Annotated in this window: 91 protein-coding genes, 1 tRNA gene and 4 pseudogenes (2 of these 96 running past the window's edge); 53 read left to right on the top strand and 43 right to left on the bottom strand. The window is 63.6% G+C overall.

Annotated elements, in window-relative coordinates:
• Positions 1–488: the 3' portion of a glycosyltransferase family 92 protein gene (locus BMI88_RS16600; protein WP_078550515.1), read on the top strand. 418 nt of this gene lie to the left of the window's left edge; 488 of the gene's 906 nt are visible here — the last part of the coding sequence; its start codon lies off the left edge, out of view; its stop codon occupies positions 486–488.
• Here BMI88_RS16600 and BMI88_RS16595 read toward each other — a convergent pair.
• The 4 genes from BMI88_RS16595 to BMI88_RS16580 all read right to left on the bottom strand — a co-directional run bounded on the left by BMI88_RS16595 (position 485) and on the right by BMI88_RS16580 (position 3,916).
• Positions 485–1,297 (bottom strand): glycosyl transferase, encoded by an 813-nt coding sequence (locus BMI88_RS16595; protein WP_078550513.1) that lies wholly within the window; start codon positions 1,295–1,297, stop codon positions 485–487. The two genes, BMI88_RS16600 and BMI88_RS16595, sit on opposite strands and share 4 nt — an antisense overlap.
• A 72-nt stretch (positions 1,298–1,369) precedes the next feature.
• Positions 1,370–2,065 carry a sulfotransferase gene (locus BMI88_RS16590; RefSeq protein ID WP_078550511.1) on the bottom strand — a complete coding sequence of 232 codons (696 nt, stop codon included), beginning with the start codon at positions 2,063–2,065 and terminating at the stop codon, positions 1,370–1,372.
• A 113-nt stretch (positions 2,066–2,178) separates the two neighbouring features.
• Entirely contained in the window at positions 2,179–3,525 is a 1,347-nt protein-coding gene (locus BMI88_RS16585) for a pilus assembly protein TadG-related protein (RefSeq protein ID WP_168174009.1), read from the bottom strand.
• A gap of 1 nt (position 3,526) precedes the next feature.
• On the bottom strand, positions 3,527–3,916 hold the full coding sequence (locus tag BMI88_RS16580) for a TadE/TadG family type IV pilus assembly protein (protein ID WP_158522156.1): 390 nt from the start codon (positions 3,914–3,916) through the stop codon (positions 3,527–3,529).
• A 230-nt stretch (positions 3,917–4,146) separates the two neighbouring features.
• Between BMI88_RS16580 and BMI88_RS16575 the strand changes: the two genes are divergently transcribed.
• Complete coding sequence (locus BMI88_RS16575; protein ID WP_078550505.1) at positions 4,147–5,307, top strand: RsmB/NOP family class I SAM-dependent RNA methyltransferase; 1,161 nt, start codon at positions 4,147–4,149, stop codon at positions 5,305–5,307.
• A 153-nt stretch (positions 5,308–5,460) separates the two neighbouring features.
• A complete protein-coding gene (locus tag BMI88_RS16570) occupies positions 5,461–7,827 on the top strand; it encodes an ATP-binding protein (protein ID WP_078550721.1) in 2,367 nt (788 codons plus the stop codon).
• Here BMI88_RS16570 and BMI88_RS16565 read toward each other — a convergent pair.
• On the bottom strand, positions 7,819–8,421 hold the full coding sequence (locus BMI88_RS16565; protein ID WP_078550503.1) for a hypothetical protein: 603 nt from the start codon (positions 8,419–8,421) through the stop codon (positions 7,819–7,821). The two genes, BMI88_RS16570 and BMI88_RS16565, sit on opposite strands and share 9 nt — an antisense overlap.
• Positions 8,422–8,636: 215 nt before the next feature.
• Here BMI88_RS16565 and recA point away from each other — a divergent pair, with 215 nt between their 5' ends.
• The 9 genes from recA (at position 8,637) to BMI88_RS16520 (ending at position 21,782) form a co-directional block, all read left to right on the top strand.
• Positions 8,637–9,704, top strand: coding sequence for a recombinase RecA (gene recA, locus BMI88_RS16560; protein ID WP_078550501.1), 1,068 nt, complete (start codon positions 8,637–8,639; stop codon positions 9,702–9,704).
• A gap of 125 nt (positions 9,705–9,829) precedes the next feature.
• Positions 9,830–12,484 (top strand): alanine--tRNA ligase, encoded by a 2,655-nt coding sequence (gene alaS, locus BMI88_RS16555; RefSeq protein ID WP_078550719.1) that lies wholly within the window; start codon positions 9,830–9,832, stop codon positions 12,482–12,484.
• Complete coding sequence (locus BMI88_RS16550) at positions 12,484–12,789, top strand: DUF1330 domain-containing protein (protein ID WP_078550499.1); 306 nt, start codon at positions 12,484–12,486, stop codon at positions 12,787–12,789. The genes alaS and BMI88_RS16550 overlap by 1 nt, the downstream gene beginning before the upstream one ends.
• Before the next feature lie 258 nt (positions 12,790–13,047).
• Positions 13,048–14,487 carry a cysteine--tRNA ligase gene (gene cysS, locus BMI88_RS16545; RefSeq protein WP_078550497.1) on the top strand — a complete coding sequence of 480 codons (1,440 nt, stop codon included), beginning with the start codon at positions 13,048–13,050 and terminating at the stop codon, positions 14,485–14,487.
• A 130-nt stretch (positions 14,488–14,617) separates the two neighbouring features.
• Positions 14,618–16,240 carry a citramalate synthase gene (cimA, locus tag BMI88_RS16540; RefSeq protein ID WP_078550495.1) on the top strand — a complete coding sequence of 541 codons (1,623 nt, stop codon included), beginning with the start codon at positions 14,618–14,620 and terminating at the stop codon, positions 16,238–16,240.
• Entirely contained in the window at positions 16,237–17,001 is a 765-nt protein-coding gene (locus tag BMI88_RS16535; RefSeq protein ID WP_078550493.1) for a squalene/phytoene synthase family protein, read from the top strand. Before cimA ends, BMI88_RS16535 begins: the two co-directional genes overlap by 4 nt.
• 124 nt (positions 17,002–17,125) lie before the next feature.
• On the top strand, positions 17,126–20,179 hold the full coding sequence (locus tag BMI88_RS16530) for a methyl-accepting chemotaxis protein (protein ID WP_168174008.1): 3,054 nt from the start codon (positions 17,126–17,128) through the stop codon (positions 20,177–20,179).
• Positions 20,180–20,199: 20 nt separating this feature from the next.
• On the top strand, positions 20,200–21,264 hold the full coding sequence (locus BMI88_RS16525) for a chemotaxis response regulator protein-glutamate methylesterase (protein WP_078550489.1): 1,065 nt from the start codon (positions 20,200–20,202) through the stop codon (positions 21,262–21,264).
• Positions 21,261–21,782 carry a chemotaxis protein CheD gene (locus BMI88_RS16520; RefSeq protein WP_078541065.1) on the top strand — a complete coding sequence of 174 codons (522 nt, stop codon included), beginning with the start codon at positions 21,261–21,263 and terminating at the stop codon, positions 21,780–21,782. The genes BMI88_RS16525 and BMI88_RS16520 overlap by 4 nt, the downstream gene beginning before the upstream one ends.
• A gap of 80 nt (positions 21,783–21,862) precedes the next feature.
• Here the strand turns inward: BMI88_RS16520 and BMI88_RS16515 are convergent.
• The 13 genes and pseudogenes from BMI88_RS16515 to BMI88_RS16455 all read right to left on the bottom strand — a co-directional run.
• A pseudogene (locus BMI88_RS16515) lies at positions 21,863–22,145 on the bottom strand (IS3 family transposase); the annotation flags it as partial.
• 19 nt (positions 22,146–22,164) lie between these two features.
• Positions 22,165–22,858, bottom strand: a pseudogene (locus BMI88_RS16510) (integrase core domain-containing protein).
• Between the two features lie 63 nt (positions 22,859–22,921).
• Positions 22,922–23,850, bottom strand: a pseudogene (locus BMI88_RS16505) (IS3 family transposase); the annotation flags it as partial.
• Between the two features lie 41 nt (positions 23,851–23,891).
• A complete protein-coding gene (locus BMI88_RS16500) occupies positions 23,892–24,254 on the bottom strand; it encodes a hypothetical protein (protein WP_078550487.1) in 363 nt (120 codons plus the stop codon).
• The gene (locus tag BMI88_RS16495; RefSeq protein ID WP_078550485.1) at positions 24,254–24,640 is read right to left on the bottom strand and encodes a response regulator; all 387 of its coding nucleotides are present in this window, start codon (positions 24,638–24,640) and stop codon (positions 24,254–24,256) included. Before BMI88_RS16495 ends, BMI88_RS16500 begins: the two co-directional genes overlap by 1 nt.
• A 24-nt stretch (positions 24,641–24,664) precedes the next feature.
• Positions 24,665–25,504 (bottom strand): protein-glutamate O-methyltransferase, encoded by an 840-nt coding sequence (locus BMI88_RS16490; RefSeq protein WP_078550483.1) that lies wholly within the window; start codon positions 25,502–25,504, stop codon positions 24,665–24,667.
• On the bottom strand, positions 25,501–25,971 hold the full coding sequence (locus tag BMI88_RS16485; protein ID WP_078520609.1) for a chemotaxis protein CheW: 471 nt from the start codon (positions 25,969–25,971) through the stop codon (positions 25,501–25,503). Before BMI88_RS16485 ends, BMI88_RS16490 begins: the two co-directional genes overlap by 4 nt.
• A gap of 3 nt (positions 25,972–25,974) precedes the next feature.
• Positions 25,975–28,212: a chemotaxis protein CheA gene (locus tag BMI88_RS16480; RefSeq protein ID WP_078550481.1), complete on the bottom strand. Its 2,238-nt coding sequence runs from the start codon at positions 28,210–28,212 to the stop codon at positions 25,975–25,977.
• 10 nt (positions 28,213–28,222) lie between these two features.
• Positions 28,223–28,588, bottom strand: coding sequence for a response regulator (locus BMI88_RS16475; protein ID WP_078520611.1), 366 nt, complete (start codon positions 28,586–28,588; stop codon positions 28,223–28,225).
• Positions 28,579–28,869, bottom strand: a complete 291-nt coding sequence (locus BMI88_RS16470) for an STAS domain-containing protein (RefSeq protein WP_078550479.1) — start codon at positions 28,867–28,869, stop codon at positions 28,579–28,581. Before BMI88_RS16470 ends, BMI88_RS16475 begins: the two co-directional genes overlap by 10 nt.
• A 113-nt stretch (positions 28,870–28,982) precedes the next feature.
• Complete coding sequence (locus BMI88_RS16465; protein ID WP_078550477.1) at positions 28,983–29,939, bottom strand: ROK family protein; 957 nt, start codon at positions 29,937–29,939, stop codon at positions 28,983–28,985.
• Positions 29,936–31,264 carry a GH1 family beta-glucosidase gene (locus BMI88_RS16460; RefSeq protein WP_078550475.1) on the bottom strand — a complete coding sequence of 443 codons (1,329 nt, stop codon included), beginning with the start codon at positions 31,262–31,264 and terminating at the stop codon, positions 29,936–29,938. Before BMI88_RS16460 ends, BMI88_RS16465 begins: the two co-directional genes overlap by 4 nt.
• A 46-nt stretch (positions 31,265–31,310) precedes the next feature.
• A complete protein-coding gene (locus BMI88_RS16455) occupies positions 31,311–32,342 on the bottom strand; it encodes a substrate-binding domain-containing protein (RefSeq protein WP_078550473.1) in 1,032 nt (343 codons plus the stop codon).
• A 256-nt stretch (positions 32,343–32,598) separates the two neighbouring features.
• On the opposite strand from BMI88_RS16455, the gene BMI88_RS16450 reads away from it, so the two are divergent.
• The 6 genes from BMI88_RS16450 (at position 32,599) to BMI88_RS16425 (ending at position 40,535) form a co-directional block, all read left to right on the top strand.
• Entirely contained in the window at positions 32,599–33,963 is a 1,365-nt protein-coding gene (locus BMI88_RS16450; RefSeq protein ID WP_078550471.1) for an ABC transporter substrate-binding protein, read from the top strand.
• Between the two features lie 73 nt (positions 33,964–34,036).
• Positions 34,037–35,014 carry a sugar ABC transporter permease gene (locus BMI88_RS16445; protein WP_078520616.1) on the top strand — a complete coding sequence of 326 codons (978 nt, stop codon included), beginning with the start codon at positions 34,037–34,039 and terminating at the stop codon, positions 35,012–35,014.
• A complete protein-coding gene (locus BMI88_RS16440; RefSeq protein WP_078550468.1) occupies positions 35,014–36,171 on the top strand; it encodes a carbohydrate ABC transporter permease in 1,158 nt (385 codons plus the stop codon). Before BMI88_RS16445 ends, BMI88_RS16440 begins: the two co-directional genes overlap by 1 nt.
• Positions 36,171–37,811 carry an alpha-glucosidase gene (locus tag BMI88_RS16435; protein ID WP_078550466.1) on the top strand — a complete coding sequence of 547 codons (1,641 nt, stop codon included), beginning with the start codon at positions 36,171–36,173 and terminating at the stop codon, positions 37,809–37,811. The genes BMI88_RS16440 and BMI88_RS16435 overlap by 1 nt, the downstream gene beginning before the upstream one ends.
• A gap of 10 nt (positions 37,812–37,821) precedes the next feature.
• The gene (locus BMI88_RS16430) at positions 37,822–38,907 is read left to right on the top strand and encodes an ABC transporter ATP-binding protein (RefSeq protein ID WP_078550464.1); all 1,086 of its coding nucleotides are present in this window, start codon (positions 37,822–37,824) and stop codon (positions 38,905–38,907) included.
• Positions 38,908–38,978: 71 nt separating this feature from the next.
• Positions 38,979–40,535, top strand: a complete 1,557-nt coding sequence (locus tag BMI88_RS16425) for a trimethylamine methyltransferase family protein (RefSeq protein ID WP_078550462.1) — start codon at positions 38,979–38,981, stop codon at positions 40,533–40,535.
• A 108-nt stretch (positions 40,536–40,643) separates the two neighbouring features.
• Here BMI88_RS16425 and BMI88_RS19960 read toward each other — a convergent pair.
• From BMI88_RS19960 to BMI88_RS16395, 6 genes and pseudogenes are all read right to left on the bottom strand, one after another.
• A pseudogene (locus BMI88_RS19960) lies at positions 40,644–40,694 on the bottom strand (hypothetical protein); the annotation flags it as partial.
• A gap of 166 nt (positions 40,695–40,860) precedes the next feature.
• Positions 40,861–42,423 (bottom strand): glutamine-hydrolyzing GMP synthase, encoded by a 1,563-nt coding sequence (guaA, locus tag BMI88_RS16415; protein WP_078520622.1) that lies wholly within the window; start codon positions 42,421–42,423, stop codon positions 40,861–40,863.
• A 148-nt stretch (positions 42,424–42,571) separates the two neighbouring features.
• Positions 42,572–43,894, bottom strand: a complete 1,323-nt coding sequence (locus tag BMI88_RS16410; protein WP_078550460.1) for an HlyC/CorC family transporter — start codon at positions 43,892–43,894, stop codon at positions 42,572–42,574.
• 33 nt (positions 43,895–43,927) lie between these two features.
• Positions 43,928–44,905, bottom strand: coding sequence for a site-specific tyrosine recombinase XerD (locus BMI88_RS16405; RefSeq protein ID WP_078550458.1), 978 nt, complete (start codon positions 44,903–44,905; stop codon positions 43,928–43,930).
• The gene (locus tag BMI88_RS16400; protein ID WP_146673607.1) at positions 44,902–46,506 is read right to left on the bottom strand and encodes a hypothetical protein; all 1,605 of its coding nucleotides are present in this window, start codon (positions 46,504–46,506) and stop codon (positions 44,902–44,904) included. The genes BMI88_RS16405 and BMI88_RS16400 overlap by 4 nt, the downstream gene beginning before the upstream one ends.
• The gene (locus BMI88_RS16395) at positions 46,496–46,705 is read right to left on the bottom strand and encodes a hypothetical protein (protein ID WP_078541024.1); all 210 of its coding nucleotides are present in this window, start codon (positions 46,703–46,705) and stop codon (positions 46,496–46,498) included. The genes BMI88_RS16400 and BMI88_RS16395 overlap by 11 nt, the downstream gene beginning before the upstream one ends.
• A 234-nt stretch (positions 46,706–46,939) precedes the next feature.
• On the opposite strand from BMI88_RS16395, the gene BMI88_RS16390 reads away from it, so the two are divergent.
• From BMI88_RS16390 to BMI88_RS16370, 5 genes are all read left to right on the top strand, one after another.
• Entirely contained in the window at positions 46,940–47,512 is a 573-nt protein-coding gene (locus BMI88_RS16390) for a shikimate kinase (RefSeq protein ID WP_078550454.1), read from the top strand.
• Complete coding sequence (gene aroB / locus BMI88_RS16385; RefSeq protein WP_078550452.1) at positions 47,505–48,611, top strand: 3-dehydroquinate synthase; 1,107 nt, start codon at positions 47,505–47,507, stop codon at positions 48,609–48,611. The genes BMI88_RS16390 and aroB overlap by 8 nt, the downstream gene beginning before the upstream one ends.
• 51 nt (positions 48,612–48,662) lie before the next feature.
• Positions 48,663–48,739 (top strand) — tRNA-Arg (locus BMI88_RS16380).
• A 90-nt stretch (positions 48,740–48,829) separates the two neighbouring features.
• The gene (gene dusA, locus BMI88_RS16375) at positions 48,830–49,825 is read left to right on the top strand and encodes a tRNA dihydrouridine(20/20a) synthase DusA (protein ID WP_078550717.1); all 996 of its coding nucleotides are present in this window, start codon (positions 48,830–48,832) and stop codon (positions 49,823–49,825) included.
• A gap of 25 nt (positions 49,826–49,850) precedes the next feature.
• Positions 49,851–50,666, top strand: a complete 816-nt coding sequence (locus BMI88_RS16370) for a sulfite exporter TauE/SafE family protein (RefSeq protein WP_078550450.1) — start codon at positions 49,851–49,853, stop codon at positions 50,664–50,666.
• A 108-nt stretch (positions 50,667–50,774) separates the two neighbouring features.
• On the opposite strand, the gene mazG is transcribed toward BMI88_RS16370, so the two are convergent.
• Positions 50,775–51,617, bottom strand: a complete 843-nt coding sequence (mazG, locus tag BMI88_RS16365) for a nucleoside triphosphate pyrophosphohydrolase (RefSeq protein WP_078550448.1) — start codon at positions 51,615–51,617, stop codon at positions 50,775–50,777.
• 63 nt (positions 51,618–51,680) lie between these two features.
• Here mazG and BMI88_RS16360 point away from each other — a divergent pair, with 63 nt between their 5' ends.
• The 10 genes from BMI88_RS16360 to BMI88_RS16315 all read left to right on the top strand — a co-directional run bounded on the left by BMI88_RS16360 (position 51,681) and on the right by BMI88_RS16315 (position 59,506).
• The gene (locus tag BMI88_RS16360; RefSeq protein ID WP_078550446.1) at positions 51,681–52,844 is read left to right on the top strand and encodes a M20 aminoacylase family protein; all 1,164 of its coding nucleotides are present in this window, start codon (positions 51,681–51,683) and stop codon (positions 52,842–52,844) included.
• A gap of 256 nt (positions 52,845–53,100) precedes the next feature.
• Complete coding sequence (gene yajC, locus BMI88_RS16355) at positions 53,101–53,439, top strand: preprotein translocase subunit YajC (RefSeq protein ID WP_078520633.1); 339 nt, start codon at positions 53,101–53,103, stop codon at positions 53,437–53,439.
• Positions 53,440–53,460: 21 nt separating this feature from the next.
• On the top strand, positions 53,461–55,131 hold the full coding sequence (gene secD / locus BMI88_RS16350; RefSeq protein ID WP_078550444.1) for a protein translocase subunit SecD: 1,671 nt from the start codon (positions 53,461–53,463) through the stop codon (positions 55,129–55,131).
• A 13-nt stretch (positions 55,132–55,144) separates the two neighbouring features.
• On the top strand, positions 55,145–56,131 hold the full coding sequence (gene secF / locus BMI88_RS16345; RefSeq protein ID WP_078550442.1) for a protein translocase subunit SecF: 987 nt from the start codon (positions 55,145–55,147) through the stop codon (positions 56,129–56,131).
• Complete coding sequence (locus BMI88_RS16340) at positions 56,115–56,504, top strand: Mth938-like domain-containing protein (RefSeq protein WP_078550440.1); 390 nt, start codon at positions 56,115–56,117, stop codon at positions 56,502–56,504. Before secF ends, BMI88_RS16340 begins: the two co-directional genes overlap by 17 nt.
• The gene (ccmA, locus tag BMI88_RS16335; RefSeq protein ID WP_078550438.1) at positions 56,501–57,133 is read left to right on the top strand and encodes a heme ABC exporter ATP-binding protein CcmA; all 633 of its coding nucleotides are present in this window, start codon (positions 56,501–56,503) and stop codon (positions 57,131–57,133) included. Before BMI88_RS16340 ends, ccmA begins: the two co-directional genes overlap by 4 nt.
• Before the next feature lie 163 nt (positions 57,134–57,296).
• Positions 57,297–57,953: a heme exporter protein CcmB gene (ccmB, locus tag BMI88_RS16330; protein ID WP_078550436.1), complete on the top strand. Its 657-nt coding sequence runs from the start codon at positions 57,297–57,299 to the stop codon at positions 57,951–57,953.
• An 80-nt stretch (positions 57,954–58,033) separates the two neighbouring features.
• Positions 58,034–58,762, top strand: coding sequence for a heme ABC transporter permease (locus tag BMI88_RS16325; protein WP_078550434.1), 729 nt, complete (start codon positions 58,034–58,036; stop codon positions 58,760–58,762).
• Positions 58,759–58,977: a heme exporter protein CcmD gene (ccmD, locus tag BMI88_RS16320; protein ID WP_078550432.1), complete on the top strand. Its 219-nt coding sequence runs from the start codon at positions 58,759–58,761 to the stop codon at positions 58,975–58,977. The genes BMI88_RS16325 and ccmD overlap by 4 nt, the downstream gene beginning before the upstream one ends.
• A complete protein-coding gene (locus BMI88_RS16315; RefSeq protein WP_146673606.1) occupies positions 58,970–59,506 on the top strand; it encodes a DsbE family thiol:disulfide interchange protein in 537 nt (178 codons plus the stop codon). Before ccmD ends, BMI88_RS16315 begins: the two co-directional genes overlap by 8 nt.
• A gap of 88 nt (positions 59,507–59,594) precedes the next feature.
• Here BMI88_RS16315 and ssb read toward each other — a convergent pair whose 3' ends face one another.
• The gene (gene ssb / locus BMI88_RS16310) at positions 59,595–60,116 is read right to left on the bottom strand and encodes a single-stranded DNA-binding protein (RefSeq protein ID WP_078550430.1); all 522 of its coding nucleotides are present in this window, start codon (positions 60,114–60,116) and stop codon (positions 59,595–59,597) included.
• Between the two features lie 275 nt (positions 60,117–60,391).
• On the opposite strand from ssb, the gene BMI88_RS16305 reads away from it, so the two are divergent.
• The 4 genes from BMI88_RS16305 (at position 60,392) to BMI88_RS16290 (ending at position 62,626) form a co-directional block, all read left to right on the top strand.
• Positions 60,392–60,655, top strand: coding sequence for a PepSY domain-containing protein (locus tag BMI88_RS16305; protein WP_158522159.1), 264 nt, complete (start codon positions 60,392–60,394; stop codon positions 60,653–60,655).
• An 85-nt stretch (positions 60,656–60,740) separates the two neighbouring features.
• Entirely contained in the window at positions 60,741–61,340 is a 600-nt protein-coding gene (locus tag BMI88_RS16300) for a cytochrome b/b6 domain-containing protein (RefSeq protein ID WP_078550426.1), read from the top strand.
• A gap of 54 nt (positions 61,341–61,394) precedes the next feature.
• Positions 61,395–61,886, top strand: coding sequence for a helix-turn-helix transcriptional regulator (locus BMI88_RS16295; protein ID WP_246831911.1), 492 nt, complete (start codon positions 61,395–61,397; stop codon positions 61,884–61,886).
• Between the two features lie 116 nt (positions 61,887–62,002).
• Positions 62,003–62,626: a lytic transglycosylase domain-containing protein gene (locus BMI88_RS16290; protein WP_078520646.1), complete on the top strand. Its 624-nt coding sequence runs from the start codon at positions 62,003–62,005 to the stop codon at positions 62,624–62,626.
• 99 nt (positions 62,627–62,725) lie between these two features.
• Here the strand turns inward: BMI88_RS16290 and BMI88_RS16285 are convergent, their stop codons facing one another.
• Together BMI88_RS16285 and hemB are read right to left on the bottom strand one after the other, a co-directional pair.
• Complete coding sequence (locus tag BMI88_RS16285) at positions 62,726–63,283, bottom strand: YSC84-related protein (RefSeq protein ID WP_078520647.1); 558 nt, start codon at positions 63,281–63,283, stop codon at positions 62,726–62,728.
• A 141-nt stretch (positions 63,284–63,424) separates the two neighbouring features.
• Positions 63,425–64,426: a porphobilinogen synthase gene (hemB, locus tag BMI88_RS16280; RefSeq protein WP_078540992.1), complete on the bottom strand. Its 1,002-nt coding sequence runs from the start codon at positions 64,424–64,426 to the stop codon at positions 63,425–63,427.
• A gap of 156 nt (positions 64,427–64,582) precedes the next feature.
• Here hemB and BMI88_RS16275 point away from each other — a divergent pair, with 156 nt between their 5' ends.
• Positions 64,583–65,116 carry a hypothetical protein gene (locus tag BMI88_RS16275; protein WP_078550422.1) on the top strand — a complete coding sequence of 178 codons (534 nt, stop codon included), beginning with the start codon at positions 64,583–64,585 and terminating at the stop codon, positions 65,114–65,116.
• Between the two features lie 49 nt (positions 65,117–65,165).
• Complete coding sequence (mfd, locus tag BMI88_RS16270; RefSeq protein WP_078550419.1) at positions 65,166–68,609, top strand: transcription-repair coupling factor; 3,444 nt, start codon at positions 65,166–65,168, stop codon at positions 68,607–68,609.
• On the opposite strand, the gene BMI88_RS16265 is transcribed toward mfd, so the two are convergent.
• The 7 genes from BMI88_RS16265 to BMI88_RS16240 form a co-directional block, all read right to left on the bottom strand.
• Entirely contained in the window at positions 68,581–69,255 is a 675-nt protein-coding gene (locus BMI88_RS16265) for a class I SAM-dependent methyltransferase (protein WP_078550417.1), read from the bottom strand. The two genes, mfd and BMI88_RS16265, sit on opposite strands and share 29 nt — an antisense overlap.
• A gap of 68 nt (positions 69,256–69,323) precedes the next feature.
• Positions 69,324–70,544 carry a multidrug effflux MFS transporter gene (locus BMI88_RS16260; protein WP_078550415.1) on the bottom strand — a complete coding sequence of 407 codons (1,221 nt, stop codon included), beginning with the start codon at positions 70,542–70,544 and terminating at the stop codon, positions 69,324–69,326.
• Positions 70,545–70,682: 138 nt separating this feature from the next.
• The gene (locus BMI88_RS16255) at positions 70,683–71,330 is read right to left on the bottom strand and encodes a DsbA family oxidoreductase (RefSeq protein WP_078550413.1); all 648 of its coding nucleotides are present in this window, start codon (positions 71,328–71,330) and stop codon (positions 70,683–70,685) included.
• Positions 71,327–72,793 carry a class I adenylate-forming enzyme family protein gene (locus BMI88_RS16250; RefSeq protein ID WP_246831910.1) on the bottom strand — a complete coding sequence of 489 codons (1,467 nt, stop codon included), beginning with the start codon at positions 72,791–72,793 and terminating at the stop codon, positions 71,327–71,329. The genes BMI88_RS16255 and BMI88_RS16250 overlap by 4 nt, the downstream gene beginning before the upstream one ends.
• A gap of 196 nt (positions 72,794–72,989) precedes the next feature.
• Positions 72,990–73,313: a hypothetical protein gene (locus BMI88_RS16245; RefSeq protein WP_078520654.1), complete on the bottom strand. Its 324-nt coding sequence runs from the start codon at positions 73,311–73,313 to the stop codon at positions 72,990–72,992.
• Positions 73,314–73,446: 133 nt separating this feature from the next.
• Positions 73,447–73,566 (bottom strand): lipoprotein, encoded by a 120-nt coding sequence (locus tag BMI88_RS19955; RefSeq protein WP_338113616.1) that lies wholly within the window; start codon positions 73,564–73,566, stop codon positions 73,447–73,449.
• Positions 73,563–75,389 (bottom strand): extracellular solute-binding protein, encoded by a 1,827-nt coding sequence (locus BMI88_RS16240; RefSeq protein ID WP_078550402.1) that lies wholly within the window; start codon positions 75,387–75,389, stop codon positions 73,563–73,565. The genes BMI88_RS19955 and BMI88_RS16240 overlap by 4 nt, the downstream gene beginning before the upstream one ends.
• A gap of 318 nt (positions 75,390–75,707) precedes the next feature.
• On the opposite strand from BMI88_RS16240, the gene BMI88_RS16235 reads away from it, so the two are divergent.
• The gene (locus BMI88_RS16235) at positions 75,708–76,481 is read left to right on the top strand and encodes a 3-hydroxybutyrate dehydrogenase (RefSeq protein WP_078520656.1); all 774 of its coding nucleotides are present in this window, start codon (positions 75,708–75,710) and stop codon (positions 76,479–76,481) included.
• A gap of 39 nt (positions 76,482–76,520) precedes the next feature.
• Here the strand turns inward: BMI88_RS16235 and BMI88_RS16230 are convergent, their stop codons facing one another.
• A complete protein-coding gene (locus BMI88_RS16230) occupies positions 76,521–77,183 on the bottom strand; it encodes a response regulator transcription factor (protein ID WP_158522160.1) in 663 nt (220 codons plus the stop codon).
• A 197-nt stretch (positions 77,184–77,380) separates the two neighbouring features.
• Positions 77,381–78,865 carry an ATP-binding protein gene (locus tag BMI88_RS16225; protein ID WP_168174007.1) on the bottom strand — a complete coding sequence of 495 codons (1,485 nt, stop codon included), beginning with the start codon at positions 78,863–78,865 and terminating at the stop codon, positions 77,381–77,383.
• A gap of 254 nt (positions 78,866–79,119) precedes the next feature.
• Between BMI88_RS16225 and BMI88_RS16220 the strand changes: the two genes are divergently transcribed.
• The 4 genes from BMI88_RS16220 (at position 79,120) to BMI88_RS16205 (ending at position 90,969) form a co-directional block, all read left to right on the top strand.
• Positions 79,120–85,878, top strand: coding sequence for a peroxidase family protein (locus BMI88_RS16220; RefSeq protein WP_078550396.1), 6,759 nt, complete (start codon positions 79,120–79,122; stop codon positions 85,876–85,878).
• A gap of 73 nt (positions 85,879–85,951) precedes the next feature.
• Complete coding sequence (locus BMI88_RS16215) at positions 85,952–87,724, top strand: type I secretion system permease/ATPase (RefSeq protein ID WP_078550394.1); 1,773 nt, start codon at positions 85,952–85,954, stop codon at positions 87,722–87,724.
• 3 nt (positions 87,725–87,727) lie between these two features.
• Positions 87,728–89,638: a cadherin-like domain-containing protein gene (locus BMI88_RS16210; protein WP_078550392.1), complete on the top strand. Its 1,911-nt coding sequence runs from the start codon at positions 87,728–87,730 to the stop codon at positions 89,636–89,638.
• A gap of 38 nt (positions 89,639–89,676) precedes the next feature.
• On the top strand, positions 89,677–90,969 hold the full coding sequence (locus tag BMI88_RS16205) for an HlyD family type I secretion periplasmic adaptor subunit (RefSeq protein ID WP_078550390.1): 1,293 nt from the start codon (positions 89,677–89,679) through the stop codon (positions 90,967–90,969).
• A 47-nt stretch (positions 90,970–91,016) separates the two neighbouring features.
• On the opposite strand, the gene BMI88_RS16200 is transcribed toward BMI88_RS16205, so the two are convergent.
• Positions 91,017–93,500: a penicillin acylase family protein gene (locus BMI88_RS16200; protein WP_078550388.1), complete on the bottom strand. Its 2,484-nt coding sequence runs from the start codon at positions 93,498–93,500 to the stop codon at positions 91,017–91,019.
• 48 nt (positions 93,501–93,548) lie between these two features.
• Between BMI88_RS16200 and BMI88_RS16195 the strand changes: the two genes are divergently transcribed.
• The gene (locus tag BMI88_RS16195) at positions 93,549–94,523 is read left to right on the top strand and encodes an NAD(P)-dependent oxidoreductase (RefSeq protein ID WP_281480335.1); all 975 of its coding nucleotides are present in this window, start codon (positions 93,549–93,551) and stop codon (positions 94,521–94,523) included.
• 75 nt (positions 94,524–94,598) lie between these two features.
• On the top strand, positions 94,599–94,955 hold the full coding sequence (locus BMI88_RS16190) for a YigZ family protein (protein ID WP_078550384.1): 357 nt from the start codon (positions 94,599–94,601) through the stop codon (positions 94,953–94,955).
• 9 nt (positions 94,956–94,964) lie between these two features.
• Here BMI88_RS16190 and BMI88_RS16185 read toward each other — a convergent pair whose 3' ends face one another.
• The 3 genes from BMI88_RS16185 to BMI88_RS16175 all read right to left on the bottom strand — a co-directional run bounded on the left by BMI88_RS16185 (position 94,965) and on the right by BMI88_RS16175 (position 101,435).
• Complete coding sequence (locus BMI88_RS16185; protein WP_078550382.1) at positions 94,965–97,001, bottom strand: bifunctional DedA family/phosphatase PAP2 family protein; 2,037 nt, start codon at positions 96,999–97,001, stop codon at positions 94,965–94,967.
• 1 nt (position 97,002) lies between these two features.
• Complete coding sequence (gene mprF, locus BMI88_RS16180) at positions 97,003–99,609, bottom strand: bifunctional lysylphosphatidylglycerol flippase/synthetase MprF (protein WP_078550380.1); 2,607 nt, start codon at positions 99,607–99,609, stop codon at positions 97,003–97,005.
• Between the two features lie 239 nt (positions 99,610–99,848).
• The gene (locus BMI88_RS16175; RefSeq protein WP_078550378.1) at positions 99,849–101,435 is read right to left on the bottom strand and encodes an alpha-amylase family glycosyl hydrolase; all 1,587 of its coding nucleotides are present in this window, start codon (positions 101,433–101,435) and stop codon (positions 99,849–99,851) included.
• A gap of 166 nt (positions 101,436–101,601) precedes the next feature.
• On the opposite strand from BMI88_RS16175, the gene BMI88_RS16170 reads away from it, so the two are divergent.
• From BMI88_RS16170 to BMI88_RS16145, 6 genes are read left to right on the top strand one after another with little or no spacing between them, the layout of a single operon-like run.
• Positions 101,602–103,998 carry a glycogen/starch/alpha-glucan phosphorylase gene (locus tag BMI88_RS16170; RefSeq protein WP_078550376.1) on the top strand — a complete coding sequence of 799 codons (2,397 nt, stop codon included), beginning with the start codon at positions 101,602–101,604 and terminating at the stop codon, positions 103,996–103,998.
• 13 nt (positions 103,999–104,011) lie between these two features.
• Positions 104,012–106,156 (top strand): 1,4-alpha-glucan branching protein GlgB, encoded by a 2,145-nt coding sequence (glgB, locus tag BMI88_RS16165; RefSeq protein ID WP_078550374.1) that lies wholly within the window; start codon positions 104,012–104,014, stop codon positions 106,154–106,156.
• Between the two features lie 26 nt (positions 106,157–106,182).
• Entirely contained in the window at positions 106,183–107,454 is a 1,272-nt protein-coding gene (gene glgC / locus BMI88_RS16160) for a glucose-1-phosphate adenylyltransferase (RefSeq protein WP_078550372.1), read from the top strand.
• A 58-nt stretch (positions 107,455–107,512) separates the two neighbouring features.
• Positions 107,513–108,934, top strand: coding sequence for a glycogen synthase GlgA (glgA, locus tag BMI88_RS16155; protein ID WP_078550370.1), 1,422 nt, complete (start codon positions 107,513–107,515; stop codon positions 108,932–108,934).
• Positions 108,931–110,949 carry a glycogen debranching protein GlgX gene (glgX, locus tag BMI88_RS16150; protein ID WP_078550368.1) on the top strand — a complete coding sequence of 673 codons (2,019 nt, stop codon included), beginning with the start codon at positions 108,931–108,933 and terminating at the stop codon, positions 110,947–110,949. Before glgA ends, glgX begins: the two co-directional genes overlap by 4 nt.
• Complete coding sequence (locus BMI88_RS16145; protein ID WP_078550366.1) at positions 110,946–112,571, top strand: alpha-D-glucose phosphate-specific phosphoglucomutase; 1,626 nt, start codon at positions 110,946–110,948, stop codon at positions 112,569–112,571. The genes glgX and BMI88_RS16145 overlap by 4 nt, the downstream gene beginning before the upstream one ends.
• 123 nt (positions 112,572–112,694) lie before the next feature.
• Here the strand turns inward: BMI88_RS16145 and BMI88_RS16140 are convergent, their stop codons facing one another.
• Both BMI88_RS16140 and BMI88_RS16135 read right to left on the bottom strand, forming a co-directional pair.
• Positions 112,695–113,666 carry a quinone oxidoreductase gene (locus BMI88_RS16140; protein WP_078550364.1) on the bottom strand — a complete coding sequence of 324 codons (972 nt, stop codon included), beginning with the start codon at positions 113,664–113,666 and terminating at the stop codon, positions 112,695–112,697.
• A 47-nt stretch (positions 113,667–113,713) separates the two neighbouring features.
• Entirely contained in the window at positions 113,714–114,643 is a 930-nt protein-coding gene (locus BMI88_RS16135) for a LysR family regulator CbbR (protein ID WP_078540940.1), read from the bottom strand.
• 107 nt (positions 114,644–114,750) lie between these two features.
• Here BMI88_RS16135 and BMI88_RS16130 point away from each other — a divergent pair, with 107 nt between their 5' ends.
• On the top strand, positions 114,751–115,343 hold the 5' portion of the coding sequence (locus BMI88_RS16130) for a class 1 fructose-bisphosphatase (RefSeq protein ID WP_078550362.1). The gene runs 403 nt beyond the window's last position; the window shows 593 of its 996 coding nt (coding positions 1–593); the start codon lies at positions 114,751–114,753; the stop codon falls past the right edge of the window.

Here is a 115,343-nt window from a genome sequence, read left to right as displayed (position 1 = left end):
TTGCGCCTCTGGGCGATATCCCGAATGTCTCGCTGCCGTGGCACATGTTCGGCTTCTCTGGCCATGACACGACGCCTGAGGGTGGGATGCTCGCCAATTTCACCACCCGTGCGCGCGATCCGATGGGCGATGCGCCGGGGCTGAGGGCGTTCAAGATGCTCGTCGATCCTTGCCGCCTGACGGCGCTGCGCGTTCATTCGATGGAGACCGAGGGCGGGCAGGCAACGTGGAACGACGCGGGGGTGAAATCCGACATGAGCGCGCGCGACAAGCCGGAGTTCTACTCCACCACCGCCGTGCAGCTGAACCATTATTACACGCGCTCGAAAGCCGATCTGGAGGCCAAGATCGCGCGCGGGCCGAACCTTGTGGCCAAGCGCGAGGCCTATCGGCGCAAGGTGATGCGCACGGTCAACAGCGTCGAGGCCGATACGGTCGAGGATACGCGCGCCCGCGATCTGGCCGCGCGCCTCGGGATCACCGGTTAAGGATCCTTGCGCCAGTTCTCCTCGACCCATTTCGTGGGCCAGAGGAAATGCCGCAGGTGGCGCAGCATCGATCCGTCCCGCTCACCGCGCAGGCCTGCCTTCACATGCTCCATCGGCGCCATATGGGTCGAGCGGCTGTTCCAGCGCCCCTCGATCGCGTCGATCGGGTTCAGCCCGCCGGGGAAGATCACGACTTTCGCATCCTTCGGCAGTTTCGGCGGCGCGAAGAAGTTGATCGGGAATTGCCGGATGCAATGCCACTTGAAGGTCGCGACCCAGCCCTTCGGCCAGAACTTCACGCCACCCGGCGTGCGCCGTGTCACGAAACGCTGCTCGAAGACGTATTTCTCCGCTGTGCCCTGCGGATCGGCGAGGAATTCCTCGCGCAACGGCGCCAGCTTGCCGATCGGGAAACGGTAGAGCGAGGTCTGGCCCAGCCGCTCGAACGGGGTGTTCGGGTTGCGGGTCAGGATCACGTCATCGGGGTCGCCGTACTCGAACATCGCATCGAGATTGCCGGTCACGACCACGTCGAGGTCGAGAAACAGCACCGGCCCCGACAGCCCGCCCAGATCCGAGCGCCACAGCCGCGACTTGCCCCAGATGCCCTGACGAACATTGGGCATGTCGCAATCGAGTTCGGGCAGCGGCATCGCGGTGATGCCGGGATCGAGCCCTTCGAACGTGTCGGTGAAGCAGTAGAAATCGAAGGGCGGCGTCACATGGCGCGCGACCATCCCATAGAGGCGGTTGACGTAATCGACGCCGTATTTCTCGCCCCAGCGGATACAGATGATCTGTTTCTTCATGCGACACCTTTTTGAGTTACGCGCCCTCAATAGCCCCAGCGGGCGGGGCCGTGCAATCGCGGATCGGAGCGGTCAGCGGAAGAAGCGCGGCCGCAGATGGGCGTTGAGCTTTTTCGCCAAGCGCTTGAGCGGGTGCATCTTCTTGCCGCGCGTGCGTCCGATATCCTGCAGATCCGCCGCATCGAGCCCATAGGCGGGCAGGCGGGCCGCGAGGTCGTCGGCGCTGTCATTGTCGAGATCGAATTCCACGTATTGATCCGGCTTGTCGGCCATATAGGCGCGCACATCGGCCAGATGCGCATCCCATTCCGCGCGCCATTGATCCTTCAACGCCTCGAGATCGGTCAGCCCCCGTGCAGCCAGTTCGCGTTTGGCAAACTCGCCATGGCCATGTTTGAGGCGCGACGCGATCCAGCCCTCGCGGTCGCGGAAGTTCAACAGCAGGATCGTGTCCGGATAGTCGCGCAGGATCTCGCGGAACGCCGTTGCACCTTCCCAGGTCACGGTGCCGTCACTGTAGATCAGGTCGCAATAGAAGGTGAAATCCTCGGCGCTGGTGAAGACCTTGCGCCCGGCGGCGAGGTTCTCGCGCATCACCCGGCCGATGCGGCGCGGCACCGGGCGGCCTTCGCGGATCTTGTGGTGAACGGTGGGGTGACCCGCGGCGCGGAACAACTCTGCCAGCGAGCGCGTGCCGCATTTGTTGAAACCGATTGCGACGACGCGCGGCAGGGCGTGCGGTTGCGCGGAAGCGGCGCGATCTTGCATGGCGACCTCGGAGCGGGTGAGACAGGAGCGGCGATAGCCTAGCCTCTCCTATCCCATCTTGGGCAGATCGTTTCAATCGCGCTTTGCGCGTCTGGCGATCCGCCGCAAGCCGGTTACATCCGCAGACGGAAGTAGCTCATCTCGATATTGCCTTCCATTCCAGTATCGCAATGACCGAAACGCGAATTGGAGGTGCCGTCGATCTTGCCGCCGGAGACAATCGCGACGCCTTCGATCCCGTCGGCCTGCGCCGAGAAGCTCACATCCTTCACCGCGAGGATCTGGCCGCCGAAGAACGAGATTTTCGCTGCCGAGGAGACACCGCCCATAGTGATCAGTTTCGCGCCGCCGTCAGGTGCGCAATTGTCATCGCGCCCAATGCGCAGCCCCTGCGGAGCCGAGAAGCTACGATCGTCGGTCGAGGTGTTCGCGAAGATCGCGTTTTCGAGTGCAACGCCATTGCCGAATTTCACCGGGCAATCCGCGATCACAGCGACTTCCGAGATCACGGCGGGATCGGTCGTCACAGTGTCGTCGACCTTGCTCGGCACCGAGATCGTCACGCTCGAATTGCAGTCGAGCACATAGAGATTGCCGGGGGTGAAATCGGTAGTTTCAAGCTTCGTTCCGGTAAGGACCGTCGGGGTTCTGTTCGTGATATAGGCCGGCAAGTAGCCGGTGCCGTCCCGCATGGACTGGATGATTTTCGGAATCCGGTCGAGCACGCGCAGCTTGTAGAAGGAGGTGCGCAGCGCCTCTTGCAGCCCGTCATTCTTCGTGAAGCCCGAGGCGGGAATGTCGAGCTTGCTGGTGTCGGGCATCGACACGATCGCGCCGCTCTCGAAGAGGTTGTTCTGATTGAGCGAAACATATTGCGCCGCATAGAGGCAGAAGCCCGAAGCGAAGCTGTTGCCCGATTGCAGGTCGATCACGCCTTTTGCGGCCAGACCTTCGGTGAGGCAGGCGGGCTGATAGGCTTCGGCCACGGCGCCGGTGTTGATTTGCCAACCGTCCTGACCGATCACCTTGCCGAAGAAGGTGGGTGCGGCGTTCGCACGCTCGGTCGTGCGATGGGCCATCACGCGGACGGCCGGGCTCAGATCGAGGTCTTCGGCGTAATCCGTGACGAAGCGGTGATTGGTCGCATCGTAATAGCCGAAGGTCACGTCGTCTTTGGTGATCACCGAAGTCCCGTCATCGGAGGCGAGGTTGGAATGCGCCAGCTGGGCCGCACGGGTCTTCGCCTCGTCTTTGGTGATCAGCGGGTCGGATGAGAGGTACATCGCACCGAGCGCCGCTGCATCGGCCGCGTCCTGCATCACCACCCGATTGCGATAGCCGTTCGAGACGTCGAGCGCGAGACTGCCGACAGCGAGGAACAGGATCGTCCAGAACAGCGAAAGCTGCGTGATCATGCCATCTTCTTCAGCGGTAAAATCGGTAATCGTTACGCGGTTCATGTCAGGACTCCATGTAGCGGTAGTCGTGGACCGTGAGGTCCATGTTGAGAACTCTGGTGAAAAGACCTGTAGCGACGAGTTCGGACATCGGGATCGTGACGCGGGTCTCGATGATCCCGTCGGTGACTTGCGTGTCGACCGTGTATGTATTTTCGTCATAGGGCAGCAGGGCGCGCAGACGCGCCATCGTGTCCTCGTCATTCTCGAACCGCCCGACCGAGTAGGCGCGATCGACATCCTGCACGATACCGAGGATCCGTGACTGTGCGTTGAAGATGAGGGAAACGTCGACGGTCGCGGCGAGCATCCCGATAAACAACGGCAGCCAGAGCAATGCTTCGATCGTTGTGGCGCCGTCTTCGGCGGAGAAGAAACTCTTTAAACGCTTCAAGACAGGACGCCCCATGGTTGAAAACGGTTGATTAACTATCTCCAGTTGCAAAAAGCGAAACTACCGCGGCGTAAATATGGCGAAATTGCGAAAATGGGGCTGAAATTGATCGGAATCGACACATTTGGGCGCGCGATGCTTCGGGCTGCGGTCTTTGCAGCGCGACGTTGCGCCGGTCCCCGGCGCCGCCTACAACGCCCCCAGACCACAGCATAATTCGGAGCTCGCCCATGACGCCCGCCGCGCGCTATGCCGCCGCCATCGATATTCTCGACCGCATCCAGACGGGCGAGGTGGCTGAGCGTGCGCTGACCAATTGGGCGCGCGGCCACCGGTTCGCGGGTTCCAAGGACCGCGCGGCGATCCGCGATCACGTCTTCGATGTGTTGCGCTGCAAGGCCAGTGCCGCGCTTGCCGGGGGCGGGGCGCAGGGACGCGCCTTGGTCGCCGGGCTGCTCCGCTTGCAGGGCACCGATCCCGTAACGATCTTCACGGGCGAGGGCTTTGCGCCCGCGCCTCTCACGGAAGAGGAGCGCGCGGCCCTGTCCGAGCCTTTGCCCGACGCTATTGCGCAATTGGACTGGCCCGATTGGCTGCGCGACCAGCTTGCCGCCGATCTTGGGCCCGACTTTGGCGAGATTTCCGAGGCGATGCGCGCCCGCGCGCCGGTCTTCTTGCGCGTCAATATTGCGAAAGCGGACCGTGCCGAGGCGATCGCGGCGCTCGCGAAGGACGGGATCGAGGCGTTCCCGCATCCGCTCGCAGAGACCGCGCTGGAGCTTGGCGAGGGCGCGCGGCGCATTCAGCAGGCTGAGGCTTACACGAACGGTCTGGTGGAGTTGCAGGATGCGGCGTCGCAAGCGGCAATCGCGTCCGTCCCGATCGCGGCGGGTCAACGCGTGCTCGATTATTGCGCGGGTGGCGGGGGCAAGGCGCTGGCGCTGGCCGCGGCCTGTCCCGGGGCCAAGATCGCGGCGCATGACATTGATGCGGGGCGGATGCGCGATCTGCCCGTCCGTGCGCAACGGGCCGGGACGGAAGTGGCCATGCGTGCGCCGGGCGATCCGGGGACGGGCTATGACCTCGTCTTGGTCGATGCGCCCTGTTCGGGTTCGGGGACCTGGCGCCGCACGCCGGATGCGAAATGGCGTCTGAGTGCCGCCCGTCTGACCGAACTCGTCGCCCTGCAGAGCGAAATTCTCGACGTCGCCCGCGACCTCGTCGCTCCGGGCGGACGATTGGTCTACATGACGTGCTCGCTTCTTTCGGTCGAGAATGGCGCGCAGATCACCGATTTCGTGACGCGTCACGGCTGCGAGCTCGTGTCGCAGCGGCAATTCACGCCGCTCTCCGGTGGCGACGGGTTTTTCGTCGCCCAGCTCCAGCTCTGATTTTTCTGCCACTTTTGCCGCCCGGATCACGGCTGCGTGATTGACTCAATCGTCAGTTGAAAGTCTAGTCGCGTTAATTGGGTTTTAATTATTTTACCGCGCTATGGGGCCGATCTGTCAGGCAGGGAGGCGAGCGTGGGGCGGAACGAATTGATGCTGCAGCCACTCTCGAAGACGATGGCGGCGCTGGCGCCGGGTGCGGTCTATTTGCTGCTTGCAGCGGGAATTGCGGCGGCGATTGCCTTCGTGATGCCCGATGAGGTGGTGACCTGGGCCATGTTCTCTGTCGCGGGGACGCTCGTGATCACGGCCGCTTGGCTGCGACTGGCCTTGGCGCAGGACCGAAGGCGGCGCTCACGACAGCAGGAAACGCTCGCGAATTTCATCGCCCATGACGCCGCGCCGAGTTTTACCACGGATCCCGAGGGCGAGATCGGCTATCAGAACCGCGCCGCCGTGGAGCGGTTCGGCTCGCGCGGCGGGCAGGGCTTGGCGCGGACCCTGGCGGAACTCTTCGCCGATCCGGGCGCGGTGTTGCGCCGCCTGCAAAGCAAGGCAGAGGCGACGGGGGCCGCGCGCGAGGATCTAGTGACCCGGCGCGGCCATCTGCGGCTCTCCGTGCACCGTATCGGCTCTGGCGATTTTCTCTGGCGGCTCGAGGATATGGCCGAACGGGCGATTGGCGGGCGTGGTGCGGAAACGATCAGCCTGCCGATGCTTACCGTCTCCAAGGGCGGCACGATTCTGTTCATGAACGAGGCGCTGCGGCGGCTCGTGGGGGAGCGGGTGCGCTCCCTCGATCGCATCTTCACCGATCTGCCGCTGCGCTCGGGCGAAGAGCACGAGATCAAGGGAGAGGACGGCCCCGTTACCGCGGTCGTGGCCCAGCTTGAAGGCGTGGGCGGCCGATCCGAGGTTTATCTGCTGCCGATCGGTGGGCCGCGCTCTGCCGAAGAAGGCGCGAATTTCGAGGCGCTGCCGGTCGCTATGTTGCGCCTGTCGGCCCATGGTCGGGTGCGCGCAGCCAATCGTGCCGCGCGTGGCCTCCTTGGCGGGATCGAGCCTCAGACCCGCCTTGCCGACCTCCTCGAAGGGCTCGGGCGGCCAGTCTCGGATTGGGTGAACGACGCGCTCGCAGGCCGCGCCGATGGCCGTCCCGAGGTGCTACGCGCTCGGCGCGGCGACAAGGAGGTCTTTCTTCAGGTCACACTCTCGCGGATCGTGGAAAACGGGCGTGCGGGGCTGCTCGCCGTGCTGTCCGACGCGACGCAGCTCAAGACGCTCGAAGCGCAATTCGTGCAAAGCCAGAAGATGCAGGCGATCGGTCAGCTGGCAGGCGGTGTCGCGCATGATTTCAACAACCTGCTCACCGCGATTTCGGGTCATTGCGACCTGCTGATGCTGCGCCACGACAAGGGCGATGGAGACTATGCCGATCTCGATCAGATCAGCCAGAATGCCAATCGCGCGGCCGCACTGGTGGGACAATTGCTAGCCTTCTCGCGCAAGCAGACGCTGAAGCCTGAGATCCTTGATCTGCGCGACACGCTTTCCGATCTGACCCATCTGCTCAACCGGCTGGTTGGCGAGAAGGTCGCGCTAAGCGTCAAGCACGAAAGCGATCCCGGACGGGTCCGCGCGGACAAACGGCAGCTCGAACAAGTCATCATGAACCTCGTGGTGAACGCCCGCGACGCGATGCCCGGCGGGGGCGAGATCCGGATCGAGACCGACGCGGTGCACCTTGCTGAAAACCGCACCCGCGACCGCGTGGCGGTGCCCAAAGGCGACTATGTTGCGATCAAGGTCACCGATACCGGTACCGGTATCGCGGCCGATAAATTAAGCAAGATTTTCGAGCCCTTCTTCACCACCAAACGCACTGGCGAGGGCACGGGGCTGGGTCTTTCTACGGCCTACGGCATCGTGAAACAAACCGGCGGGTATATCTTCTGTGATTCCGTCATCGGGACAGGAACGAGTTTCACGATCCTTTTGCCCGCCTATGACGCTGGTGACGAAAGCGATACGCCGCGCGCCGACGGCGATGCGGCGGAGGCGCGAACTGCCCCGCGCGACCCTAGGACGGCTGCAGTCGTGCCCAAAGCGGAGGGTGCGCCGCTCGCGACAAAGGTGAACCGGGCCATTGCCGCCGAGGCAACCGTGCTTCTGGTCGAGGACGAGCCCCCGGTTCGCGCCTTCGCCGCGCGCGCGCTCAAGCTGTGCGGCTACACCGTGCTGGAGGCCGAGAGCGCGGAAGAGGCGCTGGAACTGCTCGAAGATGCGGATTTGCAGGTCGATATCTTCGTCACCGACGTAATCATGCCCGGGCTCGATGGGCCAAGCTGGGTCAGCCGCGCGCTCGAGGCGCGGCCGGGCACGCGCACGGTCTTCATGTCGGGCTATGCAGAGGAAGTGTTCCAGAACGGAACTTCCCCCGTACCGGATTCGGTCTTCCTGCCGAAACCGTTCTCGCTGAGCGAGTTGACCGCGACGGTGCAGGACTTGCTCTCACGCTAAGGCGCGGGTGACCCGATCATAGAGCGCAAGATCGTCCTGCATCGCGACCCGCAGCGCAGCCTCGGTCTCGGGCGCGAGCCCGGTCTCGACCGCCGGGGGGACGTTTACGCGGGGCAGGGTGATTGCGAAGCCGAGTTCATCTTCGAGAAAATGCACGAAATCCTCGATCCGTTCATAGGGAAAAATCCGGTCCACCAGCGGCGTGCCCGCATCATCACAAAGGAACGCGGCCTGACTGGGCACATCGCTGAAGCCTGCGCGCGGGTCCTCGATGTAATCGCGCGCGAACTGTTCGAAGGAATAGCCGGCTGAAATGTCGCTCTCCTCGATCAAATCGCGTAGCCGAAAGCGATAGAGCGACCGCAACCAGTCGAGCGGCTCACGCATCAGCGCGACCGTGGTGAAACTGGCCTCGGTCTTCGACGACAGCAACGGCGCAAGATGATCCTGGAAATCGCGGGCCGAGGCGTGTTTGAGAACAGCCGGACGGGTCAGTGCGACGTCGGCCAGCGACTCCAGCGCTGTCTCGACCGCAGAGGAACCTGCCTTGGGCGTGGCGAGAAAAACGAGTTTTTGTTTCCAGAAAATCAGCATCTTGGCGGGTCAGCTCCTAACTGAGCCGGTGATAATCATTCGGCCGACGCGGGTAAACCGTTTCTTAACCGAATTGGCGGTTCAGTGAGTTGTGGAAAATTTTGTTGTAATGTTCACGTTCTGTGCGCATAGTGCGATCAGAACATGAGGTGAACATCCGCGCGAGGGCGTCGCATTGCCGACCAGCCGTCGCTGTGAAATAAGGAAGCGGACAAATGGCAGTAGCGAAGCTTTTCGATATGGATAAATCTCCCAAGGCAGACAAGCAAAAGGCGCTCGACTCGGCGCTGGCGCAGATCGAGCGGCAATTCGGCAAAGGCTCGATCATGAAGCTCGGCGGCGACACGCCCGCGCGGGAAATCGAAGCGACCTCGACCGGTTCGCTGGGCCTCGATATCGCGCTTGGCATCGGCGGACTGCCGAAAGGCCGGATCGTCGAGATCTATGGCCCGGAAAGCTCGGGCAAGACGACGCTGACGCTGCACGCGATCGCGGAAGAGCAGAAGAAGGGCGGCGTCTGCGCCTTCGTCGACGCTGAACACGCGCTTGATCCGCAATATGCGCGCAAGCTTGGCGTCGATCTCGACGAGTTGCTGATCTCGCAGCCCGACGCAGGCGAGCAGGCGCTGGAAATCGTCGACACGCTGGTGCGTTCCGGCGCGGTCAGCCTCGTCGTGGTCGACTCGGTCGCGGCGCTGACGCCGAAGGCCGAAATCGAAGGCGATATGGGCGATCACACCGTGGGTGCGCAGGCCCGCCTGATGAGCCAGGCGATGCGCAAGCTGACCGCCTCGATCGGGCGTTCGAATTGCATGGTGATCTTCATTAACCAGATCCGGATGAAGATTGGCGTGATGTTCGGTTCGCCGGAGACGACGTCGGGCGGCAACGCGCTGAAATTCTACGCCTCCGTGCGCCTCGACATCCGCCGCATCGGCTCGATCAAGGATCGCGATGAGGTGGTGGGCAACCAGACCCGCGTGAAAGTGGTGAAGAACAAGGTGGCCCCGCCGTTCAAGCAGGTCGAGTTCGATATCATGTATGGCGAGGGCATCTCGAAGATGGGCGAGCTGGTTGATCTGGGCGTCAAGGCCGGGGTCGTCGACAAGGCTGGCGCCTGGTATTCCTACGGGGACGAACGCATCGGCCAAGGCCGTGAAAACGCGAAGACTTTCCTGCGCGAACACCCCGATGTCGCCTATGAGATCGAAGACAAGATTCGCGCCAGCCACGGGCTCGAATTCGACAAAATGTCCGAAGATGACGCGCTGACCGAAGACTGATCGTCACCGCAAATTCATGCAAAGGCCGGGAGCGTCGTCTCCCGGCCTTTTTGCGATTGCTGGACAGGGGCAAGGGGCGGCGTTAAACGGGTGCGAACATGCCCGATCAGGCGAGACAGGACGATATGCCCAGCCTTAACGAAATCCGCTCCACTTTCCTTAATTACTTTGAGCGTAACGACCACCGCGTCGTTGACAGCTCGCCCCTCGTTCCGCGCAACGACCCGACGCTGATGTTCACCAATTCCGGCATGGTGCAGTTCAAGAACTGCTTCACCGGGGTGGAGAAGCGCGAGTACAACCGCGCAACGACCGCGCAGAAATGCGTGCGCGCCGGCGGCAAGCACAACGATCTCGACAATGTCGGCTACACCGCGCGCCACCATACGTTCTTCGAGATGCTGGGGAATTTCTCCTTCGGGGATTATTTCAAGGAAGACGCGATCCCGTTCGCCTGGGAGCTGCTGACCAAGGATTTCGACATTCCGAAGGACAAGCTGCTGGTCACAGTCTACCACACCGATGACGAGGCGGCGAATATCTGGAAGAAGGTCGCAGGCCTGCCCGACGAGAAGATTATCCGTATCCCGACCTCGGACAACTTCTGGCAAATGGGCCCGACCGGTCCCTGCGGTCCCTGCACCGAGATTTTCTTCGATCACGGCGATCATATCTGGGGCGGCCCGCCCGGCTCGCCCGAGGAAGATGGCGACCGGTTCATCGAGATCTGGAATCTCGTTTTCATGCAGAACGAGCAGTTCGAGGACGGCTCGATGCGCGCGCTCGACATGCAGTCGATCGACACGGGCATGGGGCTCGAGCGGATCGGCGCGCTGCTGCAGGGCAAGCACGACAACTATGACACCGACCTGATGCGCCACCTGATCGAGGCTTCGGCCAACGCGACCGATGGTGCGCCGGACGGGCCGGGCAACGTGCATCACCGTGTGATCGCGGATCACCTGCGGTCGACCTCGTTCCTGATCGCGGATGGCGTGATGCCCTCGGCGGATGGGCGTGGCTACGTCCTGCGCCGGATCATGCGCCGGGCGATGCGTCACGCGCACCTGCTGGGCGCGAAAGACCCGGTGATGCACCGTCTCGTGCCGTCGCTGATCCGCGAGATGGGGGTGGCTTACCCCGAGCTTGGCCGCGCGCAGGCGCTGATCGAAGAGACGCTTCTGGGCGAGGAAACCCGCTTCAAGACCACGCTCGATCGCGGCCTCAAACTGCTCGACGAGGCGCTTGTGGACCTGCCCGAAGGGGAGAGGCTACCGGGTGAGACTGCATTCAAACTCTATGACACGTTCGGGTTCCCGCTCGACCTGACGCAGGATGCGCTGCGCGAACGTGAGCGCGAAGTCGATACCGAAGGGTTCGACGCCGCGATGGAAGAGCAGAAGGCCAAAGCGCGCGCCAGCTGGTCCGGGACCGGCGAGGCGGCCAATGCCGCTATCTGGTTCGACCTGTCCGAAAAGCTCGGCGCGACCGAATTCCTCGGCTACGACACCGAGACCGCCGAAGGTCAGATCACCGCGCTCGTGACCGACGGGGCCGAGATTGGCAAAGCGAACGGCGAAGTGCAGATCGTGGTCAACCAGACCCCGTTCTACGCCGAAAGCGGCGGTCAGGTCGGCGATCGCGGGTGGATCGTGACCGAGACGGGTAAAGCCGAAGTCACCGACACCAAGAAAGTCGCAGGTGTCTTCATCCATTTCGCGCGCGTCACCGAGGGCGAGATTGCCAAGGGGCAGGGCGCGAAGCTCGAAGTCGATCACGCCCGCCGCAGCGCGATCCGCGCGAACCACTCGGCCACGCACCTGCTGCACGAGGCGCTGCGCCGCACGTTGGGTGATCACGTGGCCCAACGCGGCTCGCTCAATGCCGAGGACCGTCTGCGCTTCGACTTCTCGCACAACAAGGCGCTCTCGGCTGAGGAAGTCGCGAAGATCGAACGCGAAGTGAATGAATTCATTCGCCAAAACACGCAGGTCGATACTCGGATCATGACGCCGGATGACGCGCGCGATCTGGGCGCGCAGGCGCTGTTCGGCGAGAAATACGGCGATGAGGTCCGTGTCGTCTCGATGGGCGAGCTGGCCAATTCCGGCAAAGGCACGAACGGGAATGTCTATTCGCTCGAACTTTGCGGCGGCACCCATGTGAAGCGGACCGGCGATATCGGCACCTTCGTCCTGACCGGCGAAAGCGCGTCCTCGTCGGGCGTGCGTCGGATCGAGGCGCTGACTGGTGATATCGCGATGGCCGAACTGCGCCGCCGTGACAAGCTGCTGGGCGAGATCGAAGGGCTGGTGAAAACCTCCGAGGCCGATCTGCTCGGACGTCTGCAGGCGATCCTCGACGAGCGCAAGGCGCAGGCCAATGAGATCGCGCAGCTGCGTCGCGAACTCGCGATGGGCGGCGGTGCCTCCGGTGGTCCGGAGATCCGCGAAATCAACGGCTTGAAGTTCGTTCCTCAAGTCGTGTCCGGTGTGACCGGCAAGGACCTTCCCGGAATCGTGGACGAGCTGAAGGAGAATGTCGGCTCTGGCGTGATCCTCGTGGTGGCCGATGCGGGCGGCAAGGCGGCCGTGGCGGCTGGCGTGACCAAGGACCTGACCGAGCGTGTCAGCGCGGTCGATCTGGTGAAAGCCGCAGCGCAGGCGCTTGGCGGCAAAGGCGGCGGCGGTCGTCCCGATATGGCGCAAGCCGGCGGGGCCGATCCGTCGAAAGCCGATGAGGCCATTGCGGCCGTGAAAACTGTTTTGGAGGGATTGTAATGGCAGGCGCATTCTGGATCGCCCATGTGAAGGTGCTCGACGACGAGGCCTATGGCAAATACGCCGAGGGCGCGGGCCCCGCGATCGCGAAACATGGCGGGCGCTTCCTCGCCCGTGGCGCGCGCTATGTGCAGCTCGAAGGCAATGACCGCGCGCGCAACGTCGTCGCATGGTTCCCGTCGCTGGAAGCGGCCGAGACCTGCTACTACTCCGACGAGTATCAGGCGGCGCTCGCCCATGCCAAAGGCGCATCCGAGCGTGACCTGATGATCGTCGAGGCGATGGACGACGTCGAAATCAAGTGAAGAGCGGCCTGTAAGGCATTGATCGGAAAACATTTAGAAGGCGGCTCCGGCCGCCTTTTTCTATGACGTTGCACCCGGTCGTTTTTGCTCTGGACCTTCGGGCGCGCTGCGTCCTATGCTACCGCCATGACCACGAAGACCATCATCATCTGCTGCATTATCCGCTGACATACGTCACGCGGGCTGGTCTTCTCTTTCCAAATTTCTCATGACCTTGTAAGCCCGCCGGCAGGTGCCGCCGACCCTTTGCGAGGACACATGACCCAGATCCGTTTGCGCAATTCCCTGACCCGGAAAGTCGAGGATTTTCGTCCGATCGATGCCGACAACGTGCGGATGTATCTCTGCGGCCCGACCGTTTACGACCGCGCGCATCTCGGCAACGCCCGCCCGGTGGTGGTGTTCGATGTGCTCTACCGGTTGCTGCGCCATGTCTACGGACCGGAGCACGTCACCTATGTGCGCAATTTTACGGATGTGGATGACAAGATCAACGCGACGGCGCTCGCGCGCAAGGAAGCCGGGGCCGAAGGGTCGCTGGAAGAGCTGATCCGCGCGCGGACCGAGGAAACCATCGGCTGGTATCATGCCGACATGGATGCGCTCGGCGCCTTGCGTCCCGATCAGGAACCGCGCGCGACCGACTACATCGGCGCGATGATCGCGATGATCGAGACGCTGATCGAAGATGGTCACGCCTATGCCGCCGAGGGGCATGTTTTGTTCCGGGTGCGCAGCTACAAGGATTACGGCGCGCTGTCCGGTCGGACGGTCGACGACATGATGGCGGGTGCTCGTGTCGAGGTCGCGCCCTTCAAGGAAGACCCGATGGATTTCGTGCTCTGGAAGCCTTCCGACGAGGGGCTGCCGGGCTGGGAGAGCCCGTGGGGCCGGGGTCGTCCGGGCTGGCATATCGAGTGCTCGGCCATGTCTTACGAGCTGCTCGGTGCGTCGTTCGACATCCATGGCGGCGGCATAGACCTGCAATTCCCGCACCACGAGAACGAGATCGCGCAAAGCTGTTGCGCCCATCCCGAGGGCTCCTTCGCGAATTACTGGCTGCATAACGAGATGCTGCAGGTCGAGGGCAAGAAGATGTCCAAGTCCCTGGGCAATTTCTTCACCGTGCGCGATCTGCTCGACGGCCACGATGGCGAGAAGGGTATTCCGGGCGAGGTGATCCGCTTCGTGTTCCTGCAGACGCATTATACGAAGCCGATGGATTGGACGGCTCTTAAAGCTTCTGACGCAGCTAATCGGATCGCTCATTTCGTAAGGCGCGCGGAAATGTTTTGTGATTTTGAGCGCGCGCGTCAATTGCCGCCGCCCGCTAGTGTCATTGAGGCTTTGGCTCACGATCTCAATACTTATGCTGCTTTGATTGCGATCGAGAAGTTAGCCGCTTCGAAGAACACGGTCGATGAGATGGCGCGAGCGATAGATTTTATTGGTTTAATTTCTCTCGATGATCTTCAAATTCGAATCAATGTGCTTCGGGCGCAAGAAGATGGGCTTTTCTACCTCGCAGACAAGCTCGCGGCTTTGCGTGCGAATGCCATGGAAACCAAAGATTTCGCGCCGGTCGATGCAATGAAACAGGCGCTCGTCGCCGCAGGCGTCGAGGTCCGCATGTCGAAGGCCGGGGTGGAATTGCTGCCCGGTCCGGACTTCGACCCCGCCAAGCTGGAGGGCCTGTGATGGTGCGCGGTTACAGTAACAAGGGGCGCGCCGGACCCGAGGGAGGGCGCAATCGCGCCCGCCCTGGGGGGCGGGTCGGGCGCGGCCCGGCGTGCCGCCAGGCGGAACGTAACCTCGACGGAGGCAACCAATGACCAAACAACGCCTCTATCTCTACGACACGACCCTGCGTGACGGGCAGCAATCGGCGGGCGTCCAATTCTCGGTGCCGGAGAAGATCGAGATCGCCAAGGCGCTCGACGCGATCGGCATCGACTATATCGAAGGCGGCTGGCCCGGGGCGAACCCGACCGACAGCGATTTCTTCGATGCGCGGCCCGAGACGCGCGCGACGTTCACCGCATTCGGGATGACCAAGCGGGCAGGGCGCTCGGCCGCGAATGACGACGTGCTGGCAGGCGTGATGAACGCGAATACGCCCGCGGTCTGCCTCGTCGGCAAGACGCATGACTACCACGTAACCACCGCGCTCGGGATCACGCTGGAGGAAAACCTCGAGAATATCCGCGCCTCGGTTGCGCATATGGTGGCGCAAGGTCGCGAGGCGCTGTTCGACGCCGAGCATTTCTTCGACGGCTACAAGGCGAACCCCGACTATGCGCTGGAGTGCTGCCGCGCGGCCTATGAGGCCGGCGCGCGCTGGATCGTTCTGTGCGACACCAATGGCGGCACGCTGCCGGGCGAGATCGGCAAGATCGTTGAAGCGGTGATCGCGGCGGGCATTCCCGGCGACCGTCTCGGCATCCATTGCCATGACGACACCGGCAACGCCGTGGCAGGCAGCCTCGCGGCCATCGAGGCCGGTGCGCGCCAGATTCAGGGCACGCTCAACGGTCTCGGCGAGCGCTGCGGCAATGCGAATCTGATCACGCTGATCCCGACGCTTCTGCTGAAAGAGCCCTACGCCTCGACGCTCGACATCGGGATCGCGCCCGAAAGCCTGCGCGACATCACCAAGCTCTCGCGAAAGCTCGACGATATCCTGAACCGGGTGCCGCTGCGCTCCGCGCCCTATGTGGGTGCCTCGGCCTTCACCCATAAGGCGGGGCTGCATGCCTCGGCGATCCTAAAAAATCCAGACACTTACGAGCATATCGATCCCGCCGTGGTGGGGAACACGCGCCTCATCCCGATGTCCAATCAGGCGGGCCAGTCGAACCTGCGCGCGCGGCTCAAGGGCATGGGGATCGAGGTCGCGAAGGACGATCCGCGCCTCGCCCGCATCCTCGATCTGATCAAGGAGCGCGAAGATCAGGGCTATGCCTATGACGGGGCGCAAGCGAGTTTCGAACTGCTCGCGCGGGCCGAGCTGGGGCAATTGCCGAAGTTCTTCGAGGTGAAGCGCTACAAGGTCACGGTGGAGCGGCGCAAGAACCGCTACGACAAGATGGTCTCGATTTCCGAGGCGGTCGTGGTGGTCAAAGTCGGCGGGAAGAAGATGCTTTCTGTCTCGGAAAGCATGGACGAGCAGGGCCACGACCGCGGCCCGGTGAATGCGCTCTCGAAAGCGCTGTCGAAGGATCTCGGCCCCTATCAGAGCCTGATCGACGACATGAAACTGGTCGATTTCCGCGTCCGTATCACGCAAGGCGGCACCGAGGCCGTCACCCGCGTCATCATCGACAGCGAAGACGATGCGGGCCAGCGCTGGTCGACCGTGGGCGTGTCGCCGAACATAGTGGACGCGAGTTTCGAGGCGCTGCTCGACGCGATGATCTGGAAGCTGATGCGCGACGGGGCGAAACCGGCATGAGCGATCTGGCCGCGTCTCTTCAAGCGGCAGCCGAGGCCGTGCGTCAGGGCGATCCCGACCGGTTCGCCGCCACGATGGCTGCGCCTGCGGAGCTGCGTGACCGCCTCTGGCCGCTCTACGCCGCCAATCTGGAAATCGCGCGTGCGCCCTGGGCGTCGTCAGAGCCGATGGTCGCCGAGATGCGCCTGCAATGGTGGGTCGATGCGCTGGAGGCTCTGTCCGAGGGCCGCGAACCGCCGCATGAGATCGGCCCGGCGCTTGTCTCGGTGGCACAACCCGCGCGCCATTTGATTGCCGCGGCCGAAGCCCGTCGTGCCGATTGCTGGCCCGATCCTTTCGACGATATTTCAAGCCTTTGGGCCTATCTCGATCAGACTTCCGGCGCGCTTTACTGGGCCGCCGCCGAAGCCCTTGGCGCGCCCGAAGACGCGGAAATCACCGTGCGCAGTTTCGGTGCCGGCGCCGGTCTTGCGGCGCTCCTGCAGGCTTGGTCCGATCTCGCCGCGCGGGGCCGTCCCCCCCTTGCCACGCCGGACATTGCAACGCTGCATCAGCTCGCGGCGGAAGGCCAAGCGCGACTGGAGCCCGCCCGCAAGCTGCGTCTGGGACCGGCCAAGGCGGCACTCCTACCGGGATGGCAGGCCCGGGCGCTGCTCGCGCGCGCGCGCGAAATAGAAGACCCGCTGGCACCGGGCGCGCTGGCGCTGTCGGAATTCCGCCGCAGATCGGGACTTTTGCGCGCCGCGCTGCTTGGCGTCTGAGCCACTTGGGGGCCAGCGTGCGGGAAATTTCCGGAAATTAGAGGAATCTTCAACTCTTCGCCCGATGGTGAACGCGGTTGCCCCGATAGGTCGGGTCGTTGTCGCTGTTCGCCGGAGGACGTTGATGCGCTTTCTCGACAATCTGAAACTTGGACTGAAATTGCCGCTGATGCTGGTGGCGATTGCCATGGTCGCGCTGACCATCATGGGAATTTCAGCCTATCGTACCGCCTACGGACTGTTGGAAAGCGAAGGGACGCAGCGGCTCTCGCGAACGCTGGCCGCGCGCGTCGCCCTCGCGGAGGACTGGGCGCAGACACTGGCCTCCAATACCCGCACGATCGCCGCGAATCCCGACACGGCGCGGGCGCTTTACGATTTCACCAAGAGCCTCAACCGGCTCGATCCTCCCGCCATCGAAAGCCTGCGGACCGGGGCCGCAGAGGCCGGTGCGTCCGAGGGCGAGGTGAGCGGCCCGCTCCGGGACTACCGCCTGCTACTCGACCGCTATGGACCCGCCATCGATCAAATTTTGGCCGAGAATGGCCTGAGCGATTTCTATCTTATCGATCGTGACGGTCGCATTGTATTTGCCGCGCGTGATCACAGCGCGATTGGTCACGCGCTTGCGGATGAACCGGCGGGGCTGATCGAGGCCGCGACCGCTGCGCTGGATTGGTTGAGCGCGCCGACGGGCATGGTGGCGGCCGATACCGTCGCCGTTTCGCCCCCGCATTTCGAGTTTGCCAAGGGTCGGTTCTTCGCCGCACGCCCCGTGCGAAGCGGAAATGGTCTCAAGCTCGGTGCTGTTGTCTTGCGAAAGCCGATGGCCGAACTCGGGGGGATCATGGCCAACGCGCGCGGTATCGGCGAGACCGGTGAAGGTTTCCTGATTGACGAGAAAGGGAGGCTGATGAGCGATTTGCGCTTTCCGGCCAGCGCTCCAAAACCGGGGGAGGTTTTGCCCGCGGCTACCGTGAGTGCTGTGGAACAGGCGCAAGAAGAGGTGATCTCTTTGCAGGGGCACCCAGCGATCGAGAGAACCCAAAAGGTCACTCTATTCGATCAGCCCTATTGGGCGGTCGTCGAGCAAGACCGTGCAGAGCTGTTCGCTCCTGCCACGTCACTTGCCCGTGCGATGCTATTCAACGCGTCTTGGCTCATCCTTCTATTGGCGGCCCTTTCTGCCTGGATGGCACGATCCGTTTCCAGCCCTCTCAAGGGCCTGGAAAAATCCATTCGCAAGATCAGCGGAGGCGATTACGCGAGCGAGATCGCACAGACTCGCCGTGGCGACGAAGTCGGCGCAATCGCCTCCGCGCTGAGCAACCTGCGCGACGAGCTTGATCAGTCTGAAGGGATCAAACGCGAGGCCACGCGCCAGGGCGCAGCCTATGCCAACGCCTCCGCCGCCCTGATGATCGTCGATCGCGACTTCCGTATCACCCATGTCAATCGCGCGCTCGTCGATCTGGTCGAGTCGCGGATCGACGAGTTTCTCGTTGTCAGTCCTGACCTTGACCCCAAGAATCTTGTGGGCCGCTCGATGGATGATTTTCACGCCAATCGGGGACATGCTCGTGCGTTGCTTGGGGATCCAACTCAATTGCCCCTTCATGTCGATATCAAGGTTGGCGAGGGTCGTTTTGGCGTCGACGTCACCGAATTCGTCGATGGGCAGGGCAATCAGGCGGGGTTCGTGGTCGAGTGGCGTGACGTGACGGAGCGACGGATGAAGGATGCCCTCATCGCGGCCATCGAGCGAGGTCAGCTCTTTTGCGAGGCCAATCCTGCCGGGATGGTCGTTCGGATGAACGCAAATCTGCAATCGCTCCTCGGCGCTCAGGCACCAGACCTCGTGGGGGCCCCTCTGAAGGACTGGCTAAGCACGGTTGATGGAAGTGATCTTTGGCCCGCGATTGCCGCCGGTGAGCCCGTCACAGCCCGCTTTTCGATAAAGGACCCACAGGGCAATACCTTTCTGCTTGACGGTTCGCTCAATCCGATCTCGGATAAAGCAGGGCGCTTGATGAAGATCGTGCTCATGGCCAGTGACGTGACCGTCGCGGAAGCCGCGCTTGCCTCCGCACAACAGCGAAATCTCAAAATGCTCGAGGCTCAAAAGTCCGTCGTCGAGACGCTTCAACTCGGCCTTGCGGCCCTGTCGCGCGGCGACCTGAGCCTGACGCTCGACACGGAGTTCTCGGAGGAATACGAGGCGTTGCGCAACGATTTCAACGCTGCGGCGCAAAACCTTGCGGCAGCGATCCTCTCGGTCATCGACAACGCTGCGGCGATCGACACTGAGGCCAGTGAAATCGCCTCTGCTTCTGACGACCTCAGCCGGAGAACGGAGCAACAGGCTGCGACGCTTGAAGAAACCGCAGCCGCACTAGATCAGCTCTCATCCTCTGTCACGACTTCGGCGCAAGGCGTGGCCGAAGCGGATCGGGTGGTATCAGAAGCCCGCAGCAGCGCGGAAACCTCTGGTGAAGTGGTCAAGCAGGCCATACAGGCGATGAGCGAAATCGAAACCAGCTCACAGCAGATTTCCAAGATCATCGGCGTGATCGACGAGATTGCCTTCCAGACCAACCTACTTGCGCTCAACGCTGGTGTCGAAGCCGCGCGCGCCGGTGAAGCGGGCCGCGGTTTCGCCGTTGTCGCTTCAGAAGTACGCGCCCTCGCGCAACGGTCTTCCGAAGCCGCACGCGAAATCGACACCCTGATCACCGCGTCGAGCGAACAGGTGACCCGAGGCGTGGGCCTCGTCGGCGAAACCGGCCGTGCGCTCACGGAAATTCTTGACGCTGTGGTCGATATTTCGGCGCGTGTCTCTGAAATAGCGGGCGGTGCCCATGAGCAGGCAGAGGGGCTGAAAGAGATAAATATCGCGGTGAATCAGCTGGACCAGGTGACGCAACAAAACGCAGCAATGTTCGAAGAAACGACCGCAGCCAGTCACGCTCTGATGACAAATGCGACATCCCTGCGCGACATCACTGCCCAGTTCAAAGTCAGTATGCGGACGACGTCAAACGAAGGCGAGAGCACTCTGTTGGCGCAAAATCAACATGGGGTTCAAGCAAGCGAAGGAGGCCGTGAACTTCCGCAAGCGGTGGGCGAAACCGCTCCGCGCGGTACCACCTTTTCACCTGAAGACTGGGAAGAGTTTTGAATTCGCACGAAAGACACGCGATGCCAAACGAATTGCCGCTCGCCAAGAAAGTTCTCATCGTCGATGACTCGGCTACGATGCGTCAACTTATTCGAGCGCGTCTGGCAAACGACGCGCGCCTAGTCGTCGTCGGCGAAGCGGCGGACGCGTTTGAGGCGCGTGAAAAAATTAAAGCGCTTTCGCCGGATGTGATCACGCTCGATGTCGAGATGCCGCGGATGAACGGCCTCGATTTTCTTGAACGTCTCATGCGTTTGAGACCGATGCCTGTCGTCATGGTGTCGACGGAAACCCATAGCGGATCGCGCGCCGCAATCGAAGCGCTCGCCCTCGGTGCGATCGATTGCGTGGGAAAGCCGAGGTCCGGTCACCTCGAAAAGAGTTTTGAGACGCTTCCAGATATTCTTCTTGCGGCAGCAAACGCGCGCCTGCCTCAGAGTGGGGTCGAGCGAGCTGCGGTGAGGCCCGCACGAAACTTTCACTGGGCCGGTCAAATCGTGCTGATCGGGTCCTCGACCGGCGGCGTTGACGCCCTCGAGACGATCTTGAAGGGATTTCCTGAAAATTGCCCGCCCACGCTCATAGCGCAGCACATGCCAGAGAGCTTCCTCGCGAGCTTCGCCGAACGGCTTGATCGTATCATTGCGCCAAGAGTGCGGCTTGGCCAAACGGGCCTCCCTCTCGCACAGGGGCAAGTCTATCTTGCGCCTGGTGGCCCGACGCATCTCACGGTTCAAAATGACAGAGTACCTTGCCTGTCATTGCTTGAAAGCGAGAAGCGAAACGGACATCGACCGTCGGTGGATATTCTGTTCGAATCCGCACTGGATATGGCTACGAATGCCGTCGTCGTTTTACTCACCGGTATGGGCCGAGATGGCGCAGAGGGGATGATGCTCTTGCGCCGAGCCGGAGCACATTGTTTTGCCCAAGACAAGGAGACGTCGACTGTTTTTGGAATGCCGAGGGCAGCGCTCGAAATTGGCGCGGCGTCCTATTCGGTGGCCCTAGAAAAGATCGCCCCAGAAATTCTCAGGAGATGTGCTCAGAGCCCGGCAAAGGTCAGGAAAGTAGGTGAAACATGAATGCAGTTTCCACAGACAGACCGATCCATATTTCGCAAGGCGAGTTTCTCGTCGCCGGCACGGGCGCGCAATCTATTACAACGATCCTCGGCTCTTGTGTCGCCTGTTGTCTCTACGATGAAAATGCGCAGGTCGGTGGTATGAACCACTTTCTATTGCCGAATACGACTGGTTCAACCTTTCAAGCGGCAAGCTTCGGCGTGAATGCGATGGAGCTTTTGATCAATGAACTTATTAAACACGGGGCGCAGCGCAGTGAGCTACGTGCGAAGCTATTTGGTGGTGCGCGCATGGTCAACGGCCTCTCGGACATCGGCTTGAAGAATAGCGAGTTCTCAATCGCGTTCCTAGCTAAGGAACGTATCACATGTGTCAGCCAGAGTTTGGGCGGTTCTCAAGCGCGTAGGGTAGAGTTCTGGCCCGATACTGGCCGCGCGCGCCAGAAAATGCTTGGTAATGCAGAAGTCTTTGAGCGCGATGTCACGCCTGCGCCGGCTCGCGAAATCGAACTTTTCTGACGTGTTGGATGGCAGCAATACATGTCAAATGAATGCCCCCGCGTTTCTTAGACGCCTTCGTGTTTCAGTTTCTGCTGCCGCTAAAAGTCGACGGGCGACAGCATTCCGTTCCGGGCGTGCGTGCGTGCGCTTTGGATTATAGAAAATCTCGATGTAGTCGAACACATCCTGCCTGGCTTCTTCGCGTGTTCGGTAGGCCCGTCGTCTGATCCGCTCACGCTTCAGCAGGTTAACGAAGCTCTCAGCTACCGCGTTATCATGGCAGTTCCCACGGCGACTCATCGAGTGCTCCAGGTTGTGGGCTCGCAGGAACGCCGCCCAGTCCATGCTGGTGAAATGGCTGTCCTGGTCCGAGTGGATCAGCTGACCTGCCACGGGTCTTTCATCCACCAGCGACCGGAGTCCGGTTGGTATTTACGCCGATCGGCGTAGGTTGAGCAATCGCATGACGCGCGGGGTTATCATCTCGCGTAGCGGGGCCGGCGGTTGCGGTGGACACTACTCGCGCGTAGCCAGCCGGGGTCTCGTAATCCAAAGCCGAATTTGAATGCTCGGTGTTGAAGTCGGCAGCCCAAACGGCGATCACGACGCGCGCATGAGCCAAGTTACGGAACATGGTCTCGTTGAGCAGCTCATCGCGCATCCGGCCGTTGAAACTCTCCACGAAGCCGTGTCTCGCATCGGCTTGCCCGGCGCGATGTAGTGCCATTCGATCCTGTGCTCGGCACACCACCGCAGGATGGCGTTGGAGGTCAGTTCCGTGCCCCTCGCCATTGTCTCTCGGACCAATGGCATGACATGGCTCATCGTCACCACTTTTTTGAAACCAGTTCCTTCATCGGCGCCAAGTCCGGCATCTGCTCGGCCAGCAGCTTCTTCAGCTTGGCGTTCTCGTCTTCGAGCGTCTTCAGCCGCTTTGCCTCCGGCACCGTCATGCCGCCGAACTTCACCTTCCAGTTATAGAAGTTCCCTTCCGACATGCCGTGCTTGCGGCACAGGTCCGCGCACTTCACGCCTGCCTCGTGTTCGGCCAGGATGCCGATGATCTGCTCGTCCGTGAATCTCATTCGCTTCATTGTCCATCCTCAAGTTGGGTCGGTCTCCAATCGATGGTGGAGGAAAAATCCCGTGGCTGGTCACAAAACCTTTGCGCGGGATTTCCTCCGGCATGGCGCCATGAGTAGCGCTTGCAGGATAACGTCTGTCGTCTGGCGGCTCTGCATTGCCCAGCCGACGACACGACGCGAGATAGATGAGGATGAGAAAACCACCCGGGGGGTCGTTTTCCTGACGACCATCAATGACCAGGGCGAGATAGGCGAAACCTTCCTGTTTGCGGATAGGAAATCTCGGTCACCCAGGCCTTATCCGGTGTCGCCACGCTGAACTGTCGGTCTAGAGTGTTGTCGACCACGACCGAAGGCTTTCCACCATACTTTCCCGGTCGGCGCCTGTAGCCGATCTGCGCCTTGATGCCCGCCAGCCTGGCCAAAAGGGGGACCCGGTTCAGGCAGATGCTTTCGCCCTGCTCGAGAAGGTCGTCATGTAGCTTGCGGTGACCACAGACCTTGCCGTTTTCCACCCACGCCTCCTTCAGCAGCGCAATCTGCCGCTCGTCTTCTCGAGCTCGCTTGCTCAGTGGGGCCTTCAGCCACGCATAGAAGCCACTCGGCTGGATACGTAAGCAACGCCACATCGCCCGAATAGAGAACTGCCCGCGATGCTCGGCCACGAACGCGTATCTCACTTGGCATCCTTGGCGAAATAGGCGCTCGCCATTGTCCTCGGACCAATGGCGGACAATGGCGCGCACTTTTTTGATGTCCCGCTCCTCCGTCACTCTCAGGAGGTCACGCTTGAGCCGACGGATCTCGGCATCCTTCTCCGCGTCACCAGTCGAGGCTTTCGAGAACTTCTTCTTTCAGAAGTAGAGGGAGTATTGGCTCACGCCCAAGCGCGCGGCTACCTCCCTGAACGGTTAACTCCTCTCCGAGAGCTGCGCGACGGCATCTCGCTTGAAATCGTCGCAGAACGTGGGTCGCCGCTCATCATGGCCTCCTTGCCTCAAAATTAGCAAAGAAGGCGTCCACGATACACGGGGCTATTCAATCAAAGCCAACTGACGTCACCTTCTGAGGCGCGCGTTTCAATTTCCGTGAAGTGCTGCGGATCGAGTGCATCAGCGAGATCTTGAAGTCGAAGCGAGGCGAAAATTGGGTCCGCATCACAGGCTAAGTCGGGTGAAATCTGTTCAGCTAGTGTGCTGACGAACACCCCGAGATCTTCGAGCGATTGGCTGATGCGATCAATGCTTTGTAACTCGCGAATGATCTGCGGAGCAAGGCTGCTGTCGATCCCGCTCGCCGAAAGGGCACGCTGGAGTGAAATCGACATGCGAGCGAGCGCTTCCAGTTCACGCCCGACGCGCGCAATTAGATCAGCAAGCGGAACTCGGCGTGCCTGCTGTTGCATTACAAACGTCCTACAACTGCTTCAATACACGCTTTTAGTTCGGGCGGAGTGAATGGTTTCTTGATGAAGTTATTCATCCCGAACCGTCGACCCGTATCGATGACTTCACGATCGGCCCGCCCGGTGATCAGGATGAAGCCTAACCCCTTTGTGCGAGCATCCTTTCGCATCGCCTGAAGGAATTGCAGTCCGTCCATTCCCGGCATGTTATAGTCAGAAATCACAAGATGGACAGGCTTGGCTTCGAGGATCTGGAGCGCGCTTTTGCCGTCGGTTGCGTATCCGACCTGCCGGATTCCCATCGCGTCAAGCGCCTGCATGATGAGCCCGCGGCTTGTCGACATGTCATCGACCACGAGGATGCGTAATTGGTCTCGTAATGCCATAAAATGCGATCCTGTCCAGTTAGGTTAAGTCAGTCTATAAGAGGTGACGCCAGCTGTTCTGAGTTTAGACTGATCGCCATCTGTCACCCTTTCCGAATGGCCAACAAACAAGTATCCGCCTGGCGCTAGCTGTTCCTCAAACCGTTTCCAAAGACTGACTTGTGCCTCGGGCGCGAAATAGATGACGACGTTGCGGCAGAAGATCACGTCAAATTTTCCGCGCATTGGCCAAGGATCGTGAAGATTGAGTTCGCGAAACTTCACGATATCGCGGAGCTCTGAGATGATCTGAAAGTCTTCACCCTCCGGTCGGAAATATTTCTTTCGCAAAGTCTCGGGCACAGCTGCAACTGCGGTCGCGGGATAGAAACCCTTCGACCCTGCGGCGATCATAAGAGGGTCGATGTCGGTTGCGAGTATCCGAAGGTCTAGCTTCGCAAAATCAGGCGCGCATTCGGCAATCGTCATGGCTATCGAATAGGCTTCTTGTCCGTTCGACGATCCCGCAGACCAGAGCCGAACGCGACCACCATTCCTTGCAGTTTCCAAAAGGGTGGGAAGAACGATACGGCGCAAAGATTCGAAATGATGGTTCTCGCGGAAGAAATGGGTCACGTTTGTGGTGAGTGCGGACACCATTTGTCGACGCTCTTCGCGACCAGATTCGGAGGTCACGAGAGCGATATAGTCTTTGTATTGCGCGAGCCCCAAGGTCCGAAGTCTCTTTGCAAGACGGCTTTGCACCATCGAAGATTTTCCGGGCGCAAGCACAATGCCCGTCGTCTCGTGCAGGAGCTGAGCGATAGCTCTGAATTCGGACTCGGTCGGTGCGACCTGCCCCAATGTGGACAGGGGCACGTTCATGCAGCTTCGATCGCCTCTTGTGGCAACACGGACGTGAGATCGAGAATCCTGATCATCCGGCCTTCTACGATAGTGAGCGCCGAGATGTATCGTTGCGAAATGTCGGCATTAAGGTCGGGCGGAGATTGCATTTCAGAGCGGGGCAGGGCGAGTATGTCCGAGACCGCATCGACGAGAAGCCCTGCGGTTTGGCTGCCGACCTGGACGACAATGATCACGTTGCGTGCGTCACCGGCGACCGGTTCCATACCGAGACGGATGGAAAGGTCGACGACAGGTAGAACGGTACCTCGCAAGTTGATCACGCCGCGTACAAATGCGGGGGCGTGCGGGAGCGGCGTCGCCCGGGTCCAACCTCGAATTTCGCGCACGGACATGATGTCGACGCTGTATTCTTCATCGCCGAGTCGGAAAGAGAGAAGCTCAACCTCTGCGGCTTCGGTTTTCGGCATGGTGTCTTCGGTCATGGCTTATCCTGCGAGTGAGAGATCAATGGCGCGGGTGTTGCCCGATGCGGATTGGACGAGATCAGCGGGGTCGAGAATGAGCGCGATTTGACCGTCGCCAAGAATCGTGGCGGCAGCGACGCCCGGGATGTGACCGTAGGACTGCTGCAGCCCCTTGATCACAACCTGGCGTTGCTCGAGGATTGAATCGACGACGAGAGCAGAACGGGCGCCATCTTCTTGAGCGGTAAGCAGAACGACGTCGCCGCTGTAGGAGCGCTTCGGTCCGCGGTATCCGAGTTCGGCACCGAGGTCGAAGAGAGGGACGAAGGCGCCCCGCAGATGGATGACGTTCGTCGACGGGCCGAGCGCGCGGATGTCTTCGCTTGTGAGCGTCGCGGTTTCGAGGATCGAGGAAAGCGGGACCACGAGGGTTTCGCCCGCGACATTGACGACCATGCCGTCGAGCACGGCTAGGGTCAGTGGCAGGGAGATCGAGAAGCAGCTGCCTTTGCCAGGTTCAGAGGTGATTGAAATTCGACCGCCGAGGGACTGGATCGAGCTTTTCACGACATCCATGCCGACGCCGCGGCCCGAGAGTGCGGAGACCTGGTCCGCAGTGGAGAAACCGGGCAGGAAGAGAAGGTTGTCGATTTCGTTGTCGGAAAGCTGGGCATCCGGGGTGACAAGCCCCTTTTCGATGGCTTTTTCGAAGACCTTCTTGCGGTCGATGCCACCACCGTCATCGCTGACTTCGATCACGACACGGCCGGATCGGTGGTGGGCTGAGAGGGTGACGATGCCTTCGCGCGGTTTGCCGATAGCCTCGCGCATGTCGGGGGATTCGAGGCCATGATCGACGGCGTTGCGGATCATATGGGTGAGCGGATCGGCGAGGCGCTCGATGACGGTCTTGTCGACCTCGGTGGTTTCACCTTCGGTTTTGAGACGGACATCCTTGCCGATCGCCGACGAGGCTTCGCGCACGATCCGGGCCATTCGCTGGAACAGCGGTTTGACCGGCTGAGCACGGATCATCATCACGCTGTCCTGAATGTCTCGGGTCAGCATCATGAAGGCTTCGAGCCCGGTATTCACGGCGGAGTTTGGCGGCAGACCGGCTTCGGCGACGGATTGGGCAAGCATGGCTTGGTTGATCACCAACTCGCCGACGAGGTTCACCAAGCGGTCGATGCGCTCGATATCGACGCGCACGGTGGCGCCGGGCTCTGTAGCGGGAGCGGTGTTGGCTGCCGCAGGCTGAGCGGCGGAGGGCTTCGCGGCCTCTGCCTGTTGCTCGGCCGGACCCGGGTCAGGCGTGAGCGCGGGAGCTTCGGTTGCGATCTTTGCTATGTCATCGGTTGGAGGCGGCGCGGGATTGACGCTAACGGGGCCATTCACTTCCGCCTCGGGTTCAAATTTCTCATCTTCGTCAGTGTCGACGGACGGTTCGCCATCTATTTCGGGCAGCTCCGGGAGGGGCGTTTCAGATGACTTTGGCATCGATGAAATTTCGATCTGGCAGACGTCTTCGACGAATTCGAACACTTCCCGGATTTCGTCTTCCGTTAAATCCCCCGTGATCTGGACGGTCCAGCTCAGATGGTTCTCCTCAGGGTCGAGCGCATCGAGTGGCGGGACCGCCGATGCGTCGGTCATGATCGAGACCTCCGCAATCTCGGCGAGGGCGCGGAGGAGCTGCAGCGGCTCGTTGCCCGAGGCATAGAGCGCGCCGTCCGGGCGGAACTGCAAGGTGAAGCCGGTCGGGGACGCATCCTCTGGCGTTAAATCGAAGTCGAGGTCGAGCGCGAGGCCCATCGGCTGAAAGTCCGCGGCCTCGGTCTCGTCTTCCGCATCAGCCGTATGTGCAGCTCCGCGATCCCCCAAAAGCGCCTCAAGTGCCTGAAGGCATTCCTCGGCGTCCTCGGGTTCGGAAGCCCCTTCGCGCGCGGCGTGGATTTCGTCTGCAAGCAGATCGGCCGCCTGAAAAAAGAGTTTCACCGCCTCAGGTGTCAGGTCGAGCCTCCCGGCGCGTAGCTCGTCCAAAACGGTTTCGAACCGATGCGCAAAAGCGACAAGCGCATCGAGCCCGAACGCGCCTGCGCCGCCCTTGATCGAATGGACCGCCCGGAAGACGACATTGATCGTCTCCCCATCGTCAGCGCCCTCGTCGAGATCGGAGAGCGCATCTTGCAGGCTTTCGAGCAGCTCTTCACATTCGATGAAGAACGATGCTTTGATTTCTGCCATCGGGTCGGACATGTCGCGCTCCTTATCCGGCAACCATGTTGAGCGCCTTGACCAGTTTGGTCGGGTCGAAGGGCTTCACGATCCAGCCGGTCGCCCCGGCGGCGCGGGCGCGGGCTTTCAGCTCGGCCGCGGATTCGGTGGTGAGGACGAGGATCGGGGTCGCGCGGTGGCGGTCCTGCCCGCGCACGGCCTCGATGAAGCCGAACCCGTCGAGGCGCGGCATGTTGATGTCGGAGATGATCGCGTCAGGCTCCAACCCGTCGAGCACCTCCAGCCCGTGCACGCCGTCTTCGGCGAGGTAAAGCTCCATCCCGGCGTGTTCGAGGGTGAGCTTGAGCATGTCGCGAATGGTGCGACTGTCATCGACCGCGAGAACTTTCAGTGACATGGGGCCTCCGCATCCGGCAGGTGCTGGAGATCCTCATGCGAGAGGCCAAACCGGGTCAGGGCGTTGTCGAACGCCTCCGAACTCTCGGCGATCTCGAGGCGGTGGCCTGCGATGCGGGCAGTCTTTGCCGCAGAGAGCAGCAGTTGCAGCCCCAGCGCGCCGAAATGGGTCACGCTGGAGGCATCGAGGGCGACATCTTCCGTCGCCACGCATTGCAGCGACGCTTGCAAGGGGCGCACGGTCGCAAGGTCGATCCGGTCGGGCAGGGCAAGCGCGGTCATGGCGCCACCACAAAGTCACGAAGGCAGAGCGTACGCATCGGCAACCTCTTTCAAACACATCCGTGAAAGAGGTCTACGCCCAAGCCGTTAAAATAGCCTTGACGGAAACGCGCCTATCGCATCATGCGCGAAGAAAGATAGGAGGCGCATCCCTGAAGTGCTGCGTAGTCGTCTTCGACCACGCTGACCGGGAAGGCGCGCAGGAATTCCGAGAAGCGGCCCTTGGCCTGCATCGCCTCGGCGAAACCGAACTCGTCGAGCCACGGGACGACGCCGCGCGCCGCCCCACCGATCAGGTAGATGCCTCCGAAGGGCAGGTGGGTCAGCGCCAGATCGCCCACGACCCGGCCCAACATCTGCACGAAAAGCTGTCCTGCCGCTACGGCGGTTTCCTCGCCACGGGTTATCGCTTCGAGGATTTCCTGACCCGAGGTGGTCGCGTCATCCTCGCCCCTGAGATAGGCGTAGAGCCGTTCCAGACCGCGCCCCGACACGACATGCTCGACACTGGCGAAATCGTGCTTCGCGTCGAGATAGGTCTTGAGCGCGAAATCCTCCTCGGTCTCGATCGGCAAGGTGGTGTGGCCCGCCTCCGAGGGCGGCACGACGCGCCCGCCGGGCCCCTCATGCACCGGAGCTGCGTTGAACCCGGTGCCGATCCCGACCACCAGCCGCGCAGAGCCCTCCTTCGCAGGCAGGCCGGGCAGGATCGGGTGCACGGCATCTTCGGCGAGGCTTCCCAGCGCATGGCCCTGCGCCTGCAGATCGTTGAGCACGAAGACATGATCGGTCCCGGTCAGCCGCGCGATATTGTCGGCGCGGATCACCCAGGCGAGGTTGGTCATTTCGGCCACGTCGTCGCGCACCGGACCGGCGGCGGCCACGCAGGCACCCGCGATCTCGCCGCAATCCTCGTCGCGGATATACTCCTCGAGGATGTCCTCAAGCGCGCCCCGCCCCTTGTTCGAGAAGCGGCGGATCGTGGAATGGATCAGCTTGCCGTCACGGGCCATCGCCACGCGTGTATTGGTGCCGCCGATATCGGCCAGCAGGGTGATTTGATCGCTCATCCGCGGCTCCCCAATGCGTCTTTCCATGCCAGATAGGACGCTTTGGGGGTGCGCTGCAAGCTGTCGAAGTCCACATGGACGAGCCCGAAGCGCTTCTCATAGCCCAGGGCCCATTCGTAATTGTCCATCAGCGACCAGCCGATATAGCCCTTCACCGGCACGCCCTCGGCGATCGCGCGCTGAACGGCGGCGAGGTGATCGCGGTAATAGGCGATGCGATGCGGGTCCTCGACCTTGCCGTCTTCGACCACATCGGGCGCGGCCATGCCGTTCTCGGTGACGTAGAGCGGCAGATCGCCGGTATAGTCGCGCTTGAGCCGTGTCAGGAACTGATAGAGCCCCTCGGGATAGATCTCCCAGCCCATCGCGGTCTTGGGCAGCGGGCCGTCGACCTCGTGATGCGCGGGCCACGGGCCTTCGGTGGGCGCGATGCGTTTGCAGGTGTAGTAATTGAGGCCGAGCCAGTCGAGCTTCTCGCCGATCAGAGCGAAATCGTCTTCCCAATTGTGCGGCATATGTGGGGCGAAGGCCTCCATCACCTCCTGCGGATAGCGGCCCTTGAAGATGCCCTCCACGAAGAAGCGGTTGTAATAGGCGTCATAAAGATTGGCGGCCGCCGCGGCCTCGGGCGTCTCGTCGGCGGGGATCGGGTATTCGAGATTGCACACTGCGCCGAGGTTTTTCATCCCATGCGCGCGCATCACGCGGATCGACTTGCCATGGGCGAGCAGCACGTGATGCATCGCATGGGCCGTGGCGCGGATGTCGCGCAGGCCCGGTGCGTGATGGCCGAGGAAATGGCTGAGCCAACCGACGCACCACGGCTCGTTGATGGGGGCGGCGGACCAGATACGGTCGCCGAGCCGATCCGCGATGACTTGCGTGAAATCGGCGAACCAGGAAGCGATGTCGCGGTTGCGCCAGCCGCCCTTGTCGGCGAGCGCAGCGGGCAGTTCCCAGTGATAGAGCGTGAGCGCCGGTTTCAACCCGCGCTCCAGCATCCCGTCGACCAGCCGGTCGTAGAAATCGAGACCCTCGCGGTTCACCGGGCCACGCCCTTCCGGCATGACCCGCGCCCACGACGTCGAGAAGCGGTAGATGTCGAACCCCGCATTGGCGATCAGGTCGAGGTCTTCCTCCCAGCGGTGATAGTGGTCGCAGGCGACCGCACCGTTCTCGGCGCGCACGACATTGCCGGGGGTGGCGGCGAAGGTGTCCCAATGGGTCGGGCCCGCACCGCCGAAGGAATGACCCTCGATCTGATAGGAGGAGGTGGCAACGCCGAATTGGAAATCGGCAGGAAAATCAGAGCGTTTCGGGAGCATCTTCATCCTGTATATTAAATTGGTTTCAACTCGGGTGCAGCGCGCCTCATTGCGTGGGGACCGGACCGGTGGACTGGCCGACGACCAAAACCGCCTCCATCAATTCGTGGCGCGGGCTGCGGTCGCCGCTCTCGATCTGTTCGATCAGAAGCGCCGCGCAGCGCCGTCCCGCCTCGCGCACCGAGGAGCGCGTCGCGGTGAAGATCGGCTCTTCCGCCGTACCGTTTCTCAAGTAACCCAGCTCGTCGTCATGGGTCACGATCGAGACGTCGCGCCCCATCACCAACCCGGCCTCTTCGATGCCGCGCCGCGCACCCATCGCGGACAGCAGCGAGGCGGTCAGGAAGGCCGTCGGCGGGTCGGGCCATTGCAGCATCTCGCGCGCCGCATCATGGCCCTGCGCTTCGGTCATCTCGCCCTCGACGATCAGAGCCGGGTCGATTGCCATGTCGCGCGCCTTGAGCGCCGCCTCATAGCCGCGCCGGCGCCTGCGGGCGAAATCCATCTCACCGATGCCGTTGATCAGCGCGATCCGGCGATGCCCCAGATCGAGCAGGAAATTCGTCGCCCGCTCGAAGGCGCGCTTGTTGTTCACGTCGACCCAGCTGAAGGCGGAATCCGATCCGCTGACCCGCCCGTGCAGAACGTAGGGCATCCCAAGCGTGTCGAGCATGGCGATGCGGTGATCCTCGACCTTGGGCGCGTGTATCAGCACGCCGTCCACATTCCCTTTCGAGCGCAGCTCGGCATAGGCGCGGGCCTCGGAATCGTCGGGCACGATGGTCATGACCATATCGTAGCCCGCACGCGCATAGACTTCACCGGCGCCCGCGATGAAATCCGCGAAAACCGGATTCACGATCTCGTGGCGATCCGAGATCGGGATGATGTGGCCGATGGCCATCGCACGCCCCGTCGCCAATCGTTTGGCCTGCGTGTTGGGACGGTAATTGGCAGCCTCTGCCGCTTCGCGCACCCGACGCCGCGTGGCCTCGGAGACTTCCGGGTAGCCGTTGAGCGCGCGACTCACAGTGGTGGGCGACAGCCCCAATTCGAGTGCCAATGTCTTGAGATTCATGAGCCAAACCGCTTTGGATTATCGCGAGACTAGGGTGCGCGTCTATCGGCGTCAATGATGCGCGTGCGGCGCAGCATATGCTGCGATGCGGCATAAACTTCTGGGTAAGTCATGAGGATATAAAGCGGAATTGATTTTAGCGTGAGCAGGCACAATTGACTTCTTCGCGAGGCTCTGAAACGGTCGGAGCTGTCCAAAGCGCTTTGGGCGGGCGAGTCGCCTTGGGCCAAAAAGCGCGACACACCGGGAGGATTTCATGACCAAACATCTGATGCTTGGGATCGCGGCGCTCGCGCTGTCGGCGGGGCTCGCTCACGCGCAGGATCTCAAATTCGCGCCGGGCAGCGATGCCGACAAGTTTGACTGGGCGAGCTACGATCAATTCAAGAACGACACCGACCTGAGCGGCGAGACGCTCACGATCACCGGCCCGTGGACGGGCAACGACAAGGCGCTTTTCGAGAGCGTTCTGGCCTATTTCTCGGCCGCGACCGGCGCCAAGGTGAACTACTCCGGTTCGGAAAGCTTCGAGCAGGATATCGTGATCGCCGCGAAGGCTGGCACGCCGCCGAACATCGCGGTCTTCCCGCAGCCGGGCCTCGCCTCAGACATGGCCAAGCAGGGCTACCTGACGGCGATGCCCGATGGCACGGGTGACTGGATCAAGAACAATTACGCCGCCGGGAAGTCCTGGGAGGACCTGTCCACCTACAAGGGCAAGGACGGCGAGAACCATACCTTCACCTTCCCCTTCAAGGCGGACCTGAAATCGCTCGTCTGGTACGTGCCGGAGAACTTCAAGGAAGCGGGCTACAAGGTTCCCGAGACGATGGAGGACCTCAAGGCGCTGACCGAGCAGATCAAGGCCGATGGCGGCACGCCGTGGTGCATCGGTCTGGGCTCCGGGGCCGCGACCGGCTGGCCCGCGACCGACTGGGTCGAAGACTTCATGCTGCGCACGCAGTCGCCCGAGACCTATGACGACTGGGTCACCAACAAGCTGAAGTTCAACGATCCCAAGGTCGTCGAGGCGATCAAGGATTACGGCTGGTTCGCCAAGACCCCCGGCTTCGCCGAAGGCGGCGAGCAGGCGGTGGCCACCACCGACTTCCGCGACAGCCCGAAAGGTCTCTTCGACTTCCCGCCGAAATGCTACATGCACAAACAGGCGAGCTTCATTCCGACCTTCTTCCCCGACGGAACCAAGGTTGGTCAGGACGTGAACTTCTTCTATTTCCCGTCCTATGCCAGCAAGGATCTCGGCAAGCCGGTCCTCGGTGCAGGCACGATGTTCGGCATCACCAAGGACTCCAAGGCCGCCGAAGCCTTCGTGAAGTTCCTCGAGACGCCGATCGCCTCGGAAGTCTGGATGGCGCAATCGGGCTTCCTGACGCCGAACAAGAACGTCAATCCGGCGGCCTTCGCCAATGACGTGCAGCGGCACATGAACTCGATCCTGCTGGACGCGACGACCTTCCGCTTCGACGGGTCGGATCAGATGCCGGGCGAGATCGGCACCGATGCGTTCTGGAAAGCGATGGTCGCCTACACCACCGGTGACGAGACCGCGCAAGAGGCCGCAGACGCGGTCCAGAAGCGCTGGGACAGCATCCAGAAGTAAGTAACGCCTGCGCCCCCGGAGCCGTTCTCCGGGGGCGTTCGCATCTTTTCACGCCGGTTCGGGGAGGGGCCAGATGTCACCGATCTTGCAGGGTCTGATTACGATCGCGCTTGGGGTGGGCGGCTGCGTCGCCTATTTCTACGCCGCGAATATCGTCCTCGACAAAGTCATCTTCCCGCCGAGCGGCAAAGACCCGGGGCGCAACATCAACCGCGCGAACATGGTCCGCCCCTGGCTGTTCCTGTTCCCGGCGATCTTCGCGCTCGGTCTGTATCTGGCCTATCCGGTGGTGGGCTCGTTCTGGCGCTCGCTGTTCAATCGCGACGGCGGCACTTTCGTCGGCCTTGGCAATTACGAACGGCTCGCGATGGATCCGAGCTTCCGTCAGGCCGTGTTCAACAACTTCCTCTGGGTGCTGGTGGTGCCCGCGCTCGCGACCTTCCTCGGTCTGCTGGCAGCGCAGCTCACCGACCGCATCAAATGGGGGAATATCGCGAAATCGCTGATCTTCATGCCGATGGCGATTTCCTTCGTGGGCGCCTCGCTGATCTGGAAATTCGTCTACGCCGTGAACCCCGATATCGGGATGATCAACGCGATCCGCGTGGCCTTCCACATGCAGCCGCTCGACCCGTTGCAGGTGCCGTTCTGGAACAACTTCTTCCTGATGGTGATCCTGATCTGGATCCAGACCGGCTTCGCGATGGTGATCCTCTCGGCTGCGCTGCGCGGCATCCCCGAGGAAACGATCGAGGCCGCGGTGCTCGACGGGGCCAACCCGTTCCAGCTGTTCTTCAAGATCAAGGTGCCGCAGATCATGCCGACGATCGTCGTGGTCTGGACCACGATCACGATCCTCGTGCTGAAGGTCTTCGACATCGTCTACGCAACGACCGGCGGGAATTTCGGCACGCAGATCCTGCCCAGCTACATGATGCAATACATGTTCCGCGATGACGGGCGCGCGACGGCGGTGGCCTTCGTCATCATGATCATCGTGCTGCCGGTGATGATCTGGAACATCATTCAAGCCCGTAGGGAGACGCGCTGATGGCCGCTATCGCAGGACAGAAATCGCGCCTGACTTGGGCGGTGCAACTCTCGGTCGTCTTCATGGTAGTGCTGTGGCTGGTGCCGACGGTGGGGCTTCTGGTCAGTTCCTTCCGCACGACCGACCAGATCAGCCAGTCGGGCTGGTGGGACGCGGCCTTCTCGGTGGAGAAAGCTTTCCGCGACCGCATCCCGGCCGACGGCGAGAAACAGGTCGACGGGCTCTATGTGCTCGAGGGCGATCTGCTTAATAACGGGCAGAACGCGAATGACCTGAAAGCGGGCACGACGATCACCGCCTTCGGCACTTCGGGCATCAAGCCGGGCGCCTACAAGGCGGGGGAGACGGTCGATACCGGCGATGGCGGCACGCTGAGCGTCGCCAAGGACGGCACCTACAAGGCCACGTCGAAGACGAGCTTCGACGGTTCGGGCCCGCGGGTCTATTTCGTGGCCGAGATGCCGCCCGCATTCACCCTGGCCAATTACCGCAACGTGCTGTTCTCGGACGGCATGGGGCAGGCCTTCATGAATACGCTGACGGTGACGATCCCGGCGACGATCATCCCGATCCTCGTCGCGGCCTTCGCGGCCTATGCGCTGGCCTGGATGGAGTTTCCGGGCCGGGGCCTGTTGATCGCGGCGGTTGTGGGCCTTCTGGTCGTGCCGCTGCAGCTCGCGCTGGTGCCGCTCCTGCGGCTCCATCAGGAGATCGGCATCGGGCAGAGCTTCCTCGGGATATGGCTGGCCCATACCGGGTTCGGCTTGCCGCTCGCGATCTACCTGTTGCGCAACTACATGGTCGGTCTTCCGCGCGATATCATCGAGAGCGCGAAGGTCGACGGGGCGACCGATTTCGAAATCTTCATGAAAATCGTGCTGCCTTTGTCATTCCCGGCGCTTGCTTCTTTTGCAATCTTCCAATTCCTCTGGGTCTGGAATGACCTACTTGTCGCGAAGGTCTTCCTTCCGGCGAACGACGCCTCGAAGGTGATGACTGTGAAGATCGCCGACGACCTTCTGGGGTCGCGCGGCGGCGACTGGGGCATTCTGGCGTCCGCCGCCTTCATCTCCATCGCCGTGCCGCTTCTGGTGTTCTTCGCTATGCAGAAATATCTCGTCCGCGGTCTGCTGGCGGGTTCGGTTAAAGGTGGTTGATGAAAACCCTTACAAAAAAAGAAGACTGGTGGCGCGGGGCCGTGATCTACCAGATCTATCCGCGCAGCTTCCAAGACAGCAACGGCGACGGCATCGGCGACCTTCTCGGGATCGTCCGCCGCCTGCCGCATGTCGCGAGCCTCGGGGCGGATGCGGTCTGGATCTCGCCCTTCTTCACCTCGCCGATGAAGGATTTCGGCTATGACGTCAGCGATTACACCGATGTCGATCCGATGTTCGGCAGCCTCGCCGATTTCGACCAGGTGATCGCCACGGCCCATGCGCTGGGTCTGAAGGTGATGATCGATCTGGTGCTGAGCCATACCTCCGATCAGCACCCGTGGTTCCAGGAAAGCCGGTCGAGCCGGGACAACCCGAAAGCCGACTGGTATGTCTGGGCCGACCCTAAGCCCGACGGCACGCCGCCCAACAACTGGCTGTCGATCTTCGGCGGTCCGGGTTGGCACTGGGATAGCCGGCGCGAACAATATTACATGCACAACTTCCTCGTGGAGCAGCCCGATCTGAACTTCCACAACCCGGAAGTGACGCAGGAACTGCTCAACGTCGCGCAGTTCTGGCTGGAGCGCGGCGTCGATGGCTTCCGCCTCGATACGATCAACTTCTACATGCATGACGACGAGCTGCGCGATAACCCGCCGCTGCCGCCGGAAGAGCGGAACGACCAGACCGCGCCCAAGGTGAACCCCTACAATCACCAGCGCCACATCTACGACAAGAACAACCCCGAGAACCTGCGCTTCCTGCGCAAGCTGCGGACCTTGATGAATAATTACAACGCCGCCGCCGTGGGCGAGGTGGGCGACAGCCAGCGTGGGCTGGAGATTCTCGGCGAATACACCTCAGGCGCGGACAAGATGCAGATGTCCTACGCGTTCGAGCTGCTCTCCGGGCATGAACCGCTCAAGGCGAGCTACTTCAAATCCGTCTTCGACAAGGTCGATGCGGTGGCCAAGGACGGCTGGGTTTGCTGGGCCTATTCGAACCACGATGTGGAGCGCCATATCTCGCGCTGGCAGCTGACGCCGGCCTCGGCGCGCCTCTATACCTCGCTGATGATGTGCCTGCGCGGCTCGCTCTGTCTCTATCAGGGCGAGGAACTCGGCCTGCCCGAGGCAGAGCTGTCCTACGAAGACCTGCAGGACCCTTACGGCAAGGAATTCTGGCCGGAATTCAAGGGCCGTGACGGCTGCCGTACGCCGATGGTCTGGGAACGCGACGCCGCCTATGCGGGCTTCTCGCAGGCGCGCCCGTGGCTTCCTGTGCCCACCACGCACCAGAACATCGCGACCGATGTGGCCGAGCACGATCCCGCCTCGCTGCTGCACCATTACCGTCGCGCGATCGGCTTCCGTCGCAATCACGACGTGCTTCGGACCGGCGCGATGGAGGATATGTACTGTTCCGGCGACCTGCTGGTCTTCACGCGCAGGAACGAGGAGGAGACGATCCTGTGCTATTTCAACCTGTCCGATCATCCGGTGAACGCCACCGTTCCGCCGGGCAACTGGGTGACGGTGGGGGGCGAGCTGGGCTCGATCCGACCGATGCCCGATCACACTTTGCATCTCGGCCCATGGCAGCCGAGCATTCTGCGCCTCGACGAACACGAGGCCTGAGGGGGAGACTATGGCCGAACTCAAACTGGAAAACGTCGCGAAAAGCTATGGCGAGGTGTCGGTTCTCGAGAACATCAACCTTGACATCAAAGCGGGTGAGCTGATCGTCTTCGTGGGCCCCTCGGGCTGCGGGAAATCGACGCTTCTGCGGATGATCGCGGGGCTCGAGAAGATCACGGGCGGCACGCTCGAGATCGACGGGGTGCGGATGAACGACGTGCCGCCGTCGAACCGCGGCATCGCGATGGTCTTCCAGTCCTACGCGCTCTATCCGCACATGACGGTGCGCGACAACATGGCCTTCGCCCTGAAGATCGCGAAGATGAGCAAAGACGAGATCGATGCCGCCGTCAATAAGGCGGCGGATATGCTGCAACTGACAGATTACCTCGACCGCCTTCCGAAGGCGCTCTCGGGTGGTCAGCGGCAGCGGGTCGCCATCGGGCGCGCCATCGTGCGCGACCCGAAGGTCTATCTCTTCGACGAACCGCTCTCGAACCTAGACGCGGCGCTGCGCGTCGCGACCCGGATCGAGATCGCTCAGCTCAAAGAGGCGATGCCCGATCGCACGATGATCTACGTCACCCACGATCAGGTCGAGGCGATGACGCTCGCGACCCGGATCGTCGTGCTGGCGAACAAGGGGATCGCGCAGGTCGGCACGCCGCTGGAGCTTTATGAGCAGCCGCGCAACGAATTCGTCGCGCAGTTCATCGGCTCTCCCGCGATGAACCTGCTGTCGGGCGAGGTCACCGAGACGGGCGAGATGACGACGGTGAAACTCGATGGCGGCGGCATCGCGCGGTCGACCATCGCGACGCGTCCCGAGGATCTGTCGCGGCGCGTGAAAATCGGGGTGCGCCCCGAGGATTTCGTGCCCACCGAGGACGCGGCGATCTACACCGGTCGCGTCGATATCGTCGAAGCTCTGGGCGAGGTGACGCTTCTGTATTTCGAGGCCGAAGGCGGTCACGACCCGATCATCGCGAAACTGCCCGGCATCCATCACGACCGTCGCTATACCGAGATTTCTCTCGGCGCCGATCCGTCCAAAGTGCATCTCTTCGCGGACGGTCAGTCGCTTCTCTACCGCTGACGGACGCAAACAGGCCATCGCGTATCCCTCTGCCCGTTAGTTTGAGGCGAGTTAAACGGGCGGAGGCAATCATGGCCGATTCGGAACTGGGTGAACGTGTGGGGCGTCGCGCGCGCGGTGGTGGCGGGGCAGCCCGTCGGGCCGAACGCACGGCCGTGAAGGTGGAGTTCTCGCGCTTCATCACGCGCAACATTCCCGACATGGAAATCCTGAACGAGGAAGCCCTCGAGATCATCGAGCATAACGCGGAAACCGTGCTCGAAGAGATCGGCGTCAATTTCGTCGAGAACCCCGAAGCGCTGGAACGCTGGCGCGAGGCGGGGGCCTCGATCGAAGGCGAGCGCGTGCGCATTCCGCGCGGCCTTGCCCGCAAGCTCTGCGCGACCGCGCCGTCGCAATTCACCCAGCACGCCCGCAACCCCGAGCGCAATGTCGAGATCGGCGGGCGCAACCTCGTCATCGCCCCGGTCTATGGCCCGCCCTTCGTGCGCGACAGCCAGGGTGGCCGCCGCTACGCGACGATCGAGGATTTCCGGAACTTCGTGAAACTCGGCTACATGTCGAAATGGGTCCACCATTCCGGCGGCACCGTCTGCGAGCCGACCGATGTGGCGGTGAACAAGCGTCATTTCGACATGCTCCACGCGCATATGACGCTTAGCGACAAGCCCTATATGGGCTCGGTCACCGAGCCCTCGCGTGCCGCCGACAGCGTCGAGATGTCGAAGATCCTCTTCGGTGACGAGTTCGTCGACAACAACACGGTGATGACCTCGCTCATCAACATCAACTCGCCGCTGACCTTCGACTCCACGATGATGGGGGCGCTCGAGGTCTATGCGAAGGCCAATCAAGCCTGCATCATCTCGCCCTTCATCGTCGGTGGCGCGATGGCGCCGGTCTCGGTCGCGGGCACTCTGACGCAGGTGCTGGCCGAGGTGCTGGCGGGCGTGGCCTATTCCCAGCTGATCCGTCCCGGCGCGCCGGTGATCTTCGGGGCCTTTGTCACCTCGATCGACATGAACTCGGGCGCGCCCACCTTCGGCACGCCCGAAGCCTCGCTGATCACGCTGGGCGCGGGGCAGCTCGCGCGGCGCCTGAACCTGCCGTATCGCTCGGCGGGCGGGTTCACCGGATCGAAACTGCCCGATGCGCAGGCCGCTTACGAGACCGCAAATACGCTCAATAACGGGCTCTATGCGGGCGTTAACTTCATGCTGCACGGCTGCGGCTGGCTGGAGGGCGGTCTGGTCTCGTCCTACGAGAAATTCGTGATGGATGCCGACCAGCTGGGCATCCTGCACAGCCTCGCCAAAGGCGTCGATATCTCGGAGAACGGTCAGGCGATGGATGCGATCCGCGAGGTGGGGCCGGGCGGTCACTACCTCGGTTGCGCCCATACGCAGGCGAACTTCAAGGATGCGTTCTGGCGCACGAAACTGCTCGATTACCGTCCCTTCGAGACCTGGGAAGAGCAGGGCGCGCCCGACACGATGGCGCTCGCGACGAAGCGGGTGGAGAAGATGCTCGGCGAGTATCAGCAGCCCGCCATGGACCCGAGCGTCGCCGAGGCGCTGGCGGCTTATGTCGCGCGCAAGAAGGCCGAAGTGCCCGACGCCTTCCTGTAACGGCTCAGTCTTCCTCGATCTGATAGTCCCGCGCGATCCCCTGGGTCGCGCGGCCCCATTCCGAGGCCTTGCCTGATGCGCCTCGAACGCGGCCCGGTCGGTGAAGCGTTCCGTGACGGTGAAGACCAGCGGATCGGCTCCGTGCCTGACTTCGAACATCTCGCATCCCGGCTCGGCATGGGTGAGCGCGATATGCTCGGGCAGGTGAACGCGGACAATTCCGACCTCGGCGGCATCGGCGCAGATCAGGCGCCCGGTCAGTTTGACGGCCATCTTTGTCTCCCCAAAAGAAAAGGCCCGCGCCTTTCGGACGCGGGCCTGCAACTCATTCCCACTCGATCGTGCCGGGGGGCTTCGAGGTGATGTCGTAGGTCACCCGGTTGATGCCCTTCACCTCGTTGATGATCCGCGTCGCTGTCTCGCCGAGGAACTCGTGGCTGAACGGGTAGTAATCCGCCGTCATGCCGTCGACCGAGGTCACCGCGCGCAAGGCGCAGGCGTAATCATAGGTCCGCCCGTCGCCCATCACGCCAACTGTGCGCACCGGCAGGATCGCGACGAAGGCCTGCCAGATCTCGTCATAAAGCCCGTGCTTGCGGATCTGGTCGATATAGACCGCGTCTGCCTTGCGCAGGATCTCCAGCTTGTCGCGGGTGATCTCGCCGGGGCAGCGGATCGCGAGGCCGGGGCCGGGGAAGGGGTGGCGGCCAATGAACGACGCCGGCAGACCCAGCTCGTGACCGAGCGCACGGACCTCGTCCTTGAACAGCTCGCGCAGCGGCTCGACCAGCTTGAGGCCCATCTTCTCGGGGAGACCGCCCACATTGTGGTGCGACTTGATGGTAACCGAGGGACCGCCCGAGAAGCTCACCGATTCAATGACATCGGGATAAAGCGTGCCCTGCGCGAGGAAGCTCGCATCCTCGATCTCACCCGCATATTTCTGGAACACGTCGATGAAGAGGCGCCCGATCGTCTTGCGCTTGACCTCAGGGTCAGTGACGCCTTCCAGCTCGCCGAGGAACAGCTCGCTCTCATCGGCATGGATCAGCTTGATGTTGTAATGGTCGCGGAACATCGTGACCACTTCCTCGGCCTCGTTCATCCGCAGCAGGCCATGATCCACGAAGACACAGGTCAGCTGATCGCCGATCGCCTCGTGCAGCAGGATCGCGGTGACCGAGCTGTCGACGCCGCCGGACAGACCGCAGATCACATGGCTGTCGCCCACCTGCTCGCGGATCTGGCGGATCGCCTCGTCGCGATAGGCGTCCATCGTCCAGTCGCCGGTGAAGCCCGCGTCGCGCACGAAGTTCTCGTAGAGCGTCTTGCCGTTGGGCGTGTGATGCACCTCCGGGTGGAACTGCACCGCGTAGAAGCGACGGCTCAGATCGGCGGTGATCGCGTACGGTGCGCCCGGCGAGGTGCCATAGACCTCGAAGCCCGGCGCGATGCGGCTGACATGGTCGCCATGGCTCATCCAGACCTGCTCGCGGCCCGCGCCATCCATGAACCAGCCGGTCAGCAGATCGATCCGCGTCTCGGTCGGCGTCACATAGGCGCGCCCGAATTCGGCGGAGCCGTGCTTGGCCTCCACCAGACCGCCCAGATCCTGCATCATCACCTGCTGGCCGTAGCAGATGCCGAGGATCGGCACGCCCAGCTCATAGGCCGATTTCGGCGGCCGGGGAGAGCCCTCGCGCGTAACCGAATCCGGTCCGCCCGAGAAGATGATCGCTTTCGGGGCGAACTCTTTCAGGAAGGCGTCGGTGACGTTCTGATAGGGATGGATTTCGCAGTAAACATTCAGCTCGCGAAGCCGCCGCGCAATCAGCTGCGTGACTTGAGAGCCGAAGTCGATGATGAGGAGGCGCTGATGGTCTGTCATGCCGTTGGCATTAGGGCGCGTTTTCGCGCTTGGCAAGAGGGCAGCTTGCGTGACTCATATTTATCGCGCGACTGACCCCTTCCTCTTGGCAAAAATATCCCGGGGGGCGGCGCAGCCGCGGGGGCAGCGCCCCCTCCGCCATTGCCTCTCAGCTCTCCGGATAGCCGCCCGGGATCAGCGGCCGGATCTTGAGCCGCGTGATCCGGTTGTCCTTGCGGCCTGCGACCTCGAAGCGGAAGCCGTGGAAGGAGAAGACCTGCCCCTCAGTCGGGATCGTCTGCGCCTCGTGGATCACCAGACCGGCGACGGTGTTGGCCTCTTCATCGGGCAGCGTCCAGTCGGTCTCGCGGTTCAGGTCGCGGATCGTCATCGCGCCGTCGACGATGTAATCGCCGCTCTCGGTGGGCTTCAGACGTTTCTCGGCCTTGGGATCGAATTCGTCGGTGATCTCGCCCACGATCTCTTCGAGGATGTCCTCCAGCGTCAGCAAACCCCGCAGATCGCCATATTCGTCCACCACCAGCGCGAAATGGGTACGGCGCTTCAGGAACTCCTGCATCTGCTCGTCGAGCGGCGTCGTCTCGGGGACGAAATAGGGCTTCATCATCACCTTGGCGATGTCGAGATCGGCGACGCTTTCCAACGTCCCGTCGCCGCCACGCACGACCTTTTCCACCGCGCGCAGCAGGTCTTTCGAGTGGATGACGCCCACCACGTTCTCGCGCTCGCCGCGATAGAGCGGCAGGCGAGTGTGCGGCGAGGACAGCACCGCCGTCAGGATCGTGTCGGGATCTTCCTCGATATCGATCATCTCGATCTGGCTCCGGTGGAGCATGATCTCTTCGACCGTGCGATTGCCCAGATCGAGCGCGCCCAGCAACCGGTCACGGTCTTCCTTGTCGACCGTGCCCTCGGATTGCCCCAGCGCCAGCGCGCCTGCGATCTCCTCGTGGATCGAGAACATATGGGTGTCCTTGTCGGTCCGCATCCCGAAGGCATAGAGGATGCCGCGCACGATCATCCGCACGATGGCGACGATCGGGGCGAGGACGAGCGTGACCACGCGGATCGGCCCCGCGACCTTCGAGGCGACTTTCTCGGGTAGGGTGATCGCATAGGTCTTGGGCAGCACTTCCGAGAAGACCAGCACCAGCACCGTCATCACCAGCGTCGCCAGCGCCACCCCCGATTGCCCGAAGACCCGCGTCATCAAAGCCGTCGCCAGCGAGGCGGACAGGATGTTGACGACGTTGTTGCCCAGAAGGATCGCGCCGATCAGCCGCTCGCTGTCCTCGGTGACTTCCAGCGCGGTCTGCGCGCCGCTTTCGCCCTTATCGGCCTGCGCGCGCAGCTTGGCGCGACTGGCCGCCGTCAGCGCCGTTTCGGAGCCGGAGAAGAAGGCCGAGAGCGCCAGCAGTAGGATGATCGAACCGGCGGTGATCCAGAAGGCAAAATCGAGAGTGTTTTCCATGGTGTCAGGTTATGGGGCGCGGGCAGGGCGCATTCAAGCGGTGCCGTCACTTTTGCCGCGCGGTTTCGCCAGCGGGTGATGCGTCAGCACCAGCTCCTTGAGCCGTTCGTCGAGGACATGAGTGTAGATTTCCGTGGTCGACAGGTCCGCGTGCCCCAGAAGCATCTGGATCGCGCGCAGATCCGCGCCGCCTTGCAGTAGATGGGTGGCGAAGGCGTGGCGCAAGACGTGGGGCGTGACCTTGGCGGGGCTGACCCCGGCCTTCACCGCGATGTCCTTCAGCAGCTTGTGAAAGCCCTGACGCGTCAGGTGACCTTCCTTGCCGCCCGAGGGAAAGAGGAAACGCGAGGGCGGCGCGCGATGCTCGATGCGGGCCTGCTCTTCAGCCTCGTCGCGCGCGGTCAGCCACGCGGCCAGCGCCTCGCGCGCCGGTGGCGAGAGCGGCACCATCCGCTCCTTGTCGCCCTTGCCGCGCACCAGAAGCATCCGCGGATCGCCGCGCGCGGAGGACACCGGCAGCGAGACCAGCTCCGAGACCCGCATCCCCGTCGCGTAAAGTAGCTCCATCAGGCAGCGATTGCGGATCTGATCCTTCTGCGAGCGCCCTTGATCGCGGGCGGCCTCCAGCAGCGCCTCGACCTCTTCGAGACTCAGTGTCTTCGGCAAGCGTTGCGCGCGCCCGGGGCCTGCGATGCGGATCGCCGGATTGTCAGCGCGCCAACCTTCCTCATAGGCGAAGCGATAGAGTTGCCGGATCGCCGAGAGCCTGCGCGCGCGGGTCGATTTCGCCAAGCCCTCCGCCTCGCAGCGGATCAAGTAGGTCTCGATATCGGCGCGGGTCAGCGTCGCATAGCTGAGGCCCTTCGCCTGAAGAAACCCCGCGAAGTCATTGAGATCGCGCCCGTAACTCAGGATCGTGTTGCGTGCGGCACCGGCCTCGGCGGATTGCGCGTCGAGAAAACTCCGGAGCCATTGCGGATCGGGCGGCGCGTCTGAACCGGGTCCGGTCATCCGCGATCTCCCAGCACGATCAGCTCGATCGCGGCGCGCCGCGCGACGGTTTCCAGACCGGCCAGTCGCAACAGGCTCAGACCGTCCTGCAGGCGGGGATAGTCGCCCTTCGCACCGTCGCCCACATCCCCGATCGCCTCGATCAGTGCGAGGCCGAGCTGGTCGGGCAGCAATCCCTTGTAGCGGTCGGGCGCGGCACCCGGCGGCGCATCGAAGACCGCCTTCAGCGCCTGATCGCGCGCGCCGCTTGCGGGGGTTGCGCTGGTATCGCCGGCCGCCAGCCCCTTGAGCAGCGCGGCCTGCGCCGAAGTCTGTGCGCCTTTGCGGGCGTTTTCTTCGTAATTCGGGGTCAGCAGGCTCAGCTCGTAGGCGAGGCGGCCCGCGCGGCCCGGCAGGTCCATCCCCGCGAGCTGGTCGCCAAACAGCGCGCCCAGAACCGGCGCGAGATCTTCCGAGGCCATCACGTCATAAGCGTCGGGCAGGGCGGTCGCGACCCTGTCGGTATCGCCCGCCTCAAGCGCCTCATCGAGTGCGCTCACGGCTGACACGCGATCCCAGAGGGACCCCGACGCCGCCGCTTTACGCTCGGTATAGAGCCCCAACAGCCGGTTCGGATCGAGGACGCCCGCACGGGCCAGCCGCTCTGCGGCCTCCAATTGCGATTTCCAGCCGTTATTCTCGGTCAGATCGGCCTGCGCGAAGGCCAGAGGCAGCGTCGCGGTGGGTAGCGGCTGACCGATCGCCTCCATCATCTTGAACGCGAGCGGCGTGACGTGATCGGGGGGCGGCGCATCCCCGGCCTCTTCGGCCAGGGCCGGGTCGAGGAATTGCTCCAGCAGAGAGCGATCCTCCTGCGGAATCTGTCCCAGCGCAGCCCCCGTGCCATAGGTCAACTCAGCCGTGTCCCACTGCCCGTTGCGCGCAAGGCAGAACACCCGCGCGGCGTAGGAAGGCGCGATGCCGGGCGTGCGTTCGATGATCTTGCAGGCGCGGTTCTCCTGCCCCAGCAGCAGCGCCACGTCGAAGCTGCGGCGGAAAATCTCGGGGCTCGCCGTGCCCGCCTGTCCGAGCAGAGCATTGGCCTGTTCCAGCGCGCCCATGTCCAGAAGCCGGTCGATCCGGGCAAGGAACAGCTGGTTGCGCTGCGACGGCGTCTCGATCTGCGGCGGGTTCAGCTCGGCCAGCAGCAATGTCAGGCTCAGCTCCCGCAGCGCGGGCAACTGATCGAGCGGCATCGCCCGCAGCGCCTGCGCCAGTTCCGGTTCGGGGGTCTTGCCCCAAAGATCGCGCGGCAACCCGGTGCGATCCGGCGTCAGCAGCCCCAACGTATCGGCGGAGGGCGCATCGAGCGAGAGCACCGCGATATCTTCGATCCCGCCAGCCCCGGTGACCGGGGCAGTCGAGCCCGCCGGGCCATCGCGCGGTGCCGACTTCAGGGAATGTGACAGCCAGTCGATCGCCGACATAGGGCTGCTGGCCGTAGGGGTGGCATCCACCGCGGCACTCGATTGCGCGGCGGCGGGCCCCGCCACCAGACCGCCAAGCGCGCAACCGCTCAGCCAGATCAGACCAAGGGTCGCCGCACGGCGATCAATTGCCACTCGCAGTCTCGCTGTCGGTGCCCGTCTCGGTATCTGCATCGGAATTACTCGTGCCTGCCATGCCCGAGCCGTCGGGCAGCGTGACTTCGATACGCTGTTCCTGACTGTCGGGGCTCATGTCGCCCAAGTAAGCAAAGCCGATCACGCCGATCGCGCCAAGCACCAGAAGGATGACGATAAGCTTGAAGATGCGCCCCATAATCTCTCTTTTCTGCCGTCTGTCGCGGCCCGTCCCATATCGTGTCTCTCGGTGGGCGGGCCGTTCTTGGTTGCGGTTTCGCGTTGATCATATATGGCATTTCAGGGAAGTTCACGCCATTCAAGGGGTCCTGCGTCACGATTGTGCAAGGCTCCGCCGATGGCAAGCCTTGTCCGTCCCGCCGGGATTGACAGGGCAGGAATACCGCAGGCGACGCGAGGCAGGGGGCGCTAGGTGGAAGGCGAAAGCGGGATCGAGGGGCATCTGACGCGCTCTGTCGTGCTCGTCGGCATGATGGGCTCGGGCAAGACGGCGGTCGGCACCGCCCTGTCCAAGATGCTCGATTCGGCATTCCTCGACAGCGACCATGAAATCGAACGCGCCGCCCAAATGACCGTGGCCGAGATTTTCGCCCGCGATGGCGAGCCGTTCTTCCGCGCCCGCGAATCGGAAGTGCTGGAGCGGCTGCTGATGGGCCCGCCCGGCGTGATCTCCACCGGTGGCGGGGCGTTTCTCTCCGAGAAGAACCGCGAGTTGATCAACCGGCTTGGCGTCTCGGTCTGGCTGAAAGCGGATCTGGAGATCCTGTGGAACCGGGTGCGCCACAAGAACACGCGGCCCCTGCTGCGCACGGCCGACCCGAAACAGACGCTGAGCGATCTGCTCGCGGCGCGCCTTCCACATTATCAAAAGGCCCAGATCGTGGTCGAGGCCGAGCCGGGCCTCTCGGTGCAGGGCATGGCGCGCAAGGTGGTTTGGCATCTGCGCGAGGTGGATGGATTGATCGAAGAGGTGAAAGATGCGTGAGATCGTGCCGGTCGAGCTGGGCGAGCGTTCCTACGAGGTGCGCATCGGCACCGGGCTCTTGGAAAACGCAGGCACCGAAATCGCGCCCTTGCTGCGCCGTCCGCGCGTGGCCGTCGTCGCCGATCAAACGGTGGCCGATCTGCATCTCGCGACGCTGCGCCGCGGCCTTGGCGATATCGAGATGGTCTCGCTGACCCTGCCGCCGGGCGAGGGCACGAAAAGCTGGCCGCAATTCACCCGCACCGTCGAATGGCTGCTCGAGCAGAAGGTCGAGCGCAAGGATATCGTCATCGCTTTGGGCGGCGGGGTGATCGGCGATCTGGTTGGCTTTGCCGCCGCCGTTTTGCGCCGGGGCGTGCGCTTCGTGCAGATCCCGACCTCGCTTCTCGCGCAGGTCGACAGCTCCGTGGGCGGCAAGACCGGGATTAACGCGCCGCAAGGCAAGAACCTGATCGGGGCCTTCCATCAGCCCTCGCTGGTGCTGGCCGATCTCGACGTGTTGGGCACGCTCGAGCCGCGCGACTTCCTCGCGGGCTATGGCGAGGTGGTGAAATACGGGCTTCTGGGCGATGCGGCGTTCTTCGACTGGCTCGAGGCGAACGCGCCTGCGATGGCGGCGGGCGACATGGAAAAACGCCTGCATGCGGTGAAACGCTCGGTCGAGATGAAAGCCGAGATCGTGGCCCGCGACGAGACGGAGGAGGGCGACCGCGCGCTCCTCAATCTCGGCCACACCTTCTGCCACGCGCTGGAGGCCGCGACCGGTTATTCCGACCGGCTCCTGCATGGCGAGGGCGTGGCGATCGGCTGCGCGATGGCGTTCGAGCTGAGCCAGCGCCTCGGCCTGTGCTCGCAAGAGGTCCCGAGCCGCGTGCGCGCGCATCTGCGCGACATGGGAATGAAGACCGATCTGGCCGATATCGAGGGCGATCTGCCGGGCCGCGACGCGCTGATCGACCTGATGGCGCAGGACAAGAAAGTGCTCGACGGCAAGCTGCGTTTCATTCTCGCGCACGGCATCGGCGAGGCTTTCGTGACTTCGGATGTGCCGCGCGATGTGCTGGCAGGCGTGCTCGACGACGCGCTCGCCGCGCGGTAAGCCGATTTCCCAGTTGCGAGCCGCGCGCTCCTTCTTTATACGCCGCTTCAGGCACCCATAGCTCAGCTGGATAGAGCGCTGCCCTCCGAAGGCAGAGGCCGAAGGTTCGAATCCTTCTGGGTGCGCCATTTCCCCCAATCTCCGGAATATCAGCGCCTTGGGGGCGGCAAAGACGCTATCGAGACGGCCCCGAGACAGACCCGATGAGAGATGCGATGATGACAGATGACGCCCTGATCCGCGCAGCGAAGCTCTCGGTCGCCCCGATGATGGACTGGACCGACCGCCATTGCCGCTACTTCCACCGTCAGATCAGCCGCAACGCGCTGCTGTATACCGAGATGGTGACTGCGCCTGCGGTGATTCACGGCGATCGGGATCGACTGCTGGGGTTTGACGCCGCCGAACATCCGGTGGCGCTGCAGCTCGGCGGCTCGGACGCGAAGGAACTGGCCGATGCGGCGAAGGTCGGCGCGGATCTCAGTTATGACGAGATCAACCTCAATTGCGGCTGCCCGTCGGATCGCGTGCAATCCGGGGCCTTCGGCGCGGTTTTGATGAAAACGCCCGATCTGGTGGCAGAGTGCTGTGCCGCGATGATCGACGCGCAACCGATTGAAGTCACGGTGAAATGCCGCATCGGCGTGGACGATCAGGACCCGCAGGAGGTACTGCCCGAGTTCATCGAGAAGGTCGCCGCCGCCGGCGTGACTCGCATCACGATCCACGCCCGCAAAGCTTGGCTGCAAGGCCTCTCGCCCAAGGATAACCGCGAAATCCCGCCGCTCGATTACCCGCTCGTCCACGCGATGAAGGCGGCCTATCCGCAGCTCCATCTGTCGATCAATGGCGGTATCAAAGATCTCGCCGCGGCCGAGGTGGAACTCGCGCAAGGGCTCGACGGGGTCATGGTGGGCCGCGCCGCGTATCATCAGCCGATGGAGGTGCTGGGCGCCGCCGACCAGCGCATCTGGGGGCAGGGCGAGGCGCGCGATCCCTTCGACGTGGCTGAAGCGATGATCCCCTATATCGCGCGCCATCTCGAGCGTGGCGGCAGGCTGCACCAGATCACCCGCCACATGCTCGGCTTGTTCCACGGCAAGCCCGGCGCGCGCCGCTTCCGGCAGATCCTGTCGGAAGGCGCCACCCGCGACGGCGCCGGGGTTGAACTTTTCGAGAGTGCGTTGTCAGCCGTACGTGAACGGGTTAACTGAGCGGAACCCAAGGAGACTTCCCGACATGCCCGATTTCGCCACGCTCGCGCCGCTCGTCCTGATCCTGATGGCAGTGGGGGCGTTCGCAGGCGTTCTGGCGGGGCTTCTGGGGGTCGGCGGCGGAATCGTCCTCGTGCCCGCCTTCTTCTATCTTTTCAGCGGCTTGGGCTACGGATCGAATGATCTGATGCAGGTCTGCGTCGCAACCTCGCTGGCCACGATCATCGTCACTTCGATCCGCTCGGTCATGGCCCATAACCGCAAGGGCGCGGTGGACTGGGACATCCTCAAGCAATGGATCGCCCCCATCGCCATCGGCGCGATCATCGGGGTGCTGGTCGTCCATCAACTGCGCTCTTCGACCATGCAGATCATCTTCGCGGTGATGGTGCTCCTGATCGCCTGCTACATGATGTTCGGCAAATCGAGCTGGCGGATTTCGGATGGGCTGCCGGGCGGGATCTTCCGCGCGTGGTTCGGCCCGCTGATGGGGTTCCTCTCCGTGCTTCTGGGGATCGGCGGCGGCTCGATCGGCACGCCGATGCAGACGCTTCACGGTATCCCGATCCACCGCGCGGTCGCGACCTCGGCAGGCTTCGGCGTGACCATCGCGCTGCCCTCGGCGATCGGTTTCCTGCTGACGCCGGTGGCCGACGCGCCGCCTTACTCGATCGGCGCGGTCAACATCCCCGCCTTCCTGATCGTCATCGCGATGACGACGATCACCGCCCCCCTCGGCGCGGCACTGGCCCACAAGCTCGACCCCAAGAAGCTCAAGCGCGTCTTCGCGGGCTTCCTGATGCTGGTCGCGCTGAACATGCTGCGCAAAGCGTTTCTCTGAACTTCCTCTTGGCGAAAATATCCCGGGGCGCGCGCTAGCGCGGGGGCAGCGCCCCCTCAATGTCTGAGTCTTGCGCGCAACCGCGCACGGGGAGCAGCGCCCCCTCCGTCACTTGATCTTGCGCGCCTTCGCCTCGTTCCAGAGCGCATCCATTTCGGCCAGATCGCTGTCCTTCGGCGCCTTGCCGCGCGCTTCAAGTTCGCGCTCGATATGATTGAACCGGTTGGTGAATTTCAGATTGGCCGCGCGCAGGGACGCTTCCGGGTCCAGCCCCAGATGCCGCCCGAGATTGACCATCACGAAAAGCAGGTCGCCATATTCCTCGGCCAGCTCCTCCGGCCCCAATTCGTCGCGCGCCTCTTCCAGCTCGCGCGCTTCCTCGACGATCTTGTCGAGCACCTCATCGGTCGAAGGCCAGTCGAACCCCACCCGTGCCGCACGGTTCTGCAGCTTGATCGCACGGGTCAGCGCGGGCAGGCCCAGAGCCACGCCATCGAGCACGCCGACACGCTCGAATTTACCCGCAGCCCTGCGCTCGGCCGCCTTGATCGCTTCCCAATCGGCGGTCTGCTGTGCGGCTGATTTCTCGCGGCTCTCGTCGCCGAAGACATGCGGATGGCGCGCCACCATCTTCGCGTTGATCGCACGCAGCACGTCGGAGATATCGAACCGCCCGTCTTCGGAGGCCATCTGCGCGTGATAGACCACCTGCAGGGCCAGATCGCCCAGCTCGCCCGGCAATTCCGACCAAGCCTCGCGCGCGATCGCATCGGCCACCTCATGGGCTTCCTCGATCGTGTAGGGCGCGATGGAGGCGAAATCCTGCTCCAGATCCCACGGGCAACCGCTCTCCGGATCACGCAGGCATTCCATGATCGCGGTCAGCCGAGTGAACTGATGGGCCGCATCGCCCGTATCGTCGAAGATGAGTGCGTCGTCGGGTTTGGCCATTGCAGCTTGCCTCCTGCCATGCGAATGCCTCTGGCCTAACCAGCCCGCAAGGGGAAGTCCACTATGCCCGTTCTCAACCGTATCGCCGATCTCGGCCCGCAAATGACCGAATGGCGGCACTGGCTGCATCGCCATCCCGAGCTGCGCTTCGATCTGCACCAGACCTCGGAGTTTGTCGCAGCAAGGCTGCGTGAAATCGGGGTGGATGAGATCCATGAAGGGATCGCGCAGACCGGGATCGTGGCGCTGATCAAAGGGCAGGGCGAGGGGGCCACAATCGGCCTGCGCGCCGATATGGACGCGCTTCCGATCACGGAAGAAACCCATGCGGAGTACGCCTCCGAGACGCCCGGCAAGATGCATGCCTGCGGCCATGACGGGCATACGGCGATGCTTCTGGGGGCTGCGGCCTATTTGGCCGAGACCCGGAAATTCGCAGGCACCGTGGCGCTGATCTTCCAGCCCGCCGAGGAAGACGGCGGCGGGGCCGAGGTGATGGTCGATGCGGGCGTGATGGACCGTTTCGGCATCTCGCGCGTCTTTGCGATCCACAACGCGCCGGGGCTGCCTTTCGGACATTTCTACACGACGCCCGGCCCCTATCTCGCTTCGGTCGACGAGGCGCGGGTGACGGTGACGGGGCGCGGCGGCCATGCGGCGACCCCGCAGGGCTGCATCGATCCGATACCGGCGCTCTCGGCGATGGTGACTTCGCTGCAGACGGTGGTTTCGCGCAATGTCGGCGCGGGCGATGCGCTCGTCGTCTCGGTCACGCAGATCCATGCGGGCACCGCGCTCAACATCATTCCCGAAAGCGGGTTTCTCACCGCGACGATTCGCTGCTTCGAGCCGGACATCCGTGATCTGGCGGAAAAACGGCTACGCGAGATTTGCGAAGGCATAGCGTCGGCCCATGGCGTCAGCGTCGAAATTGAATACGAGCGTGGCTACCCGCCCACAGTGAACGACCCCGACGAGACCGGGTTCGCCGCCGAAGTCGCAAGTGAAATCGCAGGCCCCGAGCGTGTCGTGACTGACGCTCCGCGCGAAATGGGGGCCGAGGATTTCGCATATATGCTGGCGGCCCGGCCCGGCGCCTATCTCTTCATGGGCACCGGGGAGGGCGCGGGGCTCCACCATCCGCGCTTCGATTTCAACGACGAGGCCGCGCCCGTGGGCGCATCCTACCTCGCCCGTCTGGCCGAGCGCGCCTTGCCCCTGGGCTGAGCCGCCTCTCTTCCCCTTGGGGAAAATATCCCGGGGACGCTCCGCAGGAGCGGGGGCAGAGCCCCTTTTTCCTTGCCGATCACAGCCCTCTGGCGACAGGGGGCCTGCGCCCCGTTTCCTTTCGCCCCGTCACCGCGACGTGAGGACGCGTTCACAGGGGCCGCTTCGCCTTGCCAAGCCTCAGGGCCACGGCTAGGGTGCGCGCCGACAACCGGGGCTTGCTGCCCCCAAGGCCCATGACAAAGGACCATAGATCATGTTCGTGACCCCCGCTTTCGCGCAGGCCGCCGGTGGCGCCAGTAACCCCGCCGCCGCGTTCGGCCAGTTCCTTCCCCTGATCCTGATCTTCGTGATCATGTATTTCCTGCTGATCCGTCCGCAGCAGAAAAAAGCCAAGGAGCACAAGGCGATGCTCGAGGCTCTGCGCCGAGGTGATCAGGTCGTGACCCAGGGCGGCATTCTTGGCAAAGTCACCCATATCAAGGAAGACGGCGAGGTTGAGGTCGAGATCGCGCAGGGCGTCAAAGTCCGCGTAGTGAAATCGACCATCGTGCAGGTTGTTTCGCGCACCGAACCCGCCAAGACCTCCGAATAAGCCATAAAAGGCCCGTCCCCCATGTTGCACATCTCGCTGTGGAAGCGCGTGCTGATCCTGATCATCGTCGTGATCGGGGTCGTCTTTGCCGCGCCGAACATCTTTTACAACCGGGTGGAGGGGCATAACGATGCCGTTGCCGCCGCCGCGAAGGGCGAGTCTCTGACGCCCGAGCAGCAGGCCGCGCAGGCGGGCTGGCCCGATTGGCTGCCCTCCGACATCGTCAATCTCGGCCTCGATCTGCGCGGTGGCGCGCAGCTTCTGGCCGAGGTCAATGTCGGTGAGGTCTACAAGGCGCGCGTCGATGCGCTCTGGCCCGAGTTCCGCAAGGCGCTCGCCGCCGAACGCGGCACGCTCGGCTCGATCCGTCGTCTGAATGCCGACCCGGGCGTTCTGCGCATCCAGATCGGCAATGCCGACCAGATCGCGGAAGCCCAGAAGATCGCCGAGACGCTGAACAACCCGGTCTCGTCGTTGACCGGTGTGGGGCAGAAAACCCTCGCGATCACCACCGAAGGCAACCAGCTGATCGTCCAGCTCTCGGATGCCGAGAAGGCCGCGACCGACGACCGCACGATGCAGCAATCGCTGGAGATCGTGCGCCGCCGGATCGACGCCGCGGGCACCCGTGAACCCACGATCGTGCGCGAAGGCTCCGACCGCATCCTGATCCAGGTGCCGGGCGCAAGCTCCGCACAAGAGATCAAGCAGCTGATCGGCACCACGGCGAAACTGACCTTCAACTCGGTGATCGGCACCAGTTCGAACCCGAACGAGGCGGTGGGCTCGGATCAGGAAATCCTGCCCTCGGCCGACCAGAAGGGTCTCTATTACATCCTCGACAGCCTTCCGGTCGTGACCGGCGAAGACCTGACGGATGCGCGCCCCGATACCGATCAGAACGGCTATCCGGCGGTGGCCTTCCGCTTCAACGCAAGCGCGGCCCGCACCTTCGGCGATTACACGCAGAACAACATCGGCAAGCCCTTCGCCATCGTGCTCGACAACAAGGTGATCTCTGCGCCCACGATCCAATCGCATATCGCGGGCGGCTCCGGCATCATCACCGGTCGGTTCACGGTGAAAGAGGCGACCGATCTGGCGCTGCTGCTGCGCGCCGGTGCGCTGCCCGCTTCGATGACCTTCCTCGAAGAGCGGACCATCGGCCCGGAGCTGGGCGCGGATTCGATCGCGGCCGGCAAGATGGCCGCAGCCGTGGGCGCGGTTCTCGTGGTGGTCTTCATGATCGCCTCCTACGGCACCTTCGGCGTCTTCGCCTCGCTGGCGCTGGGGATCAACATCGCGCTGATCTTCGCGATCCTTTCGGTGATCGGCGGCACGCTGACGCTGCCCGGTATCGCAGGGATCGTGCTGACGATGGGCACGGCGGTCGACGCAAACGTGCTCGTGTTCGAGCGTATCCGCGAGGAGCTGCGCAATCAGCAAAAGGCGAAAGCCGCCCGCGCGATCGAGCTTGGCTATGAGCGCGCGATGTCCGCCATCGTCGACGCCAACGTAACCACCTTCCTCACGGCGGTGATCCTCTTCGTGCTGGGCGCGGGCCCGGTGCGGGGCTTCGCCGTCACCTTCCTGATCGGGATCATCACCTCGGTCTTCACCGCGATCTGGGTGACGCGGCTGTTCGTGAGCATCTGGTTCGCGCGCCGTCGTCCCCGCGAACTGGTACTGTAAGGGAGATCGAGACATGGCATTCCGTCTGAAACTGGTCCCCGAGAAGACCAACTTCGACTTCTTCAAACATCAGGTCGCGACCTTCGGCTTCTCCGTCTTCATGGTGCTGGCCTCGATCGTACTAGTGCTCGTGATGGGGCTGAACCTCGGCATCGACTTCCGGGGCGGCACCACGATCCGGACCGAGGCCGATCAGACCGAGCCGGTCGACATCGGGGCTTACCGCTCGGCCATCGCGCCGCTCGATCTGGGCGACGTGCTGATCACGCAGGTCTATGACCCGAACTTCCGCGCCGATCAGAAGGTCGTCACGATCCGCATCCAGTCGCAGGACGGGCAGGAGGCGATCAGCCCCGACACCCAGGCCAAAGTGCTGGAATCGCTGAAGTCGGTGAACAAGGACATCAAGATCGTCGCGACCGAGTCGATCGGCCCGAAAGTTTCGGGCGAGCTGATCTGGACCGCAATCTGGTCCGTGCTGGCCGCCGTCGCCGCGATCCTTGTCTATATCTGGCTTCGGTTCGAATGGCAGTTCTCGGTGGGCGCGGTCGCCGCGCTGATCCATGACGTGACCGTCACGGTCGGCATCTTCGCGCTGTTCCAGATCAAGTTCGACCTGTCGATCATCGCGGCGCTGCTAACGATCCTCGGCTATTCGATCAACGATACCGTCGTCGTCTTCGACCGTCTTCGCGAGAACCTCGTGAAATACAAGAAGATGCCGCTGCGCGACGTGATGAACCTCTCGGTCAACGAGACGCTGTCGCGCACTGTGATGACCTCGGGCACCACGCTGCTGGCGCTGATCTCGCTGCTGGTTCTGGGCGGCGACGTGATCCGCAACTTCGTCTTCGCGATGACCTGGGGCGTGATCGTGGGTACCTATTCCTCGGTCTATGTCGCCAAGAACATCGTCCTGTTCATCGGCCTCGACCGCAACAAGGAGAAGAAGGACCCCTCGGAGAAGTTCTTCGACAAAACGGATGTCGCTACTGACTGAAGCCAATTTCGGGGCCTCGCTGCCGATCGACGGCTACGGGCCGGGTTTCTTCCGCGTGGCTGGTGAAGTCACGCGAGGCTCGATCTGGGTCGCGGGCCAGGAGATGGGCAGCTGGGGCGGACTGGACGACCGCGCTGCGCTGCGTGCGCTGGCAGACAAGCTCGACGTGTTGTTCATCGGCACCGGCGAAGAGATCGCCCATCTGCCGAAGGACCTCGTGGCCGAGCTGGAGGCCGAGGGGCTGATGTGCGAAGGCATGGCCACGCCTTCGGCGGCCCGCACCTACAACGTGCTGCTGTCAGAAGGCCGCCGGGTCGGCTGCGCGCTGATCGCGATGCCGGAAAACCCCGCCACGCCCGAGACGCCTGAATGAGCATGCTGTCGGTCGAAGGGCTCGCGGTGTCGCGCGGTGGTCTCCCGGTTCTGGAAGACCTGAGCTTTTCGCTCGACGCAGGCCATGCGCTCGTGCTGCGCGGCCCCAACGGGGTCGGCAAGACGACGCTTCTGCGCACCTTGGCCGGGCTGCAACCGGCGTTGGCGGGTAGCGTCTCGATGCCGCCTGAGAGCATGGCCTATGCCGCCCATTCCGACGGGCTGAAATCGACGCTGACGGTGCGCGAGAATCTCGGCTTCTGGGCGTCGATCTATGCGACGGACGATATCGAACCGGCGCTGGAGCGGATGAACCTGCAAAGCCTCGAGACGCGGCCCGCCCATAGCCTGTCTGCCGGGCAGAAGCGCCGCCTTGGCCTTGCGCGGCTTCTCGTGACCGGCCGCCCGATTTGGGTGCTGGACGAGCCGACCGTGTCGCTCGACACCGCCTCCGTCGCGCTCTTCGCCGAGGCCGTGCGCGGCCATCTGGCCGGGGGCGGAGCCGCGCTGATCGCGACCCATATCGATCTCGGGTTGAACGAGGCCAAGGTTCTCGACCTGACGCCCTTCAAGGCCAAGACGCCGGAAGAGGGCGGGATGCAGGGCGCCTTCGACGAGGCCTTCCTATGATCGCGCGGCGCGCTATCGGCGCGGTCGGGAGCCTCCGGCGGGGATATTTGGACCAAGGCGAAGCCAGCTGCGCGCTGTTTCGGATTGGCAGAAATATCCCGGGGGATGAGCGGCGCAGCCGCGAAGGGGGCAGCGCCCCCTTGGCGTCAGAAGGAGGCCGGGCATGATCGCACTTCTCATGCGAGACCTGCGCCTCGCCGTGCGCGCCGGCGGTGGCTTCGGCCTCGGGCTGGCCTTCTTCCTGATCGTGGTGACGCTGGTCCCGTTCGGCGTCGGTCCCGAGGGGAAAATCCTCGCGCGGATCGCGCCGGGCATCCTGTGGGTCGGCGCGCTTCTGGCCTGCCTGCTCTCGCTCGACCGGATTTTCGCGCTCGATTACGAGGATGGCTCGCTCGATCTGCTGGTCACCGCGCCGGTGCCGCTCGAAGGGGTTGTGTCGATCAAGGCGCTCGCGCATTGGATCACGACCGGGCTGCCGCTGGTCGTCGCAGCGCCCGTGTTCGGGATCTTGCTGCATCTGCCGCAGGGCGCGCATGTCTGGATGGTGATCTCACTTCTTCTGGGCACGCCGGCGTTGTCGGTTCTGGGCACGTTCGGGGCCGCGCTGACGGTCGGGCTCAAGCGCGGCGGACTTTTGTTGTCGCTGCTGGTCTTGCCATTCTATGTGCCGACCCTCATCTTCGGGGCGGAGCTCGTGCGCCGTGGCGCCGAGGGGATGAACACTGAGACACCGCTTCTGATGCTAGCCGGGATCACGGCGGCGACGGTCGCGCTGGTGCCTTTCGCCTCGGCCGCCGCGATCCGCGTCAATCTGCGCTAGCGCAACCCGCGCGCGCGCCGTGATAGGAAGAGCCGTGATACACAGAGCCAACCTGGCCAGAAGGTGAGCAGAACAACAAGATGTCGATCTGGGAATACGCCAACCCCGTCAAATTCATGAAGACCACGGACAAGATCCTGCCCTGGACGGTGGGAATTGCCGCGATCACGCTGATCGTCGGGCTGGTCTGGGGCTATTTCTTCGTCCCCGCCGCCGAGAACTTCGGCGGTTCGGTCAAGGTGATTTATGTCCATGTCCCCGCCGCGATGATGGCGATCAACATCTGGGTGATGATGGTCGTGACCTCGCTGATCTGGCTGGTCCGCCGCCACCATGTCTCGGCGCTGGCCGCCAAGGCCGCGGCGCCCATCGGCGCGGTGATGACGCTGATCGCGCTGATCACCGGCGCGGTCTGGGGCCAGCCGATGTGGGGCACCTGGTGGGAATGGGATCCGCGACTGACCTCGTTCCTGATCCTGTTCCTGTTCTACCTCGGCTATATCGCGCTCTGGGCTGCGGTCGAGAACCCCGACACGGCTGCCGATCTCACCGGCGTGCTCAGCCTCGTCGGCGGGGTGTTCGCGGTGCTCTCGCGCTATGCGGCGAATTTCTGGAACCAGGGGCTGCATCAGGGGGCGACGCTCTCGATGGATTCCGAACAGCACATCGCCGATGTCTACTGGTTCCCGCTGCTTCTGTGCATGGCCGGGTTCATCTTCTTCTTCCTCGCTCTGGTGCTGATCCGCACCCGCACCGAGGTCCGCGCGCGCCGACTGGGCGCCATCCAGCAACGTGAGCGCATGGCATGAGTGATACGACCGGGCAAAGCGGCACCGTCACCGAGGGCGGCGTCGTCCTCGTGGACCCGTCCACCAAATCCTATACCGAAACCGTGAACATCGCCTGGGCCTCGACGGTCGTGCTTCTGGTGCTGATCATCGTCGTCTCGCTGATGCGTGGCGCGAAGGTGAAACGTCAATTGGCCGAGGCCGAGGCCCGCCGGAAAGGGGGCGCCCATGGTTAAGCCGCTGATGCTGCTGCCGCCGCTGATCTTTGCGGGGCTTGCGGGCGTGTTCATCTGGGGGATGACGCGCGAGGACCCGACGCAGCTGCCCACTGCCTTTGCGGGCAAGCCCGCGCCGCCGGTGCAGCTTGAACCGCTGGGCGATTTCAAACCCTTCACCGATGCCGATCTGAAGGACGGCAAGGTCAAGCTGGTGAACTTCTGGGCCTCGTGGTGCGCGCCGTGCCGGGTCGAACATCCCAATCTCGAGGCGCTCGCCGATGAGGGGATTCCGATCTACGGGGTCAACTACAAGGACAAGCCCGTCAAAGCGCAGGGCTTCCTAAGCGAGATGGGCAACCCGTTCGCCGAGCTCGGCGCCGATCCGAACGGCAAGATGGCGCTGAACTGGGGCGTCTACGGCGTGCCCGAGACCTTCGTGATCGATGGCACGGGCAAGGTGCTCTATCGCTTCGCCGGACCGCTGACCGAGCGCGTGATTGCCTCGGATCTGCGACCGCTTCTGAACGGCGAGACGACCGCGAAGTAAAGGGCAGGGCGCAAACGCGCCACTGGCCGCGATCCAGATCGCATCAAAAGCAAAGGCCCCCGGTTCGGGGGCCTTTCTTATCTCGAACTCAGAACGGGATTTCGTCGTCGAAATCCGAGCGGCCACCGCCGCCGCCGCCACCGGAGCCGCCCGAGGACGGGCCGCCATAGCCGCCGCCATCATCGTAGCCGCCGCCACCCGAGGACGGGCCGCCGTAGCCACCGCCACCGCCACCGCCTTGACCGCCGCCCGAGCCGCCAGGCCCATCGAGCATGGTCAGTTCGCTGCGATAGGGGCGCAGCACGACCTCGGTCGAGTATCGGTCCTGACCGTTCTGGTCCTGCCATTTGCGGGTTTCGAGCTGGCCCTCGATATAGACCTTCGAGCCCTTGCGCAGATATTGCTCTGCGACTTTCGCCAGCGGCTCCGAGAAGATCGCGACCGAATGCCATTCGGTGCGCTCCTTACGCTCGCCGGTATTGCGGTCGCGCCACGTCTCGGAGGTGGCGATGCGCAGGTTGCACACCTTGCCGCCGTTCGAGAAGGTCCGCACCTCCGGGTCTCGGCCCAGATTGCCGATCAGAATGACCTTGTTGACGCTGCCTGCCATATTGCCTCCGCCTCGCGATTCTAGAATTGGTCCCAAAGGGTATAGAGCAGAGCCCCGCGAGAGCCTAGGGGCGAAGCTTCGCTCAACCGTGACGGAAAGCGGCGAATTCCCGCGTGCATCTTTGGTTTGAGAGCGATTTCGGCGCCGGATTTCCAACCTTGCGCCGATAGATGGGGCCGTGGGTTTGCCACAGGTCTGGACGAGCCGGACGGCGCACGGGGACGGACCCCACCCGATCCGGTCGAGCAACCCCACATCCCATGAGGAGATACCCCATGAAATACCTGATGCTGATCGCCGCGAGCGCCACGATTGCCGCTGCCTCCACTCTCCCCGCTCTCGCAGAAGGTGGCGAAGGCGCCGTGGCCCCGGCGAAAGAGCAGAAGCTTTCCGCCGAGCTGAAAAATCAGGGCTACGACGTGCGCCGGATGGAAATGGAAGACGGCTATATCGAAGTCTACGCGATGAAGGACGGCAAGCGCGCTCAACTCTACTTCGATTCCAACCTCAAGCAGGTGAAGCGCTCGGGCGACAACTAATCGTCAGCGCCTTTTCGACGGGCCGGTATGATCCGGCCCGTCGTCCTCACGCCAGTCTTTCCAGAAGCAGCAGGAGGGCCCGATCATGGCCATCGAAGACGCGAGCTTTACCGATCTTCCGTCGCAGGAGACGTCTCACGCAGAACCGCCGCCCGTCGGTGCGCATAGCGTATGGGACCCATTCGTCCGGGTGTTCCACTGGTCCATTGCGGGCCTCTTCACCGCCAATGCGTTCTTCACCTCGCCGAAGCACGATCTGCACCACTGGATCGGCTACACGGTCGCGGGGCTCGTGACCGCGCGCATCCTCTGGGGTCTGTTCGGCACCCGCCACGCACGCTTCAAGGATTTCCCGCCATCGCCCACCGGCGCGCTGACGCAGCTGCGCGATATGGCGACGGGAAGGCGGCACGCACATCTGGGCCATTCGCCGCTCGGGGCGCTGATGATTTACAACCTTTTGATCACGCTTCTCGTCATCGCGGGATCGGGCTGGTTGATGACCACTGACGCCTATTGGGGCGTGAAATGGCCTCAGGAAGTGCATGAACTCGCCGTCAACTGGGCCGAAGTCTCGATTGCCGCCCATGTCGCTGCCGTTGTCTTCGAAAGCCGCCGGTTGCGCGTGAACCTTGCGCGCGCGATGATCACCGGTAAGAAGGTGTTCCGCGGCAACAGAGGGTAAGCGCCGATGGCGGTTTCGCGAGAGCGAGTCTCAATCTGGACGAAAGAGGGCGCATTGGTCGCCCTCATCATATTCCAAGCCGCCTGCACATCGCTCTTCGTGGCCGACGTGTTCGACGACTTCCGCGAGGCCGGGCGTCTCTCCCTGCATCTCAACATGGAGCTTTTCGCCAATCTCGGCCTGATCGCGGGGATCGTCGTCGAGGCGGCCGTGCTTTGGGCGCTGTTGCGACGTCAGGCGCATGCCGACCGCACGATCGGGGCTGCACAAGGCGCAATGGCCGAGATGATGAGCGCGCAGTTCGACCAATGGGGGCTGACCCCCGCGGAGGCCGATGTCGCAGCGTTTACCATCAAGGGCTTCTCGGTCTCGGAGACCGCCTCTTTCCGCGGCTCCAGCGAGGCCACGGTGAAATCCCACCTCAATTCCGTCTATCGCAAGGCGGGCGTGTCGGGCCGCTCTCAGCTCGTTTCGATCTTCGTGGAGGAGCTGTTTCACGGCCCCATCAAGGCCGATGCGAAAAAGCAACAGGCGCATACAATCTGACGCTACGGCAGCTTATCGGCGGGAGGTTGCCGAGGCGATTGGCGTTTTGCTTTAACTTTTCGCTGATTTCTCTATAGTTTGCCCCAGAATACGTGGACAGTGAGTGGTGGGGGCCGATGCGTAGAACGATCGGAATTCTCGGGCTGGCGGCGATTGCCGCGGCAGCGGTGATGGCGGGCCCAATGAGCGCCCAGGCAGAGGGGCTGCGGCTTCAGGGGAGTTCTTCGAAATCCCGCGCGATGCTGTTCCGAAACCAGACCAACATTCTCGATACCCGCGCCGCGCAGCAATATGAACATTCCTCGCGGCTGACGCCTAAGGGCAAGCTGACCCAGACCGCCAGCGTCGAGAACGTGCCGCGCTACAACGGCAAGTATCGCGGCCAATATATGAGTACCGCGAAATCGGTGGCCTCGCGCCATGGCATCCCGACCGATCTGTTCCTGCGCCTCGTGCAGCAGGAGAGCGGTTGGAACCCGCAGGCGCGCTCGCATAAGGGCGCGATGGGGCTGGCGCAGCTGATGCCCGCTACCGCACGCAAACTCGGCGTGAACCCCCGCGATCCGGCGCAGAACCTCGAAGGCGGCGCGCGCTACCTGAAGATGATGTATAACCGGTTCGGAAGCTGGCGGCTGGCGCTCGCGGCTTACAATGCGGGGCCGGAGGCCGTCGCGAAACATAACGGCATTCCGCCTTATCGCGAGACCCGGAATTATGTGCGGATCATCCTCGGCGGTTGATTCTTCGCAACTCACAAATAGAGAAAAGCCCCGCAAGATCAGCGATCTGCGGGGCTTTCTTTATGTCTTGGGTGAAGAGAGCCGCCGAAGCGGCTGATCTTACGGTATAATACGGGTGTATTTCGTGCCCGCGAGCGTCGCGCCCGCCATCAGACCGGCCTGGCCGAAGACCAGCGCAATGATCGGCGCGGTCGAGGTCAGGGTGGAGGCCGAAATCGCGCCGCCCTGATCCGGCACCGCATAGCGCGCATCCGCGCCGAGCTGCCAGCCATCGCCGCGGCGGAAGCCGGCAAGCGCCTCGGGCGTCATGAAGAACAGGGCATGGGCATATTGCTGCGCGCCGATCTGCAGACCGAAGCTCGCCGCCGCTGCCGAGTAGTAATCCACGGTCACGTTGTTGATCCGCAGCGCGCCGCGCCCGAATGCGCCACCGATGCCGAAACCCGCTTCGGTCATCAGAGGCATCCAGAGTACGCCGACCGACTTGTTCTCGAGATCGCGGGTGCCGGGATATTTCGTCAGGAGGTAGTTCCGGGTCGCATCGACCCGCGCGTCCAGCTTGGCGCTGCCTGCGCTGCCCACGCCGTTGCCGCAGGCCGCAAGGCCAAGCCCCGCACCGCCCATCGCCAGAAGGGTCCGTCTGGAAAGTTTCGTCATGTCTGTCGCTCCGCTCGATATGCCCGATCTCGCGCCGGGCTGATTAGTCTTATTACGACCGCTTGGCACAATTAATAGACGAGGGAACCCGCTTTGTCACTTCTTCTTGAGCCAATTCACGCTGAAGTGGCAAGACCCTGCTTAGCCGTTACCGAGCAGTTTCGCAGCCTCCGGCGCGAAATAGGTGAGCACGCCATCGCAGCCCGCGCGGCGGAAGCTCATCAGGCTTTCGAGCATGACTTTTTCGTGGTCCAGCCAGCCGTTCTTCACCGCCGCCATGATCATCGCGTATTCACCCGACACCTGATAGGCGTAGGTCGGCACGCCGAACTGCTCTTTCACGCGGTGGCAGATGTCGAGATAGGGCATCCCCGGCTTCACCATCACCATATCCGCGCCCTCCGACAGATCGCGCGCGACCAGCCGGATCGCCTCGTCGGAATTTCCGGGATTCATCTGGTAAGTCTTCTTGTCGCCCTTGAGCGCGCCGGTCGCGCCCACCGCATCGCGGAACGGCCCGTAGAAGCCGGAGGCATATTTCGCGGCATAGCTGAGGATCGTCACATCGGCGTGGCCCGCCGCTTCGAGCGCCGAGCGCAGCGCCGTGATCCGCCCGTCCATCATGTCCGAGGGCCCGAGGATATCCGCCCCGGCCTCGGCCTGCGCAATCCCCATTTTCACAAGGCATTCAACGGTTTCGTCGTTGAGGATGATCCCGTCGCGCACCAGCCCGTCATGGCCGTTCGCATTGTAGGGATCGAGCGCGATATCGGTCATAATCGCGATCTCGGGCACCTCCGCCTTGATCGCGCGGATCACTCGGTTGGTGATGTTCTCGGGGTTCCAGGCCTCTTCGCAGGCCTCGGTCTTCACCGCCGGATCGGTATAGGGAAAAAGGCAGATCGCCGGGATACCAAGCTTTGCGGCCTCTTCGGCGGCGCGCACCGCACCCTCCAGCGTGCGGCGGACAACGCCCGGCATCGACGGCACCTCGACATCCGCGCCCGGCACGTCGGTGATGAAGATCGGCCAGATCATGTCCTTCACACTCAACCGGTGTTCCTGCGCGAGATCACGCAGCGCGGCAGTACGGCGCATCCGGCGCAGGCGGGTGTGGGGGAAGGGCGGAAGGATCGGGTTCATCGGCTGGCTCCTCTGGCTCAGCCAAAGGGGTGCCACGGATCGCTGCCACAGGCAAGCGCGGCCGATCCGCGCGGGGTTCCGCTCGGGCCGAGGCTGGTCTATGCATCGACTTGAGGGGCCGCGACACGACGACCCGGAAGAACGAGGGCGAGGGGCTTGGAAGTTTTCGACACGATCGCGCGGCTGATCGACCTGCGCAGCTTTTCCAACTTGTGGTACTGGATCGCGCTGGCCGCAGTCTGGTCCTCGGCCTCGCATTGGGTGCTGGGCGTGCCGTGGGACATGGTGATCCGCGCGCGCCGCAAGGGCGGCGAGGCGGCCGAGGATCTCGCCGCGATGACGGCACTGAACGCGCGCAGGCTGAACCGGATCCGGCGCGATGCGGGGTTTTCGATGTCGATCTCCATTCCGTTCATGCTGAGCTTTCTGCTGATCACCGGTTTCATCTATGGCTCGGAGACGGCGCAGGCATTCGCGCTGCTGCTGGTGCCGATGATGGGGGTGTTCGGCCTGAGCCTGCGTCTGGCGCACAAACTCGACGCGGACCCAGCGCTCGCGCATGATCCGACGCTTGCAATCAAGGCGCTCTCGCGCCACCGGGTGAACGTGCAGGCGATCGGCGTGGTGGCGATCATCGTGAGCGCACTTTGGGGAATGTATCAGAACCTTCTCGCTTCGATGCTGGTTTGACGCGCGAAGCAACTTGACACCGGCGGCAGGGCCGATACCTCGCTTGGCTATGGAGCATTTTCTTCTCTCGGGCGCCCCGGAAGGGTTCGACGCCGCCTTGCTGGCCAAAGAGCTCGCCAAGGGCAAATCGGTCATCCATGTCGCGCGCGACGATCGCCGTCTGGCGGCCATGCGCGGGGCACTTGCGTTCTTCGCGCCCGAGGCGACGGTGCTGGACTTCCCGGCCTGGGATTGCCTGCCCTATGACCGGGTCTCGCCGAATGCCGATATCTCGGCCACGCGAATGGCGACGCTGGCAGCGCTCGCCTCGGGGATGCCCGGGCCGTTCGTTCTTCTGACGACGCTCTCGGCTGCCATGCAGCGCGTGCCCGCGCGCGAGGTGCTGGCAGGTGCGAGCTTCACCGCGCAGGTTGGCAAGCGGATCAACGAGCAGGCGTTGCGCGAATTCCTCGTGCGGATGGGCTTCTCGCAGGCCTCGACCGTGTCCGAGCCCGGCGATTACGCGATCCGCGGCGGCATCATAGACATCTTCCCGCCCGGCGAGGGCGGCCCGGTGCGGCTCGACCTGTTCGGCGATGTGCTCGACGACGCGCGCGGCTTCGACCCGGTGACCCAGCGCACGACCGAGAAGCTGAAAGGCGTGGAGCTTGCGCCGGTCTCAGAGGTCATCCTCGACGAGGCCGCGATCACGCGCTTCCGGCAGAATTACCGGATCGAATTCGGCTCGGGCGGCGCGGAAGACCCGCTGTACGAGGCCGTCTCGGCAGGGCGCAAACAGGCGGGGATGGAGCATTGGCTGGGCTTCTTTCATGAAAAGCTCGAGACGGTATTCGACTATCTGCCCGACGCGTCGGTGATGCTCGACGATCAGATCGCCGCGCAGCAGGAAAGCCGGTGGGACGGGATTGCGGATCAGTATGACACGCGGCGCGAGGCGATGACCCGGCGCGACCGGCTGGATTCGGTCTACAAACCCGCTCCGCCGCAGCTTTTGTATTTGAACCCAGAGGGTTGGGAGGCGGTGTTGAAACCGCTTCGCGTGCTGCGCCTGCAGGTGATCCCGGCACCGCCCGGACCCGGCATCCTGAATGCGGGCGGGCGCGTGGGGCGCAATTTCGCGCCCGAGCGCAAGGTCGAAAACGTCAGCCTGTTCAGCGCCTTGAAGGATCATGTTCAAGCGCGTCTGGCCGATGGGCCCGTAGTGATCGCTTCTTGGTCCGAGGGGGCACGTGAGCGTCTGCGCGGGTTGATGGAAGACGAAGGGCTGATCGGCGCCAAGCTGATCGGCTCTGCGCGCGAGATCGGGCCGGGAGTGAACCTCACCGTCTGGCCGCTCGACGAGGGGTTCGAAGCCCCGCGCGACGGCGGCGAGATGACCGTGATTTCCGAGCAGGACGTGCTGGGCGAACGGCTCGTCTCGAAGCCGCGACGCAAGCGCAAGGCCGAGAATTTCCTGACCGAACACACGACGCTGTCGCCCGGCGATCTGGTCGTCCATGTCGATCACGGGGTCGGCCGCTACAAGGGTCTGGAGACGGTCACGGCTCTTGGCGCGCCGCATGAATGCGTGCTGCTGGAATATGCGGGCGGAGATCGCCTCTATCTGCCGGTCGAGAATATCGAACTGCTCAGCCGTTATGGCCATGAGGAAGGCTTGCTCGACAAGCTCGGCGGGGGCGCGTGGCAGGCCAAGAAGGCCAAGCTGAAAGAGCGCATCCGCCAGATCGCCGACAAGCTGATGCGCATCGCGGCCGAGCGTCACCTGCGCAATGCGCCCATTCTGGAAGCGCCGCATCACGAGTGGGAAAGCTTCGCCGCGCGCTTCCCTTATACCGAGACCGACGACCAGATGAGCGCGATCGAGGATGTCGTGGACGATCTGAAATCGGGCACGCCGATGGATCGTCTGGTCGTGGGAGATGTGGGCTTCGGCAAGACCGAGGTCGCGATGCGCGCGGCTTTCGTGGCTGCGCAATCGGGCATGCAGGTCGCGGTGATCGCGCCGACGACGCTGCTCGCGCGCCAGCACTACAAGACCTTTGCCGAACGCTTCCGGGGCACCGCGCTGAACGTGAAGCCGTTGTCGCGTTTCGTCTCCGCCAAGGAAGCCACAAAGACCCGCGAGGGGCTGCGCGATGGCACGGTCGATATCGTGATCGGCACCCATGCGGTTCTGGCGAAATCGGTGAAATTCGCCAATCTCGGTCTGCTGGTCATCGACGAGGAGCAGCATTTCGGCGTGCAGCACAAAGAGCGCCTGAAAGAGATGCGCTCGGAGATCCATGTGCTCACGCTGACCGCGACGCCGATCCCGCGCACGTTGCAGCTCTCGCTGACCGGCGTGCGCGATCTGTCGATCATCGGCACGCCGCCCGTCGACCGTCTCGCGATCCGCACCTATGTGAGCGAATTCGACACTGTCACGGTGCGCGAGGCGCTGCTGCGCGAGCATTACCGGGGCGGGCAGAGCTTCTATGTTGTGCCGCGGATTTCCGATCTTCCCGAAATCGAGGAATTTCTGCAAACCCACGTGCCCGAGGTGAAATATCTCGTGGCGCATGGGCAGATGGCGGCGGGCGAGTTGGACGACCGGATGAACGCGTTTTACGATGGTAAATACGACGTTCTGCTGGCGACCACGATTGTCGAAAGCGGCCTCGACATTCCGACCGCGAACACAATGGTGATCCACCGCGCCGATATGTTCGGCCTGAGCCAGCTTTACCAGATCCGGGGCCGGGTGGGCCGCGCCAAGACTCGCGCCTATTGCTACCTGACGACGAAGCCGCGGATGCCGCTGACGCCGCAGGCCTCGAAGCGGCTGCGTCTGCTGGGCTCGCTCGACAGCCTTGGGGCGGGGTTCAACCTCGCCAGTCAGGATCTGGACCTGCGCGGCGCGGGCAACCTTCTGGGCGAGGAACAGTCCGGCCATATCCGCGAGGTGGGCTACGAGCTGTATCAGTCGATGCTGGAAGAGACGATCTCGAAGCTGAAATCGGGCGAGCTGACCGAGACGGCGGATGGCGACTGGTCGCCGCAGATCAATCTCGGCGTGCCGGTGATGATCCCGGAGGCCTACATCCCCGATCTCGACGTGCGCCTTGGCCTCTATCGTCGCCTGTCGAGCCTGACTACCAAGGTCGAGCTGGAAGGCTTCGCCGCCGAGCTGATCGATCGCTTTGGCGAGCTTCCGAAAGAGGTCAACACGTTGCTGCTGGTGGTCCGTATCAAGGCGATGTGCAAACGCGCGATGATCGCCAAACTCGACGCCGGTCCGAAAGGCGCGACGGTCCAGTTCCACAACGACAAATTCCCGAACCCGCAGGGTCTCGTGGAATTCCTGACTGCGCAGCGCGATCTGGCCAAGGTGAAGGACAACAAGCTGGTCATTCGCCGCGATTGGAAGAACGACAAGGACAAGATCAAGGGCGCCTTCGCGATTGCCCGCGATCTCGCCGAGAAGGTTATCGAGGCGAAGAAGGCGAAGGCCTGAGGGGCTCCGCGCGGAACATCACCTGTCCGCGCGGCAGCATCCGGTCGTCGCGGGTGAGGCTCCAGCCTGAGGCGTCCGCCATCGCGTCGAGGGCGGTTTCCGCAAGGTGATAGGGCGCGCGTCCTGCGTGTGTCACGACGCCATCGTTCTGGCGGTGGCTTGTCGCCTCATCGGGCGCGAGGAACACCGTCAGCAGCACGCACTCCAGTTGAGGAAAACGCTGCAACCCGTTGAAGCAACGCGCAATTGCATCGCTCTCCAGATGCGGAAAGACGCCGAAGGCGATGGCATGGGTGATCGTGACGGTGACACCGGCGAAGGTGAAATCCGCATCCTCCACCAGCTGCACAGGGTCGAGCCGGTCGCGGGCGTCAAGCTCCGCCGCATAGCCCGCCAGCATCAACGCGCGCGAGGCATCCGTACCCCAGTAGTGACCGGGCTCCAGATAGGGCACCGCCTTGCAGCCAAGCCGCAACGCGCCCGCGCCGATATCGAGAAGCACGTGATCGGGCCGCAACCCGTGATCCATGAGCGCCGCCATCTGCGCGCGGCCCGTCTCGTCCCAGCGCCCGCCCACGATGTCGCGGTGGCGACCCTTGGCGAGCGCCTCATCGTAGAACCCGGGACGGGCATAGGGCGAGGACATCGGGAGCGACTCGGGATCGGGGAAAGATGCGCGGGTATGCGCCCTTTGCCCCCGTGCGTAAAGCCCCGTCAGTCGGTCTCCTGCGTCTTGCGGATCAGCCACCAGGCGAGGCTCGAACAGATCAGCGTCGCGATCACCATCGGCAGTGCCGTGCCGTTGAAGGACAGACCCACGGGGGCTGCGATCACCACCGCGCCGACCGTCGAGATCGCGGCCACGATCGAGGCCGCCATGCCGGCGATATGGCCCATATGCTCCAGCGCCAGCGCGTTCAGGTTCCCGAAGGTCAGGCCCGCCATCGCGAAGACCGAGACCGAATAGACGAAGATGAACGGGAAGCCGCTTGCGCCATCGGTCAGCCCGCTAAGCACCAGCACCAGCATCACCGCCGAGATCGCCACCTGAGAGATATAGGTCCCCTTGACGATCTTGCGCATTCCCAGCCGCATCACGTAGCGCGCGTTGAAGATCGTGGCCGTGCCCGCCATCAGCGCGCCGATGGCGAACCACATCGGGAAAGTGTCGGTCACGCCATGCGCCGCGTAAAGCTGTTGCGCGGTCGACAGCAGCGCGAACATCTGCCCGAAACCCAGCGTCATCGTCACGATATAGAGCCGCACATCGGAATGGGTGATCACTTCCAGCGCCGCAGCGCGCAGCTTCGACACGTTCAACGGGCGGCGATCCTCGGGAGCGAGCGTTTCCGGTTGCCGGATCATCAGCCAGCTCACGCCGACGCAGCCAAAGACCATGAAAGCCCAGAACACGCCACGCCAGCCCGCAAACGCGATCACGAGTTGGCCGATCGACGGCGCCACGGCGGGTACGAGGATGAAGATCATCATGATGAAGGAGGTGATCTTCGCCATCTCGCGCCCGGCGAACAGGTCGCGCACCAGCGCCATCACGGTGATCCGCGGGCCCGAGGCGCCGATCCCTTGCAGCACCCGCGCGGCCAGCAGCGCCTCTAAGCTTTGTGCGTGGGCGGCGACGAACGCCCCGACCATGTAGATCGCGATGCCGCCTGCGATGGTCTTGCGACGCCCGAGCGCATCCGAGATCGGCCCGGCAAACAGCGTGCCGACGCCCATACCCAGCACGAAGGAGGTCAGCACCAACTGCGCGCGGTTGACCGCATCGGGGCTCAGTTCCTCTGCGATCTGCGGCAGGGCCGGCAGCATCCCGTCGATCGAGAAGGCGACCGTCGCGATCAGCGAGGCGAGCATGACCGTAAGTTCGGGCAGCGAAAGAGGCGTGCGCGCCCGGGGCGCGTCAGAGATCTGGGACATTCTGGGGGACTTTCCGAAAGTCGGATTTATTCGAAGCGCGAGCTTAGGGAGCTGCGCCGATTTGGCCAGAGGGCCGGGCGCGCAGCCCCCTGTGCGCTCACGCGATAGTGACGGCGGTTGCGACGCCGGACAAAGCGGTCAGTGCTGGGTCGCGTCGGAGGGTGCGCCGGACAGCTCGTCGATCACCTTCAGCCACAAATCGGTCGGTTGCGCGCCGCTCACCAGATGCGCATTGGCGACAACGACCGAGGGCACCGCGTTGATCCCGCGCTCGCGCGCATGCGCTTCCTTCGCGACGATCGTGTCGATATCGGCATCCGAGGCAAGCAGCCGCTCCACCAGTCGCGGATCCATCTTCGCGGCCTCCGCCACCTCACACAGAACGGTCGCGTCGCCGATATTGCGCCCGTCGCGCCAATGCGCGGCCAGCAGCCCCTCCATCACGTCCTCCTGACGCTCTTCCAGCCCCGCCCAATGGAGCAGGCGATGCGCGTTGCGCGTGTTGGGCTGGTGGGTGACGCGCTCGGGATGGAAATCGTAGCCCTCGGCCTCCGCGATCTCGAGGAGCTGCACATGCATCTTCGCGGCCCCGTCCTGACCGAATTTCGCCTGCAGGTAATCGGCGCGCCCCATGCCCTCGGGCGGCATCGTCGGGTTCAGCTCGAACGGTTGCCAGGCGCGCTGGAACGGGTGGTTCGGGCGTTGTGCCAAGGCCCGGTCCAGCCGCGCCTTGCCGATGAAGCACCAAGGGCAAACGGGATCGGCGAAAATATCGAGCGTGATCATGACGTGACCTCCTGTTGCAGCATGGTGCGGATTTCGGATCGCAGCACCTTGCCGTTACGGTTGCGGGGCAGGGCGGCGATATGGGCGTAAAGGCGGGGTTGCTTGTAACGTGCTAGCCGCGCCTCGGCATGGGCGCGCAGCGCGTCTTCCCCGGTCTCGCCGGTATAGGCCAGCGCGACGACGCTGGCATCGGCCTTCACCGCGATCTCGACGGCGGCCACGTCGCCTGCGCCGGGGCAGTCATGCATGACCTCTTCGACCTCGATCGGCGAGACCCGAAAACCGCCCGCATTCATCATATCATAGCCGCGCCCGAGATAGGTGATCGCACCGTCTTCGCCCATCGCGACCGTGTCGCCGGTCACGAACCAAGGGCCGATACGGCGCGCCGCTGTCTCTTCGGGGGCGTTCCAATAGCCCAGATAGCGGCCCGGATCGCTTTCATGGATCGCAAGCTGTCCCGGCTCGCCGCGCGGCACCGGTTGCCCATCCTCGCCCAGCACGGCGACATGACGACCCGCCTGCGGATAGCCGCAGGTGCCGGGCGGCGCGGGATGATCGGGACTGCCCGAAATGAAGGTCGAGCATTCCGACATGCCGAGCGCCTCATAGACCTTGGTACCCGTCGCTGCGTTCCAGGCCGCGCGCGTGGGTTCGGGCAGCGCCTCGCCCGCGCTCAACCCATGGCGCAGCTTCGGCAGCGACAGCGTCTCGTGATGTTTCAGAATTTGCCGATAGACCCCGGGGGCGGCTGCGAAGATCGTCGCGTCGAACCGTTTGAGTAGCAAGGGTAGGCTGCGCGGCTCGACCCCGTCCGCCGGGATCAACGCGGTCGCGCCCAGCGTCCAAGGATCCATCAGCCCGGTCCCGAGCGTGTAGGTCCAGTTGAAGGCGCCCGCATGCATCAGACGGTCATCAGACCCCATGCCGTACCAGCCGCGATACATCATCTGCCGCGCCCAGATCGCACGATGGGCATGCATCACGGCGCGCGCCGAACCGCCCGTGCCGGAGGTGAAGATCATGTAGGCGAGGCGGTTCGGATCGCCCATCGCGTAGTCGCAGGGCGTGGCCTCCTCGGCCTTGCGGAGAATTTCGGCAGGGATCACGCGCGCCGGATGGTCGGGCAGGGCGATCCCATCGCCCGCCACGACCGCCGCCGGATCGAGATCGGCCGCGAGCTTGGTGATCTCGGCCTCGGTCAACTGCGCCGAAGTCGGCACCGGCACGAGCCCTGCGGCGATGGCGCCAAGGAAAGCGATGGGAAATTCCGGCCCGTTGCCCAACCGCAGCATCACGCGGTCGCCGGGCGTGAGCCCCGCGTCGAGCAAAAGCGTCCCCGCACCGCGCACCGCCGCGATCAGCCGCCCATAGGACCAACGCTGCGCGCCCGAGGGCTTCACGATCTGCATCGCCAGCTTGTCGGGCGTCGCGGCCCCTGCCGCCAAAACATGTGCGGCCATATTAAAGGCGCTTGGCGGGTCGGGGATCGGGTCTGTGCGGTAAACGGAATCCATGCTGCCTAGCTAGGACGCAGCGGGCGCCCGAGCAAGCCCGAACGCGCCGCCATCACTTTCGCTTCGCCTTGGCGAAAATATCCCGGGGAGCGGCGGAGCCGCGGGGCAGAGCCCCCGGCAACCGATCAACGGCGCGCGACGCTCACTCTTCGTCGTCGTCGCCGAAGCGGGCGTCGTCGTCATACTCGTCTTCGCCCTCGCCGACATATTTCGCCGACAGCGCAATCGAATGACCGTCATGGGTCGGGTCCATGACAACGTCGGAGGGCAATTCGCCCCGCATCCAGTCGCGGATTTCGTCGCGCGCGTCCGCCGGCTCTTGTTCGGTCAGCTCGGCGATATACCGAATGAAGGCCTTCTGATCGCCGTCGATCTCGTCAAGTTCGGCCTCGTCGGCTTCGGGCCACTTGTCCACGATCGCCTCGTAAAATGCCGCCCAGTTTTCCTCGATATGGTGCCATTTCATCGCTTTTGATCCTTTTCTTCGCGGCTCGTCTCACGGGCGGCCCTATGTCTGAGAAAGGGACGCCCGGGGGGCTTTGCAAGGCACAAGGCAAAGATACCTCGCGCGGTTCCATATCGTGATCAGATCCGCGAGGTTACCTGAACCAGCCCTGCACCGAGCGCGCACCGCCAGAGATGTCGTCGCCCACACCGGCCACCGTGTTGCAGCCTGCCAATGCCGCAGCGACTGCTGCCAGAAGGATGAGTTTTTTCATTGTCCTGCCTCTTGATACCACCAGACATCGGGTTGGAAACCCGGCCATGCCCCGTATAGCGGGGTCTTCTCAGGGTAGTGAAGCTGCTTGATATGGGCGATGCGGTCAACCGGGGCATACCAGATCGGGATGACATAGCGACCTGCAGTCAACACTCGGTCGAGCGCATGGGTCGCGGCGACGAAATCCTCGTGGCTTTTGGCGTCGAGCATGGCCTTGACCATCGCCTCGGCGGCGGGGGAGTTCATGCCCATCCAGTTGCGCGAGCCGGGCTCTTTCACGCCTTTCGAGCCCCAATAAAGGTTCTGCTCGTTACCGGGCGACAGCGACAGCGCGCGCCAGTACCACGCCATGTCGAAATCATAGGCATTGGTGCGCTGCGTATATTGCGCGTCATCGATCACGGTCACTTTCGGGAAGATCCCCAGCTTCTTGAGCGCCTCGATGTAGATATCGACGATGCTTTGCGTTTCTGCCGCGCCTTGCTGCAGCACTATCTCGAAAGTGAAGGGCTTGCCGTCCTTCTTAAGCACGCCGTCACTGTCGACCTGCCAGCCCGCGTCTTCCAGCAGATTCGCCGCAGCGCGCATGTTCTTGCGGTTGCGCACGCCGCCGTCGGAGGTGGGCAGGCTGTAGCCGTCGATCGTACCGGGCGGCAGTTGATCAGCGAAGGGCTCCAGCAGAGCTTTGACCTTACCCTCTGCGGGGCCGTGCTCCATCCCAAGCTCGGAATTCGAGAAGTAGGAGGAAATCCGCGGCTCGGCGCCACCGTTGATCGTCTTGTTGATGAATTCGAAGTTGAACGCGTCGATCATCGCCTGACGCACCCGCCAATCGGCGAAGACCGGGTTGCGGGTGTTCATCACCAGCCCCTTGATGCCCGAGGGGCGCCCGTTCGGGATCTCGGATTTCACCACGTCGCCCGATTGCACGGCGGGGAAGTTGTAATTGCGGCCCCAGTCGGCGGCGTTCCATTCGGTATAGCTGTCGGTCTCGCCGCCTTTGAAGGCCTCGAACACGACCCCGCCATCGCCGAAATAGTCGTAGCGGATCGTGTCGAAATTGTTTCGACCCTTGTTGAAGCCCAGATCCTTGCCCCAGTAATCGGGGTTGCGCTTGAGCTCGATGAATTTGCCGGGATCGACGCGGCCCACGACATAAGGCCCGGACCCGATCGGCGCCATATTGGTGGTGGAGGCGAAGTTGTGCCCCTCCCACTGCGCTTTCTCCAGAACCGGGCGCATCCCCATGATCAGCGCCATTTCGCGGTCCTTCACCTCGGGTTTGAAGGTGATGCGGACCTTGCGATCCCCGGTCTTCTCGATCTTTTCGACCTTCGACCAGGCGTTCTGGTAGCGCGGATGACCTTCGGTCCCAAGCGTTTCATAGGACCAGATCACATCTGCGACCGTCACCGGATTGCCGTCGGAGAACTTGGCCTCGGGGCGCAGGGTGAACTCCACCCAGGTGCGGTCGGGATCGGTCTCGACCGATTCGGCGAGAAGCCCGTACAGCGTGAAAGGCTCGTCCATCGAGCGGCCCATCAGCGATTCGGCGACATAGCGACTGATTCCCTCCGCCGGGCGCCCGTTCAGAATCCACGGGTTAAGCGAATCGAACATGCCGGCCACGCCAAATCTGATCTCGCCACCCTTGGGCGCGTCGGGATTGGCATAGGGCAGGTGGGTAAAGCCGGCCGGAAGTGCAGGCTCTCCATACATTGCAATCGCAGGTTGTGGCTCCGCGGCAGCGATCCCTGTAAATACAGGGGCGAGCCCGAAAAGCGCCCCGCCGAGTAAATAGAAAAACACCGATCTCGTCATGTTAACAATCCCTGCCTTGCCTGCATTTATTGGCGCCAAGCTAGCGAGAGGTTTGAAACTGCGCAAACTTTTCCCTTGGAGAGCGGCGCAGGATTGCTTATAAGGGATGCACTGCTCGATAGGTTTCTTGCCTGTATGAAACCTGCCTCATGACTTGACGCCCGCCCTTGCGCGGGCGTCTTTTTTTACGTCATTCCCCATGAAAACAAGGTCCTCACCGCGATATCACGCGGTATTGCGCTTGCAGCATGGCGTTCGCAGGCGCGGCACGGCATGATCCCGGCGAATCCGTAACTTATCGCCACCGAAGGAGAGAACATGTCGCTTCAGGGAAAAACCGCCGTCATTACCGGGTCGAATTCCGGGATCGGTCTCGGGGTCGCGCGCGAACTGGCGCGGGCCGGTGCCGATGTCGTCATCAACTCCTTCACCGATCGCGATGAGGACCACCAGCTCGCCGCCGATATCGCAAAGGAATTCGGCGTCACCGCACGCTATATCAAGGCCGATCTGTCGAAAGGCGCCGAGGCGCGCGCGCTGATCGAGCAGGCGGGCAAATGCGATATCCTCGTGAACAATGCGGGCATCCAGCACGTCTCGCCGATCGAGGACTTCCCGGTCGAGAAGTGGGACGCGATCATCGCGATCATGCTGACCTCGGCCTTCCACACCACCGCGGTCGCGCTGCCGATGATGCGCAAGGCGGGCTGGGGCCGGGTGGTCAACATCGCCTCCGCGCATGGTCTCACCGCGTCGCCCTATAAATCGGCCTATGTCTCGGCCAAGCACGGCGTCGTGGGCCTGACGAAGGTCACCGCACTCGAGACCGCGAAGGAAGACATCACCGTAAACGCGATCTGCCCGGGCTATGTGAAGACCCCGCTGGTCGAGGCGCAAATCCCCGACACGGCGAAGGAATACAACATGACCGAGGAAGAAGTGATCGAGAAGGTCATCCTTGCGCGTCAGCCCTCGAAGGAATTCGCGACGGTGGAGCAGATCGGCGGCACCGCCGTGTTCCTGTGCTCGGATGCGGCTGCGCAGATCACCGGGACGACGATCTCGGTCGATGGCGGCTGGACTGCGCTGTAATCGGAAAATCCTCTGGCGGAGCGGGCACGCTCCGCCGGATCAATAGGGGCGCGACGAGAGCGCGCGCTCATGCGCCTGTCGATGGGCGATCACGGCCTCCAAGCGGTTCTTCACCCCGTATTTCTGCATGATATTCGTCATGTAGAACTTCACCGTCTTCTCGCTGATTGCGAGGCGCGTGGCGATTTCGCGGTTGGTCTTGCCGCGTTCCAACTCCCGCAGCACCTGCATTTCGCGATGGGTGAGGTTCTCGCTTTCGGATTTCTCCTGCCCAGAGAGCGCCGCCTGCAGCAGCGCCGCCGCGAAGCTGGGCGAGACGAAGGTGCCGCCATGCAGGATCGCGTCGATTGCGGCCTGCAACTCCGAGACACCCACGCCCTTGAGAATATAGCCCTTCGCGCCCGCGCTCATCGCTTCGATCGCGGTTGCAGGCTCGTCGCAGGCGGTCAGCAGGATGCACTGCATGGACGGGTCATGATCGATGATCTTGCGCAGCGCGTTCAGCCCGCCGCCGGGCATGCTGAGATCGAGGATCATAACGTCCGGCCTGCGCGTTCGGGCAAGCTCGATCGCGTCGATGGCGGAACTGCCCTGATCGATCACGTCGATCCCGAGCGCGTCTTGCAGGACGGCACACAGCCCCTGCCGGAAAATTGGATGATCATCGACAATACAAGCCGTCGTCGGCACGAAATCAGACATGGAAATACCCCTTAAACGATCCCGCGACTGCGTTCCCCAACGCGCGACGGCCATGCCGTCCGGAATGCCGCGAAATCCTTCTTCCCCCTGACCAACAGAATGAAGGTGTCCTGAATAAACACAATAAAGAAAGACGCTTACAGAATAGTCCCATCTGGCTATGGCTATAGACCGTTAGGATTACGTTCGCGTCACCTTTAGGGGGTGTCTGGATCGAGTGGGATGCGGCAAACCACCTCCGCGCCCTGCGGCTCGAGACGGTTAAATTCGAGCGTTCCGCCAAGCGATTGCGCCCGGAATTGCATCCCCGGCAAGCCAAGCCCGCCCTCGCGGTATTCGCGCTCTTGCTCGATGGTGTGGCCGGGGGCCGGGCCACTGTCGGAAATGCGCAGGACGAAAGAGCCATCTTCTTGATAGGTTTCAATTTTCTGGCTCGATCCGGGCGCGTGACGCGCAGCATTGGCCAAGGCCTCCTGCACGATCCGACCCAAGGTGCGCCGCGTCGTCTCGGTCAGCTCCGGCGCGCCCGGCGCAAGCGCGAGTGTGACCTGCGCCCCGGTGCGTCGGCCATGGTCCGTGGCGAGCGTTTCGATCAGCGCGGCAAGCGTCGGCGCGGCGTCGAATTGCGGCGCGACCAATCCGCCCGAGATGGCACGGATTTCCTCCATCGTCTTGCGCGCGACTTTCTTGATTTCCGCGACAATCCCGGCCGCTTTCGGCTCATCGGTCGCGCCGGGGGAACGAATCATATGCTCCAGCCGGTCGATCTCCAGCACCAGGTAGGAGAGAAGCTGGCACGCCCCGTCATGCAGGTCCGCCCCGATGCGCCGTTTCGCGCGCTCGTCGATATTGGCGGCGTTCTGGGCTGCCTCGGCGATCGAGCGGTGCAATTGCGAATTGCCCAGCAGCAGACGCTCGCGCTCGGCGAACTGACGGCAGAGCTCGACGGTCTGGCGCTCGATCGTCAGGCTGCCGCGCCGCACGATCAGGTAGAGCATGGTAAAGACGATGATCGCCACCGGCCCGACGAAGAGCCACGTCGTCTTGGCGGAGGTCAGCAGCGCGCCCCGGACCACATCGGCATTCTGATAGAATTCGCCCACCGCCAGAATAGCGCCGGTCTCGATATCGCGCAGCGGGGCGTAGATCTCATAGAGCTGCACGCCCAGCGCGCGTTCGGCATCATGGGCGGCGTCTTCCAGATCGGGAAAGCGCCCGAAGACCTTCCCCTTGAGCGCCTCGAAAATCTCATCGTCCGGCAGGACATGGCCATGCCCGGTTTCGGGCGCGAAGACCAGCTTCCCTTCGCGGCTCCAGATCTTGATGGCGAGGAAATTGCCCTGTTTACGAAACCCCTCCGCGAGCGCATCCAGGGCTACGAAATCCTCGGGGAGCAGGGCCTCCGATCGGCCCAGCGCCTGCACATGCGGCTGCAAGAGGTTCTGCATGTAGAATGCAGCCGTGTCGGCGGAGGCATCGAGCAACCGGGTCGTCGCACGGTTGTTGATCCAGTACGCGAGGGAGGCGAGCAGGAGGCTCAGCACCAGCCCAAGCCCCACGAGAAACTGCAGCGACAGCGAAAACCCCAGAAACCAGCGCAGCGGGTTTCGCACCGTCTGCACCGGGTCCGGGGCCCCCAAACCCCCGACCTTGGTCGCATCGCTCTTAGACCTTTGTCCCATAGTCCCTTGCGTCCTTTGGCGAGGAGCGTTCCCGACCATAGGGGAAAATCTCGTTCGACCTAAGACAATTTTCGCCCCCTCGATTTGCTGGCCTGATGGAAGGCAGGAAAAAGCGCCGTGCTTGTGGGGGGTGACGGCGCGAGACGTGGCACAGGGGTAAGTGCCGTCTCGCACAGCCTCCTGATGAGCCAAGCACCGGCGATGGGTGTGACACGGGACCGCGATGCGGCCCGATTTGGTCTTAGGGGGCTGACATGACGATCAAACTGGCCGGAGCCGATCTCGACTATCTGCTGCAACAGGCAAATATCCTGAACGATTATTCCCGACTGACGAGCGCGCTCGACCCGAACGGGGTGCGCGAAGTGTCGGGCTATAACAACAACCTCGCGGGCGGCTATACCGTCGGCGCGGATGGCACGATCGTCTGGACCGGCGGCAATGTGCATCCAGATTGGGGGCAGGCCGATACCGAGTTCCTGCGCATGTTCACCACCAACCACCCGACCGAGCCGGAATACGGCACCTCTTACGCCACCGTGCAGAAGATGTGGGTGACGCTTGTGCTGCCCGACAGCGAGGGCCGTCTTCCCGACGATCCCGATTATGTCGCGACCTCCAAGCAGGTGCTGGTCGACAACCCGATGTCGATGTCGCCTTCGATGTTCGTGGCCGACGCAAATGGCGTGGCTCCCGGCGCGGAGGGTTACATTCCGACCGTCGACGCGATGTCGATGATGGTGGCAATGTCGGATGCGCAGGCCGAATACCAGTTCGGCACGGACGGCTCGACGCTCGACATTCTCAACAGCTCGGTCGTGGTGGATTCCACTCCGCGCCTGATCTCGCAGCTGATCACCAGCTCGAACGTCGACATGACCGATCCGAACTACAACCCGGCAGCGGTCGCCGCGATGAACAATCTGGGCGGCTCGGCCGTGGACGTGTCGAACTCCGTCGTGGGCGACATTACCACCGCCTTCATGCCGAACCCCGGCATCCTCGGGGGTGTCACCTATAACGAATGGTTCGTGGCCTTCGGGCAGTTCTTCGATCACGGTCTGGACTTCATCCAGAAGACCGGCGGCGTGGTGATGATCCCGCTGAGCCCGAACGATCCGCTTTGGATCGATCCCGCCGATCCGGCCTACATCCCCGGCGTCTCGAACATGATGATGCTGAGCCGGGCGAAACTGTCGAACCCCGATACGGATTTCGACGATCAGGGCAACCTGCTGCCGGGTGTCACGCCGCTCTACAACAACAATACCGGCCTGATGATCGACCAGAGCCAGACCTACGGCTCGCATGAGGCGGTAAACGTGCTGCTGCGCCAATATGATGCCGATGGCGTCCTCACCGGCAAGCTGATCACCGGGGCCGAGGACGGGATCGTCCATCGCCCGGATGCGAATGGCAATCTGGTGGAACTCGACGTCTCGACGGGGGCGGCAGTCGCACCCGATGGCACGGAGGTCACGGGCAAGGACGAGCTGGCGACCTGGGCCGACATGAAGGTCAATGCGGCTCGGATCGGGATCGAACTGGTCGACACGGATGTGCTCGATTGCCCGTGGATCAACGCAGATGCGATCGGCCGGATGAACTTCACCCCGCAGAGCGATTTCCTGTTCCGCTCGGATCAGAGCATCGCCGACCTCGAAGCGATTGCCACCACGACCGGGATCGAGATCGGGGGCATGACCTACACCTCCTTCGCCGATGTGGCAGCTGCGGGCTACGACCCCTTCGTGCGCTGGACCCTGCAGGATGCGATGGAGGGCAAATGCGCCGCGGCCGATATCGGCGAGGTACGCACCACCAATCAGGCGATCCTTCTGGATATCGCGCATGGCGCTTCGCCGGGCGCCGATTTCCAGGGCAACGAGCTCGACCCGGCGTCGGACCCGAATGCGGGCGCCTTCACCTACGATGACGCGCTTCTGGCCCGTCACAAGGTCTCGGGCGATGGCCGCGTGAACGAGAACATCACGCTGACCTCGGTGCACCACGTCTTCCACGAAGAGCACAACATCCAGGCGCAAAACGTCATGATGTCGGCGGTCCGCGATGCGATCGCAAGCGGTGATATCGACGGGCTGAACGGCACGGATGCGGCGAATGAAGGTTGGCTGGCGGTGGATATCGACCAGATCACCTTCGACAGCTGGGCTGGCACCGATCTGACCGACGACGCGGCTGTGCAGGCCATCGTCGACAGCCTCACCTGGGATGGCGAGCGCGTCTATCAGGCCGCACGCATCATCACCGAGAGCGAATACAACCATATCGCGGTCGACCAATACATGGGCACGCTTTACCCGGCGTTGCCGGAGTTCGTGTCCTACTCGGCCGATATCAACCTCAACATCAGCCTCGAATTCGCGCAGGCCGTGTTCCGTCTGGGGCACTCGCAGCTGCGCGAGACCGTCCAGATCGCGGTGACCGACGAGGCGGGCGTCAATCCGGGCGAGCCGGGCTACGTGCCGACCTATGTCGAGAAGGGCCTCTTCGACGTCTTCCTCAATCCCGATCAGTTCGACGTCTATGGCGCGTCCGGGATCGCGGCGGGTCTGCTGACCCAGCAGGGCAACGAGATGGACGAATTCGTTACCGCCGCGCTGCAGCAGTCGTTGGTGGGTGTGCCGCTCGATCTGCCCGCGCTGAATATCGCTCGCGGTCGCGATGTCGGCCTGCCGACGCTGAACGAACTGCGCATGGAAGTCTTCGACGGGCTGACCCAGAACACCTCGAACAATACCAATGGCTCGGGCATCGCGCCCTATCACAGCTGGGAAGATTTCGGGGCGCATCTGCGCACGCCGGAATCGCTGGTGAACTTCATCGCCGCTTATGGGCGGGATGAGGACGGCACCTTCGGGCTGCAAGCCGCGCGCGACGCCTATCAGGCGGGCACGGGCGAGCTTTATGAAATCCGCGCGGCGGCGCAGGCGATCCTCGATGCCGCAGCCGATGCGTCCGATCCGCTGCATGACGAAGCGCTGATGTTCATGCGCGGTTCGGGAGAGCCGACCTACACGCCGGGTGTGGGCTGGTCGCTCTCGGGCGGGCAGGGCGATCAGGGCTTCTGGGATATCGACCTCTGGGTCGGCGGTCTGGCCGAACAGGCGATGTTCGACGGCCCGCTGGGCACCACCTTCAGCTTCATCATGCTGGACTTCACCCAGCGCCTGCAGGATGGCGACCGCTTCTACTACCTCTATCGGATGCCGGTCGGCCACCATCTGGGCGACCAGATCATCGGCGAGCAATTCGCCCATCTGATCATGCGCACCACCGGGCTGGAGCATATCCCGGACGCCTTTGCCACGCCCTCGGCGACCTATGTGCTCGACGGGACGACCTCGAGCGGCGACTACCACGACAATGCGCGCGACGGTCTGCTGGGTGTCGATGACGCCTATGGCGACAACGACTACTTCAACGCGACGCTGGAGCGGCTGCCAGACGAGGTGCGCGACGTCGCGCTCGCAAATGGTGGCTTCGAGGCGCAGGATCTCGTCGCGGCAGGAGCCCCGACCAATGCGCGCGGCACCTATCTCAACGGGGCGATCGAGGGCTGGACCCTCAACGGCACCGGCGGCACCTGGGCGCCCACCGAAGCTGCGGTGCCCTTCCTGCCCGAAGGCACGCAGGTTGCCCAGCTTGGCCGCAATGCGTCGATGACGGCCGACACCGGCACGGAGCTCGTCGAGGGAAATGTCTACACCCTGACGCTCAAAGTGGGCGACAAGATCGGCTATGTCGCGACCGGCGGCACGGTCAAACTGGTGGCCTCGGATGGCACTGTGTTGGCCAGCGCCGTTTTCGCGCCGCCGCTCGATGACGACGACGTCACGACGGACGACGCCTGGGACATGGTGACCCTAAGCACCGATGCCGTGCCCGCCGATCTCGCAGGCCTGGGCCTGAGCATCGTGGTCGAGACCGACGGCACCGGCCAATACACGCTCTTCGACAACGTCCAACTGACCGAAACCGTCCCCGGTGGCCCCGCAAATGACGGCCATATCACGGTGATCGGCCTCTCGGGCGACGACTTCATCGTCGGGGCTCTAGGCGATGACGTGCTCTATGGCGACGAGGGCAACGACCGCATCGAAGGCGCACAGGGCAACGACCACATCTATGGCGGCGACGGCGACGACTACATCACCGATTACGAGAATGACGACTTCATCCTCGGCGGGAACGGCAACGACACGATCTTTGCCGGCCCGGGTGTGCTCGACACCTCCCACGGCAACGCGGGCGATGACGAGGTCCATGGCGGCGACGGCATCGACGAGGTCTTCGGCGACGATGGCGACGACCGGCTCTATGGCGAGGGCGACACCGACCTGATGATGGGCGGTGACGGCAACGATTACATGGATGGCGGCGACAGCGTCGACGAGATGTTCGGCGGCAACGGCGCGGACTGGATGGTCGGCGGCGTGGGCGACGACAACATCAACGGCGGCTCGGGCAACGACCTGCTCGAAGGGGGCCTCGGCCCGACCGCGAACGATGGCGACCGTCTCAACGGCGACAGCCCGGCGCAGCTCAACCCGGTGATCGAGTTCAACGGAGACGGCACCGAGGGCGACATGGATATCGGCTCCTACGAGGACGCCTATATCAACGTGGTCGCGAACCTGCAGACTTCGAACAACGCAGGCACCGGTTCCGTGCTGATGGACCAATATGCCTTCCTCGAAGGGCTTGTCGGCTCGCAATATAACGACGATCTGACCGGCGCGGACGAGAATGGCATCGGCTCGAACGGGATGAACAACTATCTCGTGGGCGGCGGCGGGGACGACCGGCTGACCGGCTTGGGCGATGGCGGCGACGAGACCACGGGGCAGGCCGATTTCATCTTCGGCGACAGCGTGATCGTGGACTCGAACCTCTACTGGATCGGCGACAACCGTCACGACCAGTCGGTGACCGTGACCGGCTTCATCGAGGATTGGTACGGCACCGGCGACACCCGCGTTCAGTTCTCGGACGGCTCGCTGGGCCATATCCTCGGCGATACCGGGACGGAGGGCACCGATACGGCGCTCTATACCGGCAATCGCGACGACTACCGGATTGAGCTGATCTCGATGAACGGCCAGCAGGCGGTGAAGATCACCGATCTGCGCAACGGCACCGACAATCAGGGCAACCCGGTCGCGACCGACGGGGTGGATATCCTCGTCGGTGTCGAATGGGCCGAGTTCGCGAATGGCGAGACGATCTCGCTCAATCCCGATCCGATGTCGGACATCATGTGGAACGCGACCGGCAGCAGTGGCGGCGGCACCATCGCCCGGCTGAGCGCGGATGTGCCCTTCGGCGGCCAGGCGACCTACGAGCTGCTTTCCGGCTCGCCGGGTGTGTTGCTCACCGGGACCAACGACGATCAGATCCGCATTCAGGGCGGGCTTGGCGACAACGAGTCCCTCACCGCCACGATCCGCGCGACCGACGCGTCGGGCACGCAAGTCACCGAAACCTTCGATATCGTCACCGGCGATGCGACGGACGAGGTGATCAACCTGACCGGCGCGACGAATGACACCACGATCTACGGCCGCGAAGGCGATGACACGGTTACCGGCGGGGATGGCAATGACTCCATCGTGTGGACCGCCACCAGAGCCGGTCGGCGTCAACCTGATCGCACTGATGGACGCGATTTCGTCGATGGTGGCGCCAATGGCGCGGCGGGGGATCGCTTCGTGATCAATGGCACCAGTCAACGCGAAAACTTCGTGATCTACACGGTCGCGGCAGCGATGGCGGCAGGCGTAACGGTAAACAACGCCGCCGCCGCCGAGATCGTGATCGTGCGCAATGGGGAGGTCATCGCAGAACTCGCCAATATCGAGGAGATCACGGTCAACATGCTCGACGTGACGGCCGATGACGGCAACAACGCGCTCAACGGAAGCAACCGTGTCGAGATCGTGGGCGACTTCTCGGGCACGAGCCTTGCCTATTCCACGATTACCATCAACGGCGATACGGGCGACGACACTGTCGACATCTCGGGTCTCACCTCGGATCACCGCATCGTCTTCAACGGCGGCGGCGGCGACGACATGGTTGAGGGCTCCGAACGTCCGCAGGACGAGGTCCACGGTGCGCGCTATGGCACGCGCTCCGACAGCTCCGATCAGGACGGCTCGGATAGCGGCAGTGGTAGCGATGACGGCTCCGACAGTGCGATGCCCGACGGGCTGGTGCTGGTCGGCGACGACACCGCCGAGACCTTCATCGGCATGGAGGGCAATGACGTCATCTTCGCAGGCGGTGGCGCGGACAATGCGCTTGGCAACGAAGGCGACGACATGATCTTCGGCGACGGGGGCGCGGATCGTCTCTTCGGAGGCGAGGGTGACGACGTGATCGAGGCTGGCAAGGGCCGCGACATGGTCTTTGCCGATGACGGCGACGACACGGTGATCGCGACCGAAAACGACGGCGCCGACAGCTACTGGGGCGGGGAGGGCTCGGATACGCTCGACTACGCCGCGATCCAGGCCTCGGTCGAGGTCGATCTTGGCCACGGCACCAACGGCCATGGTCAGGTGATGATCGGCGAGACCGCGGATCAGATCTACAGCTTCGAGAATGTCATCACCGGCAGCGGCGACGACACGATCATCGCCAACAGCGCGGTCAACGTGATGGATGGCGGCGGCGGTCACGACACTTTCGTGTTCACCTCCGCGGCCGATGCCGATGGCGACCGGATCAACGGTTTCGCGCCGGGCGACAAGATCGACCTGAGCGGGATCGACGCCGATCAGGGCGCGGCCGGTTCGCAATCCTTCGTCCTGTTCGCGGCGGGCGATTTCAGCGCCGCGGGCGAGCTGCGCGTCTCCTACGAGATGCGCGACGACGGCGAGCACACGATTGTCGCGGGTAATGTCGACGACGATCTGGATGCCGATTTCGAGATCGACATCGCGGGCCGTCACATGCTCGACGCCTCTGATTTCAATGGGGTGAACTAAGGGGGTAGCGCCCGGCGGAGGGGTCCGCCGGGCGTGATTTTTCAAAGTCTCAAGATCTTGGTGGGAGGATCACATGAGCAATGCACGTCGCCGTTTCCAAGCCAGCGAAGAGGTCGTCTCCGAACGTCTCGGCCGCTATCGCGGGCTGATCGTCTTTCTTCTCGGCCTGTCCTTCGTGATCAGCCTTCTGGCGCTGACAGGCTCGTTCTACATGCTGCAGATCTACGACCGGGCGCTGACCAGCGGCTCTGTGCCGACGCTGCTGGCGCTCTCGGTTCTGGCCATCGCGCTCTACCTGTTTCAGGGCCTGTTCGATGTGCTGCGCAACCAGATCCTCGTGCGCGTCGGCGCACGGATCGACAACCGCCTCGCGCCGCTCACGCATCGCGTCGCGATCGAGATGCCGCGTTTCGGCTATTCCACCTCCGAGGCGCTGGAGCGGGGCCGCGACGTCGACACGATCCGCAGCTTCATCTCGGGGGCCGGGGCCATTGCGCTGCTCGATCTGCCATGGATGCCGCTGTTTCTCGGCTTCGTCTATCTGCTGCACCCGCTGCTGGGGCTGATGACCATCGGCGGGGCCTGCGTTCTGATCACGCTGACCGTCATCACCGAGATGATGTCGCGCCGCTCGGGCCGGGAGCTGCAGAAGGCCTCCATCGCCCGCGCGATGATCGCCGACACCAACACGCGCAACGCCGATGTGCTGCACGCGATGGGCTTCGGGCGCCGCGCGGTCGAGCGGTTTGACACCGCCAATGCCGAGCATCTGCGCCTACATGCGCGCACCAGCGACATCACCGGCACGCTCAGCGGGCTGTCGAAAGTCACCCGGATGATGCTGCAATCGGCGCTTCTGGGGCTTGGCGCTTACCTGACCATCGTGGGCGAGTTGTCGCCCGGCGCGATTATCGCCTGTTCGGTGGCCGCGTCGCGCGCCCTCGCCCCGGTGGAAATGGCGATCGGCAACTGGAAGGGCTTCGTGGCGGCGCGGCGCAGCCATGCGCGGCTGCGCGACACGCTCGCGACGCTCGAGGATGACGACACAATGGTCGCCTTGCCCGCGCCGACCGAGAGCTTCACCGTCGAGGGGATGACGGTCGTCGCGCCGGGCTCCGGAGCGGTGCTGCTGGGCGATGTCAGCTTCGATCTGAAATCGGGCGATGCGCTCGGCCTGATCGGGCCTTCGGGCTCGGGCAAGACCACGCTCGCCAAGGGGATCGTCGGAATCTGGCCACTGCTGCGGGGCCATGTCCGGTTCGACGGCGCGGCGCTTGATCAATGGCGGGTGGACCTTCTGGGCGATCATATCGGCTACCTGCCGCAGGAGGTTTCGCTGATGGAGGGCACGGTCGCCGAGAATATCGCGCGCTTTGCTCCCGATGCGACCGATGCGGATGTGGTAGCGGCGGCGAAGGCTGCGGGCGCGCATCAGACGATCATCCATCTGCCCGACGGCTACCAGACGCAGCTCGGCCCCTTCGGCACGTCGTTGTCGGCGGGCCAGCGTCAGCGCGTCGGTCTGGCGCGCGCGCTCTATGGCGCGCCCTTCCTCGTGGTGCTCGACGAGCCGAACTCGAACCTCGACGCCGATGGCGAAGCGGCGCTCAGCGCGGCCATCGCGTCGGTCCGGGCGCGTGGCGGCATCGTCGTGGTGATCGCGCACCGCCCCAAGGCGCTGGAATCCGTCAATCTCGTGGGCTTCGTTCAGGGCGGCAAGCTGGTGGCCTTCGGCCCGAAAGACGAGATCGTCAATCGATCCGTCGGGCTCAAACCGCTGCCCAAGGGCAAACGCCCCGCAGTAGCAGCGGAGCTGGGGGACAGCATCGAGCAGGCGGTGGGCTGAGCCATGGACCAGGACAAGCTCAAGCTCGGTATCCCGGATGACGAAGCGGCGCTCGCGCCGATACAGAAATACCGTGCGCCCGAGGGGCGCTCGGTCTGGCCCGGCCGCGCGGCGGTGGGGCTGGTAGCTCTTGCCTGGGCGGCGCTCGCGCGCAAGCTCTTCGGCACGGATGCGGCGCAGGCGGAAGGTGTTCAGGACGGCCCGGCCCACCCCCCGGCAGATCCCGACGCCCCCGCCGGCCCGCAGACGCCGAACGCGCATCACATCCCCGAAATGGGGCCGAGCGCGGCACTGGCGCAAGATGAGGAGCAGCCCGATCCCTTGCCCGACAACGTGATCCTGTTCCCGGGCGGAAATCCGGCTCCTTTTGCGCTTTCTCCGCAACGCTGGCACGCTAAGCACAAGGCTACGGTGGATGCGCAGGACGATACGCTTTTCTTCTCCGAGTCGATCGAGGTTAAGGAGTTCGATTTTCCGAAAGTTCCGGTCTTCTCCTCGACCCGTGCCGCGGCGCGCAAGGCGCGCGAGAGCGGGGACCGCGCGCCTGATGAGCCCCGTCCGCCGGGTCAGCCGCCCGAAGCCCCGCGCAACCGCGCGCCCGAGACGACCGGCCCCGTGCGCCTCTCGCCCGGTCGACGCGACGAGAGCTTCTTTATCGTGGCGGCCGTGCTGCTAAGCGGGGCGAGCGATCCCGACGGCGACCCGCTCTCGATCCTGTCGATGCAAGCCCAAGGGGGCGAGGTGATCGCCCATGGCGAGGGCGAATGGCTCATCAAACCCGATCAGGGGTTCGAGGGCGAATTGATGATCACCTACGATCTCAGCGATGGCGAGCTGGCAATCGGCCAGACTGCGACGGCACTGATCCTGCCGCCCGACTATCATGACGTGATCGGCACCGCCGAGGCCGATCTGCTGACCGGCACGCCCGACCGCGACGCGATCCGGGGCGAGCGGGGCGACGATATCCTCTATGGCCGCGAAGGCGACGACATGCTCGACGGCGGCGATGGCTGCGACGTGCTGATCGGCGGCGCGGGCGCGGATGTCATCTATGGCGGTGCCGGCAATGACACGGTCTTCGCAGGCGCGGGCGACGATATCGTCTTCGGCGAGGCGGGCGCGGATGCGCTGCATGGCGAAGACGGCAACGACTATCTCGACGGCGGCATGGGCGCGGACAGTCTCGATGGCGGCGCGGGCAACGATACGCTGATGGGCGGCGAAGGCTGCGATCTGCTAGATGGCGGCGCAGGCGAAGACCTCGTCTCCGGTGGCGCGGGCGAGGACCGCATCGTCGTCGCGGAGATCTCGCAGGCTTCGGGCGACAGCTACGATGGCGGCGGAGGATCCGACACGCTCGACCTCAGCCGCATCGCGGAGGCGGTCACTGTCGACCTTTCTGCCGGGACGATGACGAGCGCTGCGGGCGAGGCGACGCTCGTCAGCATCGAGAACGTCACCTCCGGAGCGGGCGACGATCAGCTGGTCGCAAGCGATGCATGCAACCTCTTCGCGGGTGGCGCGGGAGAGGACGTCTTCGTCTTCACCTCGCTCGCCGCGATACAGAACGCGGGCCAAGGCCATGACCGGATCACCGATTTCGAACCCGGTGACCGGATCGACCTCTCGCAGATCGACCCGATGGGCGAAGGCTATGGCGAGATGCGTCTGTTCTTTGCAGGCGCCACCGGTGAGGTTCCCGAGGCGCGCGGCGGCGTCTTCGTGGCCTACGAGATCGAAGACGGAGACGGAGACGGAGACAACGCTCATGAATTCACCGTCGTGAAAGCCAAGCTGAGCGCGCAGCACGAGGATGGCAGCGTCGAGGATTACGATTTCGAGATCGAACTCGACGGCCATCTCACGCTCGAAGAAACCAATTTCCTGTTTGATTGCGACGTGCCCGCCTGACGGGCTGCGCGCGAATTTTTGGTGGGGGGAAACCGAAAATGACCAAGACTCACAACGATCCGGCCCTGTTCTCGATCCGTGCGCGCATCCTGTTCGCGACGGCGTTTCTGGGCGCGCTGATCCTCGTCTTCGGCGGATGGGCGGCGCAGGCGAAACTCTCCGGCGCGGTGATCGCGCAGGGGCAGGTGGCGGTGAAATCGCAACTGAAGGTCGTGCAGCACCCGGATGGCGGCGTGATACGCGACATCCGCGTGGAGAACGGCGATCTGGTGCAGGCGGGCGACGTGGTGGTGCTGCTGGACGATACGCAGCTCCGCTCCGAATTGGGAATCGTCGAGACCCAGATCCGCGAATTCACCGGCCGCCGCGCGCGACTGATCGCGGTGCGCGACAGCGCGGCCGAGATCGTGTTCCCGGACGGATTTGAGACCGCCGAGGAGACGGCTGCGATTGCAGATGGCGAACGTCAGCTTCTGGCCCATGACCGGGCGATGCAGGATTTGCGCCGCGACCAGCTTCTGTCCCAAGTCGATCAGTTCGACGAGGAGATCCGCGCCCTTGAAGCGCAGCGCCAGTCGAACGAGATCGAACGCCGTCTGCGCGGCGAAGATCATGACCGGCTGCAAAAGCTGCTGAAGAAAGGCCTGACCGAGAAGGGCGCGATCACCGAAGTCGAGCGCGACATGGCGCGGCTCGACGGGGTCTCGGGCGAGATCGAGGCCAATATCGCGCGGGTGAAGGGCCAGATCAGCGAGTCGAACCTGCGTATCCTCGAGCTCGACCATCAGGCCCGCACCGCCGCGCAAAAGGAGCTGCGCGACATCGACGCCCAACTGGCCGAGCTTCACGAACGCGCCGTGGCCGCGCGCGACCGACTCTCGCGCACCGAGATCCGCGCGCCGATCGCAGGCGTGGTGAACGAGCTGGGCGTGCATACGGTGAACGGTGTGATCGCACCCGGCGAGCGGGTGATGGCGATCGTGCCCGATGGCGAGTTGATCGTGGAGGCGCGGCTGCGCACCACCGATATCGATCAGGTCCTGCCGGGCCAATCGGTGCGGTTGCGCTTCACCGCTTTCAACCAACGCACGACGCCGGAAGTGGCGGGAGAGGTGCGCGTGGTCGCAGCCTCGGCGACGAAGGACGAAAGCGGCGGGAGCTATTACCTCTGCGCGGTCGCGCTGACCGAGGCACCGGTGCTGCCCGATGGGCGCGGCCTGCGTCCGGGGATGCCGGTTGAGGTTTTCTTCCAGACCGGAGAGCGCACCGCGATCTCCTATCTGCTCAAGCCGGTCGCCGATCAGGTGCAGCGCACGATGCGCGAGGACTGAGGCTCAAACTGGGGCGGGCCTGCGTCCGCCCCGCGTTTCAAATCAGTTCAATTGCCCGGTTTCGCCGAGCCTTTCGGCACCAGATGGGTGATCCCCGCCGCCGCTGCACGCGCCAGCGCCGGATCGAGCGACATCGGGATATATTCGCCCGAACGCCACAGTTCCGACAGGTCGTCGTAGTGGCGGCTCAGCGGATGGCCCGATTGCCCGGTCGAGATGATGAAGACCGAACTGTCGGGATCCGCGAAATCGAGCACTTCGCGATAGCCCGCCGCATGGACATTGGCGAAGCGATCAGACCCGTCGCCGCCCTTGGTGCGCCCGCGCATCAGGGTGAAATCGCCGCCCGAGGTCGACTGCCGGATGTTCACGAACCATTTCAGCCCCGGCACCTTGCCCAGCACCTGATTGTCCTGCTCGGCGATATGCGCATCGCCCCAGCGCCAGCTCTCGATATTCGGCCCGTATTTCTTCGACAGATCCAAGAGCGCCGCGTCGAGCGACTGCCGCGCGATATCGCTGCAGGTCTCTTTCGGCGCGGACTGGATGATGTCGCACCAATGGCTCGCGCCTTGGGTGTCGCGGAAGACCCGCTCGATGAAGAGAGGCTCCAGATGGTCGAATTTCTTCGCCAGCGGGCCCAGCTCGTCGCGGATCAGCCGGTTTTGCAATTCTCGCATCCAGGCGGCGTAGATCAGCGGCTCCGGCAGATGCTCTGACATCTCGCCATCCCAGCTCGCCAGCATCTCCAGCGCGCGCTGACGCATCCGCTCGGGCGTGCCGGCGGGCGCGGGATCGCCGGTATACCACAGGTTCGCGCCCACCAACGGCAGCAGACCGCGCGCGGCAGGCGACACCGTGTCGAGCTGCGCCGAGATGAAGCTGTCGCGCGAATGCACCTCGCGCTCGCCCATCAGCTTCGACAGGCGCTGAATACGCTGCGTGTCGCCCCAGTGGAACGAGACGTTATAGGGGAAGGGCCGGTCCACCGTCTTGTTATTGGTGTTCACGACGATGCCGCTTTTCGGCTCGACGAATTGCGGGTTGTCCTTGAAGGGCAGGAAGCCTTTCCAGCGGTTCTCGGGCTTCCAGCCCGCGTTCGGCATCCGGCCTTGCGTGTCATTCGCCCGGTCGCGCAGCGGGATTTTCCCGGCCGTGACCAGCGCCACCCCGTCCTTGTCGGCCAGCGTGATGTTCTGCGCGGGTGCGACGATCTTCTTCGCCGCATCCATTGCCTGCGGTATCGAATGCGCCCGCATCAGGTCCATCGCGCCGGTCATCGTCGTGTCCTTCGGATCGAAGGCGGTCCAGCTAAGCGACATCACAGAATGCGGCGGCGTTACGGTCGCCAGATCGAAATGGCTGCCGGGCAGCACCGGTCCGTTATCGGTCCAGCGCAGGGTCAGCGTCACAGGTTTCGCATCCTTGACCTCGACGATCACGCGCTTGGTCTTGAAACGCTTCCAGCCGTCAGGCGTGCGGTATTTCGTCGGATCGTTTGGATCGATCTCTTCGATATGCAGGTCCTGATCGTCGACATAGGCCGTGGTCAGCCCCCAGCCCAGATCCTTGTTGCGCCCCGACAGCACCAGCGGCATCCCCGGGATCGTGCCGCCGATCACGCCGCCCGATTGCAGCTGCAGCCGCGCCAGATACCAGATCGAGGGCGCCGTCAGACCCAGATGCGGATCGTTGGCCAGAAGCGCGCCCCCCGCAGCCGAGCGGTCAGGCCCCGCAGCCCATGCGTTCGACGCCCCGGCAGAGCCGCGCGCGGGGAAGGGAGAGAACGCCCCCGGCGCCCCGTTCTCCGCCGTCTGAATGCCCTTTTGCATGGTCGGGAACAGACTCGCGTAATCGGGCAGGGCAGCGGTCGCCTGTTGCGGATCGTCGGGCATGATGTCGCGCACGAGGTCTTTGCCGACGAGCGACACACGGGCGCGCAGCACCTCGTCTTGCAGCTGGTTCGACAGCTGCACCGCCATCAGCTTCATGATCGCGAGCGAATCCGCGGGCGTCCAATAGGAGATCTTGCTGTCGAAGAGGAAGAATTCCGGCGCGCCGCGCCCCATTGCGCCCTCGTTGACGATCTCGATCCACTGGTTGACGCCCCGCGCATAGGCCTCGAGCGCGGCTTTGGTGTAATCGTCCTGCGAGGACACCGAGTCGACCGCCGCCTGATACAGGCCCATCCGGCGCATCAGCTCGTCGGTTTTCAGCGTCTCCTGCCCGAACACTTCCGACAGCCGCCCCTGCACCGTGCGGCGCATCAGCGTCATCTGCCAGAGCCGGTCCTGTGCATGGGCGAGCCCCAATGCGAAGAACGCGTCCGGGTCGTCCTTGCCGAAAATATGCGGCACGTCCTCGGTGGAGCGCACGATCTCCACCGGAGCGGTAAGCCCGGTGACTTTATAGGTCGCGTCGTAATCAGGAAGCGAGCGCGAGGCGAAGAAATAGATCAGCCCCCCGACGAGCACCACACCCACGATCGCGGCCATGATCAGCCGAACGCCCCATCGAAATGCCTTATACATCGAGCCCTCTGCGCGCCTCACCCGAAATCCCGCCTCCCGGCGCATGAGTTGACGCGCCCGGTTGGCGCGTTAGTAGTTGAGCCCGACGCTACAATCAACGCGCTCGCACTACACGGGGCGCGGTTTCGTATTCACGCAAGGGAGAGGTCGATGGCGAAAGTTGCATTTCTGGGGCTTGGGGTGATGGGCTATCCGATGGCGGGGCATCTCGCATCGGCGGGCCATGAGGTCACGGTCTATAACCGCACGGCCGCCAAGGCCGAGAAATGGGTCTCCGAGCATGGCGGGTCGGCCGAAGCGACCCCGCGCGAAGCCGCGAAAGGCGCGGATTTCGTGATGTCCTGTGTCGGCAATGACGACGATCTGCGCGAGGTCTGCCTCGGCAAGGACGGCGCATTCAAGGGCATGAAAACCGGCGCGGTCTTCGTCGATCACACGACGGTTTCGGCTGCTGTGACCCGCGAATTGGCGGGCGAGGCGGCGGGCCACGGCGTAGCCTTCATCGACGCCCCGATCTCGGGCGGGCAGGCGGGGGCCGAGAACGGCCAGCTGTCGGTCATGTGCGGCGGCGACGCGGCGGCCTATGACAAGGCCGAGCCGGTGATCGACGCCTATGCCAAGATCTGCCGCCGTCTGGGCGAAAGCGGCGCGGGGCAGGTGACCAAGATGTGCAACCAGATCGCGATTGCAGGTCTGGTGCAGGGTCTCGCCGAGAGCCTGAACTTCGCCGAGAAGGCCGACCTGGATATCGCTGCCGTGGTCGAGGTGATCTCGCAAGGGGCCGCCGGCTCGTGGCAGATGGCCAACCGCTACGAGACCATGGCGAAGGACGAATTCGACTTCGGCTTCGCGGTGGATTGGATGCGCAAGGATCTGGGGATCTGCCTGAAGACCGGCGACGAGATCGGGGCCTCGCTGCCCGTCACGGCGCTGGTCGATCAGTTCTACAAGGACGTGCAGGCGATGGGCGGCAATCGCTGGGACACATCCTCGCTGATCGCGCGTCTGCGCAAACTGGGCTGAGCGGGCAGGGCGGCGGACCACTGAGGTCCGCCGCCCACCCTTGCCGCTTCGGCGCTTGGCCCCTAAACCTGCGCCATGCGCATCCTCGAGAACATCATCAGCGACCGCGGCTCGAAATACGCGGTCTCGGGCGGACCTTGCGCCTCCGAGGAGGAGGCCAAGGCCTTCGTCAAGGAACTGTGCCGGAAGAAGAAATACGCCAAGGCCACGCATAACACCTGGGCGCTTCTGACGGCGGAGGCCCCGGTGAAGAACGACGATGGCGAGGCGGGAGCGGGCATGGTGATCCTGCGGATGCTCGAGCGCGAAGAGCTCTATGACCACATCATCGTCGTCACCCGCTGGTTCGGCGGCAAGCATCTGGGCGGCGACCGCTTCCGTCATGTGCAGGAGGCGGTGCGGATCTACCTCGAAGACCTGCGCGCGGGCTGAAGCGCGCCGCTACCGCAGCGCCAGAACCGGGATATCCGACGCGGCCGTACCGGAGATCTGCTCCACCGGCTTGGCCCCGCCGGTCTGGCTCAACGCCTTCGCAAGATCGGATGCCAGCGGCCCCGCCGTCGACCCGTCGCTCGGCACCAGCCCGTCATCGCGGGTGATCGCCCCTATCCAGAGCCGCGCACCGGATGCATCGGTATAGCGCGTCTGCCACAGCCGAAGCCGTGGCAGCTTGTCGGTCGCGTCGCCATCCGGCACGCGGGTGAAGCCAAGCCCGCTCGGCTCGTTCTTCCAGAACAGCGGCGCGAGCGCGGCGCCGGGGCGCATCGTATCGCGCACAGCCCCGAAGGCGGCGCCCGCGAGCGTCTTGAGGGTCACCGCATCGGCGCGTTGCCAGCCAATCGCGCTCAGCGCCGTCGTGATCTGATCGGGGTTCGTCGCCCAGAGCCCGATCGAGAGCGGGAACTGTTGATCCGCGTCGAGTGTCTGCGCCATCAGCGGCGCGTCACGCAGCGCCTGCGGCTCGGCCCCTTCCGAGATCACGATCAGCGGCTGCGCCACGGGGGGCCGGTTCAGCGCCTTGGAATAATCGCGCACGCGAACCATCGTGAAGCCCAGCAGAGCCAACGTCACGACGCCGATCACGCCCATCTGCCAACTGGGCCGCGCGCGCGGCGCCCCGGCCCATCGCGGATACAACCACTCGGCCACCGCGATACCCACCAGCAAGCACATCGCGCCAAGAAGGCAGCCACCGAGCACGTCGCTCAGGTAATGTTCGACGAGATAGAGGCGGCTCAACCCGATCAGACCGGCGACCACGGCCGCCAGAAAGCTCGCGCTCAGCGCCCCGAGCCGCGTCAGCCGCCAGAGGAGGAAGGCCAACATCCCGTAAAAGGCGACCGAGAGGGTGGCGTGGCCGGAAGGGAAACTGCCCGAGGTCTCGTGGAAATAGCCCAGAATGGAGCGCGGTCGCCCGAAGCTTGCCTTCAGGATGATCACCGAAATCAGGTCCAGCCCGAGCGAGACCACGAGCCCCGCAGCCAGATCGAACCGACGCAGCCACGCGAGCCAGACGAGCGCGAGCACGAGCAGCGCCGCCACGAGCTGGGTATCGCCGAGCGCGGTGATCCAGGTGAAGATCTGGATGAGGCCCGGCGTCCAGAACAGCCGCATCAGCGCCGCCAGCCGCGCGTCGATCTGCACGATCGGGTCGCTTTGCAGGAAGTCGAGCGACAGCCCGACCAGCACCGAGGCGAGGTAGAGGAAGGCGAGTGCCAGAAGGCTCAGCGGGAGGCCGGAGAACTTGCTGCGGTCGAGCCTGCGCGCGATCCATGCCGCCGTTTTCGGATGGCGTCCGCCCCAGCTGTCGACGCGGGGGTGACGGGCGACCTCATCCATCAATCCGCCCGCCATCGCGAGAAGATAGGGCACCGCCCGGTCGAGCCGTCTCAGGACCCAGAAGAGCAATGCCGCGATCACGACGAGACCGAGCAGGAACAAGGTGTTGCGTGTCATCATCGGGCCGAGCTTGGTGAACCCCGCGCCAAGCGCATAGCCGAAGCCGACATGGAAAATCGCGTAAGGAAAGCCGCTCAGCAGGTTCCAGATCCGGAAGCGTCGCGTCTCCATCCCGGCGAGGGCGGCAGCGAAGGGCACGAAGCCCGCCACGGGGCCGAGGAACCGCCCAATGACGATCGCGAAGCCGCCATGGCGCGCAAATAGCTTCTCCGCGCGGCGATAGGCGGCCATGCCTTCGACATTCCAGCGCCCGAGCATGCCGCGCCGCGCGTGGCGACCAAGCCAGAACGTGGCCTCTCCGCCGAGGACCGAGCCGATCGCTACGAACCACATAAGGTCGAGAGGGTCGAGCATCCCCTGCTGCACCATCACGCCGCCGGCATCGACAAGCAGAGTGCCGGGCAGGAAAATCCCGGTCGGCAGGAAGGCCTCCAGCCCCGCCGCCGCCCCGATCACCCAGTAGCCGAAGATCCCCAGGGCGGCGAGATTCGGGAGCACTTGGTGGATGGCGTCTAGCATTTCAGTCCTTCGTCAGCAGATTGCGCGCGCCGCCCGAGATCAGCAGCGTAATTTCGGTGAGCGCGAGATAGGGGGAGGTGCCGGGCGGAAGCGCGACATAATGGGGTCGCCATTCGGGCCGGAATTTCTGTTTGAAACGCCGTAACCCTTCGAAGTTATAGAAACTTCCGCCGTGACGATAGATCAGATTGCCAAGGCGGCTGGTCAGCCGCGCAGAGGCACGGTCGGGCAGGCCTGCCAGCGGCGCGAGGCCGAGGCTGAGCTCCGTCGCACCGCGGTCGCGCAACGCCTCGATCAGGCCGATGAACAGGAATTGCATGACGCCGTCGGCTGCCTCCGGGCGGTACCGCATCAGGTCGATCGCGAAACGCCGTGCATCCGGCCCGCCCAGTAGGTTCGCGAAGCCGAGAATTTCGCCCTCGCGCCGGATCAGCGCAATCTCGCAATGGTTGAGGTAGCGCGGATCGAAGCGGCCGATGGAGAAGCCTTTTTCGCGGCCTTTTTGGCCTGCCAGCCAAGCATCGGACACGTCACGGAGCGTCGCGATCAGCTCCGGCGCATGCGGCGGGGACGCGATCTCTAGCGTGAAACCCTCGCGCAGGGCGCGGTTCTGCTCGGCCCGCATCGTCTTGAATTTCGACCCCGTGAGCGAGAATTTCTGAAGGTCGACCACGGCCTCCTCGCCGATCTTGTGCAGCGCGTAGCCCATCTCGATCCAGAGCGGCAGGTTCTTCGTCGAGACCTCGTAGAAGACAGGGGTGAGCCCCTCGCTCACCGCGCGTTCGTGAAACTCCCACGCCAGTTGCCGCGCCGCCTCGGGCGGGCCGACGGGATCGCCGAGCACGACCCGCATCCCGCCGCGCTGCGCATACATCAGGAAGGCCGAGCGGTCGGGCGAGAACATCACGCATTTGTCGCCCGTCAGCGCGAACCAGCCCTGCGGCACGTCTTGAGCGGTGAGGATTTCAGCGACCGCGATGTCCTGTTCGGGATCGACGGAGAAGGTGAAGCGGCGCATCGGGCGCAGCGTCAGCCACAGAAGGAAGCCAAGGAGCAGCGCGCTGATCAGGAGCCCGGCCCGGAGAGCCCGTGGTGTGGGTGAACTCGCGGTAAAATCGAGCCAGAGCGCGTTGGAATAGGGATGCGCCGCATAGGCGAGGAAGAAAAACACCGCCGCCGAGGCCACCATTCCAAGGATGACCGCGAACCACAGGGGCCCGTAGCCCCCTTCGGTCAGCGCGACCCGACGGTGAAAGGCCCCGCGGAACGGCAGCAACACCACCGCGGCGAGCGACAGGACAACCGCGTTGTCGATGTCGAGATCGGCCGCCAAAACCGAGATCACGCCAAGCACCAGCCCCGCAAGTACCAGCCAATAGGCAAGTCTCACCCGGCGCACCAAGCCATGCGACAGCACGATCAACAGCACACCCGCGAGGGCACAAAGCTGCGTGCCGCCCTCTGCGAGAACCGCCGTGATCAGCCCCGGCTCGCCGCCTTGTCGGCCAAGCACCGGCATCAGCGCGACGATCACCATCCAGAAGCCGAGGCCCAGCACCGCGACCCCGGCGATCCGGGGGGCGATGCCCTCGATACCGGTGATCACCGGGCGCATCGGCTCGGAGATTTCGCCGAAGACGCGCGTGGCCCAGCCGCCCGCGAGCCGCGCCTCGTTTAGCGAGACCACGACGAAAGCGATCACGAAGGGCAGCAGGAAATAGATCATCCGGAAGGCCAGAAGGCCCGCTGCCGCCTCGCCCAAGGGCACGCCCGCGGGCAGGGCGGCGATCACCACCGTCTCGAACACGCCGACGCCGCCGGGGACGTGGCTCAGGATGCCGACCATGCTGGCCGCGGCGTAGATCGCGACGAAACTCGCAAATGGCGGCGTGCCTGCGGGCATCAGCACCCAAAGCGCGCCCGCGGCCATGGTCGAGTCGAACAGCGCCACAGCGAGTTGCCCCACGAGGATGCGCGGCGCGGGCATCGCGATCTCGCGGTCGCGGATGCGCAAGGCGCGCCCGGTATAGGAGAGCCAGAAGGCCCCGCCCAGAAGCAGCGCCGTCGCCGCAAGCGCACCCATGCGGATCAGGCCCTCCGGCGCGGAGATGACGCCCGCGAGCGCTGCCGGATGCACGCAGAGCGCCAGAGCGCCGACCATCGTCAGCCCGAGCCCCATCGCCAGCGCGATATAGGACGACAGCGCCGCGACCTCGAAGGCGTTCAAACCGGCGGCGGAATAGATGCGGTAGCGCACGGCCCCGCCCGAAATCACGCTGATCCCGACCGTGTTGCCGAAGGCGTAGCCCAGAAACCCGCCAAGCGCGACGGTGCGCAGCGGCAACTGCTTGCCAAGGTAATGCAGCGCCCAGAAATCATAGCCGACCAGCGCCAGATAGCCCAAAGCGGTCGCGCCCACGGCCGCGCCGAGCGTGGGCCACGGCGTCGCCTTGATCTGCGCGATCACCTGATGGACGTCGATGCTCGCAAGAAGATGATGCAGCGCCCACAGCCCCATCAGGAACAGCACGAGCCCGAGCGCAATCGGCCAGAGAATCTTCACACGCGATTGGGGCGGGGCAGGTTGCGCCGGATCAGCGAGAGCCATGTTATATTTCCACGTTTTTTCCTATCTCTGGCGGGACAATCGCAGAAGGAATTTATGGCCTTCTTAAAATTCCGTAAGAAATCGTCCCGAACGCACCTTATTGGCCGAGACCGCGCGACTTACTAGAGAAAGAAAACAGAAACACACGCGGCGCCGAGAGCAAACGCTCCCGACGCCGTCGCGGGTCCGTTACGCGGCGGCAGGTTTAAATCCGGACCCGGCCGCCGCGTCATGGGCTCTTAGAGCTTCACCCAAGCCGCGCCATTCGGGCCGAGCGACAGCGTGCCGCCCTCCAGCGTCGCGGCAAGGCAGGGGCCGACAAGCTCCCCGTCGGCGTCGAGCGTTACCGGATCGGGGCCGAGGTTGAAGTAGCAGGCGAATTTCATCGCGCCATCGTCGCGAATGAAGCCGAGCACCGGGTCGGGCAGGTCGAGGAATTTCGACGCGCCCTCGCGCAGCACCGGGTTTTCCTTCCGGAAGGCCAGAACGCGGCGGTAATAGGCGAGGACCGAACCCTCATCGGCTTCTTCGATTGCAACGGCGCGGGCCGCTTGCGGCGGCTTCACCGGCAGCCACGGCTTGGCTTTGGAGAAGCCCGCATTCGTGCTCTCGTCCCAGACCATCGGCGTGCGGCAACCGTCGCGCCCCTTGTTCTCGGGCCAGAAACGCAGGCCGGGCGGGTCGGTCAGCTCGTGATATTCCATCTCGGTCTCGGTCTGGCCGAGTTCCTCGCCCTGATAGATCCCGATCGTGCCCTGGAAGGACGCGAGCATCGCGATGGCCAGCCGCGCGATGCTGTCCTCGGTGCCGTATTTCGCCCAGCGGGTGACATGGCGCTGAACGTCGTGGTTCGAGAAGGACCAGCTCGGCCAGCCGTCCGGCGCGCCTTTGAAGAAGCCCTCGATCTTGCCGCGGAAATGCGCGGGCGTGAATTTCGGGCCCAGCATGTCGAAGCTGTAGGCCATGTGCAGACGGTCATCGCCGCGGGTGTATTCTTCCATGATGCCGAGCGCGCGATGGGGCGCTTCGCCGACTTCACCGATCAGCGTGCGCGCCTCGTAGTCGTCCATCACCGCGCGCATCTTCTTGAGGAAGGGGACGTTTTCGGGACGGTTCTTGTCGAACTCGTGATCCTGCATGTCGTAGGTCGAGACCGGCGGCCAGCGTTCGGGATCGGGGTCCATCGCCGGATTGTCGCGCAGTTTCGGGTCGTGGAAGTAGTAGTTCACCGTATCGAGGCGGAAGCCATCGACACCGCGATCCAGCCAGAAGCGGAACACGTCGAGCAATTCGTCCTGCACCTCGGGATTGTGCAGGTTCAGGTCGGGCTGCTCGATCAGGAAGTTATGCAGGTAATACTGGCCGCGCTCGGGGGCGTATTCCCACGACGAGCCGCCGAACACCGATTGCCAGTTGTTCGGCGGGCTGCCATCGGGCTTGGGATCGGCCCAGACATACCAGTCCTTCTTTGCGCCGCCTTTCTTGGAGTCCTTGAACCACGGATGCTGATCGGAGCTGTGCGAGATCACCTGATCGATCACGACTTTCAGGCCCAGCTCATGGGCGCGCGCCACCAGCGCGTCGAAACCCTCCAGCGTGCCGAATTGCGGATCGATGCCGCGATAATCGGAGACGTCATAGCCCATATCCGCCATCGGCGAGGTGAAGATCGGCGACAGCCAGATCGCATCGACGCCCAGCGAGGCGACATGATCGAGCCTGCGCGTGATCCCCTTCAGATCGCCGATCCCGTCGCCCGAGTCGTCTTGAAAGCTACGCGGATAAATCTGGTAGATAACCGCCCCGCGCCACCAATCCTTCGCCATGAATCGCTCCTCTTTCAGTTTCCTGTTGCCCGTTATCGCGGCAAGGGTAGACTTGTTAGCGCAAACGGCAACCGCCGCTCAGGGCGTTTCTGCGCCTTCGCTTGACCTTGAGCAGGGGGCGGCACATCAATCAATTGCTATCTGACGCGTTCCGGAGACCTCCCCCTTGAAAGACACCCAATTGCCCAGTGCCGAGACAGTTCGCGAAGAAATTCTGCACCACATCACTTTTTCGATGGGCAAGGATCCCGATCACGCCTCGGTCTATGACTGGCGCATGGCGCTGTCTCTGGCGATCCGCGACCGGGTCGTGGCGCCGTGGTTCGCAGCGACACGGCGGACATGGGAAGAGGGGCGCAAGCGCGTCTATTATCTCTCGATGGAATTCCTGATCGGGCGGATGCTCGAGGATGCGGCGATCAACCTCGGTCTGCGCGCCACCTGCCGCGAGGCGATGGAAAGCTTGGGTCAGGACTGGGAGGCCGTGGTCGAGAACGAACCCGACGCCGCGCTCGGCAACGGTGGGCTAGGGCGGTTGGCCGCGTGCTATATGGAGAGCATGGCGACGCTGGGCTGCCCGGGCTACGGCTACGGCATCCGCTATGAACACGGCCTTTTTAAGCAGCGCTTCGAGGGCGGGCGTCAGGTCGAGACGCCGGAGGATTGGCTCAAGCAGCGCCACCCGTGGGAATTCGAGCGGCCCGAGGCGGCCTATGAGATCGGCTTCAAGGGCCATATCGAAACGCTGGACGGCAAGCCGCATTGGGTGCCGGGCGAGACGGTTCTGGCCGAGGCCTATGACATGCCTATCATCGGCTGGGAGGGCAAATGGGCGAACACGCTGCGGCTGTGGTCGGCCAAGCCCACCGAGCAGTTCGACCTCGCGAGGTTCAATCACGGCGATTACGCCGCCGCCGCCGAGCCCGAGGCGCTGGCGCGCACGCTATCCCGCGTGCTTTATCCCGATGACACGACCTATGCGGGCAAGGAATTGCGCCTCAAACAGGAGTATTTCCTGACCTCCGCCGCGCTGCAGGACATCATGCGCCGCCATCTGGCCGCCGGGCACACGATCGAGGAGCTGCCGGACTTCGTCGCGATCCAGATGAACGACACGCATCCGGCGATCGCGGGGCCGGAGTTGATCCGCATCCTCACCGACCTGCATGACATGGAGTTCGACGCCGCGCTCGAGATCACGATGCAATGTCTGGGCTACACCAATCACACGCTGTTGCCCGAGGCGCTGGAGCGTTGGGCGACCTATCTGATGGGCACCGTGCTGCCGCGCCATATGCAGATCATCGAGAAGATCGACAGCTGGCACCGGCGCAAATTCCCCAAACGCGCGCATTACGTCGGCATCGTGAAGCATCAGGAGGTGCGGATGGGAGAGCTGGCCTTCATCACCTCGCATAAGGTGAACGGGGTCTCTGCGCTCCATACCGAGCTGATCAAGCGCAACCTGTTTCCCGAATTGGACCGGCTGCATCCGGGGCGCATCATCAACCAGACCAACGGGATCACGCCGCGCCGCTGGCTGCGCATGGCCAATGGAGAGCTGTCGCATCTGATCATCGATACGATCGGCGATGGCTGGGAGGCCGATCTCGACAAACTGCGCGCACTGGAGCCCTATGCCGAGGATGCGAGCTTCCGCGAGGCTTTCATGGCCGCGAAACGGCGCAACAAGGTACATCTGGCAGATTGGGTGCGCGACACCCAAGGGATCACCCTCGACCCCGATGCGATCTTCGACATTCAGGTGAAACGGATCCACGAATACAAGCGCCAGCTGCTCAACATCCTGCAGACCATCGCCGAATGGCACGCGATCCGCGAGAACCCGCAGGCCGACTTCCAGCCCCGGGTGAAGATCTTCGGCGGCAAGGCGGCGCCGGGCTATCACACCGCGAAACAAATCATCCGGCTGATCAACGACGTGGCCGAGGTGGTCAACAACGACCCTTACGTCGATGGACGCCTCAAGATCGTCTATCCGCCGAATTACAACGTCTCCATGGCCGAGCGGCTGATCCCGGCGGCGGACCTGTCAGAACAGATTTCCACCGCCGGCAAGGAAGCCTCCGGCACCGGCAACATGAAGTTCGCATTGAACGGCGCGCTGACCATCGGCACGCTCGATGGCGCGAATGTGGAAATTCGTGAACAGGTCGGCGCGGAGAACTTCTTCCTCTTCGGTATGACCGCCGACGAGGTGATGGAGCGCCGCCGCGATCCCGAACATGCGCGCCACGCCATCCTTGCAAGCCAGCCTTTGCAGGACGTGCTGCAGATGATCGCCGAGGGGCGGTTTTCTCCCGAGGAACCGGAACGCTATCACGATCTTGTACATAATATGTGGCACAGCGATTATTTCCTCGTGGCTTCCGATTTCGACGCCTACGCGGCGGCCCAGAAAGAGGTGGACACAGCCTTCGCCGATCGCGCAGGCTGGGCGAAGATGGCTGTTTTGAACACCGCGCGGATTGGGTTCTTCTCCTCCGACCGGGCGATCAAGGGCTACATGGACGAGATCTGGACCACGCAATCGGCCCTGTGAACCAAGGAGCGCTATGACACTTTCCCGCGACGAGGCCGAAGCGCTTATCCACGCGCAACATCCCGATCCGTTTTCCCTGCTGGGGCTGCATGACGGGGAAATCGTGGCGCTGGTGCCCGGCGCGGAAGAGGTCTGGGCGCTTGGCAAGACAGAGGTCGCGTTGGAGCCCGTCGTGCCGGGGATCTTTAAAGGCAAATGGGCCGAAAAAACCTACCGACTGCGCGCCAAGCACGAGCAGACGACATGGGATTTCGACGACCCTTACGGCTTCGCACCGGTATTGGGGGAGATCGACGAATACCTGATCGGGGAGGGGACGCATACCCGGCTCTGGGAGAAGCTCGGCGCCCATGTGATCACCCATCAGGAGGTCGAAGGCGTCCATTTCGCGGTCTGGGCACCCAATGCGCGCCGCGTCTCGGTCGTGGGCGATTTCAATTTCTGGGACGGCCGCCGCCACCAGATGCGCCGGATCGGCGCGTCCGGCGTGTGGGAAATTTTCGTGCCCGGCATCCATGCAGGCGCGCTTTATAAATACGAGCTACTCGACGCGGAGGGGACGGTGCTGCCGCTGAAGGCCGACCCGGTCGGCTTCGGTGCAGAGCATCCGCCCGCGCAGGCCTCGGTCGTGCGCAAACTCGGGCGGCATCGCTTTGGCGACAGTGCGTGGTGTCAGACGCGCGCCGAGGCGCAGGAACGCCACGCGCCGATCTCGGTCTACGAGGTGCATCTCGGGAGTTGGATGCGGATCTGGGACGAGGGGGGCAGACCGCTTTCCTATCACGAACTGGCCGAGAAGCTGGTCGATTACGTCTGCGACATGGGCTTCACCCATATCGAGCTGCTTCCCATTACCGAACACCCGTTCGACGGCTCCTGGGGCTACCAGCCGATCGGGCTCTACGCGCCGACGATCCGCCACGGCCGCCCCGAGGAATTCGCGGAATTCGTGGATGCGGCGCATCGGCGGGGCCTCGGCGTGATCCTCGACTGGGTGCCGGGGCATTTCCCGACCGACGATCACGGGCTGAGACATTTCGACGGCACGGCGCTTTATGAACATGCCGACCCGAAAGAGGGCTTCCATCAGGACTGGAACACGCTGATCTACAATTACGGGCGGCGCGAGGTGTCGAACTATCTGCTGGCCAATGCGCTGTTCTGGTTGGAGGAATATCACCTAGACGGGCTGCGCGTGGATGCGGTGGCCTCGATGCTCTACCGCGACTACTCGCGCGCCGCGGGCGAATGGGTGCCCAACAAATATGGCGGGCGCGAGAACTTGGAGGCGATCGAGTTCCTGCAGAACATGAACGCGGCCTCTTATGGCGGCGCGGAAGGCATCATGACGGTGGCGGAGGAAAGCACCGCCTATCCCGGTGTCACGCGCCCCGCGCATGAGGACGGCCTCGGCTTCGGCTACAAGTGGAACATGGGCTGGATGAACGACTCATTGCGCTATTTCGCGCGCGATCCGCTCTATCGCAAGTTCCACCACAACGAGCTGACCTTCGCGAGTTCCTACATTTACAGCGAGAATTTCATCCTGCCGATCAGCCATGACGAGGTCGTGCACGGCAAGGGCTCGATGCTGGGCAAGATGCCCGGAACCGACCCCGAGAAATACGCCAATCTGCGCGCCTTCTACGCGTTCCAATGGGCGCATCCGGGCAAGAAGCTTCTCTTCATGGGGCAGGAATTCGGCCAATGGTCGGAATGGAGCCATGAGCGCGAGCTGGACTGGTATCTGCTCGACGATCCGCGCCATGAGGGGCTGCGCGCGCTGGTGCGCGACCTCAACCGGCTCTATCGCGAGACGCCCGCGCTGCATTGGGGCGATTGCGAGCCCGAGGGGTTCGAATGGATCGCCGCCGACGACTCCGAGGCCTCGGTCTTCATCTTCGAGCGTCGCGCGCCCGGGTCCGATCCGGTCGTGGTGGTCGCGAACCTGACCCCGGTCGAACACAGCTACCGCATCGGCCTGCCGCAGGACGGCGAGTGGTGCGAGATACTCAACACGGATTCCGGTTTCTACGGCGGCGAGAACCGCGGCAATCTCGGTGCGATCCGCGCCGAAGACCACGCGCAGGGCCGCTGCGCCCATAGCGCGGAGGTCTATTTGCCGCCGCTGTCAGTCGTGATGTTCACGCCCGCGTAAGCGGTGCCCAGAGGAGGGGGAGGAATATGAAACCACAGCCCAACACGCGCCTGAGCGCGCAGGCCATGGCCTTCGTGCTGGCAGGCGGCCGCGGCAGCCGCCTGAAGGAACTGACCGACCGGCGCGCGAAACCCGCCGTCTATTTCGGCGGCAAGACCCGGATCATCGACTTCGCCCTGTCGAACGCGCTCAATTCCGGCATCCGCAAGATGGCGATCGCCACGCAATACAAGGCCCATTCGCTGATCCGCCACATCCAGCGCGGCTGGGATTTCTTCCGCGCCGAGCGGAACGAATATCTCGACATCCTGCCCGCGAGCCAACGCGTGGCCGACAGCCGCTGGTATGCAGGCACCGCCGACGCGGTAGCGCAGAACATTGATATCATTGAAGATTATGGCGTGAAATACGTCATCATCCTTGCTGGCGACCACATCTACAAGATGGATTACGAGGTGATGCTGCGCCAGCATGTCGACACCAAGGCCGATGTCACGATCGGCTGTCTGACCGTGCCGCGGATGGAGGCGACCGCCTTTGGCGTGATGGCGATCGACAAGACCGGACAGATCACCGATTTCCTCGAAAAGCCCGCAGACCCGCCCGGGATGCCCGGCGATCCCGATCATGCGCTGGCCTCGATGGGGATCTATGTCTTCGACTGGCAATTCCTGCGCGAATTGCTGATCCGGGACATGGAAGACCCGAATTCGAGCCATGATTTCGGCCATGACCTGATCCCGCAAATCGTCAAACACGGCAAGGCGATGGCGCATAAGTTCTCGGATAGCTGCGTGACGACGGGGCTCGAGACCGAACCTTACTGGCGCGACGTGGGCACGGTGGATGCCTTCTGGCAGGCCAATATCGACCTGACCGATTTCACGCCGAAACTGGACCTCTACGACACCGAATGGCCGATCTGGACCTATGCCGAGATCGTGCCGCCCGCGAAATTCATCCATGACGAGGATGGCAGACGCGGCTCGGCAATCTCCTCGCTGGTCTCGGGCGACTGCATCGTCTCGGGCGCGGAGGTGCGCAATTCGCTGCTCTATACCGGCGTGCGCGCGCATAGTTTCGCGAGCCTGGAAGAGGCCGTCGTGCTGCCTTACGTCGATATCGGACGCCATGCGCGGCTGCGCCAATGCGTGATCGACCGCGGCGTGCATATTCCCGAAGGGCTCGTCGTGGGCGAAGACCCGGAGGAGGACGAGAAGTGGTTCCGCCGGTCGGAAGGCGGCGTCGTGCTGATCACGCAGACGATGCTCGACAAACGCGCGGCGGCATTGGACTAACGGGGGCAAAGAGCGGGGCGCTGCCCCGCGCCCCGGGATATTTGGAAAGAGCGAAGATATGAAACGCGTGCTCTCGGTTGCGTCAGAAGCGGTTCCGCTGATCAAGACGGGCGGTCTGGCCGATGTGGCAGGCGCCTTGCCCGCCGCGCTCAAAGGGCAGGGCTGGGAGATGCGGGTGATGATCCCGGCCTATCGCAGGATTCTGAAAAAGCTGAAATCACCGAAACCCGTATGGGAAAGCGAGAGCCTCTATGGCGGCCCGGCGCGTCTGGTGCTGGGCAAGGCGGGCGGCATGGAGGTGCTGGCGCTGCAGGCCGACCATCTGTTCGACCGGGACGGGGGCCCGTATTCGCAAGACGGGCGCGACTATCCCGACAATGCGGAACGCTTCGCCGCCCTCAGCTTCGTCGCCGCCGAGATTGCGCGCGAGGGTGCAGGCAAATGGCAGCCCGATCTGGTGCATTGCCACGATTGGCAGACCGGGCTCGTGCCGTGGTATCTGCGCGGCACCGGCATTCCGACGGTGATGACGATCCACAACATCGCGTTTCAGGGCCGGTTCGGCCGCGACAAGCTGGCGGCGCTCGGGCTGCAGACCTGGGATTTCACCCGCGAAGGCGTGGAATTCTGGGGCGATATCTCGACGCTGAAAGCCGGGCTGGTCGCGGCGAGCGCGATCACCACGGTCAGCCCGCGCTATGCAGACGAGTTGATGCGCGGCGAGTTCGGCATGGGGCTGGAAGGTGTCATTCAGGCGCGCGCGGGTGACCTGCACGGTATTCTCAACGGGATCGATCTGGATGTCTGGAACCCCGAGACCGATCCGGAAGTGAGCTCTTTCTCGGCGGCGAAACCCGGCGGAAAATCGAAGAACCGCAAAGCTTTGGAGGCCGAATTTGATCTCGATGTGCCGGGACCGCTGGCGATCCTGATCTCGCGCCTGACGCCACAGAAGGGTATCGACCTGATCGCACCTGCGCTCGGACCCTATCTCGAGGCGGGCGGCGGTCTTGCGGTGCTGGGATCGGGCGACGGTTGGGCGGAAGACGCGATGCGCGACCTTGCCGCGCGCCACCCCGGCCGGGTCGGCGTGAAGATCGGCTATGACGAGGCGCTGAGCCATCGGATGTATGCAGGCGGCGATGCGGTGCTGGTGCCGTCGCGCTTCGAGCCCTGCGGACTGACCCAGCTCTACGGGCTGCGCTATGGGTGCTTGCCGGTGGTCTCCGCCGTGGGCGGCCTCGCCGATACGGTGGTGGGCGCGACCCCTGCAACCGAGGCCGCAGGCGCATCGACCGGTATCGTCTTCCATCCCGTCGACGATCTCGCGTTGCGGCAGGCGCTGATGAAGCTGATCGCGCTACACGGCGATCGCAAGGGCTGGGCCGCGATGCAGCGCCGAGCAATGAAGACCGACTGGGGCTGGGACGGTTCGGCCGCACGCTACGCCGCTCTTTATGACGCGCTCCTCGGCCGATGAAGATTACTCCCGGAAAACCGGACCCGCTGGGCGCCACGCCCTGCGAGGGCGGCGTGAACTTCGCGCTGGCCTCGGCCTATGCCGAGCGGGTGGAGCTGTGCCTGTTCACCAAATCTGGCGAGCAGCGGATCGACCTGCCGGGGCGCACCGGGCCGACATGGCACGGCTTCGTTGCGGGTCTTAAGCCGGGGGCGCGCTACGGCTACCGGGTGCATGGGCCCTGGGCGCCCGAGGCGGGGCATCGGTTCAACCCGGCGAAGCTTCTGATCGACCCCTATGCGCGCGAGATCGACTCGAAGATCAGCTGGCAAGCCCCTATGCAATATGGGAAATCCAAGCCTGACCGGCGCAATAGCGCGAGCGTCACGCCGAAATCCGTGGTGGCCGAGATCGCGCGGCCCGAATGGGATCGGCCGCAGCATAGCTGGTCGGAGACAGTGATTTACGAGGCCCATCCCAAGGGGCTCACGATGACCCATCCGGACGTGCCCGAAGCCTTGCGCGGCACCTGGGCGGGGCTCGCCTCCGATCCGATCCTGTCGCATCTCACCGATCTCGGGATCACCGCGATCGAACTGCTGCCGAGCTGCGCCTTTCTCGATGACCGCTTCCTCGTCGAGAAGGGCTTGAGCAATTACTGGGGCTATCAGCCCATCGCCAATTTCGCGCCTGAGCCGCGCTATTCCGGCGCCGATCCGCGCGCCGAATTCCGCGAGATGGTGCGGCGCTTCCATAGCGCCGGGATCGAGGTGATCCTCGACGTCGTCTACAACCACACGGGCGAGGGCAATGCGATCGGGCCGATGCTCAGTCTGCGTGGGATCGACAATGCGAGCTATTACCGCCTGACGCCCGAGGGCGCCTACATCGACGAGACCGGAACCGGCAATACGCTGGACCTGTCGAACCCGCTCTGTCTGCGGCTCGTGATGGATTGCCTGCGCCATTGGGTCGAGGAGATGGGCGTCGATGGCTTCCGCTTCGATCTGGCGGCGACGCTGGCGCGCGGCACCTCGGGAGCGGTTGAGGCGCATGCACAATTTCTCACCGCGATTGAGCAAGATCCGGTGCTGCGAGGGGTGAAATTGATCGCGGAGCCCTGGGATATCGGGCCGGGCGGCTATTACCTGGGTGGCTTCCCGCATCCGTTCACCGAATGGAACGACCGCTTCCGCGACGATGCGCGCCGGTTCTGGCGCGGCGACCGGGGCATGGCGGGCGATCTGGCGCGTCGCGTCGCGGGCTCGGCGGAGATCTTCGACCAGATGGGGCGGCCCGCTACGGCCTCGGTGAATTTCATCACCGCCCATGACGGCTTCACGCTGCAAGACCTTGTTTCCTATGGCGAAAAGCAGAACCTCGCAAATGGCGAGGAAAACCGCGACGGCCATGACGCGAATTTCTCGGAAGCGCTGGAGAGCGTCGAAGCGCAGGCCCTGCGCAAACGCGCGCTGCTTGCGACACTGCTGATGAGCCAAGGCGTGCCGATGCTGCTGGCCGGTGACGAAATCGGCAATTCGCAGGGCGGCAATAACAACGCATATGCGCAGGATAACGAGATCGGCTGGATCGACTGGACCGTGCCCGACGACACTTTAAAAACATTCGTCAAGCATCTGATCCAGATACGAAAAGATCACCGCGTCCTGCGGCAAAACCGCTATCTGCACTCGCTGATCCGCAAGCAGGACGGGATGCGCGATCTGATCTGGCGGCTTGCCTCTGGTGAGGAACCCGAACCGCATGATTGGAACGATCCCGAGCTGCGTTGCATCGGCGTCGAGATTCGCGGCGCTGCCGAAGGTCCGGCCGGCGAGGCCGGCAGCGAGGCGGTCTACGTGATCCTCAACGCAGGCCCCGCGCGCGAAGTGAAATTGCCGCCGGGCCGCTGGACTCGCGCGCTCGATTCCGCCTTGCCCGGACAGAAAGCGGAACAAATCGACGGCCCCGAGGCTTGCCTTGCCGCACAATCCGTTCAAGTCTTTACCCGCGCCACAGTGCAGGAGAAATCATGACCCGCCACGCGACCCAGACCATCGACGGCCAGAAACCCGGCACCTCGGGGCTGCGCAAGAAAACCCGCGTTTTCATGCAGCCAAGCTACCTCGAGAATTTCGTGCAATCGACCTTCGACGCGATCGGCGGTGTGCGCGGCAAGACCTTGGTTCTTGGCGGTGACGGGCGTTATTTCGGACGGGAAGCGGCAGGCACGATCCTGAAAATGGCGGCCGCCAACGGGGCTGCGCGGGTGATCGTGGGGCAGGGTGCGTGGCTGTCCACGCCCGCCGCGTCGAACCTGATCCGGCAGCGCCAGGCGGATGGTGGGATCATCCTCTCGGCCAGCCACAATCCGGGCGGCCCGGAGGAAGATTTCGGCGTCAAATACAACAGCGCCAATGGCGGGCCTGCGCCGGAGTCGATCACCTCGGCGATCCACAAGCGCACGCAAGAAATCCGTGAGTATCATCTGCTCGATGCGGCAGATCCCGATCTGGACCGCCTTGGCGAGACGCCGCTGGGAGAGATGACGGTCGAAGTCGTCGATCCGGTGAGCGCCTATGCCGACCTGATGGAAACGATATTCGATTTCAATGCGTTGCGGGACGTCTTTAAAGCGGGCTTCCGGATGCGGATGGACTCGATGTGCGCCATCACCGGACCTTACGCAGTGGAGATTTTCGAGAACCGCCTCGGCGCACCGGCCGGGACCGTCACGCATGGCACGCCGCTGCCGGATTTCGGCGGCATGCATCCCGATCCGAACCCGACCTGGGCGCATGAGCTGATGGATGAGATGATGGGCGAAAGTGCCCCGGATTTCGGCGCGGCCTCGGATGGCGATGGCGACCGGAACATGATCCTCGGCGCGGGCACCTATGTCTCGCCGTCGGACAGTCTCGCGGTGCTGGCCGCGAACGCGCATCTCGTGCCGGGCTACAAGGACGGGCTGAAGGGTGTCGCGCGCTCGATGCCGACCTCTGCGGCGGCGGATCGGGTGGCCGAGGCGCTTGGCCTCGATTGCTACGAGACGCCGACGGGATGGAAGTTCTTCGGCAACCTGATGGATGCGGGGCGCGTGTCGCTCTGTGGCGAGGAAAGTTTCGGAACGGGCTCCGACCATGTGCGCGAGAAGGACGGGCTCTGGGCGGTGCTGATGTGGCTCAACATCCTAGCCGTTCGCAAGATGTCGGTGGCCGAGATCATGGCCGATCATTTCGCGCGCTACGGTCGCAACTACTATTCGCGCCACGATTACGAGGCGCTGCCGACCGAGCAGGCAGAGGCGATGCTGGACGATCTGCGCAGCCGCCTTGGAGAGCTGAAAGGGACGCAGGTCGAAGGACTTACGGTCGAAAGCTCAGACGAGTTTTCCTATACCGATCCGGTCGATGGCTCGGTCGCGGAAGGTCAGGGTTTCCGTATTCTGTTCGAGGGCGGCTCGCGCGTCGTGCTGCGTCTGTCGGGCACGGGCACCGAGGGCGCGACGCTGCGCGTGTATCTCGAGCGCTATGCGCCGGGACCGGATGGGCTGGACCATGATCCGCAAGGTGCACTCGCACCGATCATCCGGGCGACAGAGGCGCTAGTGGGCATCCGTGAACGTACGGGGCGCGAGAAACCCGACGTCATCACCTGATCCCATCAGGTGGCAAATCCTGTCGAAAAACAAAGTCGGGGGGCTGAAATCGCCCCCCGTTTTCATACCAGCGTTATACCGATAATCGGTATTATGTAAATTAACAGTGCAGTTTGACGCCCATTATGGGGTCAAAACCGTGCTCCCGACCGTTTTCCGGCCCTCCAGAGCCTCATGGGCAGCGGCGACATCCTCCAAAGAAAACGTCTGTGGCACGTCGATCTTGATCTCGCCTTTCCCAATCATCTCAAAGAGTTCTGCGGCGGAGTTGCGCAACCAGCCCGGTTGATCCGTGTGCTGGAACAAGGTCGGACGCGTCAGGAACAGCGAGTTGCGCGCCAGATCGCCGATCTTGAACTGATCCGCCGGTCCGGAGCTCTGTCCGAAGCACACCAGCGTGCCGAACCGCTTGAGCACATCGAGCGACGTCATCACCGTATCCGCGCCGACCGAGTCATAAACCGCGGCGACGCCCGCGCCATCGGTGAGCCGTTTGACCTCCGCGCCGAAATCCTCGGACCGGTAATCGATCACCGCGTCATAGCCGTGCTCGAGCGCCCGCGCGCATTTCTCAGGCCCGCCAGCCGTGCCGATCGCGCGCACGCCCTTGGCCTTCAGCCATTGTCCCGCGATCGAGCCGACGCCACCGGCCGCCGCATGGAAAAGCACGGTGTCGCCAGACTTTACGGGATATGAGTGATGGATCAGGTAATGCACGGTCAGACCTTTGAGCATCACCGCCGCCGCGACCTCATCGGAAATATCGTCCGGGATCGGCACAACGTTTTTCGCGGCCATCACCCGGTGGCTGGCATAAGCGCCGTTGGGCTGCGTATAGGCCACGCGCTGTCCGACCTGCAGATCGACGCCATCGCCGACCGCCTCGATTACACCCGCCGCTTCGCCACCGGTGATCAGATCGCTCTCGACGGGCCACGGATAGAGCCCCGTTCGGAAGTAAACATCGATGAAATTCAATCCGATAGCGGTATGTCTTAAAGTGACTTCGCCCGGACCCGGCTTGGGGACCTCGATCTCGATCTTGTGGAACTGGTCGCGCCCGCCGGGGCGCGAGATTGCCATCGCATAAGTCATGTTTTCCTCCCTGTTGCCGCGCAAAGGTACTGCGCGCGGCCCCGGCGTCAATCCGGGATCGGATGCGGCAGGAAGGCTCCGTTCATCTCTACGATCTCATCCCAGACGCGCAGCGCCAGTTCGCGCGGGCGCTCGCTCTCGCGGCGCACGAGGAACCAGTGGCGCATCAGAGGCAATCCCGGCGCCGGGATCAGCGCCAGGCGTCCGGTCTCCAGCTCGTCCGTCACCGTGTGCAGGCTGAGAAACGCGATGCCGAGACCCGCCATCACCGCCTGCTTGATCGTCTCGTTGCTGTCCATCTCCAGCGTGTCATAGAGCCGCCCATCGCCGACCCGGTCGAGCCAGCGCGACATCAGGATACGCGTCCCCGATCCTTCCTCGCGCGAGATGAAGGTCTCGCCGAAAAGCTGCTCCAGATCGTCGGCCTTGGAAATCAGCGGATGGTCCGGCGGCGCGACCAGCGCGTGCGGATGCTGGCCGATCGGTTCGGCCACGACGGGCGGATGGCGCGGCGGACGACCCATCACGGCGATGTCGAAACTGCCGCGCTCGATTCCCTCGATGATGGCCGAGCGGTTGCCCACGCGCAGCGCGACCTCGATCTCGGGATGGGCGTCTTGCAGCATCTTCACCAGCCGCGGCGCGAAATATTTCCCGGTCGAGACGACGCCCAGCGTAATCCGACCCACCTGCCCGCGCGCGATGGCGCTCAGCGTCGCCTCGGCCTGCGACAAGTTGTCCTCGATCCGCAGCGCGGTTTCGCGCAACGCCTTGCCGGCCTCGGTCAGCTCGGATCCCGCACCGTCGACGGCGCGCTGGATCAACTTCATCCCGACCGCATCTTCCAAACCCCGAATTTGCGTATGAATTGCGGGCGTTGTGAGGTTCAGGCTTTCCCCGGCGGCCGTCAGAGACCCACCCCGCGCCACCGCATCAAGCGCGCGCAATTGCTTCAGCGTTACAGCGTTCATCCGCATGTAGTTTCAATTTTCCTTAACGCATGTTCCCTTTATTTAAATTTCATAAAAATTCGATCCGGGCAATGGTCTGGCTCACAAGAACATCGACTTTGGAGGAGAAGAAGATGTCCGTGAGTTTCGACGGCCTCGGTATTTCTGCCGATCTTGCCGACACAATGACCCGCCTGACCAGCGTCGGCGCCCAGCTTGCCCGCATGATTGCGCGCAACGGGCTCGAGGGAAATCTGGCTGAGGCCGCAGGCACCAACGCCGGCGGCGACGGTCAGAAAGCGCTCGACGTGATCGCGGATGAGGCCTTCATGGATGCGCTGCGAGGTGGCGCGGTCCGCCATTACGCCTCGGAAGAACAAGACGAGGTGGTCGATTTCGGGACCGGCACGCTCGCGCTGGCCATCGATCCGCTCGACGGGTCCTCGAATATCGATGTGAATGTCTCGATCGGCACGATCTTCTCGATCTTTGAGGCCGCCGACGACATGGATGCCAGCTTCCTGCGCCCGGCCAATGAGCAGATCGCGGGCGGCTACATTATCTTCGGGCCGCAGACCGCGCTGGTCGTGACCTTCGGCAAGGGTGTGCAGCAATGGGTTCTCGAGCCCGGCAGCGACATCTGGCGCCGCGTTGCCGATCCGAAGCCCCTGCCCTCCGAGACCTCGGAATACGCGATCAACGCGTCGAACTATCGCCACTGGCCGCA

The sequence above is a fragment of the Thioclava sp. F36-6 genome, from assembly GCF_002020305.1.
Taxonomy (GTDB): Bacteria; Pseudomonadota; Alphaproteobacteria; order Rhodobacterales; family Rhodobacteraceae; genus Thioclava; species Thioclava sediminum.
Note: the sequence above shows the minus strand (reverse complement) of the source record. Positions and strands in the feature narration are given on the sequence as shown.

Excerpts from the sequence above, each read along its gene's own strand:
- BMI88_RS16435 (WP_078550466.1), top strand. The coding sequence starts at position 36,171 with ATGAAAACCCTTACAAAAAAAGAAGACTGGTGGCGCGGGGCCGTGATC.
- BMI88_RS16470 (WP_078550479.1), bottom strand. The coding sequence starts at position 28,869 with ATGACCGCGCTTGCCCTGCCCGACCGGATCGACCTTGCGACCGTGCGC.
- BMI88_RS16325 (WP_078550434.1), top strand. The coding sequence starts at position 58,034 with ATGTCGATCTGGGAATACGCCAACCCCGTCAAATTCATGAAGACCACG.
- BMI88_RS16305 (WP_158522159.1), top strand. The coding sequence starts at position 60,392 with ATGAAATACCTGATGCTGATCGCCGCGAGCGCCACGATTGCCGCTGCC.
- BMI88_RS16200 (WP_078550388.1), bottom strand. The coding sequence starts at position 93,500 with ATGTATAAGGCATTTCGATGGGGCGTTCGGCTGATCATGGCCGCGATC.
- BMI88_RS16265 (WP_078550417.1), bottom strand. The coding sequence starts at position 69,255 with ATGTCCTCGCCCTATGCCCGTCCCGGGTTCTACGATGAGGCGCTCGCC.
- ccmB (WP_078550436.1), top strand. The coding sequence starts at position 57,297 with ATGATCGCACTTCTCATGCGAGACCTGCGCCTCGCCGTGCGCGCCGGC.
- BMI88_RS16445 (WP_078520616.1), top strand. The coding sequence starts at position 34,037 with ATGTCACCGATCTTGCAGGGTCTGATTACGATCGCGCTTGGGGTGGGC.
- BMI88_RS16485 (WP_078520609.1), bottom strand. The coding sequence starts at position 25,971 with ATGACCGAAGACACCATGCCGAAAACCGAAGCCGCAGAGGTTGAGCTT.
- BMI88_RS16500 (WP_078550487.1), bottom strand. The coding sequence starts at position 24,254 with ATGCAACAGCAGGCACGCCGAGTTCCGCTTGCTGATCTAATTGCGCGC.
- BMI88_RS16190 (WP_078550384.1), top strand. The coding sequence starts at position 94,599 with ATGCGCATCCTCGAGAACATCATCAGCGACCGCGGCTCGAAATACGCG.
- aroB (WP_078550452.1), top strand. The coding sequence starts at position 47,505 with ATGCGTGAGATCGTGCCGGTCGAGCTGGGCGAGCGTTCCTACGAGGTG.
- mfd (WP_078550419.1), top strand. The coding sequence starts at position 65,166 with ATGGAGCATTTTCTTCTCTCGGGCGCCCCGGAAGGGTTCGACGCCGCC.
- BMI88_RS16260 (WP_078550415.1), bottom strand. The coding sequence starts at position 70,544 with ATGTCCCAGATCTCTGACGCGCCCCGGGCGCGCACGCCTCTTTCGCTG.
- BMI88_RS16450 (WP_078550471.1), top strand. The coding sequence starts at position 32,599 with ATGACCAAACATCTGATGCTTGGGATCGCGGCGCTCGCGCTGTCGGCG.
- BMI88_RS16575 (WP_078550505.1), top strand. The coding sequence starts at position 4,147 with ATGACGCCCGCCGCGCGCTATGCCGCCGCCATCGATATTCTCGACCGC.
- BMI88_RS16520 (WP_078541065.1), top strand. The coding sequence starts at position 21,261 with ATGAATGCAGTTTCCACAGACAGACCGATCCATATTTCGCAAGGCGAG.
- BMI88_RS16495 (WP_078550485.1), bottom strand. The coding sequence starts at position 24,640 with ATGGCATTACGAGACCAATTACGCATCCTCGTGGTCGATGACATGTCG.
- glgX (WP_078550368.1), top strand. The coding sequence starts at position 108,931 with ATGAAGATTACTCCCGGAAAACCGGACCCGCTGGGCGCCACGCCCTGC.
- BMI88_RS16245 (WP_078520654.1), bottom strand. The coding sequence starts at position 73,313 with ATGAAATGGCACCATATCGAGGAAAACTGGGCGGCATTTTACGAGGCG.
- BMI88_RS16135 (WP_078540940.1), bottom strand. The coding sequence starts at position 114,643 with ATGCGGATGAACGCTGTAACGCTGAAGCAATTGCGCGCGCTTGATGCG.
- BMI88_RS16185 (WP_078550382.1), bottom strand. The coding sequence starts at position 97,001 with ATGCTAGACGCCATCCACCAAGTGCTCCCGAATCTCGCCGCCCTGGGG.
- BMI88_RS16455 (WP_078550473.1), bottom strand. The coding sequence starts at position 32,342 with ATGAATCTCAAGACATTGGCACTCGAATTGGGGCTGTCGCCCACCACT.
- alaS (WP_078550719.1), top strand. The coding sequence starts at position 9,830 with ATGCCCAGCCTTAACGAAATCCGCTCCACTTTCCTTAATTACTTTGAG.
- BMI88_RS16175 (WP_078550378.1), bottom strand. The coding sequence starts at position 101,435 with ATGGCGAAGGATTGGTGGCGCGGGGCGGTTATCTACCAGATTTATCCG.
- BMI88_RS16205 (WP_078550390.1), top strand. The coding sequence starts at position 89,677 with ATGACCAAGACTCACAACGATCCGGCCCTGTTCTCGATCCGTGCGCGC.
- BMI88_RS16410 (WP_078550460.1), bottom strand. The coding sequence starts at position 43,894 with ATGGAAAACACTCTCGATTTTGCCTTCTGGATCACCGCCGGTTCGATC.
- BMI88_RS16300 (WP_078550426.1), top strand. The coding sequence starts at position 60,741 with ATGGCCATCGAAGACGCGAGCTTTACCGATCTTCCGTCGCAGGAGACG.
- BMI88_RS16220 (WP_078550396.1), top strand. The coding sequence starts at position 79,120 with ATGACGATCAAACTGGCCGGAGCCGATCTCGACTATCTGCTGCAACAG.
- recA (WP_078550501.1), top strand. The coding sequence starts at position 8,637 with ATGGCAGTAGCGAAGCTTTTCGATATGGATAAATCTCCCAAGGCAGAC.
- BMI88_RS16395 (WP_078541024.1), bottom strand. The coding sequence starts at position 46,705 with ATGGGGCGCATCTTCAAGCTTATCGTCATCCTTCTGGTGCTTGGCGCG.
- BMI88_RS16240 (WP_078550402.1), bottom strand. The coding sequence starts at position 75,389 with ATGACGAGATCGGTGTTTTTCTATTTACTCGGCGGGGCGCTTTTCGGG.
- guaA (WP_078520622.1), bottom strand. The coding sequence starts at position 42,423 with ATGACAGACCATCAGCGCCTCCTCATCATCGACTTCGGCTCTCAAGTC.
- dusA (WP_078550717.1), top strand. The coding sequence starts at position 48,830 with ATGACAGATGACGCCCTGATCCGCGCAGCGAAGCTCTCGGTCGCCCCG.
- BMI88_RS16585 (WP_168174009.1), bottom strand. The coding sequence starts at position 3,525 with ATGAACCGCGTAACGATTACCGATTTTACCGCTGAAGAAGATGGCATG.
- BMI88_RS16525 (WP_078550489.1), top strand. The coding sequence starts at position 20,200 with ATGCCAAACGAATTGCCGCTCGCCAAGAAAGTTCTCATCGTCGATGAC.
- glgA (WP_078550370.1), top strand. The coding sequence starts at position 107,513 with ATGAAACGCGTGCTCTCGGTTGCGTCAGAAGCGGTTCCGCTGATCAAG.
- BMI88_RS16230 (WP_158522160.1), bottom strand. The coding sequence starts at position 77,183 with ATGTCTGATTTCGTGCCGACGACGGCTTGTATTGTCGATGATCATCCA.
- BMI88_RS16595 (WP_078550513.1), bottom strand. The coding sequence starts at position 1,297 with ATGAAGAAACAGATCATCTGTATCCGCTGGGGCGAGAAATACGGCGTC.
- mprF (WP_078550380.1), bottom strand. The coding sequence starts at position 99,609 with ATGGCTCTCGCTGATCCGGCGCAACCTGCCCCGCCCCAATCGCGTGTG.
- BMI88_RS16235 (WP_078520656.1), top strand. The coding sequence starts at position 75,708 with ATGTCGCTTCAGGGAAAAACCGCCGTCATTACCGGGTCGAATTCCGGG.
- BMI88_RS16565 (WP_078550503.1), bottom strand. The coding sequence starts at position 8,421 with ATGCTGATTTTCTGGAAACAAAAACTCGTTTTTCTCGCCACGCCCAAG.
- BMI88_RS16425 (WP_078550462.1), top strand. The coding sequence starts at position 38,979 with ATGGCCGATTCGGAACTGGGTGAACGTGTGGGGCGTCGCGCGCGCGGT.
- BMI88_RS16405 (WP_078550458.1), bottom strand. The coding sequence starts at position 44,905 with ATGACCGGACCCGGTTCAGACGCGCCGCCCGATCCGCAATGGCTCCGG.
- BMI88_RS16210 (WP_078550392.1), top strand. The coding sequence starts at position 87,728 with ATGGACCAGGACAAGCTCAAGCTCGGTATCCCGGATGACGAAGCGGCG.
- glgC (WP_078550372.1), top strand. The coding sequence starts at position 106,183 with ATGAAACCACAGCCCAACACGCGCCTGAGCGCGCAGGCCATGGCCTTC.
- BMI88_RS16430 (WP_078550464.1), top strand. The coding sequence starts at position 37,822 with ATGGCCGAACTCAAACTGGAAAACGTCGCGAAAAGCTATGGCGAGGTG.
- BMI88_RS16550 (WP_078550499.1), top strand. The coding sequence starts at position 12,484 with ATGGCAGGCGCATTCTGGATCGCCCATGTGAAGGTGCTCGACGACGAG.
- BMI88_RS16290 (WP_078520646.1), top strand. The coding sequence starts at position 62,003 with ATGCGTAGAACGATCGGAATTCTCGGGCTGGCGGCGATTGCCGCGGCA.
- BMI88_RS16285 (WP_078520647.1), bottom strand. The coding sequence starts at position 63,283 with ATGACGAAACTTTCCAGACGGACCCTTCTGGCGATGGGCGGTGCGGGG.
- BMI88_RS16530 (WP_168174008.1), top strand. The coding sequence starts at position 17,126 with ATGCGCTTTCTCGACAATCTGAAACTTGGACTGAAATTGCCGCTGATG.
- secF (WP_078550442.1), top strand. The coding sequence starts at position 55,145 with ATGGCATTCCGTCTGAAACTGGTCCCCGAGAAGACCAACTTCGACTTC.
- hemB (WP_078540992.1), bottom strand. The coding sequence starts at position 64,426 with ATGAACCCGATCCTTCCGCCCTTCCCCCACACCCGCCTGCGCCGGATG.
- BMI88_RS16570 (WP_078550721.1), top strand. The coding sequence starts at position 5,461 with ATGCTGCAGCCACTCTCGAAGACGATGGCGGCGCTGGCGCCGGGTGCG.
- yajC (WP_078520633.1), top strand. The coding sequence starts at position 53,101 with ATGTTCGTGACCCCCGCTTTCGCGCAGGCCGCCGGTGGCGCCAGTAAC.
- BMI88_RS16465 (WP_078550477.1), bottom strand. The coding sequence starts at position 29,939 with ATGAGCGATCAAATCACCCTGCTGGCCGATATCGGCGGCACCAATACA.
- ccmD (WP_078550432.1), top strand. The coding sequence starts at position 58,759 with ATGAGTGATACGACCGGGCAAAGCGGCACCGTCACCGAGGGCGGCGTC.
- BMI88_RS16315 (WP_146673606.1), top strand. The coding sequence starts at position 58,970 with ATGGTTAAGCCGCTGATGCTGCTGCCGCCGCTGATCTTTGCGGGGCTT.
- BMI88_RS16490 (WP_078550483.1), bottom strand. The coding sequence starts at position 25,504 with ATGAACGTGCCCCTGTCCACATTGGGGCAGGTCGCACCGACCGAGTCC.
- secD (WP_078550444.1), top strand. The coding sequence starts at position 53,461 with ATGTTGCACATCTCGCTGTGGAAGCGCGTGCTGATCCTGATCATCGTC.
- ccmA (WP_078550438.1), top strand. The coding sequence starts at position 56,501 with ATGAGCATGCTGTCGGTCGAAGGGCTCGCGGTGTCGCGCGGTGGTCTC.
- BMI88_RS16440 (WP_078550468.1), top strand. The coding sequence starts at position 35,014 with ATGGCCGCTATCGCAGGACAGAAATCGCGCCTGACTTGGGCGGTGCAA.
- BMI88_RS16145 (WP_078550366.1), top strand. The coding sequence starts at position 110,946 with ATGACCCGCCACGCGACCCAGACCATCGACGGCCAGAAACCCGGCACC.
- BMI88_RS16590 (WP_078550511.1), bottom strand. The coding sequence starts at position 2,065 with ATGCAAGATCGCGCCGCTTCCGCGCAACCGCACGCCCTGCCGCGCGTC.
- BMI88_RS16340 (WP_078550440.1), top strand. The coding sequence starts at position 56,115 with ATGTCGCTACTGACTGAAGCCAATTTCGGGGCCTCGCTGCCGATCGAC.
- BMI88_RS16250 (WP_246831910.1), bottom strand. The coding sequence starts at position 72,793 with ATGGCCGCACATGTTTTGGCGGCAGGGGCCGCGACGCCCGACAAGCTG.
- BMI88_RS16215 (WP_078550394.1), top strand. The coding sequence starts at position 85,952 with ATGAGCAATGCACGTCGCCGTTTCCAAGCCAGCGAAGAGGTCGTCTCC.
- BMI88_RS16360 (WP_078550446.1), top strand. The coding sequence starts at position 51,681 with ATGCCCGTTCTCAACCGTATCGCCGATCTCGGCCCGCAAATGACCGAA.
- BMI88_RS16255 (WP_078550413.1), bottom strand. The coding sequence starts at position 71,330 with ATGATCACGCTCGATATTTTCGCCGATCCCGTTTGCCCTTGGTGCTTC.
- ssb (WP_078550430.1), bottom strand. The coding sequence starts at position 60,116 with ATGGCAGGCAGCGTCAACAAGGTCATTCTGATCGGCAATCTGGGCCGA.
- BMI88_RS16535 (WP_078550493.1), top strand. The coding sequence starts at position 16,237 with ATGAGCGATCTGGCCGCGTCTCTTCAAGCGGCAGCCGAGGCCGTGCGT.
- BMI88_RS16140 (WP_078550364.1), bottom strand. The coding sequence starts at position 113,666 with ATGACTTATGCGATGGCAATCTCGCGCCCCGGCGGGCGCGACCAGTTC.
- BMI88_RS19955 (WP_338113616.1), bottom strand. The coding sequence starts at position 73,566 with ATGAAAAAACTCATCCTTCTGGCAGCAGTCGCTGCGGCATTGGCAGGC.
- cimA (WP_078550495.1), top strand. The coding sequence starts at position 14,618 with ATGACCAAACAACGCCTCTATCTCTACGACACGACCCTGCGTGACGGG.
- cysS (WP_078550497.1), top strand. The coding sequence starts at position 13,048 with ATGACCCAGATCCGTTTGCGCAATTCCCTGACCCGGAAAGTCGAGGAT.
- BMI88_RS16370 (WP_078550450.1), top strand. The coding sequence starts at position 49,851 with ATGCCCGATTTCGCCACGCTCGCGCCGCTCGTCCTGATCCTGATGGCA.
- BMI88_RS16480 (WP_078550481.1), bottom strand. The coding sequence starts at position 28,212 with ATGTCCGACCCGATGGCAGAAATCAAAGCATCGTTCTTCATCGAATGT.
- mazG (WP_078550448.1), bottom strand. The coding sequence starts at position 51,617 with ATGGCCAAACCCGACGACGCACTCATCTTCGACGATACGGGCGATGCG.
- BMI88_RS16225 (WP_168174007.1), bottom strand. The coding sequence starts at position 78,865 with ATGGGACAAAGGTCTAAGAGCGATGCGACCAAGGTCGGGGGTTTGGGG.
- glgB (WP_078550374.1), top strand. The coding sequence starts at position 104,012 with ATGACACTTTCCCGCGACGAGGCCGAAGCGCTTATCCACGCGCAACAT.
- BMI88_RS16460 (WP_078550475.1), bottom strand. The coding sequence starts at position 31,264 with ATGCTCCCGAAACGCTCTGATTTTCCTGCCGATTTCCAATTCGGCGTT.
- BMI88_RS16475 (WP_078520611.1), bottom strand. The coding sequence starts at position 28,588 with ATGTCACTGAAAGTTCTCGCGGTCGATGACAGTCGCACCATTCGCGAC.